Annotated in this window: 110 protein-coding genes and 3 tRNA genes (2 of these 113 running past the window's edge); 55 read left to right on the top strand and 58 right to left on the bottom strand. The window is 67.5% G+C overall.

Annotation, left to right across the window (positions count from 1 at the left end; translation table 11 throughout):
• The 6 genes from ABD188_RS18800 to ABD188_RS18825 form a co-directional block, all read left to right on the top strand.
• Positions 1–1,661: the final stretch of a glycosyl hydrolase 115 family protein gene (locus ABD188_RS18800; protein WP_344065995.1), read on the top strand. The gene continues 1,837 nt to the left of window position 1, outside the view; the window shows 1,661 of its 3,498 coding nt (coding positions 1,838–3,498); the start codon falls outside the window, past its left edge; its stop codon occupies positions 1,659–1,661.
• Between the two features lie 24 nt (positions 1,662–1,685).
• The gene (uxuA, locus tag ABD188_RS18805) at positions 1,686–2,885 is read left to right on the top strand and encodes a mannonate dehydratase (RefSeq protein WP_344065998.1); all 1,200 of its coding nucleotides are present in this window, start codon (positions 1,686–1,688) and stop codon (positions 2,883–2,885) included.
• The gene (locus tag ABD188_RS18810) at positions 2,882–3,796 is read left to right on the top strand and encodes a sugar kinase (RefSeq protein WP_344066002.1); all 915 of its coding nucleotides are present in this window, start codon (positions 2,882–2,884) and stop codon (positions 3,794–3,796) included. Before uxuA ends, ABD188_RS18810 begins: the two co-directional genes overlap by 4 nt.
• A complete protein-coding gene (locus ABD188_RS18815) occupies positions 3,793–4,425 on the top strand; it encodes a bifunctional 4-hydroxy-2-oxoglutarate aldolase/2-dehydro-3-deoxy-phosphogluconate aldolase (RefSeq protein ID WP_344066005.1) in 633 nt (210 codons plus the stop codon). The genes ABD188_RS18810 and ABD188_RS18815 overlap by 4 nt, the downstream gene beginning before the upstream one ends.
• A 13-nt stretch (positions 4,426–4,438) precedes the next feature.
• The gene (locus ABD188_RS18820) at positions 4,439–5,113 is read left to right on the top strand and encodes a rhamnogalacturonan acetylesterase (RefSeq protein ID WP_344066008.1); all 675 of its coding nucleotides are present in this window, start codon (positions 4,439–4,441) and stop codon (positions 5,111–5,113) included.
• A 578-nt stretch (positions 5,114–5,691) separates the two neighbouring features.
• The gene (locus ABD188_RS18825) at positions 5,692–6,348 is read left to right on the top strand and encodes a dienelactone hydrolase family protein (RefSeq protein ID WP_344066011.1); all 657 of its coding nucleotides are present in this window, start codon (positions 5,692–5,694) and stop codon (positions 6,346–6,348) included.
• A gap of 282 nt (positions 6,349–6,630) precedes the next feature.
• On the opposite strand, the gene ABD188_RS18830 is transcribed toward ABD188_RS18825, so the two are convergent.
• Positions 6,631–15,477 carry an OmpL47-type beta-barrel domain-containing protein gene (locus tag ABD188_RS18830; RefSeq protein WP_344066013.1) on the bottom strand — a complete coding sequence of 2,949 codons (8,847 nt, stop codon included), beginning with the start codon at positions 15,475–15,477 and terminating at the stop codon, positions 6,631–6,633.
• Positions 15,478–15,946: 469 nt separating this feature from the next.
• On the opposite strand from ABD188_RS18830, the gene ABD188_RS18835 reads away from it, so the two are divergent.
• Entirely contained in the window at positions 15,947–16,933 is a 987-nt protein-coding gene (locus tag ABD188_RS18835) for a LacI family DNA-binding transcriptional regulator (RefSeq protein ID WP_344066015.1), read from the top strand.
• A 119-nt stretch (positions 16,934–17,052) separates the two neighbouring features.
• Complete coding sequence (locus ABD188_RS18840) at positions 17,053–18,087, top strand: LacI family DNA-binding transcriptional regulator (RefSeq protein ID WP_344066018.1); 1,035 nt, start codon at positions 17,053–17,055, stop codon at positions 18,085–18,087.
• Positions 18,088–18,567: 480 nt separating this feature from the next.
• Here ABD188_RS18840 and ABD188_RS18845 read toward each other — a convergent pair whose 3' ends face one another.
• The 6 genes from ABD188_RS18845 to ABD188_RS18870 all read right to left on the bottom strand — a co-directional run bounded on the left by ABD188_RS18845 (position 18,568) and on the right by ABD188_RS18870 (position 22,917).
• The gene (locus tag ABD188_RS18845) at positions 18,568–19,755 is read right to left on the bottom strand and encodes a tyrosine-type recombinase/integrase (protein WP_344066021.1); all 1,188 of its coding nucleotides are present in this window, start codon (positions 19,753–19,755) and stop codon (positions 18,568–18,570) included.
• Entirely contained in the window at positions 19,755–20,108 is a 354-nt protein-coding gene (locus tag ABD188_RS18850; protein ID WP_344066024.1) for a helix-turn-helix transcriptional regulator, read from the bottom strand. The genes ABD188_RS18845 and ABD188_RS18850 overlap by 1 nt, the downstream gene beginning before the upstream one ends.
• Positions 20,109–20,164: 56 nt before the next feature.
• A tRNA-Met gene (locus ABD188_RS18855) sits at positions 20,165–20,238 on the bottom strand.
• Positions 20,239–20,272: 34 nt separating this feature from the next.
• Positions 20,273–20,344: transfer RNA gene (locus ABD188_RS18860), tRNA-Thr, on the bottom strand.
• Positions 20,345–20,408: 64 nt separating this feature from the next.
• Positions 20,409–21,779 (bottom strand): peptidoglycan DD-metalloendopeptidase family protein, encoded by a 1,371-nt coding sequence (locus tag ABD188_RS18865; protein WP_344066030.1) that lies wholly within the window; start codon positions 21,777–21,779, stop codon positions 20,409–20,411.
• Positions 21,780–22,113: 334 nt separating this feature from the next.
• On the bottom strand, positions 22,114–22,917 hold the full coding sequence (locus ABD188_RS18870) for an inositol monophosphatase family protein (RefSeq protein ID WP_344066033.1): 804 nt from the start codon (positions 22,915–22,917) through the stop codon (positions 22,114–22,116).
• A 41-nt stretch (positions 22,918–22,958) separates the two neighbouring features.
• Here ABD188_RS18870 and ABD188_RS18875 point away from each other — a divergent pair, with 41 nt between their 5' ends.
• Positions 22,959–24,548: a phytoene desaturase family protein gene (locus ABD188_RS18875; RefSeq protein WP_344066036.1), complete on the top strand. Its 1,590-nt coding sequence runs from the start codon at positions 22,959–22,961 to the stop codon at positions 24,546–24,548.
• Between the two features lie 33 nt (positions 24,549–24,581).
• Here ABD188_RS18875 and ABD188_RS18880 read toward each other — a convergent pair whose 3' ends face one another.
• Together ABD188_RS18880 and ABD188_RS18885 are read right to left on the bottom strand one after the other, a co-directional pair.
• Complete coding sequence (locus ABD188_RS18880) at positions 24,582–25,523, bottom strand: hypothetical protein (protein WP_344066038.1); 942 nt, start codon at positions 25,521–25,523, stop codon at positions 24,582–24,584.
• A gap of 63 nt (positions 25,524–25,586) precedes the next feature.
• Positions 25,587–26,144, bottom strand: coding sequence for a YbaK/EbsC family protein (locus ABD188_RS18885; RefSeq protein ID WP_344066041.1), 558 nt, complete (start codon positions 26,142–26,144; stop codon positions 25,587–25,589).
• A 711-nt stretch (positions 26,145–26,855) separates the two neighbouring features.
• On the opposite strand from ABD188_RS18885, the gene ABD188_RS18890 reads away from it, so the two are divergent.
• From ABD188_RS18890 to ABD188_RS18970, 17 genes are all read left to right on the top strand, one after another.
• The gene (locus ABD188_RS18890) at positions 26,856–27,074 is read left to right on the top strand and encodes a hypothetical protein (protein WP_344066044.1); all 219 of its coding nucleotides are present in this window, start codon (positions 26,856–26,858) and stop codon (positions 27,072–27,074) included.
• A gap of 2 nt (positions 27,075–27,076) precedes the next feature.
• Positions 27,077–27,694, top strand: a complete 618-nt coding sequence (locus ABD188_RS18895) for a hypothetical protein (RefSeq protein WP_344066046.1) — start codon at positions 27,077–27,079, stop codon at positions 27,692–27,694.
• Positions 27,695–27,708: 14 nt separating this feature from the next.
• Positions 27,709–28,278, top strand: a complete 570-nt coding sequence (locus ABD188_RS18900; protein WP_344066048.1) for a hypothetical protein — start codon at positions 27,709–27,711, stop codon at positions 28,276–28,278.
• 79 nt (positions 28,279–28,357) lie between these two features.
• Complete coding sequence (locus ABD188_RS18905) at positions 28,358–28,846, top strand: hypothetical protein (protein WP_344066051.1); 489 nt, start codon at positions 28,358–28,360, stop codon at positions 28,844–28,846.
• A 359-nt stretch (positions 28,847–29,205) separates the two neighbouring features.
• On the top strand, positions 29,206–29,415 hold the full coding sequence (locus tag ABD188_RS18910; protein ID WP_344066054.1) for a hypothetical protein: 210 nt from the start codon (positions 29,206–29,208) through the stop codon (positions 29,413–29,415).
• 69 nt (positions 29,416–29,484) lie between these two features.
• Positions 29,485–31,419 carry an AAA family ATPase gene (locus ABD188_RS18915; protein WP_344066056.1) on the top strand — a complete coding sequence of 645 codons (1,935 nt, stop codon included), beginning with the start codon at positions 29,485–29,487 and terminating at the stop codon, positions 31,417–31,419.
• The gene (locus ABD188_RS18920; protein ID WP_344066058.1) at positions 31,416–31,793 is read left to right on the top strand and encodes a hypothetical protein; all 378 of its coding nucleotides are present in this window, start codon (positions 31,416–31,418) and stop codon (positions 31,791–31,793) included. The genes ABD188_RS18915 and ABD188_RS18920 overlap by 4 nt, the downstream gene beginning before the upstream one ends.
• Before the next feature lie 346 nt (positions 31,794–32,139).
• A complete protein-coding gene (locus ABD188_RS18925) occupies positions 32,140–32,793 on the top strand; it encodes a hypothetical protein (protein ID WP_344066059.1) in 654 nt (217 codons plus the stop codon).
• Between the two features lie 225 nt (positions 32,794–33,018).
• Entirely contained in the window at positions 33,019–33,492 is a 474-nt protein-coding gene (locus ABD188_RS18930) for a hypothetical protein (RefSeq protein ID WP_344066061.1), read from the top strand.
• A 2-nt stretch (positions 33,493–33,494) separates the two neighbouring features.
• Positions 33,495–33,944: a DUF4314 domain-containing protein gene (locus tag ABD188_RS18935; RefSeq protein ID WP_344066063.1), complete on the top strand. Its 450-nt coding sequence runs from the start codon at positions 33,495–33,497 to the stop codon at positions 33,942–33,944.
• Positions 33,941–34,129: a hypothetical protein gene (locus tag ABD188_RS18940; protein ID WP_344066065.1), complete on the top strand. Its 189-nt coding sequence runs from the start codon at positions 33,941–33,943 to the stop codon at positions 34,127–34,129. The genes ABD188_RS18935 and ABD188_RS18940 overlap by 4 nt, the downstream gene beginning before the upstream one ends.
• Entirely contained in the window at positions 34,126–34,452 is a 327-nt protein-coding gene (locus ABD188_RS18945; protein WP_344066067.1) for a hypothetical protein, read from the top strand. Before ABD188_RS18940 ends, ABD188_RS18945 begins: the two co-directional genes overlap by 4 nt.
• Positions 34,449–35,120 (top strand): recombinase family protein, encoded by a 672-nt coding sequence (locus ABD188_RS18950; RefSeq protein ID WP_344066069.1) that lies wholly within the window; start codon positions 34,449–34,451, stop codon positions 35,118–35,120. The genes ABD188_RS18945 and ABD188_RS18950 overlap by 4 nt, the downstream gene beginning before the upstream one ends.
• Positions 35,121–35,138: 18 nt before the next feature.
• Positions 35,139–35,399, top strand: coding sequence for a hypothetical protein (locus ABD188_RS18955; RefSeq protein WP_344066072.1), 261 nt, complete (start codon positions 35,139–35,141; stop codon positions 35,397–35,399).
• Positions 35,400–35,402: 3 nt separating this feature from the next.
• Complete coding sequence (locus ABD188_RS18960; RefSeq protein ID WP_344066075.1) at positions 35,403–35,654, top strand: hypothetical protein; 252 nt, start codon at positions 35,403–35,405, stop codon at positions 35,652–35,654.
• Positions 35,655–35,681: 27 nt separating this feature from the next.
• A complete protein-coding gene (locus ABD188_RS18965; RefSeq protein WP_344066078.1) occupies positions 35,682–36,878 on the top strand; it encodes a tyrosine-type recombinase/integrase in 1,197 nt (398 codons plus the stop codon).
• Positions 36,879–36,956: 78 nt separating this feature from the next.
• Complete coding sequence (locus ABD188_RS18970) at positions 36,957–37,574, top strand: hypothetical protein (RefSeq protein ID WP_344066080.1); 618 nt, start codon at positions 36,957–36,959, stop codon at positions 37,572–37,574.
• 230 nt (positions 37,575–37,804) lie between these two features.
• On the opposite strand, the gene ABD188_RS18975 is transcribed toward ABD188_RS18970, so the two are convergent.
• From ABD188_RS18975 to ABD188_RS19005, 7 genes are all read right to left on the bottom strand, one after another.
• On the bottom strand, positions 37,805–38,326 hold the full coding sequence (locus ABD188_RS18975; RefSeq protein WP_344066083.1) for a hypothetical protein: 522 nt from the start codon (positions 38,324–38,326) through the stop codon (positions 37,805–37,807).
• Positions 38,327–38,345: 19 nt separating this feature from the next.
• Positions 38,346–39,263, bottom strand: coding sequence for a DNA-methyltransferase (locus tag ABD188_RS18980; protein ID WP_344066087.1), 918 nt, complete (start codon positions 39,261–39,263; stop codon positions 38,346–38,348).
• A 138-nt stretch (positions 39,264–39,401) separates the two neighbouring features.
• A tRNA-Tyr gene (locus tag ABD188_RS18985) sits at positions 39,402–39,483 on the bottom strand.
• Between the two features lie 87 nt (positions 39,484–39,570).
• On the bottom strand, positions 39,571–40,488 hold the full coding sequence (locus tag ABD188_RS18990; protein ID WP_344066090.1) for a PfkB family carbohydrate kinase: 918 nt from the start codon (positions 40,486–40,488) through the stop codon (positions 39,571–39,573).
• Positions 40,485–40,985, bottom strand: a complete 501-nt coding sequence (locus ABD188_RS18995) for an FBP domain-containing protein (RefSeq protein ID WP_344066093.1) — start codon at positions 40,983–40,985, stop codon at positions 40,485–40,487. Before ABD188_RS18995 ends, ABD188_RS18990 begins: the two co-directional genes overlap by 4 nt.
• 118 nt (positions 40,986–41,103) lie before the next feature.
• Positions 41,104–41,895, bottom strand: a complete 792-nt coding sequence (locus ABD188_RS19000) for a hypothetical protein (protein ID WP_344066095.1) — start codon at positions 41,893–41,895, stop codon at positions 41,104–41,106.
• Positions 41,892–43,883 carry a glycoside hydrolase family 13 protein gene (locus ABD188_RS19005; RefSeq protein WP_344066098.1) on the bottom strand — a complete coding sequence of 664 codons (1,992 nt, stop codon included), beginning with the start codon at positions 43,881–43,883 and terminating at the stop codon, positions 41,892–41,894. The genes ABD188_RS19000 and ABD188_RS19005 overlap by 4 nt, the downstream gene beginning before the upstream one ends.
• A gap of 141 nt (positions 43,884–44,024) precedes the next feature.
• Here ABD188_RS19005 and ABD188_RS19010 point away from each other — a divergent pair, with 141 nt between their 5' ends.
• Positions 44,025–44,513 (top strand): YajQ family cyclic di-GMP-binding protein, encoded by a 489-nt coding sequence (locus ABD188_RS19010; RefSeq protein WP_194413071.1) that lies wholly within the window; start codon positions 44,025–44,027, stop codon positions 44,511–44,513.
• A gap of 19 nt (positions 44,514–44,532) precedes the next feature.
• Here the strand turns inward: ABD188_RS19010 and ABD188_RS19015 are convergent, their stop codons facing one another.
• From ABD188_RS19015 to ABD188_RS19035, 5 genes are read right to left on the bottom strand one after another with little or no spacing between them, the layout of a single operon-like run.
• Positions 44,533–45,573 carry an alpha/beta hydrolase gene (locus tag ABD188_RS19015; RefSeq protein WP_344066104.1) on the bottom strand — a complete coding sequence of 347 codons (1,041 nt, stop codon included), beginning with the start codon at positions 45,571–45,573 and terminating at the stop codon, positions 44,533–44,535.
• 28 nt (positions 45,574–45,601) lie between these two features.
• On the bottom strand, positions 45,602–46,981 hold the full coding sequence (locus ABD188_RS19020; RefSeq protein WP_344066106.1) for an FAD-dependent oxidoreductase: 1,380 nt from the start codon (positions 46,979–46,981) through the stop codon (positions 45,602–45,604).
• Between the two features lie 23 nt (positions 46,982–47,004).
• Positions 47,005–48,060, bottom strand: coding sequence for a polyprenyl synthetase family protein (locus ABD188_RS19025; RefSeq protein ID WP_344066108.1), 1,056 nt, complete (start codon positions 48,058–48,060; stop codon positions 47,005–47,007).
• Positions 48,061–48,115: 55 nt separating this feature from the next.
• Positions 48,116–48,865: a bifunctional demethylmenaquinone methyltransferase/2-methoxy-6-polyprenyl-1,4-benzoquinol methylase UbiE gene (ubiE, locus tag ABD188_RS19030; protein ID WP_344066111.1), complete on the bottom strand. Its 750-nt coding sequence runs from the start codon at positions 48,863–48,865 to the stop codon at positions 48,116–48,118.
• Between the two features lie 9 nt (positions 48,866–48,874).
• Positions 48,875–49,435 (bottom strand): DUF402 domain-containing protein, encoded by a 561-nt coding sequence (locus ABD188_RS19035; protein WP_344066114.1) that lies wholly within the window; start codon positions 49,433–49,435, stop codon positions 48,875–48,877.
• A 101-nt stretch (positions 49,436–49,536) separates the two neighbouring features.
• On the opposite strand from ABD188_RS19035, the gene ABD188_RS19040 reads away from it, so the two are divergent.
• Positions 49,537–50,832, top strand: coding sequence for an isochorismate synthase (locus tag ABD188_RS19040; RefSeq protein WP_344066117.1), 1,296 nt, complete (start codon positions 49,537–49,539; stop codon positions 50,830–50,832).
• A 201-nt stretch (positions 50,833–51,033) separates the two neighbouring features.
• Here ABD188_RS19040 and ABD188_RS19045 read toward each other — a convergent pair whose 3' ends face one another.
• From ABD188_RS19045 to ABD188_RS19065, 5 genes are all read right to left on the bottom strand, one after another.
• Complete coding sequence (locus ABD188_RS19045) at positions 51,034–51,843, bottom strand: ABC transporter permease (protein ID WP_344066119.1); 810 nt, start codon at positions 51,841–51,843, stop codon at positions 51,034–51,036.
• The gene (locus ABD188_RS19050) at positions 51,840–52,856 is read right to left on the bottom strand and encodes an ATP-binding cassette domain-containing protein (protein WP_344066122.1); all 1,017 of its coding nucleotides are present in this window, start codon (positions 52,854–52,856) and stop codon (positions 51,840–51,842) included. The genes ABD188_RS19045 and ABD188_RS19050 overlap by 4 nt, the downstream gene beginning before the upstream one ends.
• A 40-nt stretch (positions 52,857–52,896) precedes the next feature.
• Complete coding sequence (locus tag ABD188_RS19055; protein ID WP_344066125.1) at positions 52,897–53,580, bottom strand: DUF998 domain-containing protein; 684 nt, start codon at positions 53,578–53,580, stop codon at positions 52,897–52,899.
• A gap of 78 nt (positions 53,581–53,658) precedes the next feature.
• The gene (locus ABD188_RS19060; RefSeq protein ID WP_344066128.1) at positions 53,659–54,546 is read right to left on the bottom strand and encodes a permease prefix domain 1-containing protein; all 888 of its coding nucleotides are present in this window, start codon (positions 54,544–54,546) and stop codon (positions 53,659–53,661) included.
• Complete coding sequence (locus ABD188_RS19065; protein ID WP_344066132.1) at positions 54,543–54,908, bottom strand: PadR family transcriptional regulator; 366 nt, start codon at positions 54,906–54,908, stop codon at positions 54,543–54,545. Before ABD188_RS19065 ends, ABD188_RS19060 begins: the two co-directional genes overlap by 4 nt.
• Before the next feature lie 79 nt (positions 54,909–54,987).
• Between ABD188_RS19065 and ABD188_RS19070 the strand changes: the two genes are divergently transcribed.
• Positions 54,988–55,746, top strand: coding sequence for a class I SAM-dependent methyltransferase (locus ABD188_RS19070; RefSeq protein WP_344066135.1), 759 nt, complete (start codon positions 54,988–54,990; stop codon positions 55,744–55,746).
• 3 nt (positions 55,747–55,749) lie between these two features.
• Here ABD188_RS19070 and ABD188_RS19075 read toward each other — a convergent pair whose 3' ends face one another.
• The 3 genes from ABD188_RS19075 to ABD188_RS19085 all read right to left on the bottom strand — a co-directional run bounded on the left by ABD188_RS19075 (position 55,750) and on the right by ABD188_RS19085 (position 58,964).
• The gene (locus tag ABD188_RS19075; protein WP_344066138.1) at positions 55,750–56,613 is read right to left on the bottom strand and encodes a polyphosphate kinase 2 family protein; all 864 of its coding nucleotides are present in this window, start codon (positions 56,611–56,613) and stop codon (positions 55,750–55,752) included.
• Positions 56,614–56,682: 69 nt separating this feature from the next.
• Positions 56,683–58,494, bottom strand: coding sequence for a 2-succinyl-5-enolpyruvyl-6-hydroxy-3-cyclohexene-1-carboxylic-acid synthase (gene menD, locus ABD188_RS19080; protein ID WP_344066141.1), 1,812 nt, complete (start codon positions 58,492–58,494; stop codon positions 56,683–56,685).
• A gap of 2 nt (positions 58,495–58,496) precedes the next feature.
• Positions 58,497–58,964, bottom strand: a complete 468-nt coding sequence (locus ABD188_RS19085; protein WP_344066144.1) for a PLDc N-terminal domain-containing protein — start codon at positions 58,962–58,964, stop codon at positions 58,497–58,499.
• Positions 58,965–59,059: 95 nt separating this feature from the next.
• Between ABD188_RS19085 and ABD188_RS19090 the strand changes: the two genes are divergently transcribed.
• Positions 59,060–59,350, top strand: a complete 291-nt coding sequence (locus ABD188_RS19090) for a DUF4229 domain-containing protein (RefSeq protein ID WP_344066147.1) — start codon at positions 59,060–59,062, stop codon at positions 59,348–59,350.
• A gap of 57 nt (positions 59,351–59,407) precedes the next feature.
• Here ABD188_RS19090 and ABD188_RS19095 read toward each other — a convergent pair whose 3' ends face one another.
• The gene (locus tag ABD188_RS19095; protein ID WP_344066150.1) at positions 59,408–60,388 is read right to left on the bottom strand and encodes a 1,4-dihydroxy-2-naphthoate polyprenyltransferase; all 981 of its coding nucleotides are present in this window, start codon (positions 60,386–60,388) and stop codon (positions 59,408–59,410) included.
• A 117-nt stretch (positions 60,389–60,505) separates the two neighbouring features.
• On the opposite strand from ABD188_RS19095, the gene ABD188_RS19100 reads away from it, so the two are divergent.
• Positions 60,506–60,892 (top strand): VOC family protein, encoded by a 387-nt coding sequence (locus ABD188_RS19100; RefSeq protein ID WP_344066154.1) that lies wholly within the window; start codon positions 60,506–60,508, stop codon positions 60,890–60,892.
• 7 nt (positions 60,893–60,899) lie between these two features.
• On the opposite strand, the gene ABD188_RS19105 is transcribed toward ABD188_RS19100, so the two are convergent.
• Positions 60,900–62,054, bottom strand: a complete 1,155-nt coding sequence (locus ABD188_RS19105; RefSeq protein ID WP_344066157.1) for an AMP-binding protein — start codon at positions 62,052–62,054, stop codon at positions 60,900–60,902.
• Positions 62,055–62,133: 79 nt separating this feature from the next.
• Positions 62,134–63,030 (bottom strand): 1,4-dihydroxy-2-naphthoyl-CoA synthase, encoded by an 897-nt coding sequence (locus ABD188_RS19110; RefSeq protein ID WP_344066160.1) that lies wholly within the window; start codon positions 63,028–63,030, stop codon positions 62,134–62,136.
• A 46-nt stretch (positions 63,031–63,076) separates the two neighbouring features.
• Here ABD188_RS19110 and ABD188_RS19115 point away from each other — a divergent pair, with 46 nt between their 5' ends.
• Positions 63,077–63,274, top strand: coding sequence for a hypothetical protein (locus ABD188_RS19115; protein ID WP_344066163.1), 198 nt, complete (start codon positions 63,077–63,079; stop codon positions 63,272–63,274).
• Here ABD188_RS19115 and ABD188_RS19120 read toward each other — a convergent pair.
• The 3 genes from ABD188_RS19120 to ABD188_RS19130 are packed head-to-tail and all read right to left on the bottom strand — an operon-like array spanning position 63,271 to position 65,422.
• The gene (locus ABD188_RS19120; RefSeq protein ID WP_344066166.1) at positions 63,271–64,077 is read right to left on the bottom strand and encodes an LLM class F420-dependent oxidoreductase; all 807 of its coding nucleotides are present in this window, start codon (positions 64,075–64,077) and stop codon (positions 63,271–63,273) included. The genes ABD188_RS19115 and ABD188_RS19120 overlap by 4 nt on opposite strands.
• Positions 64,078–64,086: 9 nt before the next feature.
• Positions 64,087–65,085, bottom strand: coding sequence for a permease prefix domain 1-containing protein (locus ABD188_RS19125; protein WP_344066169.1), 999 nt, complete (start codon positions 65,083–65,085; stop codon positions 64,087–64,089).
• Between the two features lies 1 nt (position 65,086).
• Positions 65,087–65,422 carry a PadR family transcriptional regulator gene (locus ABD188_RS19130; RefSeq protein ID WP_344066172.1) on the bottom strand — a complete coding sequence of 112 codons (336 nt, stop codon included), beginning with the start codon at positions 65,420–65,422 and terminating at the stop codon, positions 65,087–65,089.
• A gap of 135 nt (positions 65,423–65,557) precedes the next feature.
• Between ABD188_RS19130 and ABD188_RS19135 the strand changes: the two genes are divergently transcribed.
• On the top strand, positions 65,558–67,219 hold the full coding sequence (locus tag ABD188_RS19135) for an alpha-amylase family protein (protein WP_344066175.1): 1,662 nt from the start codon (positions 65,558–65,560) through the stop codon (positions 67,217–67,219).
• Positions 67,220–67,252: 33 nt separating this feature from the next.
• Complete coding sequence (locus ABD188_RS19140) at positions 67,253–68,260, top strand: o-succinylbenzoate synthase (RefSeq protein WP_344067250.1); 1,008 nt, start codon at positions 67,253–67,255, stop codon at positions 68,258–68,260.
• 23 nt (positions 68,261–68,283) lie between these two features.
• Here ABD188_RS19140 and ABD188_RS19145 read toward each other — a convergent pair whose 3' ends face one another.
• On the bottom strand, positions 68,284–68,928 hold the full coding sequence (locus ABD188_RS19145) for a TetR/AcrR family transcriptional regulator (RefSeq protein WP_344066178.1): 645 nt from the start codon (positions 68,926–68,928) through the stop codon (positions 68,284–68,286).
• 136 nt (positions 68,929–69,064) lie between these two features.
• Between ABD188_RS19145 and ABD188_RS19150 the strand changes: the two genes are divergently transcribed.
• Both ABD188_RS19150 and ABD188_RS19155 read left to right on the top strand, forming a co-directional pair.
• On the top strand, positions 69,065–71,995 hold the full coding sequence (locus ABD188_RS19150) for an MMPL family transporter (protein WP_344066180.1): 2,931 nt from the start codon (positions 69,065–69,067) through the stop codon (positions 71,993–71,995).
• Positions 71,992–74,040 carry a YhgE/Pip domain-containing protein gene (locus ABD188_RS19155; protein WP_344066183.1) on the top strand — a complete coding sequence of 683 codons (2,049 nt, stop codon included), beginning with the start codon at positions 71,992–71,994 and terminating at the stop codon, positions 74,038–74,040. Before ABD188_RS19150 ends, ABD188_RS19155 begins: the two co-directional genes overlap by 4 nt.
• Before the next feature lie 353 nt (positions 74,041–74,393).
• Here ABD188_RS19155 and ccsB read toward each other — a convergent pair whose 3' ends face one another.
• From ccsB to ABD188_RS19180, 5 genes are read right to left on the bottom strand one after another with little or no spacing between them, the layout of a single operon-like run.
• Entirely contained in the window at positions 74,394–75,467 is a 1,074-nt protein-coding gene (gene ccsB, locus ABD188_RS19160; protein WP_344066186.1) for a c-type cytochrome biogenesis protein CcsB, read from the bottom strand.
• 9 nt (positions 75,468–75,476) lie between these two features.
• On the bottom strand, positions 75,477–77,204 hold the full coding sequence (gene resB, locus ABD188_RS19165) for a cytochrome c biogenesis protein ResB (protein WP_344067253.1): 1,728 nt from the start codon (positions 77,202–77,204) through the stop codon (positions 75,477–75,479).
• A 28-nt stretch (positions 77,205–77,232) separates the two neighbouring features.
• Positions 77,233–78,054, bottom strand: a complete 822-nt coding sequence (locus tag ABD188_RS19170; protein ID WP_344066189.1) for a cytochrome c biogenesis CcdA family protein — start codon at positions 78,052–78,054, stop codon at positions 77,233–77,235.
• Positions 78,051–78,653 (bottom strand): TlpA family protein disulfide reductase, encoded by a 603-nt coding sequence (locus ABD188_RS19175; RefSeq protein WP_425561357.1) that lies wholly within the window; start codon positions 78,651–78,653, stop codon positions 78,051–78,053. Before ABD188_RS19175 ends, ABD188_RS19170 begins: the two co-directional genes overlap by 4 nt.
• A complete protein-coding gene (locus ABD188_RS19180) occupies positions 78,650–79,279 on the bottom strand; it encodes a histidine phosphatase family protein (RefSeq protein ID WP_344066192.1) in 630 nt (209 codons plus the stop codon). The genes ABD188_RS19175 and ABD188_RS19180 overlap by 4 nt, the downstream gene beginning before the upstream one ends.
• 114 nt (positions 79,280–79,393) lie before the next feature.
• Here ABD188_RS19180 and ABD188_RS19185 point away from each other — a divergent pair, with 114 nt between their 5' ends.
• The 4 genes from ABD188_RS19185 (at position 79,394) to ABD188_RS19200 (ending at position 81,853) form a co-directional block, all read left to right on the top strand.
• Positions 79,394–79,858, top strand: a complete 465-nt coding sequence (locus ABD188_RS19185) for a GyrI-like domain-containing protein (RefSeq protein ID WP_344066195.1) — start codon at positions 79,394–79,396, stop codon at positions 79,856–79,858.
• 51 nt (positions 79,859–79,909) lie between these two features.
• Entirely contained in the window at positions 79,910–80,116 is a 207-nt protein-coding gene (locus tag ABD188_RS19190; protein ID WP_344066198.1) for a hypothetical protein, read from the top strand.
• A 69-nt stretch (positions 80,117–80,185) separates the two neighbouring features.
• Positions 80,186–81,544 carry an aspartate--tRNA(Asn) ligase gene (gene aspS, locus ABD188_RS19195; RefSeq protein ID WP_344066201.1) on the top strand — a complete coding sequence of 453 codons (1,359 nt, stop codon included), beginning with the start codon at positions 80,186–80,188 and terminating at the stop codon, positions 81,542–81,544.
• Between the two features lie 132 nt (positions 81,545–81,676).
• A complete protein-coding gene (locus ABD188_RS19200; RefSeq protein ID WP_344066204.1) occupies positions 81,677–81,853 on the top strand; it encodes a YegP family protein in 177 nt (58 codons plus the stop codon).
• 12 nt (positions 81,854–81,865) lie between these two features.
• Here the strand turns inward: ABD188_RS19200 and ABD188_RS19205 are convergent, their stop codons facing one another.
• The 5 genes from ABD188_RS19205 to ABD188_RS19225 form a co-directional block, all read right to left on the bottom strand.
• Positions 81,866–82,117, bottom strand: a complete 252-nt coding sequence (locus ABD188_RS19205) for a glutaredoxin family protein (protein WP_344066206.1) — start codon at positions 82,115–82,117, stop codon at positions 81,866–81,868.
• 41 nt (positions 82,118–82,158) lie between these two features.
• A complete protein-coding gene (locus tag ABD188_RS19210) occupies positions 82,159–82,452 on the bottom strand; it encodes a rhodanese-like domain-containing protein (protein ID WP_344066209.1) in 294 nt (97 codons plus the stop codon).
• A gap of 99 nt (positions 82,453–82,551) precedes the next feature.
• Positions 82,552–82,650: a 30S ribosomal protein bS22 gene (locus ABD188_RS19215; protein ID WP_003792170.1), complete on the bottom strand. Its 99-nt coding sequence runs from the start codon at positions 82,648–82,650 to the stop codon at positions 82,552–82,554.
• 80 nt (positions 82,651–82,730) lie between these two features.
• Complete coding sequence (locus tag ABD188_RS19220) at positions 82,731–82,922, bottom strand: excisionase family DNA-binding protein (protein ID WP_179439195.1); 192 nt, start codon at positions 82,920–82,922, stop codon at positions 82,731–82,733.
• Between the two features lie 139 nt (positions 82,923–83,061).
• Positions 83,062–83,997, bottom strand: a complete 936-nt coding sequence (locus tag ABD188_RS19225) for a TetR/AcrR family transcriptional regulator (protein WP_344066215.1) — start codon at positions 83,995–83,997, stop codon at positions 83,062–83,064.
• Positions 83,998–84,083: 86 nt separating this feature from the next.
• On the opposite strand from ABD188_RS19225, the gene ABD188_RS19230 reads away from it, so the two are divergent.
• The 3 genes from ABD188_RS19230 (at position 84,084) to ABD188_RS19240 (ending at position 86,328) form a co-directional block, all read left to right on the top strand.
• The gene (locus tag ABD188_RS19230; RefSeq protein ID WP_344066218.1) at positions 84,084–84,995 is read left to right on the top strand and encodes an ATP-binding cassette domain-containing protein; all 912 of its coding nucleotides are present in this window, start codon (positions 84,084–84,086) and stop codon (positions 84,993–84,995) included.
• Positions 84,992–85,792, top strand: a complete 801-nt coding sequence (locus tag ABD188_RS19235; RefSeq protein WP_344066221.1) for an ABC transporter permease — start codon at positions 84,992–84,994, stop codon at positions 85,790–85,792. The genes ABD188_RS19230 and ABD188_RS19235 overlap by 4 nt, the downstream gene beginning before the upstream one ends.
• Positions 85,793–85,920: 128 nt before the next feature.
• Positions 85,921–86,328, top strand: a complete 408-nt coding sequence (locus ABD188_RS19240) for a hypothetical protein (RefSeq protein WP_344066224.1) — start codon at positions 85,921–85,923, stop codon at positions 86,326–86,328.
• A 17-nt stretch (positions 86,329–86,345) separates the two neighbouring features.
• On the opposite strand, the gene ABD188_RS19245 is transcribed toward ABD188_RS19240, so the two are convergent.
• Positions 86,346–86,750, bottom strand: a complete 405-nt coding sequence (locus tag ABD188_RS19245; RefSeq protein ID WP_344066227.1) for an ArsR/SmtB family transcription factor — start codon at positions 86,748–86,750, stop codon at positions 86,346–86,348.
• Between the two features lie 77 nt (positions 86,751–86,827).
• On the opposite strand from ABD188_RS19245, the gene ABD188_RS19250 reads away from it, so the two are divergent.
• Entirely contained in the window at positions 86,828–88,309 is a 1,482-nt protein-coding gene (locus ABD188_RS19250; protein ID WP_344066230.1) for a TrkH family potassium uptake protein, read from the top strand.
• Entirely contained in the window at positions 88,302–88,973 is a 672-nt protein-coding gene (locus ABD188_RS19255; RefSeq protein WP_344066233.1) for a potassium channel family protein, read from the top strand. The genes ABD188_RS19250 and ABD188_RS19255 overlap by 8 nt, the downstream gene beginning before the upstream one ends.
• A gap of 5 nt (positions 88,974–88,978) precedes the next feature.
• Here the strand turns inward: ABD188_RS19255 and proC are convergent, their stop codons facing one another.
• Positions 88,979–89,824 carry a pyrroline-5-carboxylate reductase gene (proC, locus tag ABD188_RS19260; protein ID WP_344066236.1) on the bottom strand — a complete coding sequence of 282 codons (846 nt, stop codon included), beginning with the start codon at positions 89,822–89,824 and terminating at the stop codon, positions 88,979–88,981.
• A 181-nt stretch (positions 89,825–90,005) separates the two neighbouring features.
• Between proC and ABD188_RS19265 the strand changes: the two genes are divergently transcribed.
• The 5 genes from ABD188_RS19265 to ABD188_RS19285 all read left to right on the top strand — a co-directional run bounded on the left by ABD188_RS19265 (position 90,006) and on the right by ABD188_RS19285 (position 94,289).
• Positions 90,006–90,416 carry an ArsR/SmtB family transcription factor gene (locus tag ABD188_RS19265; protein WP_344066239.1) on the top strand — a complete coding sequence of 137 codons (411 nt, stop codon included), beginning with the start codon at positions 90,006–90,008 and terminating at the stop codon, positions 90,414–90,416.
• 1 nt (position 90,417) lies between these two features.
• Positions 90,418–91,098, top strand: coding sequence for an SRPBCC domain-containing protein (locus ABD188_RS19270; protein ID WP_344066242.1), 681 nt, complete (start codon positions 90,418–90,420; stop codon positions 91,096–91,098).
• Between the two features lie 101 nt (positions 91,099–91,199).
• Positions 91,200–92,312, top strand: a complete 1,113-nt coding sequence (locus ABD188_RS19275; RefSeq protein WP_344066245.1) for an alpha/beta fold hydrolase — start codon at positions 91,200–91,202, stop codon at positions 92,310–92,312.
• A gap of 66 nt (positions 92,313–92,378) precedes the next feature.
• Positions 92,379–93,344, top strand: a complete 966-nt coding sequence (locus ABD188_RS19280) for a cation diffusion facilitator family transporter (RefSeq protein ID WP_344066248.1) — start codon at positions 92,379–92,381, stop codon at positions 93,342–93,344.
• A 15-nt stretch (positions 93,345–93,359) separates the two neighbouring features.
• A complete protein-coding gene (locus ABD188_RS19285; RefSeq protein WP_344066251.1) occupies positions 93,360–94,289 on the top strand; it encodes an LLM class F420-dependent oxidoreductase in 930 nt (309 codons plus the stop codon).
• Positions 94,290–94,305: 16 nt separating this feature from the next.
• Here the strand turns inward: ABD188_RS19285 and ABD188_RS19290 are convergent, their stop codons facing one another.
• The gene (locus tag ABD188_RS19290) at positions 94,306–94,737 is read right to left on the bottom strand and encodes a nucleoside deaminase (RefSeq protein WP_344067259.1); all 432 of its coding nucleotides are present in this window, start codon (positions 94,735–94,737) and stop codon (positions 94,306–94,308) included.
• A 63-nt stretch (positions 94,738–94,800) separates the two neighbouring features.
• On the opposite strand from ABD188_RS19290, the gene upp reads away from it, so the two are divergent.
• A complete protein-coding gene (gene upp / locus ABD188_RS19295) occupies positions 94,801–95,433 on the top strand; it encodes a uracil phosphoribosyltransferase (protein ID WP_344066254.1) in 633 nt (210 codons plus the stop codon).
• Here the strand turns inward: upp and ABD188_RS19300 are convergent.
• The 4 genes from ABD188_RS19300 to ABD188_RS19315 form a co-directional block, all read right to left on the bottom strand.
• Entirely contained in the window at positions 95,418–96,689 is a 1,272-nt protein-coding gene (locus ABD188_RS19300) for a type III PLP-dependent enzyme (RefSeq protein WP_344066257.1), read from the bottom strand. The genes upp and ABD188_RS19300 overlap by 16 nt on opposite strands.
• The gene (locus tag ABD188_RS19305) at positions 96,686–97,213 is read right to left on the bottom strand and encodes a hypothetical protein (RefSeq protein WP_344066260.1); all 528 of its coding nucleotides are present in this window, start codon (positions 97,211–97,213) and stop codon (positions 96,686–96,688) included. The genes ABD188_RS19300 and ABD188_RS19305 overlap by 4 nt, the downstream gene beginning before the upstream one ends.
• 228 nt (positions 97,214–97,441) lie before the next feature.
• Entirely contained in the window at positions 97,442–97,762 is a 321-nt protein-coding gene (locus ABD188_RS19310) for a DUF3467 domain-containing protein (protein WP_344066263.1), read from the bottom strand.
• A gap of 80 nt (positions 97,763–97,842) precedes the next feature.
• Positions 97,843–101,394 carry a TM0106 family RecB-like putative nuclease gene (locus ABD188_RS19315; protein WP_344066266.1) on the bottom strand — a complete coding sequence of 1,184 codons (3,552 nt, stop codon included), beginning with the start codon at positions 101,392–101,394 and terminating at the stop codon, positions 97,843–97,845.
• A gap of 118 nt (positions 101,395–101,512) precedes the next feature.
• Between ABD188_RS19315 and ABD188_RS19320 the strand changes: the two genes are divergently transcribed.
• The 4 genes from ABD188_RS19320 (at position 101,513) to ABD188_RS19335 (ending at position 107,837) form a co-directional block, all read left to right on the top strand.
• The gene (locus ABD188_RS19320) at positions 101,513–103,576 is read left to right on the top strand and encodes an NAD(+) synthase (protein WP_344066269.1); all 2,064 of its coding nucleotides are present in this window, start codon (positions 101,513–101,515) and stop codon (positions 103,574–103,576) included.
• Positions 103,577–104,282: 706 nt separating this feature from the next.
• Positions 104,283–105,740 carry a phytoene desaturase family protein gene (locus tag ABD188_RS19325; protein ID WP_344066274.1) on the top strand — a complete coding sequence of 486 codons (1,458 nt, stop codon included), beginning with the start codon at positions 104,283–104,285 and terminating at the stop codon, positions 105,738–105,740.
• A gap of 10 nt (positions 105,741–105,750) precedes the next feature.
• On the top strand, positions 105,751–107,283 hold the full coding sequence (locus tag ABD188_RS19330) for a lipase maturation factor family protein (protein WP_344066277.1): 1,533 nt from the start codon (positions 105,751–105,753) through the stop codon (positions 107,281–107,283).
• Entirely contained in the window at positions 107,280–107,837 is a 558-nt protein-coding gene (locus tag ABD188_RS19335) for a phosphorylase family protein (protein WP_344066279.1), read from the top strand. The genes ABD188_RS19330 and ABD188_RS19335 overlap by 4 nt, the downstream gene beginning before the upstream one ends.
• Positions 107,838–107,845: 8 nt before the next feature.
• Here the strand turns inward: ABD188_RS19335 and ABD188_RS19340 are convergent, their stop codons facing one another.
• The 5 genes from ABD188_RS19340 to ABD188_RS19360 all read right to left on the bottom strand — a co-directional run.
• On the bottom strand, positions 107,846–108,031 hold the full coding sequence (locus ABD188_RS19340; RefSeq protein ID WP_344066282.1) for a hypothetical protein: 186 nt from the start codon (positions 108,029–108,031) through the stop codon (positions 107,846–107,848).
• Between the two features lie 47 nt (positions 108,032–108,078).
• A complete protein-coding gene (locus ABD188_RS19345) occupies positions 108,079–108,948 on the bottom strand; it encodes a GDSL-type esterase/lipase family protein (RefSeq protein WP_344066284.1) in 870 nt (289 codons plus the stop codon).
• 142 nt (positions 108,949–109,090) lie between these two features.
• Positions 109,091–109,486, bottom strand: coding sequence for a nitroreductase family deazaflavin-dependent oxidoreductase (locus tag ABD188_RS19350; RefSeq protein WP_344066287.1), 396 nt, complete (start codon positions 109,484–109,486; stop codon positions 109,091–109,093).
• Positions 109,487–109,534: 48 nt separating this feature from the next.
• Positions 109,535–112,567 (bottom strand): AAA family ATPase, encoded by a 3,033-nt coding sequence (locus ABD188_RS19355; protein ID WP_344066290.1) that lies wholly within the window; start codon positions 112,565–112,567, stop codon positions 109,535–109,537.
• Positions 112,564–113,529, bottom strand: partial view of an exonuclease SbcCD subunit D gene (locus ABD188_RS19360; protein ID WP_344066292.1) — the 3' portion only. The gene runs 189 nt beyond the window's last position; only the last 966 of its 1,155 coding nucleotides appear in the window; the start codon falls outside the window, past its right edge; its stop codon occupies positions 112,564–112,566. Before ABD188_RS19360 ends, ABD188_RS19355 begins: the two co-directional genes overlap by 4 nt.

Consider the following 113,529-nt stretch of genomic DNA (forward strand, 5'->3'; position numbering starts at 1 on the left):
GCGCAGGCACAACCACCGAGCGCACAATCATTTTCGAGCCGTACGGCCGCATTGAGAAGTGGATCGAGGTCTTCGCCACCGGTTTGCCGGGCACTCGGTTCCGCGTCGAGTCCGACCCCTGGATAGAGGTGTCACCGCCGGAGGGGATCGTCGACTCCGAGCGCCGGCTCGTCGTGCGTCTTACTGACGATGCCGACGCGCTGGGAGGTCGTAGCGGGCGAATCCGGGTGATCGCTCCCGAAACCGGTGACGTCATCGACATCTCAGTGACTGTGCGATGTGAATCCGGTAGGGGCACGGACGCCACGGGTTGGATTGAAGCCGAAGGCGTGCTCTGCATCGATCCGGCACAGCCTGACAGGCTCACTTCCCATGGAGATCAGGCGTGGGTGATCGTGCCCGATCTCGGCCGGTACGGCAACGCGGCGCTCCAGATGCACGCCGGCACAGCCGCAGGTAGTGATGACGCGATCGCGACGGCATCGTTCGACGTGCATTTCACGACAGCTGGGGCTCACATCCTCGAGCTTCACCGCTTGCCATCGCTCGACTCGACAGGGCGAATCCGCGTCGGGGTGAGCATCGACGGCGGAGCACCGCTCACCGTAGAGAGCCCGTCCACCGACGAGCATCGCGGCAACTGGCGCTCCGGTGTCCAGGACAACGTCGAGAGGCTGCGTGTGGACCTACCGTCCCTCACCGCGGGCAACCACACGATCAATCTGCACGGGATCGATCCGTGGTTCACGATCTCCAAGCTCGTCATCTTCACCGCCGAGCCCGCCCACTCCAATCTTGGACCTGAATTCAGCGCACACAGCGAACGTGGTTCGACCTTCGGCGTCGAAGTGGATCCGGCGGCGATAGACCTCGGCGAGATGGATGCCTTGCTGCGCGACCTCTATCGGTGCGCGCCGGATGACGTCCCCCTCGCCGACCAGCTCTATGCCGACCGTCGGTTCTGGGACGGCGAGACGACGAATCGGAAGGCGATCGCGGTCGCTCAGCAGCGTCTCAGTTCATGGCCGTCGAAGTCGTCCCCGCCGACCACGAAGGACCTGATGGCGGATGTCGGTCTAGGCCCGCTAGCCCAGAAGAACGGGGTGATCGCGTTCGAGGTCGAGGATGCCCTCGCCGATACCAAGCACGCCTGGCGCACGCAGGCCGACGGCGACTCGTCGGACTGGGTGCAGACCCAGGCCGAGACGGCAGCTCGCACTGGACTCGCTATGCATGTGCGACCACGCGGGCTCTCCTGGGAGGAGCCCCTCGAGGCCCCGGGTATGCACTTCGCGATAGACGTCATCGGCGGCGGGACTTTTCGCGTATGGCTACTGTTGTCGTTCCAGGACGATCAGGACGACTCTTGCGTCATCGCGCTCGACGGCGTCCCTCAGCTTGTCGAAGAGCAGTTCTCCGGCGGATCGCTTTGCACCTACGGTGCCCGTCAGGCCTGGATCTGGGCACACCTCTCAGATCTCGAGATCGACGAAGGCCCCCACACCTTCTCCATTCACGCGCGAAAGTCGGGCCTGCGGATCGATCGCGTCTACCTTACCCTCGGCGACGAACTGCCGCCCGTCGATGCAAATTGGCACGCAACAACGCGTGGCGCTCCCGCTTCCGCCGCTCCCGTGCTGGCTAGCCGATCCGCCAACTGAAGATCCCGCAGGAGAGAAACCCCGATGGAGCACACCTGGCGCTGGTTCGGCCCCAATGACCCGATCAGTCTCGATGAGATTCGCCAGACAGATGCGACCGGCATCGTGACCGCGCTTCACCACATTCCCAATGGGGAGGTGTGGCCCATCGAAGAGATCCTCAGCCGCAAAGCGGTCATCGAGGCTGCGGGGATGACGTGGTCGGTGGTGGAGTCGGTACCCGTCCACGAGCACATCAAATGGGGTGGTCCTGAGCGCGATCGTGCGATCGTGAACTACGCGCAGACACTGCGCAATCTCGGGGCATGTGGTTTGCGGACCGTCTGCTATAACTTCATGCCGGTGATCGACTGGGCGCGGACCGAGCAGCGCTACGCGTTGCCCAATGGCGGCTTCGCCATGCGATTCGACTTCGTAGCTCACACGGCATTCGACCTGTTCGTGCTGCAGCGGGTTGGTGCCGAGCAGAATTACAACCCCGCTGAGATCACTCTGGCAAGGGAGTACTTCCAGACCGCCAGCGAGGGCGATGCCGCCGAGCTCAATGCCACTGTGCTGCTGGGTCTGCCCGGTTCTGAGGAGACGTACGACCTCGACTCCCTCCGCTCGAGCCTGGCCAACTACGCCGGCCTTACCTCGCTCGACATCCGTGAGAATCTGGGCGACTTCTTGCGGGCCATCGTCCCCGCGGCAGAAGAAGCAAACGTCCGCCTGGCGATCCACCCCGACGACCCGCCGCGCAGCTTGTTCGGACTGCCGCGCGTCGTGTCCAATGCCGACGACGCGCAATGGCTGCTTGAGGCGGCCCCATCATGGGCGAACGGTCTCACAATGTGCATCGGCTCGTATGGATCGATCGCGACGAACGATGTGGTCGAGATGACGCGACGGTTCGCCGACCGCATCTATTTCGCTCACCTGCGCAACGTGACAATCGAGGCGGACGGCAAGAGCTTTTTCGAGGACGACCACATCGACGGGGGCTCGGATATGGTTGCGGTTATCAGCGAGCTGGTCCGCGAGGAGCGCCGTCGAACATCCGCCGGCGAGGACGCCGCCGTTATCCCGATGCGACCAGACCACGGGCACCTCCTCCTCGATGACCGGTCCCGCACGACATACCCCGGGTATGCGCTCATCGGCCGGCTCAAGGGCATGGCGGAGTTGCGCGGAGTCGAACTCGCCGTCTCGCGCGGTCTGGACACTTTGTCACCTGTTGGGTGAGCGACACCATGGACCACGAACTGCTGACCATCGGTGAGACGATGGCACTCGTCAGCGCCGGCAAGGAAGGCGGTCTGACGATGGGCGCGTCGCTGGCGCTGAGTGCCGGTGGCGCCGAGAGTAACGTCGCCATCGGAGCGGCCCGTCTCGGGGTTCGGGCCGCGTGGGCGTCGCGCGTGGGAAACGATCCACTGGGTGCGCTCGTGACCGGAAGCGTCCTCGGTCGGGGCGTGGACACTTCTGCGGTGACCGCAGACCCGCTCAGACGTACCGGCCTCATGGTCAAGGAGCCTTCACCGACCGGCTCCAGAGTCTTCTACTATCGGACAGACTCGGCCGCTTCGAGCCTCTCCCTGGCCGACATCGCACGGTTTCCGGCTGCTCGCGTGGTGCATGTCAGCGGCGTGACGCCTGCGTTATCGGACTCCGCCCGCACCATGGTCGAGAACATCCTGAACGGAGCAATGGCGCCTGCCATCACAAGCTTCGACGTCAACTTCCGACCCGCACTCTGGGGATGCCACGATGTGGCGGCATCCGTGCTCCTGAAGCTCGCCCGTCGCGCCGACATAGTTTTCGTCGGCCGCGACGAGGCCGAGTCATTATGGGGTACGACTACCGTCGACTCGGTAAGGAGGCTGCTCCCGGCAGTCTCCCACCTCATCGTGAAGGACGGCGCGATCGAAGCCGTCGAGTTCCACTCCAGCGCAACGGTGCGGATTGCCGCTTCAGCGGTCGAGGTCGTCGAGCCGGTCGGGGCAGGGGATGCCTTCGCAGCGGGCTGGATTGCCGGGTATCTGCGAGGCAACGACGCCGCGGTTCGACTCCAGATAGGCCACGAATCGGCAGCAGCCGTGCTACGCAGCCCCTACGACACCGCAATCCCCGACGAGGAAGAAGCAGGACGATGAGCGACGAGTACTTCAGCGAGACATTCGGGGAGGTTCCCGTCATGGGCATCTTCCGCAGGCAGGGCCTTGAGCGCACCATGCAGCTCGCTGAAGCCGCCTGGGACGTCGGGGTGCGCATCATGGAGGTTCCGGTGATGGCACCCGACGATCTCTCGGTACTTCGTGTCATCGCGTCCGCCGCGCGTGAGCGTGGCTTCGACGTCGGGGCGGGAACCATCGTGTCGGCAGACCAGCTCGATGCTGTCGCGGATGCAGGCGCAGCTTTCACGGTCGCTCCCGGCTTCGATCCGATCGTCGCCGCTGCAAGCGTCGCTCGCGGTCTCCCCCACGTCCCTGGCGTCGCAACCGGAACCGAGATCCAAGCGGCGCTCCGCGCCGGCTTCACCTGGCTCAAAGCCTTTCCCGCGGAGCGGCTCGGCCCTGCCTGGATACGACACCAGCATGGCCCTTTCCCCCAAGTACGATTCGTCGCGACCGGGGGCGTTACGCCGGAGACGGCGCAGTCGTTCCTCGACGCCGGCTGCCGCGTCGTTGCACTTGGCTCGGCCTTCGACAGCGAGGAACAAATCACCAAGCTGACGCCGATCCTCGGGAGACCGACGTCGACCTCTCCGCTGTCTCCTGAGTAAAGCGGACACGACAGTGACCTATCACCTCGCAGGCGACTCGACGGTGGCACCGATGAAGCCCGAGGAGGAGCCGATGACCGGCTGGGGTGAGTGCCTCGCTGAGTTCGTTTCTGGTCCAGTGCGCAATCTGGCGTTCGGCGGGGCGACGACCGAATCCTTCGTCACCTCAGGATCATGGGCGGTGCTGATCGAGGAGGTCGAGCCGCGCGACACAGTGGTCATCCAGTTCGGACACAACGATCAGAAAGTGCCGGGGGTGTTGGATGCTCGCGGCGGGTACACGGCACGGTTGCGCAAATTCGTTGATGAGACTCGAGCCCGTGGGGCTACAGCGGTCCTGTGCACATCGTGCGAACGCCGCCATTTTGATGGCGATCGCATCACGCCCTCCCACGGCGACTATCCCAACGCCGTGCGAGACCTTGCGGATGAGATCAATACCCCACTCGTAGATCTGACCGCGTTCACGACGTGGCTGTATGAAGACTTGGGAGTCGCGGCCTCGGCCAGCTTGTTTTCACATTATGCGCCGCGAGAGACAGCGGCGTGGCCTGATGGTCTGGTCGACGACACGCACTTCCGGCTCCACGGTGCGCGCCGGATAGCCGCATTCGTAGGAGGATCGCTCGGCGCGATCGAGCGGCGGGACGGCAACCTGCCTGCACTTGGCCCGTCGCTCATCAGCTGATACTGAGGCTTCGTGCCCGGACTCAGGATTCAGGATGATCGACACCGGACCCGGTCCCTGATCATGCTTGGCCCACGTCAGACTAGTCGAGAGAGGGTGACCTCGTGTCCAATCAAGTGAAGCGCGATCTTCGGGGCATCGAGGGGCTGGAGGCCTTGACGAGACGGCGACCCTTCTCGTCGCGAAACGCCGTCGAAATCCCAGGGCTGCTCGCCGACGTGCTGGGGATGCCGGAGGTTCCCCCGGAGACTGCGATCGAGGAAACCGGGTCATGGCACAAAGATGGCGTGGAAGGTGTCGCTCTGCGTTGGTCCACCGGGTTCGGGTCGGCTACAGATGGCTGGCTGCTGCGCCCCGTCGGTGAAACGGGGCCACTCCCCGGCCTGGTCGTCCTCCATTGCCATGGCGGCATGAAGCGGTACGGGAAGGAGAAGGTGGCTGACCGTCACCACCCCGTCCCCGCGCCGGTCGTGGCGTTCCGGGCCGAATGCTACTCAGGCCGAGCTGTGGCGAACGATTTCGCACGAGCGGGCCATGCAGTATTGGTCCACGATGCGTTCGGCTGGGGAAGTCGGCGCGTGCCGGTGGATTACATGCCGGAGCGCAGCGAGCACATCGCCAGCCTCGAGCTGAAGGAGCATCTCGCTGCTGGCCATGCGGTCGGCGAGGCTACCGAGTACGACGTGCACGCCGCCCCGCACGAGGACATCATGGCCAAGACGCTCGGGGTTCTCGGCACTTCCTGGGCCGGGGTGATTGCACGAGACGATCTCATCGCCACCTCGGTGCTCGCCCAGCATCCCGCAACGGCGAAGGGCGGCGTAGCAGTCGTTGGATTCTCCGGCGGTGGCGCACGCGCTGTGCTGGCATCAGCCTTGAGCGACAGCATCCGCGCGACGGGAGTGATGGCGATGATGTCGACGTTTGACGGCATCCTGGACGGATACCTCCATGCTCACAGTTGGACGATGATGAGTCCCGGGATCGGACGCGTCGCGGATTGGCCGGAGATCGCCGCCGCACGGGCACCCCGCCCTCTGTTCGTCGGCTATGCCGAGCGGGATGCCCTGTTTCCGCTGACGGGCATGCGCGCCGCGCACGACATCATCAGCCGGCGGTATGCGACGTCTCAGGCGGCGGAGCAGTACCGAGCGCACTGGGCGAACGCGACTCACTCGTTCGATGCCAGCACGCAGCGCGCGTTCCTTACCTGGCTGAACGAGTCGCCGCGCTGACGAACCTGCTGAGACCTCTTGGCTGAGCAGGTGCGGCTGGTGCCGGTGATGGGGACGCCTTGAGTAATTTGGACAGTGGGACGGAGGTTACTGGCGAGACTGCGCGAGGGCTACTCCACACGAGGCATCACAGCGATGTTGCGTTGCCCTGAGGTGCAACCTCGCACGCCGAATTGCATGATGCGGCTGCGGCCGTCGCCCAGCCTCGATGCCGTGGCTGCCCCGACGCCGCCAGGCCGCCGACCTTCGGGGTGAGGTCGGCGGCCTGTCGGGCGCTGCGTGCTATTTGACGGTGATGCTCGCGCTCTTCGCAGCCGATGTATTGCCGGCGTTGTCGGTCGCGGTGTAGCTCAGGGTGTGGGTTCCCTTGCCGGTGACTGGAACGGGTCCGGCGTAGGTGGTCCAGGCGCCCTGGTCGAGGCTGTACTTAATCACGCCGACGCCGGATACGGGGTCGGTGGCGGTCAGGGTGACCGGTACCGTGCCGACCTGACTGTTCGTGAACGCCGCCGCCGTAACCGGTGAGGCGGTGTCGCGTTTGGTCACGATCGTTTTCACCTGGGACACGTTGCCCTTGATATCGGTCGCCCGATAGGTCCAGGTGATCTGTCCCGCCGGCACCGAGATCGCGACCGTGTACGGCTTCCACGCTCCCCCGTTGACCTGATACTCACGGGACGCGACCCCCGACGGGTCCGTCGCGGTGATCGCGAGAGTCACCGCTGCGGTGCCCTTGTACCAGCCGTTGCTTCCGGTCGGCGCGGCGGGGCTGATCACCGCGGACACCGTCGGCCCGGTGGTGTCGGGCGCGACCACGGTGATCGTCGCGGTCTTGGTCGCCGAGGTGTTCCCAGCGTTGTCGATCGCGCTGTAGTACAGGCTGTGACTTCCTGCCCCGGTCACCGGGATCGCACCGGTGTAGGTGATCCAGGGGCCCTGGTCCAGCGAGTAGACGATCTGCCCGACACCGGATGTCGCGTCCGTCGCGGTCAACGTGACCGGGACGGTGCCCACCCCACCGTTCGTGAACGACGCGGTGGCGACCGGTACGACGATGTCACGTTTGATCACGACCGTCTGGGTGGCCGCGATGTTGCCGGCCTTGTCGGTGGCCCGGAACGAGTACGTCGTGGTCCCCGATGGTGCGGTCAGCGGTGCGGTGTAGACCGTCCACGTTCCCGTCCCGATCTTGTACGCCACCGACTTCAGACCGGATGTCGCAGCGCCGGGCACGGTCGGGTCGGTCGCGGTCGCCTTCAGCGACACCGTCCCGGTGAACCAGGAGTTCAGCCCGGTCGGAGCGTCCGGGGTGGTGGTCACGGAGAGCACCGGTGCGGTGGTGTCGGGCGATGCGATCCGCACCGTCACCGTCTTGACCGCCTCGGTGTTACCGGCCAGGTCGGTGCTTGCGAACGTGACGACCCGGTCTCCGGCGCCATCGACATAGAACGCGGCGGAGTACTGCGTCCACGTCCCGCCATCGACCTGATACCAGGTGGAACCAACGCCCGAGGGGGTGTCGGTGCGGGTCAGCGTCACCTTCACCGGCGCGGAGCTGGCCCCGTCGAGATCGTTGAACGTGGCGGTGGTGACGGGGGCGGTGGTGTCGCGCTTGACCGTGATCGTCTTGATCGCCGACACGTTGCCCTTGGTGTCCGTGGACCGGAACCCGTACGTCGTGGTCCCCGCCGGTGCACTGATCGGCGCCGTGTAGACCGTCCACGCTCCCGTGCCGATCCGGTACTCGGTCCTCGCGACACCGGAGACGTCCGTCGCGGTCGCGGCGACCGTGACCGTGCCGGTGAACCACCCGTTCGCGCCGTTCGGCGACACCGGGGTCGTGGCCACGCTCAGCAGCGGCGCCGAAGTGTCGGGCCCGACGAGGACCTGACTGGTCTTCACTGCACCGGCGTTGCCCGCCGTATCCGTCGCCGAGTACTCGACCGTGTGGACGCCCGCGCCGGTGATCGTGAACGGTGCCGTGTAGGTCTTCCAGCTGCCCGAATCGACCCGGTAGGTGATCGATGCGACACCCGACACCGCGTCCGTCGCGGCCAGGGTGACCTTCGACGAGGTGGTGTTGACTGCGGCGGCGGTGGATGTCGCCGCCGGGGCGTCCTCATCGCGCTTGACCGTGATGGTCTTGAAGCCCGACACGTTGCCCTTCCCGTCCGCTGCCCGGAACGTGTAGACCGTGGTGCCGACCGGCACCGCGATCGGACCCGAGTACGTCGTGAACGCACCCGACCCGGCACGGTACGTGATGGCCTCGATCCCGGACTGGGTGTCCGTCGCCGTGAGCGTCAGCGTCACCGGGGAGGTGAACCAGCCGTTCGCACCATTCGGGGTCCCCGGCGTAGTGGTGCCGTTCACCACCGGAGGTGTGGAATCGACCGGAGCGAACGTGACGGTGGCCGACTTCGCCTGCTCCACGTTGCCCGCCTTATCCGTGCCGGCGAAAGTGATGGTCGCGTTCGCGGCCACCTCGAACGCACCCGTGTACGGTGTGTTCGCTCCACCGTTGACGGAGTACGAGATGCCCTGCACTCCCGAGCCACCGTCCGTGGAGCTCAGCGTGACCTCCACCGGTCCGGTCGCCTGACCGTCCTGGTCATCGAACGACGCGACCGAGACCGGCGCCGTGGCATCCCGCTTCACGGTGACCGTCTCCGGAGCGGAGACGTTGCCCTTCGCGTCGGTGGCACGGTACTCGACCTCCACCGCTCCCTCCGGGACCACGATCGCGGTCGTATAGGTCGTCCACGCACCCCCACTGAGGCGGTATTCGATCGACGCCACCGCGCTGCGCTCGTCGACAGCCGACAGGCTCACCGAGACCGCACCCGTGTACCAGCCGTTCTGGCCGGACGGTGCGGCCGGTGCCGTCGCCGCGGTGACGACCGGCGCCTCCGTGTCGGCGACCGCGATCTGGATCGTCGCCGACTTCACGGCCGACACATTCCCCGCCACATCCACCGCCTCGTACGCGATCGTGTGGGTTCCCGCACCAGACACCGACACCGGGGTCGTGTAGGTCGTCCACGCGCCACCATCCAGGCTGTAGACGATCGACCCGACACCCGAGCCGGCATCCGTCGCCGACAGCGTCACCGCAACCGGACCCGTCGACGCACCCGAATCATCATCGAACGTCGCAGCCGTGACCGGAGCAGTGCCGTCACGCTTGACCGTGACCGACTCCGGGTCGGACACATTGCCCTTCCCATCCGTCGCCCGGTACGAAACCGTCGTCGAGCCCTCGTCGAGCACGATCGGGGCGGTATAGGTCGCCCAGTCGCCGGAACCGATCCTGTACTGAACAGACGCGACACCCGACCGGTCGTCCGTCGCCGACAGCGTGAGCGAGACCGTGCCGGTGTACCAACCGGCATCGCCGGTCGGGTTCGCGGGGTTCACCTTCGCGACGACCACCGGGGCGGTGGTGTCCGCAGCCACGATCGTGACCGACGCGGACTCCACCTGACCCGCGTTGCCGGCGATGTCGATCGCGCGGTACGACACCTCATGCTCGCCCGCACCGGCAACCGACACGGGTCCGGAGTAGGTGAGCCAGGAGCCGCCGTCGACGGAGTAGGAGATCGTGTCGACGCCGGAAGCGGCATCCGTCGCCGACAGCGTCACCGCCACCGGGCCCTCGGTCGTGCCGTCTGCGTCATCGAACACTGCCGACGCCGCCGGCGCGACCGTGTCGCGCTGCACCGACACCGACTGCACCGCCGACACGTTGCCCGCAGTATCCGTCGCCCGGTAACCGAACAACGATGCACCCTGCGGCGCAGCGACGGGACCCTCGTACACCGTCCACGCGCCTGCCGCTCCGATCCGGTACTCGATCGAATCGATCTCGGAGTCATCCGTCGCGGCGAGCGCAACGCTGACAGCGCCGGTATACCAGCCCGCCAGACCGGTCGGACTCGCGGGACTCACCGTCGCCACGACCACCGGATCGGTGGTGTCGACCAAGAACGGCGCCGTTGCGGGCGATTCCGACGTGCCGAGCGAGTTCGTGGCCTTCACTCTTGCCGTCCAGCTTCCGCCCGGGGCGTCCTGGAAGATCACCGACGTAATCGAACCGTCGACTGACTTCTGCAGCGGCGGCCCCGACTGCGGCGTGAGCGTGATCTCGTAACCGGTAATCGGGTCATCGCCATCATCGGGGGCAGTCCAAGAGACTTGTACGTCCTGACCCGTGACCTTCACCTGCGGCACCTCGATGGCTGCGGGCGGGAAACCTCCGCCGTCGACGTCGACACGCATGCGCGCACTGATGGGCGTGGGATCGCCGTAGACCCAGAGCTTCACCGTGATGTAGGCCGAGCCGCGCTTCACACCATGCACCTCAGCGGTTGCGGGCGAGTCCACCGACGCAGTCACTGTGGCAACCGTTGGGTCGGAGGAAGACCATTCGACATTGGCGATGTCTGACAGCCCGTCACCGCCCGTGGGCTTCGCAATGAGGTTCTTCTCCTCGCTCGATTCGAGCGAAATCGAGTCGTCGTTCGGAAATACCGTCGCACCGTCGTCATCGACCACGGCGAACTGTTCAGAAGCGTGAGGCGTATCCGTGACGATCACGTGAACGACGGCCTTGACCGTCGGGTTCGACTTCGAGGCCACCGTGATGTCGGCTTCGGCAGGCACGACATCGCCCAATGAGTCATATGTATGCGCGGCATAGACGAGACCATTGTCAGTAACTTTCACGGCATCCTCGTCAGAGGACGTCCAGGTCAATTCCTGCGACGCGGTCGCGGGCACCACTGACGCGGTGAGCCGGTGGCTCACAGCGAGGGTGTCGGTCACAGGCAGCAGGCGAATCGTCGTCTTGTCTACCTCGACCTTCTTGGCCTCAGCTGCTGTGCCGTAGACGACCACATCGTCCAGCGCAGGGAACCAGGTGCCGCTTCCGCTTCCCGTCGTCCAGAACTGGAAGCGACCGAGATCACCGGCGTAGTCCGTGTTGGGATCGAAGGGCACGGTGCGGGTCGCTGTGACACTCGCGTTGTCACGTGCGGTCAATGTGAATGTGACTTCCTTCATACCCGTGTCGATTTCGGCGTGCACTCGGTACCACGCGGCTGTGGTCGCGAATCCGGTGCCGACATTCGCCATGCCGCCGACAAGAGCCGTGGAGTTCGCCGCGGTGAGCTGCCCGCCAGTGCCGTAGGCGATCTCGGCCTTGTTGACATATCGGAGGGTCAGGTAGCGATTTCCTGCGCTGTCAGTGAGAGCGAGGTACGCTCCATTCGCTGACCCCGGCGTCCCGACGTTGTAGGTGAAGTCCGTGACGATCTTCGAGCTCGTCACAGGATGCGCGAGCACTTTCTGGAGCGCGCTCGCTCCTGTGCCGCTGCGGGAAGTGAGGACCAGTGCTTTGCCCCCGTTTCCAGTTGTGACTCGAGCCGTCATGACCGGAACGGATGCAGCCTGCGTCAAACCCCACGTATATGTCGTGCCACGGGACTCGAAGGTCTCGCTGAGCGTCGGTACATAGACATCCGCGTGCGTCGCGACACCGCCGTCGCGAGTCGCTGCCGTGATCCTCGCGACGCCGGCCGACACGGCAGTGACCTTGCCGGTCGCGTCCACCGTGGCGACGTCCGGCGTGTCGGACCTCCACACGATGTCGGCGTTCGTTGCCGCTGCGGGCTGGACAGTGAGGGCAAACGTCCGGGTAGGCGCCGAGCCGACAGGTTCGTCCGCGAAGAAGTCGGACCGGAATACGTGCGTTGTCGCATCGAGCACGAGCCCTGTGACAAGTTGCGCGGCATCCGTAACCGTCACTCGTGCAGTCGCGGTCAACGCGCTGCCGTCTGTCGTCGTGGCGGTGATGTCCGTGGTTCCGGCCGCGACAGCGGTCACCTTCCCGTGTGCGTCGACCGTCGCGACTGCGGGGGTTGACGACGCCCAGGTCAGCGCTCCATCCGCATCGGCGGGTAGGACGACCGCTTGCAGCCCGCGCGTCGACCCCGTCTGCAGTCGGATGTCGGAAGAGACGAATGTGAGGCTGGTCGCCTTGACGCCGCTGACCGTCACGGTGGCTGTCGTGGACACCGCAGGATTGTCCTGCGAGACCGCGGTGATCGTCGTCTGGCCGTCGGCAACGCCCGTCACGACGCCGGACGCATCAACTTTCGCAACGAGGGGGTTCGCGGAGGACCACGTGAGCCTGTAAAGCGTGGCGGTCGAGGGCACGATGTGCGCTCCGAGGGAGGCCGTTGCACCGATGGCCACTGCCGCATTCGGCTTGTCAAGGGTGATCCCTGTGACCGCCACTTTGGTAGAAACCACGTGCACCGTGATGCTCGTGCCACCGTCTGCCGTAGCGATCTTGAGGTCGGTGGACCCGGCGTCTCGTACGTTCAATTGAACGGTGTTCCCGGTGCCGGAGTAGGCGCGCAGCTTGCCCTTCGGGGTCTGCCACGTCTCCCCGAAGAAAGATGCGACCGAGGGATCCGACGACGTGAAAGTCAGCATCCGATCACTTGCGGAGGTCGCCAAGGTCGATGTCAGCTGCAATGTGTCGAGTGCTTTGACTGTCAGAGTCTGACCGTCGGTGAGCGTGGTCGTGCCACTGGTCACAGTGAGGTCTCCCTGCGCAGCTTTGAACGGCGCCGACACAGTTACGCTCGCGGTTGCCACATTGCCGCTCGCATCGGTTGCGGTCACCGTCGTCGTTCCAGAAGCGATACCCACGACGTACCCATACCGACTGACGGTCGCGACGGACTTGTCGGCCGATGAGTAGGTAACATCCGAATCCGTGAGGACCTGGTCCGTCGGAGAGACCACCGGTTGGAGGCGCTGACGATCGCCGACGGTGAGGTCGATGGTCCCGTCGATGAGCGTGATCCCCGTTGGGGGCGTTGCTGCGACAGCGTAGGGCGCGTGAACCCCAGGCTCATTCAGAGGTGTCTGCATACTCGCAGGCTTGCTCTTGACCGTGCCGCGCATGAGATAGGCATTGAGGCTGTCTAGCGCATCGCCTGACTTGCCTGGCTGAGCAGATCCCGCCGCGATGACGGCGGGATTGCCGTTGTTGAACATCGTCCGGGTGCTGACATCCGCGGGGACGCCTTGCTTCGATCCGATTCCGCTGACGGGGATCCAGTCGATCTCCCAATAATAGAAGCCGCGTGTTTGGCCGTACGGGTTGGGAACGTCGAACGGAGCCTGCATATAGTCGAGGAGCCAGTTGTACTGACCGTTGACGCTCCGCGCGTAGTACTGAGCTTCCGGGGTGATGACATTGTCAGAAGCCCAAGTGGCCTTGTAGTTCGTGAACGAAACAGCGGTCTCGACGTTCACGTAGTCAAGGTAGCGGAGCGCTGGATCGCCGTTGATCGTCTCAGCCATGTTGAGGATGTTTGCGCTGGCCCGGCCACCGTACAACGAGAAAGAGGCGCCGTCGATCTTGGCTCCGTTGTTGATAAGGCCCTTGAAGAAGCTCTGTGCCGCGGTCGTGGAGTATCCGTTGGCGGTATGGGCGTATCCGGGTACTTCCGGGGTCACGGCTCTGAGTGCGTCGTTGATGGCGGTGATGATCGCCGCGTGCCCGGTTGAGGTTTCCCCCTGCCCAATTGGCCAGACCAGGCCACCGTTCTGTTCGTTGCCCTGCTTCACGCCCACGATCTCGACACCCGTAGCCCTGATGGCTGTGAGCGTGTCGGTCACGTAGTTGTAGACCGCAGATCGGATGTGGGCGAGATCAGAGTTCGCCAGTTTGCCGTCGTATGCCTGTTTGATCCACTCCAGAGGGGTAAAAGCCTTGCTGCTGCTGATGAACGAGTCGCTGAGGTGAAAGCTCGGCAGGTAGCTGAGACCCAGTTCGTGTGCCCGCTCTGCCAGCGCGGCGGAGTGGAGCTTGTCGAAGTAGCCGTCCCAGGATCGTTTATCGGTGTCAGGGTACGCACCACCCCCGGGGATCCCGTCGGTCACCTTGACGCGGTTCAGGCTTGCGTCGTACAACACTTGACCGGCATGTACGAAGATCATGCTCGTGATCGAGTTCACGCCACGGTTGGAGAGGATCCGCAGAGCGTCCTGCTGAACGCCGTTGACGAAGAACTTGCCTTCGTTGTCTTCCAGCACCTGGAGGTTGGAAACGTCCGCGCCGCGGAGGTAGGAATCGTCGAGGCTGAAGATATCGAAGTTATCCACCCAGGCGTTGTCCGAGCCGTTCCCGGACCAGTCGTCTGCAGGCGCTACTGACGAGTCTGTGAACACTCCGACAGAGTCTCGATACGCCTGGTCTGCGATGGTGTTGGCGTAGATCGTGACCTGATGGTCGTTTGAGCCGGTCGTAAAGCTTGCGGTCACCAGAGACCAACCGTCGGATCCGGCCGGCGCCTGGCGGAGCACAGCACCCCCGGCTCCTCGGATACCGATGTTGACCCTGTTGCCGGTACTCATGCGCGTGACGAGCGTGCCGATCGAGCCGAATTGGTCGGTCTGCGCGGTACTGGTGTACGTATCTGCTCGTTGCACCTTCGTGCGTGCGCTGACGATATAGCGAGTGTTCGGCTCGACCGGGACGGTCTGTCCGACTTCTCCGCCTGCGGCCAGTTGCACTGCACCGGCACCGCTGTCCGCGCCTTCTGTGATCGGGGTGACTTTCGCGCCGTCGTTCGCCGTCCAGCCGGTGAGGCCCGTGTCGAAACCCCAGTTCTGCAGTGGGTTCTCATCCTGCGAGTCGAGCGTCAGCGTGAGTGCGTCGACGTTCAGGGCTGCGGTACCGGCCGTGATCGTGACGGTCACCTGTCCGTTGTAGACGAGCACATTCCGGTGCGCGGCCTGGGCCCAGGTTGCGTTTCCGGGGAGGTAGACGTCGAGAAGTGCAATGGCGTCCGGCGCGCCGGTGGCGGATGCTGTGAGCGCGGCGGCGTTGTTGCTCTTGGACCCGTCCACCCATGCTGCGAGGGTGTAGCTGCCCTGCGGTATGCCCGTGACGGTCTGGGTGATGGATGCTCCTGCCGCGAGTCGCACGTAACCGGACCCGTCTTGGGCGTGCCCATCGGAGAGGGCCGAGACCGTGCCCTTGGGTGTCCAGCCAGTGAGGCCCTGCTCAAACGAGAGATTCGTCGCGGCGACCGGCGATGCTAGGGGCACGGTCACAAGCTTGGCCGTGGGAAGGGCTTGCGCGGGACCCGGCACTGCGCACGCGACCAGCGCGATCGCGACGACTGCCGCGAGTTCCCGCCACCACCTGAGCCACCGAAAGCGATTCGCTGCCTCTGGCGCAAGTTGCGCTGAGAGCGTGGCTGGTTCGCGAGATGCGCACTTACTCATTGATCTAGTCCTCCATCGGATGATCAGGTGCCGTCTCGGCACCCCGGGACCCCGACCCGTGCGGCGATCGTATCGATAACGCGCGAATCAGGTCAAGAAAATTATCGTTAACTTTCGAGTCCTCACGTGCCTGTGGAATGAGTTTCCCTATGATTAGAGTCGAAAGATCGTTCACTTAGCTCGCGCTGCGAGACGACCGCCCGAGGATGGTGTTCGTCATGAACAAGTACGGCGCGGTCTGGAGAAAAGCTCATTGGAGGACGAGGTGCACAAGTCAAGACGTCCAACCATGAAGGATGTGGCTAAGCTCGCCGGCGTCTCCCACCAGACGGTGTCGAGATACCTTCATGTACCCGAGACGTTGAAGCCTCGAACTCATGCGGCCGTGAAGGAAGCGATCAACACGCTTGAGTACCACCCGAACCTGCTAGCGCGCTCGATGAGAACACCGCGAACCGGCATGCTCGCACTCGTGATGCCGGGGCACCCGATGCCGTATAGCCCGGCGAAAGTCCTCGCGAGCGCGACGGCGGAAGCTCATCGGTGGGGCTACCAGCTGGAGATCCTCAGCGTCGAGGGAGGTGCAGCGGAGAGGGCGGCCCGGGTCCTCGACCTGATAGCCGGCGGTCTTGTAGAGGGGGTTCTCTCACTAGCCGACTTGGATGGGATGGATAGCCTTCGTGCCCACGGAACGGTGGAGGTAGCCGCCTTCTACGACGACAACCTCAACGGAATCGGCCCCTTTCTAGAAGCGACGCCGATCGCCCAGATTGTTCGAAGGATGGCCGAACTCGGTCACCGCCACTTCCTGCACATCGGAGGCCCCGAACAGAACCCCGCGTCGAATGCTCGACGTCGGGCTTTCGCTGCAGCCATCGAAGAGCTGGGATTGGTGTCAGCGGGTATGTCAATCGGTCCTTGGGATGGGGCCTATGCGCGGGACGTCGTCCTCCAGCTGCCGGCCGACTCCCTTATCACTGCAGTCGTCGCTGGCAATGACGAGTTGGCCGCGGGCGCGATCGCGGGAGCCGCGCTGCGCGGATGGCGGGTGCCGACCCGATTAAGTGTTTCGGGGTGGGATGACAATAGTGTCGGTGCATTCATGCCGCCCGCGCTCACGAGTGTTCGAGTCGATCATGCCTCCCTGGGAGAGCTCGCGATGTCGCGGCTGATCGCGTCTCTGCGCGGCGAGCAGCCGACAACTCCCCTTCCTCGCCCCCTAAACACAGTGATCTGGCGCGATTCGGTCACGGTCGCACCCAATGATCGACCCTGACGAGAACCCGAGATCATGATCGGCGGCGGGCGCAGCGAGTCCAGTTATCGCTACAAGTGCGGCCGAGTAGCATTCTCACTGCCCACAACCCTGGAGCCAGACCCGCGAAGAAGGTGATCATGACTGACGCGATGCATCGGCGCCCCACCATCTATGACATCGCCGCAGCAGCCGGCGTCTCGCACATGACCGTTTCCCGCTATCTCGAGTTCGACGGCGAGCGCACGAAGGAACTGAATCGCAATGACATTCGCGATGCGATCGACAGGCTGGGATATCGCCCCAATCTTGCAGCGCGTGGCATGCGGACTAGTCGCACGGGCAGGCTCGCCATACTGTTGCCACTCGGGACCGCTGCGAGCTCGGTGCATATGCTTGCCGGCGCCACCACGGAAGCTCGTCGGGCGGGATACGCGGTGGATGCCATCATTCTCGATGGGTCGGTCGCCGAGCGATCGGTGCGAATACTTGAGCTCGCTGAGGCGGGACTGTTCGAGGGACTACTCGCCCTCACACACCTCGCGTCTGACAGGCACGAGGAGATTGCCACTCGAGTTCCGGTAGTTGTGGGCGCTGAGTACGACGAAGAGATGCGCGGCATCGGAGATCTCGCGGACGCGTCCCCCATCTCGGCAATCATCGACAAGCTGTCACGCGATGGCCACGACGTTTTTCTGCATGTCGCTGGCGACCGAACGCACGCCACTGCCCGGAGCCGGGAGGCAGCCTACCTCGCCGCAATTGAGCGCCTCGGGCTCGAATCCGCTGGAGTTGTCGGCGGCGATTGGTCTGGTTCCACCGCTCGCCGAGCCGTCCTCGATCTTCCAGCGGACACGCGCGTGACGGCGATCATCGCGGCCAATGACGCTCTCGCTGCAGCGGCCATTCACGCCGCCGTCGAAAGAGGATGGCGGGTCCCACGCGATGTCAGCGTCACCGGATGGGACAACAATCCAATCGGGCAATGGCTGCACCCTTCATTGACCAGTGTGCGCACTGATTACGAGGAACTTGGCCGGCGTTCGATGTCGAGGCTACTCGCCTCGGTTCGGGAAGAGCCTGCCCCTGACTCTTCCGAATCGGTGAGCTCAGTGCTTTGGCGCGGAAGTACAGGTCCAGCACCTGCACTGCCGACCCGCACCTCGATGTCTTAGCCGTCGCAATCATCCGCTTTCTGGACGCGGATCATCTCTTCGTCGGCGAGCCGGAGTGCGACCGTTCCGCACGAGTGCGGACCGCTTGCGCATCTGCCGAGGAGCCGGGCGTATGAGTTTCGGCTCGCAATCGAGTCGACCCGGCGACATCAGGAGTCAGGTTCGGGCACTGTCGGTCGGTGCAAGCTGCTCCAGAATTCGCGCTGTCTCGGGGTTGGCCTTCTGCTTCGATGTCCACGTTGGACAGTTGCGCCGCGATGTCCACGAACCACCACAAGCAACCACGAAGGTCGGACGCCTTCCGCTTCACTACTGCTCAGTGGGTCCCAGGAAGGGCCATTGAGACAGGCTGTTGATGACTCGATCAAATCTCACCAACTCGAGAGTCCCGGAGATCCTTGAATTTCCGGGACTCTCTTCTCGGGATGACAGGATTATTGCCTGCGACCCCATGACCGCTTTCGGCCGCCCGTGATCAGGCTAGTCGGCCCTGGGAGCGAGACGCTCGAGCACTGCGGCCGACAGCGGATTCACAGTCTTGTCCGGCTCGGCGTAGTGCTCTCTTGTCGTAGCCGTCGACGAGTGTCCTAGCACTTCTGCCGCTGTCTCGATATCGACCTCGTTTGTGATCAGAGTTGCCCCGGTTCTTCGGAAGGAGTGCGGCGTGATCTCAATTCCGTCGAGCCCGACCGACTTGAGCATCCCCCGGAATGTGCGCCTGACGTTGTGGGGCGCAAGTGGCGTCCCGTTCCGAGTGAAGAACAGGAAGTGGTGATCGTCGGCTCCCCCGAGTCGGGCGAGCCGACGGCGAATGACCTCCGCAGCAAAGGCGGGCACAGCGACGACCCTATTGGAATCGTCCGTCTTCGGCTTCGGCTGTCGGATCAGGCCGTTGCCCTTCCGGACGACGAGTGTGCCATTGATGTCCACTGTCGGTGGACTCATCGTCATATCCACGTCGCACTTCCGAATCGCGAGCACCTCCCCGATCCGGGTGGCTGTGCCGAGCATGAGCTCTATGACATCGCGCACCTGACCGTCGGGGCGAGGACCGAGCACGTGCTCTCCTGTTCGCCATTCCCGGGCTGCCTGCCGAATCAGCGTGAGCTGCTCATCGGTCAGCGCCTTTGGCGTCTTCTTGGGCTTCTTCATCCGAGACGTGTCTTTGACGGGGTTGCGTGCGATGATCTCGCGGCGCACCGCGAAGCCCATCACCATGCTCAGGATTGTTCGGGAGTGCTTCATCCGTGGGTAAGACTTTGCACGCTGCGTCTGGAGGAATCGCTCAACTCTCCCCACCGTGACCTCGCGCACCGTGAGGTGCTCGAAGGTTGGAATGACCAGCGTGCGCAGTTCGCGCTCGTACGTCTCCTTGGTCCCATCCGAGAGGTCCGCGTTCATGAGCATGTCCTCTTTCCAGGCAGCGGCGAGGTCTTGGAAGGACGAGCCGGCTGATAGGGAGCCATTCGCGGCCTGCTGCTGGCGTTCTGCCAGACGTTGCTTGAGCTCGACTCGCGCACCGCTCCGGCTACCGGCTGTCGCGGTCACTTGGCGGCTCTGACCGTCCCAGTCGCGAAAGCGGGTCGATGCGTAGAACTTGCCAGGAGCTACCTCCCGGACGGCAATCTCACCGAACGTTCCGATCGGCGTCCGCGGCCGACCGGCCATCAGCGCTCACTTCCTGCGAGGAGCGCCGTGGAATCAGGCTCGTGCAGCGAGTCGAGCCATCGTTTTACGTCAGATACTCGAAACCGCAGTTCACGCCCGACTCGGACGCCCTTCGGACCGCGGTCATGAAGTCGCAGATCGTAGATCGCCTGCACATCGACGCGCAGATACTCCGCGAGCTCGCTCGTCGTCACCATCGGCTCCAGGCCCAGCCCGGAAAGCTGTTCGCTGTTCATGACAGTCAGGTACGCAAGGTCGACCGAGACCGGCCGAACCGCATCGAGCACCTTCATACCGAGAGGGCGCAGAACGCCGCGTCGATCGGATACTTGCTGGATAATTGCTGAACTCATCGAGTCTCAGTCCCTTCAGGTGGGACAAGAAACCCTGATCAGTCGAGATTAATCTGTAGCAGGAGCGGGGCTTGAACCCGCGACCTCACGATTATGAGTCGTGCGCTCTCACCAACTGAGCTACCCTGCCGCACCGCATCCGGGTCGAACAAGTGGATGCTGCGAGCCCCGAGTCAGGATTGAACTGACGACCCCTTCCTTACCATGGAAGTGCTCTACCACTGAGCTATCGGGGCGTACCACCCGCGTGCGGGCAACTAGAAGAGAATACCAGAGCAGAGGCGAGCCTCTGAATCCGGGTCAGCCTCCGGCGTGTGCTCGCATCCACGGGATCGGGTCGATAGGCGTGGTGCCGTTCATCAGGATCTCGAAGTGAGTGTGGGCGCCGTACGAGCGGCCCGTGTTGCCGGTGCGGCCGATGACCGTGCCGACGGTGACGTGCTGTCCGACAGAGACCTGGAGCGAGCCGTACTGCATGTGCGCGTAGTGGCTGGAGACGAGCTGGCCGTCGATCTGGTGATCGATGATGACGCTGACACCGTAGGCGCCGCCCGAGCTCGTCGCCTCGCGGACGACTCCGTCGGCGATCGCCTGGATCGGCGAGCCGGCGCCGGGCGTGAAGTCGACTCCCTCGTGCATGCGACCCGAGCGCATGCCGAAGCCGTAGCTGATCGGCACGCCCACTGCGAAGGGCCACTGGATCGCCGAGTTAGGGTCGTTGACGAAGAAGTTCGAGAAGTTCTGGATGCCGGACTCGTGGGCGAGCTCGGCCAGCGTGACGGTCGAGTAGTTCTCGGTGCGCACGAGCTCGGCGTCTTCGACGGTGGCCGGGGCGACATACGCCTGGATCTCGTCGGGATCGATCTCGATATCCGTGTCACCGGGTGCCAGCACGGTCGAGGTGATGTCGACCCCGTTCGCGACGGCGACCGCCTCGGCGGGGGTCGTCATGCCTACGGTCAGCAGTCCGACGATGCCCATCACGCCGATCGAGAACGATGCGGCCGTGAGGCGCTTGAACGCCGTCCCGCTCCTCGGGTTCGAGACCCGCGGTGCGGTCGACGCGTCAGGGCGATGACGCGGACGCCAGTGCGCCGGACGCGCGTCGGAGTGCGGCGCATCGGGCTGAGCCTGGGCCGAAGCCTGGATGGGGGTCTCTCCGGTGAAGGAGAACAGGCGGGCAGCGGCCTCGAATTCGTCGACGGATGCCGAGGGCCCGTTGCCGAGGAGCGGCTCATCGTCCACCGACTCGGCGATGGGCTCGTCGAACGCGATCGGACCCGTGACGAGCGCCGGCTCGAGCAGCTCGAACGGCTCGGCGGGAGTGAGTACGGCGTCGGGGAGGCTCGACGCAGCCTCGGGCTGTGCGGATGCGGTCAGATCAGCCAGGTGTACGGAAGCGGTCAGACCAGCGAGCTTCGCGGATTCGTCGTCGACGAGCGGCGACACGACGATGGCCGACTGCTCCCCAGTCTGCGTCACACGGCGTGCGCGGCGGCTGATAGGCGAGCCCGCAGGCGTGCTGGTGTCGGCATTCACCGGACTCGGGACGACGGAGTCGACCGGAATGGAGACAGCGGCGGCGGCGACGGCAGTTGCGACGAACTCTGCGGCGGACGGGGCCGCGGCATCCGTCTCCGTTGCAACAGGGACCGAACGACCCCACACCACACCAGGACGCTCGAGGGCCGACTCGGCGATCCGCCGTCTGAGCTCTGCGCGTGAGGCACCGGGGGTCTCCGACCCCGCCTGGACGGGCGTGGCGGATGTCCGGCTGGAGCGGCGAGTGGGCGCAGGGCCAGCCAGTGGTGCGTCGAAAAGCAAGCGGGGAGGGCTCTCGGTCGTGTCGCTCGGGAGGCAACGGTACGGTCGTCGGGCTCTGATCACCTCCGCGGTTCGGGCTGCGAAGGTAACGATTGGGTAAAGACTATCCTGTCGCGCCTGAGAAAGCCATGTATAAACCGAGTGAGTCTCGGGTTTTGGCTCGGGGGCGCCGGCAACCACTCTATGACGGACCGACCGCCGCCGCGAATAACGCGTCGAAGAGTCCTGGACCGGACGCGACCGTCAGGACACTGGAGGGCGTGTTTCCCGGTCCGGCTCCCCCGGCGATACCGCCCGCCTCGCGGACGAGCAGGGCACCGGCGGCGTGGTCCCACGGCTGCAGCCCGCGTTCGAAGTACCCGTCCAGTCGTCCCGCGGCGACGAATGCGAGGTCGAGTGCAGCCGAGCCGATGCGGCGCAGATCCCGGGCGAGCGGCATCACCCGTGCCACGCGCTCGAGGTCTCCGGCGTGCGTCGCCGGGTCGTAGCCGAAGCCGGTCGCGAGCAGCGCACCCGCCGCCGAAGGTTCCGCGTTGACCGCCAGGCGGACGTCGTCGAGCCATGCGCCGCCGCCCTTCGCGGCGTGGAACAGCTCGCCGTTCGCGGGGCTGAAGACCACGCCGGCGAGCACATTCCACATCGCCGGCAACGGCTCGCCCTCGACCGCGGCGATGCTCACGGCGTATGCGGGGATGCCGTATGCGTAGTTGACGGTGCCGTCGATCGGATCGACCACCCACGTGATGCCGGTCGTGCTCCCCGAGGCTGCGGACTCCTCGCCGAAGAACCCGTCTCCGGGGCGGAGCTCCGCCAGTCGCGCGCGGATCAGCTCTTCGACTTCCCGATCGGCCTCGGTGACGATGTCCGCGATCGCGGACTTCGTGGCTGCGATGGCGACGCCCTCGCTGCGCCTCCGGCGGGCGAGCTCTCCCGCCTCCCGCGCGATCTCTATGGCGATGTCGCGCAGGTCTTCGGCGTGAGGCATGAGTCCACGGTATCGTCGCGCGCTCGGGTTAGCGTTGGAGGATGGCCGCCGAAGCCCTCGCCCACACCCACGACGTCGTGATCGTCGGGGGCGGACACAACGCCCTCGTCGCCGCCGCCTACCTCGCACGCACCGACTTCAGAGTCGTCGTGCTCGAGCGCCTCGACCACCTCGGTGGCGCCGCTGTGTCGGAACAACCATGGGCAGGCGTCGACGCCCGGCTCTCGCGATACTCCTACCTCGTGAGCCTGCTCCCCCAGCGCATCGTCGACGACCTCGGCCTGCACATCGAGCTGCGCCGGCGCCGATACTCCTCCTACACGCCTGATCCGGGCGACCCTGGGCGCGGCATCCTGATCGACACTGCGGATGCGGCGGCCACCGCGCAGTCGTTCCTCCGGACCACCGGCGACGCGACCGAGGCGGCACGATACGCGCGGCTCGCCGATCGGCTGGGGGTCGCTGCGCGGGCGCTCTTTCCGACGGTGATCGAACCGCTCGTCCGCCGAGCCACGGTCCGCGAGCGTGTCGAAGACGACGAACTGTGGGCCGACCTGGTCGAGCAGCCGCTCGGGAGGATGCTGCGCTCGTCGCTCGAGACCGACATCGCCCGAGGCATCGCACTCACCGACGGTCTGATCGGCACCTTCTCGTCGTCGGACGATGAGAGCCTTCGTCAGAACCGCTGCTTCCTGTACCACGTGATCGGCGGCGGAACCGGCGACTGGGACGTGCCGGTGGGCGGGATGGGCCGCGTGAGTGGAGAACTCGAACGAGCTGCGCGCGCTGCCGGCGCCGACCTGCGCACGAACTCCGAAGTGGCGGCCATCAGCCCCGATGGGGAGGTGTCGCTCTGGGTCGACCGCGAGACGCTGCGCGGACGCCTGGTGCTGAGCGCGGTGGGCCCTGCGATTCTCGCCCGGCTGCTCGCGGCGGGCGGCGGGGGCGCCACCACCGGCTCGCCACCGGAGGGCGCGCAGGTGAAGGTCAACATGCTTCTGCGGCGACTCCCCCGGCTGCGCGACGATCGCGTCGCGCCCGACGCCGCCTTCGCCGGAACATTCCACATCAACGAGACGCTCTCGCAGCTGAACGCCGCGTTCGCGACGGCGTCGGCCGGCGGCATCCCGAGCCCGCTTCCGGCCGAGATCTACTGCCATTCGCTGACCGATCCGTCGATCCTCGGACCGGAGCTGCGCGCCTCGGGCGCGCATACGCTCACGCTGTTCGGCCTGCAGGTGCCGCATCGGCTTGTGACCGGGATGGATCAGGATGCCGCTCGCTCAGCGATGCAGGATGCTGCGCTTCGGACGATCGACTCGGTGCTTGCGGAGCCCATCGCCGATTGCGTGTACCTGGGTCCGGACGGCTCCCCGTGCATCGAGACCCGCACGACCGCCGACCTCGAGGACTCGCTCGGGATGATCGGTGGCGACATCTTCCACGGCGACCTCTCGTGGCCATGGGCAGACGACGACGAACCGCTCGACTCCCCCGCTGCGCGATGGGGCGTCGAGACCGAGCACGCGCAGGTGCTGATGTGCGGCGCGGGCGCGCGTCGCGGCGGCGCCGTCAGCGGACTCGGCGGGCACAACGCCGCGATGGCGGCGATCGAGCTTCTTCGCGGCTGACCCGCGAGCCAGGCGGCAGCGGGCGGTCTCGGATCAGGGGCGCGGCGGCAGCGGCGGGACCGGCGGAAGCGGAGGCGGCGGGGGGTAGCCCTCATACCCCGTGGGCGACGGCTCGGCGCTGCCCGTGGGCCCGATCGGCACTGCCGGGCGCTGCTCGGGAACACCGACGACATGGGCGCCCGGTGTCGGGTAGCCCGTGTAGTACGCGTTCCAGTCGGGCGAGCCGTCGGGCAGGATCGGCAGCGGCGTCACGCCGTCGATGTACGTCGGCCAGGGCAGCAGCTCCGGCTGACCCTGCGGCGGCGGGTACACCGTATGAGCCGGGGTCGGCCGCCCGTTCCTCGGCGCGAACAGCACGTTGACGAGCGGAATCAGCGCGGTGCCGACAGCCGCGAGGATCGCGACCGCGACGACGATCCGCCAGTACAGATCGTGGAAGTCGACGTACTCGCCGAGGACCAGCGGCACGATCAGCAGCGCCGCGAGCCCGACCACGAGGGCGATGGTCACCACCGCGACCGTCTGCGTGAACGCGGTGACGTACCGCTGGAAGGCGCGCACGTACGGCCGGAGGTGCAGAAGCGCGAGCTGCAGGATCAAGACGACGAGGAGGAACTGCACGAATCTCGTGAATCCACCCCACGAGTAGCGTTCCGGCATCCAGATGAAGACCGCCCCGATGAGCAGGGCGGCGACCCACGAGCCCATGCTCGCGAGCGCGAACCACGCCGGCCGACGCGGCGCGAGGTGAGCGTCGAGGATCGCGACTCCGGCGAATCCGACGAGCAGCAGGATGGTCAGAAACGCCCGACCGACGATCCCGTTCTGCGACCCGGCGAGCACCCACACGACGCACACGATCGCCGCGGCGATCAGCGCGCCGATCGCCACCCAGATCGCGGCCCGGAGCAGCGGTGAGCTGGAGGCATCGGTTCCCGTGTGCGACGTCGCTGCACGGGGGTCGGGCATGGTCATGGCGATCCTCTCTCTGCCGGCGCGCGGCCGCACGCCCATCCTGGCATGCGAGGAGCGGATGCCTCAGCCCGGAGTGCGGCCGAGATCCTCGACGAGTTCGGCTCCGACGAGTGCGAGCAGCGCACGGCCGGGCAGGAAGAGCTTGCTGCCTCGGATGCCGCCGCCGATCACGACCTCCGGCGCCGCCGCGACCGCGCCATCCACGAGTATCGGCCAGCCCTGAGGCAGTCCGATCGGCGTGATTCCGCCGTACTCCATCCCGGTGAGAGCGACGGCCTCATCCATCGGCGCGAATGACGCCGAGCGCACATCCAGCCGTCTCCTCACCGCGCCGTTCACATCGGCTCGGGTGGTCGCGAGCACCATGCACGCGGCGAATCGGATGCCGCCACCGCGCTTGCCCTTCACCACGACGCAGTTCGCCGAGGCGTCGAGCGACACCCCATACCGCTCGCAGAATGCGGCGGTGTCGGCGAGCTCCGGGTCGATCTCGGCGACGCCGACAGTCTCGGCGACCTCGGGATCGAGTGCGCCGAGCGCATCAGAGACCGCTTCTGCGAGCAGTTCCGGATGCTGCGCCGCAGGCACGACCGTCAGGGAGCCGTTCGCCGTCCACCGCATCCGCCCAGGGTAATGGGCGACCCCGGGTAATCGAGCGAGCGAAGCGAGACGAAACGGCCCGGGTTAACGACTGAAGCGCCCCCCGGGGGGGCGCTTCAAACGTTTTGTGGCGAGTGAGGGATTCGAACCCCCGAAGTCTAAGACGGCTGATTTACAGCTGTCCGGGACAGCCCTTCCCCGCTGAACCGAGCCAAACCGATCTGATCGCTCTTGGCCCGACTTGCCCCTCAAGATTCCGGCGGAATCTCGCACTGGGAGAGGTCAGTTCGGTTCAGTTCGGTTCGCCGTTCGGAGGCGCGGTCGGTGGGGTTCTCGTGGGGTTTCGCCCAGACCGCGTGCTGGGCGCTCGCACACGAGAACGGCGCGGTTGGGGCAACTCCCCTCCCGCGCCGTCCTGTTGGCCAGGTGGCCACGAGGGCCACAGCGGCGTGCCAATCTACTGGGCACGCTCGCCGCACTGCTCTAGTAGCTCGGGTCTGGCATGGCACCGTAGGCGATGCCGCCGTACGCGCTCGGTGTGCGTATCGAGGTGCCATAGTCGCTCTCTTTCGTCCTGGTCGTCGAGCGACTCAATTCCGCTCGGCACCCTTGTCGCGGGCGACGACCTTGCAACGTTTGCACTTCTGACCAGGAGATTGTTTTGGCGCTCGACCAAATCACCCACATCAAACGCGGGAGACTTAAGAGACCGAATACCGACAGGAGACCCCGATGGCTCGACCAAACATCCTCGGCGACAACAACGTCGTAGTGAAGACGCGAGTACCCGCAGCAGTGGCCGAGGCAATCGACCTGATCGTGTCCATGACGGGCGCTACCCCGGCTTCGGTGCTTCGAGACCTGATTACCGCGGGTCTCCAGCCGTACGCACTGGTCTCGTCGGAAATCGCTGCCGCACTGCCCACCACCACCTACAAGAAGGAGAACTGACCATGCCCATCAAGCGCCGACTGACCGTAGAGGAGATCGCCTCGCGCAAGAGCCGATTTCCCGGCCTGCGAAACCCGGTGAGCACCCTCACCGAGCACACGTTCCTGACCGATGAGGAGAACGCTGCACTCCGCGATTCGCTCGACCACAACGAGACCACACAGGAATTCCTTGCACGGGTCACCGGCGACACGACGACCGCGGAGGATCGGGACACCCTGACCGCCGAGTTCGATCGGTCCCGCAACATGCGGATCGCCGCTGCACAGCGTCGCGACAGCGAGGCCAATGTTCGTGCTCGCGCCGAGTCACAGCCGGTCCGTCAGCGCCAGCCTGTGTCACCGTCGAACCCGTTCGGGGCATACCTGGACGAACGCCACGACAACCTCCCTGAGTACCCGGCGCGAGGCACCGCGCAGCTCACGCAGCTCCAGGAGGCCGCTCAGGACTACCGCAGCGCCGTGTCCGTCCTGGAGGAAGCGCTCGACAGCATGACCGACGACTTTGCCGAGGCCTTCGCCAAGGAGGACGCCCGTCGCGCCGTGCGGGACCGCATGACCAACACCGCCAACGAACGCATCCTGCGAGAAGCGTCACAGCGCCGCAATCGGATCGGCTGAGAGGAGCCACCATCATGAGCACTGCAATCAAGCGCGTCAGCACCACCAACATCCCAGGCGAGGAGCCGCTCGACCGCGAAGGCCACGACTACAAGCCGTTGCCCCCACGCGTCACGGACGGTCACTACTTCGACGCCCGCGTGCCCGCCGACATCATCGACCGAGTCCGCCGCGACGCCCGCAACAGCGTGTACCCGAACAGCACCGTCGAAGCGGACACGATCCGCAAGACCGACGAGGCTGTCTTCGAGAAGGTGCGCATCCTGGAGGACTACCAGATCGGACAGGCGCAGTCGATGCTCGAACGCAATAAGGGGCGAGTCGGCGCGGCGCTGAGCTACGTCGACCAGATCGACGCTTTGCGTGAACGGCTCCGAGCAGGCGAGGACACCAAGGTCATCGCCAAGGAGTTCAACGCTCTCGAAGGTCGGATTCGCAACCGCGAGATTTCCTTGCTCCAGGGCATGGCGGGCGAGGCCGAGACCGTCGAAGCCGCGCTCGCAGACCCGGTCGGCAACGCGCAACACATCCTCCACCTCATGCCACTCGACTTCGGCCGCACCGCAGGACTTGTCCGCAACTGAAACAGTGACGGGCTTGCAGCACAGCACGTCTGCAAGCCCCGTCACCCGGAGGTACAGCCCGAAAGGAAGGTCACATCACATGTCCCTGATCGCTACTCTACCGGAACGATCGTTCTACCCGCTGGTCACTCCGCTTGACCCTTATTTCAACGTGGTTTGGGATGTGGAACCCGAGCCCGAGTTCAGCATCACATCGCGTACGCCGATGGTGCTCTTGCCAGCAGTCGCGCTCGCCACGCTCCGCTACGCCGTGGGAGCGCCATGCGACATGCACATCGCGTCCGCGGGCATGGTCAGCGAGGCGTCCGTCAGGCTGAGTGTGCTCTGGCTCAAGGGCTCGACGCTGTCGGCCTGGGAGATCGCGCTCATGTTCCAGATGCTCTGGTTCAACGGCACCGGGGACCGGCGCGACCGCCGCACCCCACTTAAGGGTCTCGACCTCATCCGGGCCACGGACGAGCTTGAGTGTGGCGGGTTGCAGTGGCACTGCGACATGCCCACCAAGGACGACCCGTACACCTTCGAGCGAACCCGCCTGAAGGACGCACTTTCAAGGTTCGAACGTTGACATTCGACTTCCCGCGGGCAGGCAACAGCATCGCCCAATTGAGCCGACTCGAAAACGGGTAAACTCAACTAGACCGAGCTGAACGGCTCGATCACCAGCAGTATCAGCAAGATCCGCTGTTCCAAAGGCACCCGCGATGGGTTGACCCGAGGTTCGCGGCAAGCGAGTTCCAGGTGGAAAGCCGCCACTCCCGGCGACGGGGATTGGCGAGAACGTGTCGATCTCTCGAAGATCAGGCAGACACCCAGGTCCGTAAAGCCGAGCAGCAGAACCATCCATCGACAAATCATGTCGAGGGGTTCTGTACTCGGCTTTCGTCGTTTCTGGACCCTCTCGGCATTCCCGAAGGGATTCCGCAAATGGCTACCACTGACCCCACTCCCACCGTCTATCGCATCAGCACTGCACCAGAGCACCCGCTCGCGAAGAAATACGGCATCACTGAGCGCATGGTGCGCCGTGCCGTACAGACCGACCGGCTCAAGTACGCACGGCCCAACGGCTTGCACGTGCTGATTCTCGCCGAGGACATCGAGGCCTGGATTCTCGACAGTCGCAACGACGCCTGACCCAGCCCGCGAGCGTCCACCAAGGCAAGCGCGCTCATGCACATCACACGACTTCACGAAGGAAGCTCCATGAGCACCGAAGTACCGCCACAGCTACAGATGTGGCTCGACAGGCTGGATGCGGACTCGATCCAGCACACAGGCCATCAGCAATACAAGGCGCGCTGTCCCGCCCATGACGACGACCATGCGTCGCTGTCAGTCGGATGGGGTGACAAGGGCAAGGTCGTGGCGACCTGTCATGCCAACTGCACCTACTCCGAGATCGTCACGAAGCTCGGACTCACCAAGCGCGACCTCGAACCGCAGCGGAAGGTCGTGGCGAGATACGACTACAAGGACGAGGACGGCGTCCTGCAATACCAGGTCACCCGTTGGGAGCCGAAGTCATTCAGCCAGCGCCGTCCGGACCCGGCACATAGGGGTCAGTGGATCAACAACATGGATAGCATCGAGCCGCTTCCGTTCCACCTGCCCGAGCTTGCCGAGATGGTCGAGCACGGTACCGAGGACGACTGGCTGTGGATCGTCGAGGGCGAGAAAGATGTGCTCGCCCTCGAAACCGCATATGGTGCCATCGCCACTTGCAATCATCAGGGCGCCGGTAGCTGGACCGATCCGCACGCCGAGCATCTGATCGGCTTCAAGGGTTCCATCGCCATCGTCATCGACAATGACGACAAGGCGACCAAGCCGGGACAGAAGCACGCTCTGGAGGTCTACGAGTCGGTTCGCCGGGTAGCCGGCATCGAGGCTGAGCTGGTCTACCCCGTCGAGGGCAAAGACGCGGCTGATGTCGTCGGCAAGTACGACGAGGAGAGCGGCTTCGTCGCAGTCACGCCCGACATGCTCCGCGCCGAGATCCAAGACGCGTCATCGAAGAACCCCGAAGCCGACGAAGTGTACGCCGCCATCGTGGCGCTGTTCATGGCCGAGGAGGACGCCCGCACAACACTGATCGCGGAAGTGCACTCGGACGGTGACATCCTCGCGATGACGCCGCCACGGTACGCCATCGAGGGCTGGCTGCCGGTCGGCTTCTTCTCGGACTTCTTCGGCGAGCCGGGGTCCAAGAAGACGTTCGTGATCAACGACCAGCTCCGGCACATACGCGCGGGCAAGGCATGGCACGGTCATGACGTCACCCGTGGCGCCACGTTGCTGTTTGAGGGCGAGGGTCTGGAGCAACTGCAGGACCGCATCATCGCCTGGGACGAGTACCACGGCAACCCCGAGATGGCTCCCGGTGGCCACGTCTCAACGCCCATCGACATGACAACGCCTGAAGGCGTGGCGCGAGTCGTGCGGACTGTCCGCGACTTCGAGCGGGCACATGGCGGCGAGCGTGTCGTCGCCGTCGCATTCGACCCTGTCGTGGAGTACATGAACGGCGAGGAGAACGGCGAGGGGATGGAGCTGGTGACGCGCGGCTTCCGCGCCCTGGCTCGCTACCTCGACATCGCTGTCGTCCTGGGCGCTCACACCAACGCGTCAGGCGAGCGTGCGCGTGGCGGTGACCAGCTGAGAATGCGAGCCGGTGCCCACGTCCGTGTCGAGACCTTGAAGGACGACCGCGTCGGGCTGGTACAGGAGAAGCAGAAGAACGGCGAACGTCGCGCGCTGCAACTGTTGCCGGTGTCGTGCGGTCCGTCGCTCGTTCTCGAGAAGCTCGCCGCGATGTCGGCCAGCGAGTACTACGCCGACAAGTCGAACACCGACTTCCAGGATCGTGCGGCCAGCAAGCTTCAGTTCTCGAAGACCTCATCGGTCGTCAAGCATTCCGCCGCCGATCAGATGCTCATCGACTACGTCCGCGATCATCCCGGCATCGGCAAGGGCAAGCTCGCGGACGCCACTTCGGGTCAGGGCGTCGGTAAGCCCACGCTCGAAACCCGGATCGACGCTCTGCTCGCTGACGGCACGTTCCGCGTCGAGCGCGAGGGCACCGCGCGCAACTCGCCGTCGCATTACTTCCTGGTCGAGACCACAGAGGAGGTCGAGTGATGGGCCATCCAATCGAGGGCGGGGACGCCTATGAGAACGCAATCCTGCGCCCCGAGCGCGGCCTGGAGGTCGCTCCTCGACTGACTGCCGGTTACGCCGCGCTGGTCGAATTGCTGGCTGATGGTGAAGAGCGGTCGCGCGCTGAGTGCTACGCCGCCATCGAGGAATCCGGCGAGCGCGGTCTTGCAACTGCGACGGCGGCATCGCTGATCGAGAAGGCGATCTACTACGGCCAGCTCGTCGGGCGGTTCGGCTACGAGGCGCGTGTGGGCGCGTCGGGTCGAGCGCGGAACTTCCGAGTTTATCTCGCATATCGCCTCACTCCTGAGGGGTTGCGCACCGCGAATCAGCGTGAATCGGGCGGTGACCCGTGACCCGTGACCCGTGACCCCGGGATGGCGGGTCACTGTGACCCGGTGTAGTGACCCGCGATACCCGTTTACGGGGTCGCACGGGTCACACACGGGACATGACCCAAGGGGACGACCGACAGCAAGTGATTGATCAACAACTGATGGAGAAGGAGTGGAAGTCATGAAGAACAACAACGAGGTCGAAGCTTTCGCCGATCGCCCGCTTTGCAACGCACCGACGAAGCATGGAGGTCCGTGTCGATCGCGTGCGTTGCGGAACTCAAGCCGATGCCGCTCACACGGCGGTGCCACACCCGCAGCCATTGACGCCGCGCGAGTGAGGGCGTTGCGCCAGGCCGACCCGCTGATGGCGAAGTTGCATGCCATCGCATTCAACGATGAGATGCCGCCACAGGTGCAGCTTGAGGCGATCAAGCACGCGCTCAAGGTCACGGGTGCATTCGAGGCGAAGCAGTCCGTCGAGATCGACATGATCGGCAAGCCGCGCGAGAAGACCTTCGAGGACTTCGCGATGGAAGCCCTGGTCGATGTTCTGCAACCGGGCGACGACGGCTATGAGGAGGATCTTCTCGAGAAGCTGCAGTGGCACCGTCAGGCACTCACCGAAGACTCGAACGTCATCGACGCCGAAGTGATCGAGGACGTCATCGTGTCGCGCGCGAAGCTCAGCCCCGACGAGCCGCCAATCCAGAACCGCCACGACCGCGCGCTGACCGCTGAGGTTGCACAGTCGCAGCGCACCCGGCGTCCGGGTGCCGGCCAGCCCAAGCGACCGCCCACCGCTGACTATGCAGATCTGGACGCCCCGACGAGCGATCGGCCGGTCGGTTCGTTCCGGAGCGATGACGTCGAGGCGATGAACGACCAGACCGATCACGAAGAGGCCGAGGTCGAGCGGGTGAAGGAAGCCGAGCGCCAGCGCAACCTCAAGCGGATCGTCAAAACCCCTCGCAACGGCACCGCGACGATGAGCACGCCTACGAGGAGGCGGCAGCGCTGACCCGGAGCCACACGAGGATGGCCGCTCCCACAAGAAGCCCGCTCCCGAGGGGTAGCGGTGGGGTACGGCCATCCCGTTGGCCCCTAGGCCAAGCTCGCACCGGAGCAGAATGCACCATGACTCGCCGTCGTACTGAGCAGTTTGCCTACTGGGGACCTAGTAGGCGATAGTAGCTCTCGTCAACAACCGAACAAATGTTCGACTGACACGACCGAAGGAACGGCAATGACCACTTCCAAGAAGACCCAGCCCACTGCTCCCCTGGCCCACCGCGTGCCCGCCGAGGTCAGCGACCTCATCGCCACCTACGCGGCATGGATCGAGGAGCAGACCGGCTACAAGGCCGACCCGATGAGCGTGTACCTGGGTAGCCAGCTCCGCAGCACGTTCCAGAAGGGCGAGTCCAACCAGGCTCGACTGGCTCAGGCCGCGAAGGACCGTGCAGCGAAGGCGGCTGCAAAGGCAAAGGCTCGCGCCGAGCGTGAAGCGGCAGCGGCTTCTAGGGCTGCACAGAAAGCGGCTGAGGAGAAGGCCAAGGCACAGGACGCCGCCGACAAGGTAGCCCCGGTCAAGGTAAGCCCCAAGGCGCAGGCCAAGATCAACGCCGTGATGCCCAAGCCCGCGAGCAAGCCCGCTCGCCGTCGCCCGGCCAACGCGGCTGTGGCACCCGTCGCCACCGAGACCGTCGAGGCGGTCTGAGTATGGCGAACCCGACACAGCGTCAGGTACGCGAGTACCTGATGGCTGACAACGGCTGGGCGGGCGAGGAAGTCGATGCCTTCCTCGCCCGCCACGGCGGTCTGCTCGATGGCGTCGGCGTCACCCGCGCCACGACCGAAGAGTGGACTCTCCTCGCGATGTCGCACAACGAGGAGCAGAGCCCGGAGGAGGTCGGCGTGGATGGCGTCACCCTCCCCGGCGCTCGCATCTGCCTCATCGCCACGACAGACGAGTACACACGGCTCGAACCTGGCGCGATGGGCACGGTCGAGCTGATCGATGACGCGGGCACCGTGCACGTGCATTGGGACACCGGCGAGACCTTGGGCCTCATCCCCGGCGAGGACACCTGGGCACCGCTCCACCCGCGATGGGACGCCCAGCATATGGAGCAGGTTCACCCCGCATCCGACGCCGAGGAGAACCGATGAGCGACACACGCCCAGATGCACGCCGTCTGACTCGCACCACTTCCGCTCGTCGTGAGCGCGGACACTTGCGCGATCACCTGGTCGATCTCATGGACGCCAACGCTCCCATCAGCGAGACACAGCCCATCCGCGAGCGCATCCAGCAGCTCAACACGCAGATCGAACGAGAGGACGGCCACCGATGAACGCCTCGTTCGACGGCTACTGGGCCATGTACGACGCCACCCTCGCGCGCATCCGTAACGAGAAGCCCGACACGTTCGCGGCCCTCAAGGTGATCCTCGACGAGTTTGAGCCGCCGTCGTCCGGAGACGCGTTCTTCCCAGGCGGGGCGGACGACGACCTCGCCGACGCTCTGCATGATGCCGGATGGGAGATCCACCTCAACGAAGGCACGTACGTATACATGGCACGTCACCCGGTCAGCCGCGCGAAGCTCCACCACATCGAGGGCGACCTGTACGACCGAACCCGGATCCACCCCACGAGCCAGGAGAAGAGCGCATGACCACGATGATCGGCTACCTGCGAGTGTCCACCGAGGAGCAGGCCACGTCTGGCCTTGGGCTGGAGGCTCAGCGCGACACAATCACCCGCTACGCCACGGCGCACGGCTGGGATGTGGTCTGGTACGTGGACGAGGGGCTGTCGGCCAAGTCGCTCGACCGTCCGCAGCTCCAGGCCGCGCTCACCCGCCTGCACCCCAAGAAGCGCGATGTGGCCGGTCTGCTCGTCGCGAAGCTCGACCGCCTCAGCCGGTCGGTGCACGACTTCTCCGGTCTGCTCAAGCTCGCGAACGCCCGGAAGTGGTCTGTCGTGGCCATCGACCTGGGCGTGGACACCAGCACGCCCACCGGGAAGCTGGTCGCGAACGTGATGATGTCCGTCGCTGAGTGGGAGCGCGAGATCATCGGCGAGCGCACGTCCGCCGCGATGCAAGCCGCGCGTCGCCAGGGCAAGACGTTCGGCTTCCCGTCCGCACTCGACCCCGCCACGGGAGCACGCCTTGTTGAGCTCAGGGCCTCGCTGACCCTGGCCGGCACTGCCGACGCCCTCAACGCCGAGGGGCTGACCACCGCGACAGGCGGGCAGTGGAACGCCAACACCGTCGCGAAGGTGCACAAGCGCCTGACCATCGACCCCACCAAGGAAATCGAAGCGGCACAAGCCGCCTAACCAGCAAGGAGCAACACCATGGCAAGTTACACACCTGGAGCCGTCGTCACCGTGGGAGACCTGGAAGTCGGTGACACCGTCTTCCTCCGCGAGCGCCGTTCGCAGACGGGAGGTCTGCCGCAGTCCATCCAGTCTGCCGTCGTCACGGCGGTGACCCCGCTTGCAGACGGGCGTGTGCGCGTGTACGTGCGCAACACCGGCTCTGGCGCATCCGTCCCTGCACGACTGCTGGGCGACCTGCCCGTGACGCGTACCTTCCGCGCGGCTGTCGCGGGCTGACCGATGTCCACCGCGCACGAACTCACACCCCGCACCCGAGCCGTGCGCGCGGCCGACGTGCGACCCGGACACATCGTCATGGAGAGCCACGAGCATCCTGCCGTTGTCGTTCGGGTCGAACGTCCGCACAACGGCACGCGGATCCGGCTCTACTGCCGGTTCGTGTGGCAGGCGTCCACAGAGCCCACCTGGGCCATGCCCGAAGACCACACCCTGCGCGCCGACGACATCGTGCAAGTCGCCCGCAACCGCTAATTCGCAATCCCCACCAAGGAGCACCCCATGGCAAGCGTCAGAGAAGTCCAACGAGCAGACGGCATCGCGTACGAGGCGCGTTGGCGCGACAACGGCAAGTATCGACAGCGCACGTTCACCGTCAAGCGCGAGGCTGAGCGGTTCGCGTACCGAATCGAGAACGAGCTTGCAGACGGGCAGAGCACCGACGCACTGGTGAAGAACGCCAAGCGGTTCCGCGAGGTCGCAGACGCGATGCTCGATGCGAGCAAGAAGCTCAAGCCGAAGACCCGGCGCGGGCTGGAGGACGCGCTCAAGCTGCACATCCACCCGACGTTCGGCGACCGGCGCATCAACACGATCACGTCGCTGGACGTGGAGGCGTGGCTGGCCGATCTCGAGGTCAAGGTGTCCGCCAAGACCAAGGAGCCGCTGTCAGCGAGCACCCGGCGCGGCATCGTCATCGCGCTGTCCAAGGTGTTCCGCTACGCGCTCAAGCACCGGCTGATCAACGCGAACCCCTGCGCCGTCATCGACAAGCCCACCGCGCGCCGCGAGGAGCCTATCTTCCTGACGCCTGCCGAGGTCGCCGCGATCATGCAGCACGTCGGCGAGCGCGAACCGGTCTACGCGCTGGTCGTGCGCTTCGCCGCGTACAGCGGAGTGCGCCCCGGCGAGCTGGAGGCGCTACGTATTCGAGATATCAACTTCATGCACCGCCACGTCGAGGTCCGTCGCCAGGCGCAGTTCGCACCCGGCGAGGGCTGGAGCTACATCACCCCGAAGTCACAGGCGGGTCGCCGGGATGTGCCGTTGTCCGCGAGCCTCCTGCTGGCGCTCCGCGAGCACATCGCCGCCCACCCTTACCGGGCTGACCCCGACGCGCTCCTGTGGCCAGGGAGGCGCAAGGGTGGCCACGGCGACCACCGCGCGCCGCTGAGCTACGACGCGCCGTTCCGCCACGAGAGCGTCTATCGCTCGTACGTCCAGCCTGCGATGATCGCCGCTGGCATCGAGCCGGTCGTCTGGTACGCCTTCCGCCACTACTTCGCGAGCGCTTGCGCCGCAGCCGGTTACAGCATCCACGACGTGGCGAAGTGGATGGGCCACAGCAACATCCAACTCACGTACTCGACCTACATGCACCTTTTCGTAGGGACGCACGACATGGACCGCCTCGACGCGCTAAGTGCCACCCCGCCCGTACAAGCGATCCCTCTGCGCGGTGTCGGAGGTATGTGGTAACGCACACACGTGGCACACCACAACCCCTCTATTTGACACACTTTAGGTGCACAGCAAACGTGGAGGTTGACACCAATTGTGGAAATCGCTCCGACACGCTGGAGTTTGGGTGTGGGTGCATGTACACTCCAAGACATGGACCAGGATCCGCTCCGCACGACACTCGACACCCTCCGCCACGAGCGACATGGCGCTGAGCTGCGCGCGTCCGAGTTGCAGGACGAGCTGACAGACGTCGCACAGCGGCTGACACATCTCCGAGGAGCCATCGAGAACATCGAGGCATTGCTTGGAGAGCCCAGTGAGGATGACGCCGCCGTACTCAGAGACGACAACGAGGAAGTTTTTCATGCGGAGGCACAAGACCTCGACTTCATCTACACGCCCGACCAGCCGCCCCGCCTTGTCAACGACCCGTTTGAGCCGCCGCCCATCCGCAAGCGCGTTCCTTCGACAGATTGGGTAGCTGAGGTCGTCAACGCAATCGGTCGTCCGGCAGACCGCGACACGATTTACCAGAAGTTCGAAGAGTTGAAGGGCATCCCTGATTCGTGGAATGCGAACCCTCGCAACTCGTTCAACAACGCGCTCGGTCGCGCGGTCGAACGGCATCTGATCGGCAAGTTCGGCGATCTTTTCGGTCCGAGGGGCTACAACCTCTCGGAGACATCCAGTTCGGCTAGCGAGGAGTCGTGATGACCGTGTAGGGAGTGGCCGAGGTCTACAAATCGCCGGACGCGGTGATCTCGGCCTACCGGCTCAACAGGAATTCCAGTTCCTGTGAGTCGCAGCCTCGGAGGAGGTACAGGCCTGCGCTGGCCTGAGGGTTGGTGAGAACCTCCCGGAAGTCTACGGTCTGACGAGACCGTGGACAAGCGCCGAGAGGGGTCGCCCAGCCGGGTGGCTCCTCTCGCTTGGGTTGAGCGTCAGAACCGACCGTCGCCGGCGTCCGTCAGCAGTTGCGCGACTGTCGAGAGACGGTCGCCGTACGGCGCCATCCAGGGGTAAGGATCGTCCGCCTGGAATCCTAACCACGCGGTGTCACTTCCACTGGCACCTGTGTGCTGTCCCATGTGTCCGATCACATATTCCAGCAGCAGGTCCTTCGGGAGCAACCAGGCATTGACCTCGAATGGACTGATGCCGAGGCACAGGCAGTGGTCGTAGTCCTGATCGCGTATCTGCTGAAACTTGAAGCCGCCCGACCGCCACAGCGTGGACATCTTGACTTCGATACGGTGACCGTTGATTATCCGATCCGCGTTGCTCGACGGCGAGCGGCGAACATCGAGACCTCTCGCGATCGCCCATTCCTGCACAAGCAACTCGCCGATCGCTCCCTTAGTACGCGACGGCACCCTCAGGATCCACTCGAATGGACTGCCCAACCATGGATCGTCATCGGCCGCGACGTAATTAAGAGCGAGTGATGCCGCGCTGGCGGCCATCACTGCGAAGTCAGGATCTTCAGCTGGGTCTAGGTGCACTCTCCGGATTGTGCACGATTGTGACCTGCGAGTCCAATGCGCCGTCGTCCAGTCGTCGCTGCATGACGGCGATCGCCTCTGGGTTGCTGTCGACCAAGACGAATCGTCGCCCGAGCTGCCGTGCCGCAGCGCCGGTTGTGCCGCTGCCGGCGAAGAAGTCGAGAATCCAGTCCCCTTCGCTACTGCTGGCCTGAATCATTCGTCGAATGATCCCGACCGGCTTTTGGGTTGCGTAACCCGTCCGCTCCTTGCTTGCGGGCGGCACAATCGTGTGCCACCACACGTCTGTGGGGAGCTTGCCGAGGGCAACCTTCTCTGGAGTCACGAGGCCTGGAGCCATGTACGGTTCCCGATCGACATCCTGACCGTTCCAGACGTAGTTTTCAGGGTCCTTGACGTACACGAGCACGTTGTCGTGCTTCGTCGGCCACTTCGTCTTTGATCGCGCGCCGTAGTCGTAGGCCCAGATGATTTCGTTTAGGAAGCTCTCGCGTCCGAACATCGCGTCGAGGACTACCTTCGCGTAGTGGACCTCGCGGTAGTCAAGGTGCAGGTACAGGGTGCCATCCGGGGTCAGCAGACGCCACGCCTCGAGTAGTCGCGGTTCCAGAAACGCCCAGTAGTCCGTGAATGCGTCGTCGTAGGAATGGAGGGTTCCCTTGACTGTGTCGTATGTCTGACCTTTGAAACCCACCCGCGAACCGGTGGCCGATCGGCTGGTCTTCAGCGACTGCAGGCGCTGGGTCCGACCGGTATTGAAAGGCGGGTCTATGTAGATCACTCGAAAGCTCTCGTCGGGGAGCGTCCGAATGAAGTCGAGATTGTCGGCCTCGACTATGAGGTCGTCCCCCTCGGGAGTCCATGCTGTCTGAGAAGTTACGTTTTCACTCAAGGTCACGCGACAACGCTACCTCGGGTAACGGACTTCACCCGATCACCGGGTGGGGTTTCCGTGGGGATCGGCGGAACACTTTCGACATCGAAGAATGGCCCGGACTCCGCGACTCTTGCGGAATTCCGGGCCATTTCGGGTTTGTGGCGAGTGAGGGATTCGAACCCCCGAAGTCTAAGACGGCTGATTTACAGTCAGATCCCTTTGGCCGCTTGGGTAACTCGCCAAATGCGCCCCCGTCCAGCTTTTCCAGTCGACCGGAGGCGCGATCAACAATCGTACCCTGTGTCGCGCAGTGCTCGGAACCGAGGGGCTAAGTGCCGATGCTGTCGAGATCCAGAGATCGCAGAGCCGAAGGCGTCCGCAGCAGGGCGCCCTCGAAACGGCAGGTCGCGGCCGCGACATCCATCGCGGAACGCAGCACCGCCCCCCATGCTTCATCGGTCGACGGCGTGCCCTGCACAAGCGCCGCGATTGTGGCTGCGAGCGCGGCGTCACCCGCACCCATCGTGTCGATGATCCGGCCGGGGAAGGACGACACCGGGCTCGTCACGACGATCTCACCTGCCTCGAGCGTCGCGCCTGCGGAACCCTGTGTGGCGAGCACAGCGGGCACGCCGAGCCCGACCAGGCGGTCGCGCAACGCGTCGAGCGGATCGTCGTAGAGCATGATCGCGTCGTCTTCGCCGACCTTGACGAGAGCCGCGCCGGCTGCCAGCTTCTCGAATCCGGCCACGAACGCGTCCCGATCCGAAAGCATCCCCGATCGTGGATTGGGGTCGATCGCGTACGGCGCGTTCGAGGCGGCGAGGGCATCCGCGAACTCCTGCGTCTGCGCCTCGTCGTCGAAGGGGAAGCAGCTGACCACGACCATGTCGGCATCCGTGATCGCCGCCAGTTCAGCGTCGCCGAACTGGATGCGGCGACCCTTCGCCGCATCGTTGAAGACGTACACCGGCTCACCCGAGCCGCTGCGCGTGCTGACGGCTCGCGAGCTGCCGAGCGCAGACGGGGTCGCGATGAGCTCGACGCCGAAGTCTTCGAGATATGAGCGGATGTGGGAACCCGCAGCGTCGTCGCCGACCATTGCGATGAGCGTCGCCGGGATGCCGAGCCGTGTCAGCCCGACCGCGACGTTCAGCGCCGCTCCGCCGACGAATTCCCGCACTCCGCTGTCGTCCCGCAGCTCGTCGATGAGCGCATCGCCGACGACCACCACACCTGCCGTCATATCCGGCTCCCCGCTGTCACAAGCACTGACTCGACGAACGACTCGGTGCGTCGTCGCGTGCCGTCGATCTTACGGTCGACGCTGGCACGCACCTCGTTCGGCGCGAGCGGGGCGGCGAGGCGGACTGTCTCGTGGCACGAGAGATCGCTGCAGATGTAGGTGCCGATGCTGTCGCCGTGGGCGCCCGCCGCACCCGATTTTCGGGCAGTGAAGAGCGACACCTGATCGGCGGGCTGCATCGTGTGGCACAGATTGCACAGCGCCGAGCGGGCGCTGGAGGTGCCCTCGGCGGCGCGCAGCACGACCCCCGTGGCTCGGCCGTCGACCTCGACGATGACGTAGCCCCGGCCCCGCGTGCGCGGATCGCGCCACGCGAGGAAGTCGAGGTGATCCCAATCCACGAGCACGAAGTCGCTCGGCAGAGCCAGTATTCGAAGCTCGTCGTCCGCGGCATTCACGAACGACGCACGGACGTCGCCTTCGGTCAACGGGCGCATGCAGCCTCCTCGCCGTTTCCCGACAGTCTACGAAGCTCACGACGACTCGGCACGGTCACATCGTGAGTCCGCGCAACACGATGACATCGACAGGTCGGATGCCGGCATCCGACGCCCTTCAATCGACCCACCCGAGGCGCGCGGCGACGGCATCCGCAGCACTCGCGGGGAAGCCGTTCCAGCCGGGCTCGAGGATCTCGCGCGCGAGGTTGAAAAGGATCCGCGCGGTGTCTTCGACCGGCGACTCGAGCGCTGCGGCGATGCGCGCCGCCCACTCGGGGAAATCCTGCTCGAAGCGGCGGAGGGGATCGATCGTGTCGCGGAGCGTGGTGGACCGATCGGCGAACCGGCCGCGGATCGCGCATACGAGGCACTGCACCGCCCACGAGCGGATGAACTGACCGCCGTTCAGCACCTCGCCGCGCCGTGCGCGACCCACGCCGATGAGCAGCTTCACGAACACCAGCCGGATGTCGTTCGCCGGATCGAACCGGTCGGCCGCGGCCGCACGCGCCCGAGCCTGCGCGATGAGCGTCGCCGTGGTTGCCGCGTCGTCGTCGACGACGACAGTCGCGTCTCCAGCGCGCGAGCCGTCGAGCTCGCCTGCGTCCGAGAACGCGAACTCGAAGACGTGACCGTCGTCGTACACCGCGACGAAGCCGATGTCTCCCTCGCGTGCCGTGAGCACGAGCCGCTCCTGTTCGGGGAGCCACGACAGATCCGGCCGAAGCTCGGCTCCCCGTCCGGCCTCGACGAGGACGAAGAAGTCGTGATCCGACCACTCATCGCGACGCGATGCACCCTCGTCGGAGGCCGACCCGAGCAGTACGAGGCCGATGAGCCCGTCGCCGGCGCGAACCCCGTCGGCGAGACCGCGGCTCAGCGCAGCGAAACGTTCCGGCTCGGTCATGCGGCATCCTCACTCGCGTCGGCCGAGACGACCTCGGCGGGTGTCGGCGTCTCGCCGTCCACGACGTCGCGCGACGGCTCCCCATGAGCGGAGGCGCCGTCGCCGGCGGGCGCCGAGACTCCGGGCAGCATCCACGCGGCGAAGACCGGCCCCTCGGCCGACAGCAGCACCGCCCCGTCATCCGCCACGGCGAACGTCGCGTCGCCGTGCAGCGCCTGAGCCTCCGCGGCCCCGGGCATGGCACCCGACGGGAGCTCGATGTCGAGGTCACCGCGTGCGGCCAGCACCAGCACCGACTCTCCGGCCGACTCACGCACGAAGACCAGACCGGAGTCGTCGACGTGAAGCCACCGCAGTCCTCCCGTGCCGAGCACCGGATGAGCGCGGCGAAGGGTGACGAACACGCGGTACAGGGCAAGACGCTCGGCGACCTCCGGCCGGTCCATGTCGTCCCACGGCATCGGGGTTCGGCTGAGCTCACCGTCCAGACCGACCAGGCCGAACTCGTCTCCGGCGTACACGACGGGGAGCCCCGGCAGCGTCATCGAGAGCCCGACGGCAACGGGTATCGTGCCCGGCGCGGCATGGGTCGCGAACCGGGCGGTGTCGTGGGTGTCGAGCGGCTGCATGTTGCCCAGACGCACCCGCCACGGGATGCCGGCCGTGAAGCGGATGACGGAGTCGACGAAGTCGCGCGCAGTGTACCGGGGGATGCCGCCGATCGGCTGGCCGAAGAACCACGCGTCGGTCTGCTCCACACCATCGACGTGGGACCGCGCTTCGTGGGCGTCTTGGCTCAGCCATCCCCAGAGCGGCCGCGTGAAGCTCGGATACGTCATCGCACCATGCCAGCCATCGCCCTGAAGGTCGCTCACCGCGTCGTTCGTGACCTCGCCGAGCAGGATCGTGTCGCTGTTGATCCGCGCCATGGTCGCGCGCAGCAGCTGCCGCACTTCCGCATTGACGTCGACCGCCCCCATCCGACCGGTCATATTCGCGACGTCGATCCGCCACCCGTCGGTCGAGAACGGCGGCCTCAGCCATCGCGCGACGATGGATTCCTCGCCTTCGACGAACCGGCGGCGGAGCTCCGGCGAGGTCCAGTCGAACTTCGGCAGGCTCGAGAATCCGAGCCACGACACGTACTCGGTGTTGGCGTCATCCGTGAAGTGATAGAGCTTCTCCTCCGGCGCGCCCGGGTGGCCATACGCGGCGCGGAACCACTCGTGCGTGTCGCCCGAGTGGTTGCTCGTGAGATCACCGATAACACGGATGCCGCGGGCATGCGCCGCGTCGATCAGCCGGATGTACGCCTCGTCGCCACCGAGCAGCGGATCGACATGGTCGAAGGTCGCGGCGTCGTAGCGATGATTCGACCTGGCGGGGAACACCGGCGTCAGGTACAGGATGTCGACACCCAGCCAGACGAGGTGGTCCAGCTTCTCGATGATCCCGTCAAGATCTCCGCCGTAGAACTGCTGCGAACGCGCGGGCGACGCCCCCTCGACCGGGTCGCCCCACTTCGCGGGCACCGCCCAGTCCGGGGTCGGACGTTCGTCAGCGAGCACGGAGCGCGCGAACCGGTCGGGGAACACCTGGTACATCACGCCGCCGAACAGCCACGCCGGGGGCGCCGGAGTCGCGACGAGGGCGAAGTCGTCGGCATCCAACGTCTCGATCGTGTGCAGTCCGGTCTGGTTCAGCCACTCCACGCGCCCGTCGGCGTGACGCAGCATCCACCGATAGCCGTGCCGGGGGTTTCGGACCGTGACCTCGGCCTCCCACCAGTCCCAGCCGTCCGCAGCACCGACGGGCGTGGCATCCGCCCATTCGGGTTCGTGGTCGGGGTTGGAGCGAACGCAGACGGCCGTGAGCGGGCCGTAGCCGCCGGGCACCCGCAGCCGCACGCGCACGATGTCGCCGAGCGCCGGCTCGAGCGACGATACGTGCAGCGGCGAGCCGTCGTGGTGCGGAGCAAGGGTCTGCATGCAGGGGTCCCGTTCGATCGTGTGGGTTGCCGAGATTGTGACACGGATGCCCGGGCCTGTCGTCCGGTGAGTGACTCGTCGCCCGGACGGCGCGGCTCGATGCCCGGGCTCGCCGATCGCCGCTCGGCTAGACTTCCGCGCATGGCTGATTCCTCATTCGACATCGTGAGCAAAGTCGACCACCAGGAGGCGGAGAACGCCCTGAACCAGGCCCGTAAAGAGATCGAGCAGCGCTACGACTTCAAGGGCACCGGAGCTTCCGTGGAGTGGAGCGGCGAGTCGGTGCTGATCAAGGCGAGCACCGAGGAGCGTGCGAAAGCCGTGCTCGACGTCTTCCAGTCCAAGCTGATCAAGCGCGGCATCTCGCTCAAGAGCCTCGAGTCGGGCGAGCCGTTCGCGAGCGGCAAGGAGTACCGCATCGTCTCGACGATCAAGGACGGCATCTCGTCCGAGAACGCGAAGAAGATCAGCAAGATCATCCGCGACGAGGGGCCCAAGGGCGTCAAGTCGCAGATTCAGGGCGACGAGCTGCGCGTGCAGTCCAAGAGCCGCGACGACCTGCAGGAGGTGCAGCGCCTGCTGAAGGCGGCCGACCTGGAGGTCGACCTGCAGTTCGTCAACTACCGCTAGGGCGTCCGCGGCGCCGTCGTCACCTGCCGAGTACGCCGAGGGGATGCCGCGTCCCGAGGAATCCCGTCACCCACCGGTCGAGCCGGGCATAGGCGAGGTCGCGCGCGTCGTGGCGTGACAGGAACACGTCGTGCAAGGCGCCGGTGATGCGCTCGACCGTGACCGACGGTCCGAGCTTGAGGGACGCACGCGCGATGTCGTCGACCACCAGCACGGAGTCCGCGTTCGTGAGGTCCTCCGACCATCGACTGGGTATCGCGGTCCGCGTCGAGAGGAGGACACACACCGGCACCGGGATCGAGAGGCCGGTCGCGACGCGGGCATGGCCCGTGAGGATCGCGTTCAGCCAGCCGGCGTGCACGGCCATGGTCTGGGACGGCCGCCATTCCGGATCGATGTCCATCGGGTCCTCCGGGTCGGCCACCTCCTCTTGTGCCCGCGTGTAGAACCCGAGGTCGACCTGCGGTGCGACCACCAGCGGTCGCATCCGCGCGCGGAGCTCCACGATGGGCGCCATTGCGGCTCGCGTCATTCCGCTCAGCTGGAACTCCAGCCACGGGCTGTTGAGGATCAGGGCCACCGCGACATCGGGATGACGGTGCGCCCAGAGGCTCAGCGTGAGTCCCCCGGTCGAATGCCCCATCAGCACGAGCCGGCGCTCCGATGCGGTGCCGTCGGCCGACCGGCCCATCGCCTCGAGCGCCGCAGCGATGTCTTCGTCGTACGTGACGAGATCGGTGACGTAACCAGGGGTCTGGCCGGGACGCAGGCTGCGCCCGTACTTGCGCAGGTCGAGAGCGTAGAACATCGCACCACGGTCGGCCCAGAATCGTGCGAGCCGCTTCTGGAAGAAGTAGTCCGACCAGCCGTGGATGTAGAGCACGTCGACGTCGGCCAGGGGGCGGTGATCGCCGATCAGCCGCGACAGCGGCCGCTCGTCCGGCAGGTGGCGCACGACGGTCGCCACCACGTCGCCCTCGTCGTCCTGACCGAGCGGCAGAGTCCGCTGTTCGAACCCGTCGCCGAGCACATCGGGCACCCACTCCGCCGTATCGGTCAAGGGGCGCCCTCCTGCCCGGTGGGAGGCCTCAGCTCGCGGCAACCCGCGATACGCGGATCATCTCGTCCCGCGGGACGACCTTGATGCGCGCACGCTCATGCGGAGCCCCGAGCGAGATCTCGTGCTCGTCCAGCCGGTGCCAACCCGAGAGGTCGGTCCATTCGACACCGCGCTCGGCGAGGAGGGCGGGAATCGCCTCTTCATCGGGACGCTCGGGCTGCCACCACGAGCCTTGGTCGTTGATGATGTGGCGCACTGTCTCCATCGCGTCGGACTTCGTGTGGCCGATGAGACCGACCGGTCCGCGCTTGATCCACCCGGTGGCGTACACGCCCGGCACGCGGTCGTTCGAGTCGCGCCGCAGCACCTGTCCTTCGTGATTCGGGATCACGCCGTGGCGTCTGTCGAACGGCACACCCGGCAGCGGCGAGCCGAAGTACCCGACCGCACGGTAGAGCGCTTGGATCTCGAGCTCGCGGATCTCGCCCGTGCCGACCACGCCGCCCTCGCCGTCCGGTCGTGTGCGCTCCCACCGGATGCCCGAGACCCGGCCCTCGTCGTCCGTCAGGATCTCGAGCGGCTTGGCGTAGAAGTGCAGGTGCAGGCGGCGGGACGCCTCTCCCCCGCCGTCATTGACCGACGGACGCTTGCGCCAGGACTGCAGCACCCGGTCGATCACCATGACCTGCTTGTTGCTGGCGATCGCGGCCTTGGAGGCGTCGTCGTAGTCGAAGTCCTCGTCGTAGACGACCATGTCCACATCGCGCAGCTCACCGAGTTCGCGCAGCTCGAGCGGCGTGAACTTCACCTGCGCGGGTCCGCGCCGGCCGAACACGTGCACGTCGGTGACAGCGCTCGCCGCGAGACCCGCGTGGACGTTGTCGGGGATCTCGGTGGGCAGCAGATCCTCGGCGTGCTTCGCGAGCATGCGCGCGACGTCGAGCGCGACGTTGCCGTTGCCGATGACGGCGACGGATGCGGCATCCAGCGGCCATTCGCGGGGCACGTCCGGGTGACCGTCGAACCAGCTCACGAAGTCGGCCGCGCCGTACGACGCCACGGCGTCGATGCCCGGCAGTGCCATCTCGGCGTCGCGCACCGCACCGGTCGCGAAGATGACCGCGTTGTAGTGATGCTTCAGGTCGTCGAGCGTGATGTCCTCACCGAAGCGCACGTTGCCGAACAGCCGGATGTCGCCGCGGTCGAGCACTTCGCGCAGCGCCGTGATGATGCCCTTGATGCGCGGGTGGTCGGGGGCGACGCCGTAGCGCACCAGTCCGTACGGCGCGGGGAGCTGCTCGAACAGGTCGATCGAGACGTCGAACTTGCGCTCCGCCTTCAGGATGATGTCAGCCGCGTAGATGCCGGCCGGGCCGGCGCCGACGATGGCAAGGCGGAGTCTGGTCATGGATCGAGTGTCTTTCGGTGTCGTCAGCTGGACCGGTCGGCCACAGCGTCGGCGAAGCGCGTGAGCGCTTCGCGGACAGGTCCTTGGGGCAGGGGGGTGAGTGCGGCCACGGCCTCTCGAGACCACGCGTGGGCGAGATCGAGGGTGGCTTGCGTTGCGTCATGGTCGCGCAGTTCGGCGAGCGGGATGTCGAGGATCGACGGCTCCGCACCGTCTTCGATGCGGGCGACTCCTTCGTCGATCCGCTCGTGGAGATCGACCGATGACGCATCCGTCCGCTGTCCGAGCAGGAGGTAGGGCATCGTCGGCACGCCTGCCCGCAGGTCGGTGCCCGGCACCTTGCCGGTCTCGTCGGGATCGGCCGACAGGTCGATCACGTCGTCGAGCAGCTGGAAGGCGACGCCCGCCTTCTCACCGAACTGGACGATGGGCGCCTCGTACTCCTCCGGGCCGTTGGAGAAGATGACACCGGCCTGCGCAGCGGCGGCGATGAGCGAGCCGGTCTTGTCGGAGAGCACCTGCAGGTAGAACGCGACGGGGTCGTCATCCTCCTCAGGACCGATGGTCTCGTGCATCTGGCCGAGCACCAGGCGTTCGAACGTATCTGCCTGCAGCCTGATGGCGCGGTCGCCGTGACGGCCCATGATCTGGCTCGCACGAGAGAACAGCAGATCGCCCGTGAGGATCGCGATGCTGTTGCCCCAGACAGCGTGTGCACTGGGCACTCCGCGACGCTTGTCTGCGGCATCCATCACGTCGTCGTGGTAGAGCGAGCCGAGGTGGGTCAGTTCGAGTGCGGTGGCTGCCTCGATGACGGCATCCGTCGCACCCTCGCCGAGCCGGCATGTCAAGAGAGCGAGCATCGGACGGATCCGTTTGCCACCGGCGTCGTAAAGGTAACGGCTGGTGGCGTCGGCGAGGGCATCGGTCACGCGCAGCTCGAGTTCGAGATTGCGATCGACGCGCTCGAGTCCAGCCTCGACATCTGCCAGCAGCCGACGCGAGGACCCACCCGCGAACACACGCTCAGTGAGGCTCAGTTTGCCCGCGAGCCGCGCGTCCGGCGCTGAGGGAGTCACGCCCTTAGCCTACCGGCGCGATGCGGGCTGCCGACGCGCGGCCGCGATGGGGCGATCAGGGCGCCGGCTTGCGGGCACGGTGCAGCGCGACGATCCCGAACGAGAGGTTGCGGTAGGCGACATCCGTCCACCCCGTTTCGCGAATCCAGCTCGACAGCGTGCGCTGGTCGGGCCAATCCCGGATCGACTCGTTCAGGTAGTCGTACGCGTCGGCGTTCGAGCTGACCGTCTTGGCGACAACAGGCAGCACGCGGTCGTTGTAGAAGCGATACAGCCCGTTGAAGGTCGACGAGGGCGGGTGCGAGAACTCGCAGATCACGAGGCGGCCCCCGGCGCGAGTGACCCGCAGCAGCTCGCCCAGCGCCTTCTTCGGGTCGTTCACGTTGCGGAGCCCGAACGACATCGTGACCGTGTCGAACTCACCGTCGCCGAAGGGCAGGTCTGTCGCATCCGCCTGCACGAACGTCACATTCGGGATGCCGCCATGCCGCCGCTCACCTTCGGCGATCATCCCGGGCGAAAAGTCGGCGGCGACGACATCCGCCCCGCTCTTCGCGAGAGCGATGCTCGACGCACCGGTGCCGGCGGCGAGGTCGAGGATGCGCTGACCCTGTCGCGGCGCGACCGCGCGGGTCGTCGCGACCCGCCACAGGCGGTCGTTGCCCATGCTCAGCACCGTATTGGTGCGGTCGTAACCCGGCGCGACCTCGTCGAACATCCCGCTCACCCGCGCCGGATCCTTGTGGAGATCGGCGCGGTGCTGATCCGAGCTGCGGGGATCGGGGTCGGGTGTGGTCGGGGTCACTCGACGAGTCTAGGTGTCTGTCCGGTCGAGCCCCAGGGCGGCAAGGCGCTCGAGCCACTCGTCGGCGGTGGCCGCATCGAACGGCGGCTCACCGGCCTTCACCTTCGCCTCGAGGTCGACCGCGAGCGTCTCGAGCTTCTCGACGATGTCGAGCGGATACCCGTATGCGACCCGGTGCTCGTCCCACTCGTCGCGATCGTCGATGTAGACGCCGATCCCCGCGCGGTCGACGACATCCAGGTCCATGTCGATCCCTGTGGGCTCGTCGCCCTCGAAATGCACATCCCACGCGATGTCGATGTAGGTGCGGGTGTCGTGGGGCGGCGAGTTGTGCGTGTACGCGTAATCGCCGGTCGGCGGAACGAGCGTCACATTGGGATGCCGCGGCACGACGACTCGCCCCGGCCGCGAGCTGTCCCAGCCGGGAAGCTGGCCGAACCAGTCACCCCACCGATCGCGGCCGAGATAGACGCACTCGTGAACCCAGTGGGTTCCGCCGTCCCACTTGCGCCAGCGGAACATCAGCCGGGTGCCGGGCAGAGGGCGGGAGGGGGGCGCGGCATCGGTCACCGTCCGAGTCTATTTCCGCCTGGATGCCCGCACGGCGGCCGCCGACCCTGTCGCCCGGGCTACGCGCCGCATCGACCTGACTCGACCGTAGGCTTGATGATGTGACCGACCTTTCTCGCCCGCCGCGTCTGGTGGCCGAGACCCGGGAGATCGACCCGATCGACGACCTCCTGGCCTTCGCCGACCCGCATTCGCCGCTGGCGTGGCTGCGCCGCAGCGACGGGATCGTCGGGCTGGGCGGTCCGGTGGCCGGTTTCGAGGTCGGGGGTGTCACGCCGGCGGTCGATGACGGCGTCCGTCCCTCGGCGGCGGACGCGTGGCGCGCCATCTGCGCCGACGCCGAGATCGACGACCCGGTGGGACTCCACGGCACGGGCCTCGTCGCGTTCGGGGCATTGGCGTTCGATTCCCGTTCACGATCCTCGAGTCGCCTCGTCGTGCCGCGATCGATTCTCGGTCGCCGCGAGGGGAGGGCGTGGATCACCCGCATCCGATCAACGACGGGTTCCTTCGGAGAGCCGCTCACGACGGTGCCCTACGGACCGTACTGGTCGGCGACGCTGGGGCCGGGCGCCCTCGATCCCGAGGGCTACCAGGCCGCGGTCCGTGCGGCACTCGACGCCATCGCGGCCGGCGAGGTGGGCAAGGTGGTGCTCGCGCGGGATCTCATCGGCACGGTACCCGCCGGGGCCGACCTGAGGCGGCTCGTGCGGGCGCTCGCCTCGGGCTACCCCGACACCTGGACGTTCGCCGTCGAAGGCCTGATCGGTGCGAGTCCCGAGACCCTCGTCACGGTCTCGGGCGGCGCCGTCACGGCTCGCGTGCTGGCCGGCACCTTCCCACGCGGTGCCGACGCCGACGACGACGCGGCGGCATCCATCGCACTCGAGCACAGCGACAAGGACCTCGACGAGCACCGCTACGCCGTCCAGAGCGTGCTCGATGCCCTCGCTCCGCATCTCCGCTCGGTGCGCGCCGACGACGAGCCGTTCGCGCTCGAGCTGCCGAACCTCTGGCACCTGGCCACGGACGTCGCCGGTGAACTCGCGGATCACGCATCGGCGCTCGATCTGGTCGCCTCGCTGCACCCGACGGCAGCCGTGGCGGGCACGCCGACGGATGCCGCGATCGAGCTGATCCGCCGCCTCGAGCCCTTCGACCGGGGCCGCTACGCCGGACCCGTCGGCTGGGTGGACGCGAACGGCGACGGCGAATGGGCGATCGCCCTGCGGTGCGCGCAGATCGGGGCGGAGCCGATGCGCGGCCATGGGGACTACTCCGATACCGTCCCCGTCGTCGCCCATGCCGGCGCCGGGATCGTCGCGGGCAGCGACCCCGAGACCGAGCTGCTCGAGACGCGCGTGAAGTTCCGCCCGATCGTCGACGCCCTCGCCTGACCGACCCCGCCGTGGGGAGGCCGTTGCATCCGTCGATTCTTCTGTCGTTCCCGTGCTGGCTCAGCGGGCCCGTACGCAAAAGACGTACCTACGGTGGTCGCTCGGCGAGCCAGCACGGGAAGGACCAGGGGAAGCGCAGGACAGGGGTGCGTCTGACATGCGAAAGGGTGGATTCGCGCGAATCCACCCTTCGCGAGTGACTCAAACCGAGCGCTGGTACGCCCGGATCGAGCGCACGGCCCAGAAGAAGGCGAGTCCCGCGAGCACCGCGAGTCCTCCGGCCTGCCACCAGCCGAGCTCGGGATACACCCCGGTCAGCCCGCCGCGGCCGAGCTCCACCGCCCAGGTCATCGGGTTCCAACGCGATACGTCCTGCACCCACTGGGGCATGAGGTCGGCCGGCATCATCGCGGTCGACAGGAAAGTCGCAGGCAGCACGATGAGCTGCGACAAGCTGATGAGGGCAATCTGGCTGCGCGCCGTGAGTGCGACAGCCGATGACGCACAGCAGAAGATGGTCGCGAGCAGCGTCGCGACGCCCAGCGCCACCAGCATCCCGCCGACTCCGCCCGGGTAACGAGCGCCCGCGAGCCAGCCGATGCCGAGCACCACGAGCGACTGCGCGAAGTTGACGATCAGCTGCTGCAGGAGCTGCCCCGAGATGATCGCGGTGCGCGACAGCGGCGAGGTCAGGTACTGGTCCATCACGCCGGAGTTGATGTCGTCGATGAATCCGGTGCCGGCCCACGCGCCGGAGTAGAGCACGGTCATCATGAGGATGCCGGGCACGAGGTAGTCGATGTAACCCTCGCCCCCGAACTGCGGCAGCTCGCCGAGCGACGAGAACACCGCGCCGAACAGCAGGATCCAGATGATCGGCTGCACGAGCGACATGACCGGTCCCCAGACCTGCCGCCACGACGAGATCAGCCAACGTCGCAGCACCTGCCCCGTCTGGATGAACCATCCGGCGCGAGTGGGCCGAGTCGAGGTGGGGGTGACGGCGATCATGATGCTGCTCCTGTCGAGAGGGCAGGCGCCGGTGCGGCGTCGTCGAAGGTGTGGCCGACGAAGTGCAGGTACACGTCGTCGAGGGTGGGGTGGGATGCCGCGACCTGCCCATATCGGATGCCGGCGGCATCCAGCGCGGCGATGACGGATCCGACGGCGGCGGATGCGTCGTCGGTGCGCGCGGCGAGGGTTCCGCCGACACCCGAGGCCTCCACCACGACATCGCGGATGCCCGCGAGTCCGGCGACGGCGGCGCGGACGGCGACCGGGTCGGGCTCGACGAGCGAGACGCGAACCGAGTCGCCGTGGAGCGCGGTCTTGAGCTCCTCGGGCGTGCCCTGCACCACCGCTCGACCTCGGTTGACGATCAGCAGTTCGTCGGCGAGCCGATCGGCCTCCTCCATGTAGTGCGTGGTGAGCACGACGGTCAGCGCCTCCTCGCCGGACAGGCGCCGGATCTCGGCCCACATCACGGCCCGCGCCTCGGGGTCGAGCCCGGTGGTGGGCTCGTCCAGGAAGAGCACCGTCGGCCGGTGCACGAGTGCGGCAGCCACGTCGAGCCGGCGGCGCATGCCGCCCGAGAACGTGCTGACCGGCCGCTTCGCCGCGTCGCCGAGGCCGAAGTCCGCGAGCAGCTGCACCGCTCGCGCTCGCGCGTCGCCAGACGACGAGCCGCGCAGGCGAGCCGCGATCTCGAGGTTCTCGCGCGCAGTGAGCACCGGATCGGTGCTCGATCCCTGCGACACGTAGCCGATCGAACCGCGCACGGCATCGGGTGAGCGCATGACATCGCGACCCGCGACGCGTGCGGTGCCCTCGGTCGGCGACGAGAGCGTTGTGAGGATCTTCGTGGTCGTCGACTTGCCGGCCCCGTTCGGGCCGAGCAGTCCGAACACGCGGCCCTCCGGCACGGCGAAGCTGAGGCCGTCGACCGCGCGAACCTCGCTGCGGCGACTGCGGTAGATCTTCACGAGTTCGTCCGCGACGATGGCGGACTCTGGGTTCACGGGCATGGCGAGCATCCCTTCTTTCTGGTGTGGGTCTGCGAGAGGACTAGGGCCGCGCAGTGGCATCGACGCGCGGCGGGATGGCGGCTGTCGACCGCGAACGGGCGACGCGGACGACGAGCACGGACTGCGTCGCCAGCACCACGACGATGAGCGCTCGCTGCACGAGCCCCGCGACGCCCTCATTGCCGCCGGCACCGGTGGCATCGAAGATCGCCATGAAGACCGCGAACAGCGCAAGCGCGAGGACTCCTCCTGCCAGCGCGATCCAGCCGAGCGCGGCATCCGTCCGTCGCAGCGCCACCGCGGCGAACAGGAATCCGACCGCGGGCGACGGCGCGGCGAGCAGGAAGCCGAGCAGGTGGAGCATCATCGACTCGAGAGTGAACGATCCGCAGAGGATCATTCCCGCTCCCGTCAGTGCCATGAGCGCGACGGCCGTTGTGCCGGATCGGCCCGATCGGCGCCACGCGCCGGCTGTCGAGAGCGTTCCCGTCAGCACCAGGACTCCGCCGACGACGAAGGCGGCGTTCATCCACGGACCGGTGACACCGAGGCCGAGTCCGCTCACGGGCTGGCTGATCCATGAGTACGGCTCGATGACGTTGCCGAACAGCTCGTAGCCGGGGCTGACGGCGCCGAGGACGAGCCACGCGAGGGTGAACACGATAGCTCCTGCCGGTACGAGGAGCGCGAGCCGCGAGGCGGTCGCACGCTTGCTTTCAGGCATGGCGAAGCATCCCTTTCTTGATCAGGGTGATTGAGCGGTCCGGTCGGACCGCAAATGGTGCGCCTCGCAGGCGCGGGTTCAGGACTTCCTGGGACCGAACATCATGCGAGCGAGAAGGATCATCATGGCTGCGAGGCCGCCGAGGAACGCGAGCGGTGCCCACCACCATCCGACGGTGAAGACCAGCACCACGATCACGGCGAACGTGATGATCCAGATCGCTGCGGTGTAGACGCCGAACCGTGCTGCGGTCTCGGGCTCCTCCTCGAAGCGGTTGCTGATCTGCTGCTCGTGGTGCGCGTTCCGCACCCACGCCTTGTGGCGGTTGGTCTGCGATGCTCCGAGGAACGCGAACAGGATGATCGATGCGATGACGCCGAGTGCCGCGAACACGACGGCCCACACCGCCAGCTGGCCGAGCGCCACGAGCCCCGCGAAGCCGAGTCCGTAGGCCGCGAGGAACGTCGCGAGCGCGTATCCCCCCGCTCGACCGGACGGCATCGGGTAGTTGGTCGTGGTCTCCTGTGCGAGAGAATCTCCCACGATGAGCCCGAGTCCGGTCGACGCAATGCCCGTGAGGGCGATGACGACCCCGATCGGCAGCGACAGAACGCCGGTCGCACCCAGCACCGCGAGCGTGAGGCCGACGACGAAGGCCAGCGACCACACGACCACGCGAACGACGAAGCCGGTCTTCGGTCTCACACGGTGGCGCAGGAAGTCGGCCTGTGCGGAGCCCGCCGCCGTCGGCCCCGTCGGCTCGGCGTCGTCGAGCAGCTCGCGCACGTCGCCGAGTTCGGCGATGGCCTGGCGCGCGGCGTCCGCCGACGACCGGCCCGATGCCTCGAGCTCGGCGGTGCGCGCGACGAGGTTGGCGCGAACCTCTTCCTTCAGGTCCTGCGCATCGGGCGTCATCTCGATGCCCGCGAACGCCTCGTCGAGGAGGCGATGGATGTCGGAGTTCATTGCTGTTCCTTCAGGTCGTTGCCCTTGAGGTCCAAGAGAGAGTCGATGATCCGCCGGGTGGACACCCAGGCTGTGACCTTGCCGCGGTACACGGCGCGGCCCGCGTCGGTGATGCGGTAATACTTGCGCCTTCCGCCCTGCGTCTCGTCGCCCCAGTAGGACTCGACGAGTCCGTCCTTCTCGAGCCGGCGGTAGGTCGCGTAGAGAGTCGCTTCCTTGATCTCGTGATCACCGCCGGTCGCATCGCGAATGGCCTTGTAGATCTCGAAGCCGTACTGGTCGCCGTGACGCAGGACGCCGAGCACGATGGTGTCGGTGTGTCCCCGCAGCAGATCCGCTGCGAATGCGTCTTCCTGTGTCATGGCAAGTACTGTATCACATCAAGTACTACACGGTACAACCTTCTTTATGCGTTCAACCTCTTCGGAGTAGACTCCGCGTATGTCGTTCGACGTCGCCGCCGAGGCGTACGACAGCTTCATGGGCCGCTACTCCGGTCCCCTCGCCGCGGTCTTCATCGAGCAGGCGCGCCTGCCCGCCGCAGGTCGCGCGCTCGATGTGGGATGTGGGCCGGGTGCACTCACCGCCAGACTCGCGAAACGGTTCGGCGAGACCGAGATCGCGGGCGTCGACCCCTCCGAGAGCTTCGTCGCGGCTGCCGCTGCACGGCACCCCTGGGCCGACATCCGCCACGGCGTGGCCGAGAGCCTGCCGTTCGACGACGACACGTTCGACGCGGCCCTCGCAGAACTCGTCGTGCATTTCATGACGGATCCCGCAGCCGGCGCCCGTGAGATGGTCCGCGTCACGCGCCCCGGCGGCGTGGTGGCCGCGTGCGTATGGGACTTCGCCGGCGGCCGCGCGCCGCAGAGCCTCTTCTTCACGGCGCTGGGGTCGGTCGCGTCGGGGATCGACGACGAGACGCATCGCATGGGCGCGCGCGCCGGCGATCTCGAAACGCTGCTGAGGGAGGCGGGTTGCACGTCGGTCGAGGAGTCCGAGCTCACGGTCGACGTCGGCTATGCCTCGTTCGACGAGTGGTGGACGCCGTACACGTTGGGTGTCTCCCCCGCCGGAAAGCAGCTCGCGACGCTCACCGACGCACAACGCGAACAGGTTCGCGCGCGGTGTCGCGGGCTGCTGCCCGATGCGCCCTTCACGATCACCGCGACGGCGTGGAGCTCACGCGGCGACGCGTGAGCGTCACGTCGCCGCAAGGCGCTGCTTCTCGGCTTCCACGTCATACGTCGCGGCCGGCCACTGCGGGTCGATCTCTTCCAGCGCCTCGAGGATCAGGTGCTGAACGGCGATCCGGGCGTACCACTTGCGATTCGCCGGCACGACGAACCATGGCGCGTGGTCGGTCGAGGTGCGCTCGAACACGGTCTGATAAGCCGCCATGTACTTCGGCCACAGCTCGCGCTCGTCGACATCGCCCGGGTTGTACTTCCAGTGCTTGTCAGGGCGTTCGAGCCGCTCCATGAGCCGCTCCTTCTGCTCATCCGGCGAGATGTAGAGCATCACCTTCACGATGCGGGTGCCGGCATCCGTCACTCGCTTCTCGAACTCGTTGATCGCGCCGTAGCGGCGCTCGATCTCGTCGGCTGGCGCCAGTTCGCGCACTCGCCCGATCAGCACATCCTCGTAGTGCGAGCGATCGAAGACGCCGATGATGCCCGGCTGGGGAACGCGCCTGTCGACGCGCCACAGGAAGTCGTGGGCGAGCTCCTCTTCGGTCGGCTTCTTGAAGGCCGTGATGGCCACGCCCTGCGGATCGACCGATCCGACGACGTGGCGGACGATCCCGCCCTTGCCGGCCGAGTCCATCGCCTGCAGCACCAGAAGCACCGACGCATTCGTGGCATCCACCCGGCTCTGGGCGAACAGGCGCTCCTGGTACTCGTCCAGCTGCTTCGCACCTGAGGCGAGGTCCTCCGCGGCGTGCGTCTTGCTGCGCTCGTAACCGGGTGTGCCCTTCGGGTCGACGTCGTTCAGAACGAATCCGTCGCCGACGCGCAGCAGCTCGGCGACATCGCCCGTCCAGTGCTTCTGGCTGATCGCGATCATGAGCCCATCTTGTCGCGCCGTGACCGCACACGCGTCCCGCCGTGCCGGTTTCACGGCAGCCTGGTGCCTCTACCGCGGGAGCGGAACCTCGATGATCTGGCGCCCGCCGACCGGTGACGTGAGCGCCTGATCGAGCGCAGCGCGGGTCGTCACGCGCTGATACTCCCAGCCGTACGCGAGCGCCAGTTGCTCGATGCGCACCGAATGCGGCGTGTAGAGCACGCGGTCCATGTCTTCGCGCGCCGCGACCTCTGCGACCTCGAGATCGTCGAAGATGGTGCCGCCGCCGTCGTTGCCGACGATCAGCTGGATGCGCGGCTCGCGCTCGCTCGGCGGCAGCAGCAGTGCCCCGACATCGTGCAGCAGGGCGAGGTCGCCGAGCACGAGTCGCGTGACGCCCACCGCTCCCCCGGCCTGACTGGCCACGGCGATTCCGAGCGCGGTCGCGATCGTGCCGTCGATTCCGGCCAGCCCGCGGTTCGCGTGCACCGGCACCTTCTTGCCGCCGAGCACGGCATCCGCGACACGCACGAGCCGCGACGATCCGAAGACGAGGCGATCGTGCGGCCATGTGGCACGCCACACCGCGTCGACGAGCGCTGCCCGATCGAGCGGGGCACGGATGGCGGAGAGTTCGGCTGCGATCGCCCCGAGCCGCTCGTCCGGCACCGCGGATGCGAGCCCTGCGGCATCCGGCGCCGGCGGTGCGAGATCGACGGATGCCGCGCGCGACGCGCGGATCCACGCCCCGAGCCATTCGCGATCCGGGTCTCCCGTCGCGACCGCGACGGCATCCACCGCGATCGTCGTGTCGTTGAGGTTCAGCGGCTCACCCGGTCCTCGCACGGCGATGACCTCGAGCTCGGGATCGGAGAGCAGCGCGGCGCTCTCGCGGCTGAGCGTCGGGTGGCCGAGCACGATGACCCGCTCTATCTCACCGCCCAGCGCCGGATCCGAGAGCAGGGTGCGGTAGCCGTGCACCAGGTTGCGGCCGAACCGCGCACCGCTCACGACCTCGGCGATGAGCGGCCACCCGGCGGCGTGGGCGACGGCCTCGGCGGCGGGTCCGGCATCGGCGCCCGCGATGACGATCGTCCGCGGGCCGCGCGCGATGACGTGCGGCTCGTCCTGCGGTTCGAGCGGGATGTCGGACTCGCCGATGCCGCCGCCGCCCTGGTACAGGGCACCGGAGGCCTCGTCCTCGGACGCCTGTTCGGCGGGCGCGGCATCGAGGTCATCGTCGGAGGCGGCCGTGAGCTCCACCGCAGGCACGCCGAACCAGTCGGGCAGGCCGCCGGCGAGCGGTTCGCGGTACGGAAGGTTCAGGTGCACCGGTCCCGCCGGCCAGAGCCCCGCGCCGAGTGCCGCGGCGACCGCTTCCTCCGCCACGCTGCGGAGCATCAGACTCTGTTCGCCGTCACCGTCGCGGTCGATGTGCTCGGGCACGGGAAGGTCCGCCTCGTAGCGCACCGTCGGCGCGAACATGCCGGGCTGGCGGGTGGTCTGGTTCGCCCCGACGCCGCGCAGCTCGGGTGGGCGATCGGCCGTGAGGAGCAGCAGGGGCACACCCGCATGGTGAGCCTCGAGCGCGGCCGGCATCAGGTTGGCGACGGCGGTACCCGATGTGCAGACGACCGCTGCCGGCATCCGGGTCTCACGTCCGATGCCGAGCGCGGTGAAGCCTGCGACCCGCTCGTCTATCCGTACGTGAAGCCGCACCGCGCCGCGCCGCTCGAGCTCTGCCGCGACGAGGGCCAGAGCCTGCGACCGCGAGCCGGGGCTCAGGACGATGTGTCCGACTCCGAGTTCTACGAGCCGGCACAGCAGCGCGGCCGCGGCATCCGTCGCGGCCGAGGTGAGCCGGGGTGCCTCGTCGGTCACGGTCAGCTGACGGCGCCGCGCTGGCCGCGGCTGTCGTCGTCGCCGTCCGCCGGACGTACCGGCGGCTCCGTGGCGGGTGCACCCGACGGGGGCTTCGTGGATGCACCGCCTGCAACAGACGGACCGCCCTGCGGTGTGGCCCACTTGGGGTCGTCGCTCTCGGCGTCGAGCTGTGCGAGTTCTTCTTCGAGGCGACGGATGCGCTCGTCCTGGTCGCTCACGGTGCCGATGCGACCGAGGAATTCGGGATCATCATCGGGAGCGCGCCGAGCCGTCTTGCTCACCTGACGCGAGCGGCCGACTGCGAGCCACAGGATTCCGCCGAGCACGGGCAGCAGCACCACGATCAGCACCCACACCGGCTTGCTGACGCCACGGTGCCGGATCGGCGGCTGCACGGCGCAGTCGACGATGGTGAAGACCCAGAAGGCGGCCAGCACCAGCGCCGAAATGAGCAGCACCCGAACCACGGTTCCATCCTAGGCGGGTCTCGCGTCCATGGTCGGGTCGTGACCTAACCGTCGCCGAAGCGGGCGGCGCCCCCGGCGCGATTTACACTTGCCAGGTGAAAGCGCGCTCCGCCCTGGTCTATTCGGTGTTGCGGCTGCTGGCATTCCTCGTGCCGTTCGGCATCCTGATGCTCTTCCCGATCATGCGCGAGTACTACTGGCTGGCTGCCGTCTTCGCGGCACTGATCGGGCTGAGCCTGTCGCTCATCTTCCTGCGCCGCCCGCTCGACGACCTCTCGGCGGGACTCGCCGAGAGCCGCGCACGCGCTAAGGCCGCGGCCGCCGCGAGCGACGAAAGCGTCGAGGATGCCGCGACCGGCGCCCCCGACGGCCGTGCGACCGAGTGAGGGTGCTCGGCGTCCGTCACCCTCGATGATGGGCTGGCGGGGTCCAGGCTGCCGCGATCAGCCGATGAACGCCCAGCACAGGAACGCACCGTAGGCGACCGAGGTGAGCGTCGTCAGCCCGAGGGCGACGACCAGCTCACGCGGTGCACGGTAGGTCCAGACGATGAGGACGGCCGGAAGGGCCACCAGCAGCACGAGAAGCGTCAGCCACGCGATCGGGTAGTACACCGCCAGGAAGCACGCGATCGCGAAGGGCGCGAGGACCAGGATCGTGAACAGCCATCGCGTCGCGGTGCGGCCGATGAGCACCGTGAGGGTGCGCTTGCCGACCTTGCGGTCCTGATCGATATCGCGCAGATTGTTGGCCACCAGCACCGCACACGCCAGGAGACCGGCGCCCACGGCGCCGAACCAGGCTTCCTGCGGCAGCGCGAGCGCCTGCACCCAGGTCGTTCCGAGCGTCGCGACCAGTCCGAAGAACACGAACACGAACAGCTCGCCGAGGCCGTAGTAGCCGTACGGCCGCTTTCCGCCGGTGTAGAACCAGGCGGCCAGGATGCACACCGCGCCGACCGCGATGAGCCACCACTGCTGCGTCCGGATCGTGATCGCGAGGCCGGCGATCGCCGCGATCGCGAAGAACATCAGGGCGACGTTCAGCACGGCGCGCGGCTTGACCTTGCGCGAAGCCGTCAGCCGTGTCGGTCCGACGCGGTGGTCATCGGTGCCGCGGATGCCGTCGCTGTAATCGTTCGCGTAGTTGACGCCGATCTGCAGCGCCACCGAGACGATGAGGCAGAAGAGCGCGATCACCCAGTGGAATTGGTCCACGACGAGGATCGCCGCACCCGTGCCGATCAGGACGGGTGTGAATGCCAGCGGGACCGTCCGCAGGCGCGCCGCGGCGATCCAGTCGCGCGAGGTCGCCGGTTCGATGTGCCGCGGGTCGCGGGACTCGCGAACCTTCTGCGGATTGCCACGCGACGGCTGCTTGGTGGGTCCTGGACGCTTGCGCTTCTTGCTGGGGGTTCCTGCCACGAGGACAGATCCTACGGCGCGGGCCGATGAGGCACGTCACTCCGCGTCATCGCTTGTGGACAACGGTCCCGGCGCAAGCCCCTGGCGTGCGGCATCGGCATCTTCGAAAATGGCGCCATGTTGACCATCGGATCGACCGTGCTGACGGTCGAAGACATCAGCCGCGCCGGCGATTTCTGGCGGGCGGCGCTCGGATACGTCGACCGGCGCCCACCGTCAGAGGACTGGGTGATCCTCGACCCGCCCTATAAGCAGAGCTGGGATGCCCCGGGCGCCAGTCTCGCGCTGTCGGTGACCGGATACCCCCAGCACTACCCGCCCCGCATCCATCTCGACATCTATGCCGACGACCAGCCCGCCGAGATCGAGCGCCTGTTGGGACTCGGTGCACGAGCGGTCGACTGGGACGACTACCCGGACGACGCCGACTGGGTGGTGCTCGAAGACACCGAGGGCAATCGATTCTGCGTGGTTCAGACCGAACCCGATCCGGCGCCGGACTGAGACCGCATCAGCGCAGCGAGGTGACGGCCGAACGGATCGCCTCCCGGTCGGGCTTGCCGCTCGGCAGCGTGTCGAGATCGTCTACCAGCACCAGCCGGGCGGGGCGCGCGTGCGGACCGATCGCTCCCGCCACCGCCTCGCGCGCCTCCTCGAGCTGGATGGACTCGCTGCGGCGCAATGCCTCGCCGCGCCGGACGACGATGACGGATGCCTCGCCCCAGCGAGGATCGGGAACCCCGACGACAACAGCGGATTCCAGACCGGGGATGCTGCGGACGACCCGTTCGACGCGGTCGAGGGAGATGTTCACGCCGCCCGAGACGATGACGTTGTCGATCCGTCCTCGCACCCGCAGCCGATCGTCTTCGATGAGCCCGGCGTCGCCCGTGAGATACCACCTCGTCCCATCGGCGGAACGGCGGAAGACGGCATCCGTCATGTCCGGATCCCCGAGGTATCCCTCGGCGAGCGTCGGCCCGGCGACCTGCACCTCGCCGTCGATGATCCGGATCGACACCCCTCGCAAGGGTGCGCCGTCGTAGACGCATCCCCCGCTCGTCTCGGTCGACCCGTAGGTGCGCACGATCCTTGCTCCGGCGCTCTCGGCCCGCTCGAGCACCGCCGCCGGCAGCGCCTGGCCACCCACGAGGATCGTCTGAAATGAGCGGAGCGCCGCGAGGACCGCCGTGTCCTGTTGGGCGCAGTCCAGGAGTCTCGTCAGCTGGGCCGGCACGAGCGAGGTGAACGTCGGGATGCGCTCGCCGCGCTCGGTCGAGACCATCATGAGCGCCGCCGCTGCGAACGCCTGGGGAGTGAACGAGCCGCTCAGGATCGCGGGCTCGCGGTCGGCGACGATCGACCGGACGAGCACCTGCATGCCGGCGACATAGCTGGCCGGCAGCGTCAGCAGCCAGGCGCCCTCGCCGACGCGGTCGGCGGTGGCGAGCGCGCTGGCGATGAGGGCGTCACGGCTCAGCACGACGCTCTTCGGGATGCCGCTCGAGCCGGAGGTCGTCACGACCACCGCGGTTCCCGGCCGCACCTGGGCGGGGAGCGTGCTCACCGCCCCGAGTCCGAGCGCGGGACCGGCGCCGTGCAGCGCGCTCTTGAGGGCACGCAGGATGTCGCGAGGATCGTCTCCGATGACGGGCTCGAGTTTCATACGGTCACTGACGCCTCAGCTGGGATGTCGACTCGCTGCGCTGCGGGACTCGCTCGATCCGCCCACGCCGCGCCGCGCGTCAATATTGCCACGGGTACGGTGCCCAATCGGGGTCGCGCTTCTCCAGGAAGGCGTCGCGCCCCTCGACGGCCTCATCGGTGCCGTAGGCCAGGCGGGTCGCCTCCCCCGCGAAGACCTGCTGCCCGACCATGCCGTCGTCGACGGCGTTGAAGGCGAACTTCAGCATGCGGATGGCGGTCGGCGACTTGGTGAGGATGGTCCGCGCCATCGCGATCGCCTCGCGCTCGAGGTCGGCGTGGGGCACCACGCGGTTGATGGCGCCCATCTCGTACGCACGCTGCGCCGAATACTCCTCGGCGAGGAAGAAGATCTCGCGCGCGAACTTCTGTCCGATCTGCCGTGCGAAATACGCCGAGCCGTAGCCGGCGTCGAAAGAGCCGACATCCGCATCGGTCTGCTTGAAGCGCCCGTGCTCGGCGCTCGCGATCGACAGGTCGCAGACAACGTGAAGCGAGTGCCCGCCGCCGGCCGCCCAGCCGGGGATGACCGCGATGACGACCTTCGGCATGAACCGGATGAGCCGCTGCACCTCGAGGATGTGCAGGCGTCCACTCCGCGCCGGGTCGGTGACCGCGTCGGTCTCGGAGTACTTGTAGCCGTCACGTCCGCGGATCCGCTGGTCTCCGCCGGAGCAGAACGCCCAGCCGCCGTCCTTCGGACTCGGGCCGTTGCCGGTCAGGAGGACCACGCCGATCTTCGAATCCTGGCGGGCGACGTCCAGCGCACGGTAGAGCTCATCGACGGTGTGCGGACGGAACGCGTTGCGCACCTCGGGCCGGTGGAACGCGATGCGCGCGATGCGGCCGTCCTTCGACACGTGCGCGGTGATGTCGGTGTAGCCGTCGGCGCCGGGTGCCGGCATCCATTCATCACCGTCGAAGAGCTCCGAGACCATGAGCCCAAGCCTATGGTCGGCGAGCCGCGTGTGGGATGATCGCGCCATGACGCCCGAATCCGCGAAGGAGCGCCTGCCGTTCTGGACCCGAGTGCGTCACGCGATCTTCGGCAAGCCGCTCACCCACGAGCAGATGCGCGGGATGACGTCATCCGAAGTCGCCGCGCAACGCGTCGACCCCGCGGCGCGCGCGAGCCAGACGTCGCATTCCACTCAGCCCTGGCTCGGCGGGGACGGCGTCTAGCGGCGCCCCACGCCGTTCTTCGCGTCGCGCCAGCGCAGCCACGACTGCACGAGATCGTAGTCGTAGTCAGGCCCGCCGAACCCGAGCGTGAACATGCGGGTGCCGCCGTCGTAGAGGGCGTCGGCGACAGATTCGTCCCGTCGCTCGAGCTCGTTCGAGATCACGAGGCCGCTCGTGTCGCGGCCTTCCTTCTCTGCCCAGCGCTCGATCACATCGAGCTTGTGGGCCAGTCCGTCCGGACGCACGAAGCTGTGCCAGATGTCGGCGTGACGGGCGACCAGGCGGAGCGTCTTCTGCTCGCCGCCGCCGCCGATCATGACCGGGATCTTGCGGGTGGGTGCGGGGTTGAGGACCGCCCAGCGCGCTTCGATCCGCGCCAGCCCCTGAGCGAGGTCGTCGAGGCGGGTGCCGGGGGTGCCGAACTCGTACCCGTATTCGTCGTAGTCGCGCTCGAACCAGCCGGAGCCGGTGCCGAAGATGAAGCGCCCCTCGCCACCGCGGGCCGAGATGTGGTCGATCGTGCGCGCCATGTCGGCCTGCAGGTCGGCGTTGCGGTAGCTGTTGCAGTTGACGAGGGCGCCGAACTCCACCCGCTCGGTCTGCTCAGCCCACGCTCCGAGCATCGTCCAGGACTCGAAGTGCAGTCCATCGGGGTCGCCCGAGAGCGGGAAGAAGTGGTCCCAGTTGAACAGGATGTCCACGCCGAGGTCTTCGAGGTGACGGACAGCATCGCGCAGCTGCGGATAAGTGACGTGCTGGGGCTTGAGCTGGACGCCGAGGCGTACGGGGGTGTCGGTGAGCATCTCGCCAGCCTAGAAGGCCTGGACGGCCCCTGAGGCCGCTGAGCGCGACATCCGCCACGTCTTGAGGATGCCGTCCACGATGTCCCATCCGGCGATCACGACGATGCCGAATCCGGTGAGGATCGTGACGATGCTGTACACCTCGGCGGAGGAGTTCGCCGGAATCACGGTCGTGAAGAAGGCCTCGTTCAGCAGCGCGTTCCGGGACAGCAGATACAGCGCGGGGATCGCGCCCGTGAGCGCCAGAACGGCATTGGCGATCGCCAGCCCCTTCGTCCAGCGGCGTGTGCGGAACAGCACGATCGCGAAGATCATCTCCGCCACGATCAGAGCGATCAGGGCGACGATCCACCACGGCCACAGCCCGGGATTCAGGATGGGCAGCGGCTCACCGTCGACCCGGACGAATCCGACCAGCTGATCCCACACCACGGCGATCGCCGCAGCGGCGAGGAGGATGAGCGAAACGACGAGATCGGCCACGCCGACGCCGAGTGGGCGCGGCTCCGGTAGGTTGTCGACGTTCCACGGCACGAGCTCGGCGTTGGCGCGCGCACTCGACGAACGCTCGAGGATGGCGAACACCAGCGTCACCCAGAAACCCATGTACACCGGGATCGCGATGGCTGTTGTCGCCGTGGTGCCCGCGATCTGGCCGATATCGTCCCCCGCGATCAACTGGCCCAGGAGGACCGCCGCCACGGCGATGGGCCACACGATGCACAGCAGCAGCTTGAGCAGGCGCCACCACACGAGGTACAGGCCGGGACCGATGAGGTAGAGCGGGCGGTCGGTGTACCCGGCTGCCAGCGCATCGGGGTCGCCGAGTTCGGTGAGAACGGCGCGCTCTGCGTCGAGTTGCGCCTCGCCGGCTTCAACGCGGGCGTCGATCTGATCGTCGATCGACGCGCGCAGCTCGGCCGCGAGGTCGTCGCGCGAGCGCTCAGGAACGGTGCGCATCGCCGCAGCGACATAGCGCTCGGTCAGGGTCATGGAGTGGGCGTTCATGTCAGTCCTCCTGAGGGAGAGCGTCGATCGACCCGGCGATCGCGCGGAATTCATCGGTGAGGGCGGCGGCCAGGCGAGCGCCTGCCGCGCTGGTGCGGTAGAACTTGCGAGGCCGTGCCTCGTCGGTGTTCCACTCGCTCGTGAGGTGTCCCTGCTTCTCGAGGCGCCGCAGCAGGGGGTAGAGCGTGTTCGCGTCGGTGTCGAATCCGCGCGCCTCGAGCTCTTCGAGCAGGCCGTACCCGTACCCCGGCTGCGCCAGCAGCCGCAGGCACGCCAGCACGATGGTGCCCCGCCGCAGCTCCTGCAGGTGGGTGTCGAGTGCTTCGGTCTCGCTCATGCCTCACACTGTAATGTGTGCCACACACTATTGTCAACCGCACATCAGTGTATGGAGAATCCCGCCGACATTGCCCATGGGACCCCATCCCGCAAGCCCCTGCCGATGCCGGACGACTCCCGACAGAGTGGACCGGTGAAGATCAGCGATACCAGCGACCTGTGGTGGAAGACCGCGGTCATCTACTGCCTCGACGTCGAGACGTTCTTCGACAGCGACGGGGACGGGGTCGGCGACCTCCCGGGGCTCGCGCAGCGCATCGACTATCTCGCCGATCTCGGCGTGACGTGCCTGTGGCTGATGCCGTTCTACCCGAGTCCGGACCGCGACGACGGCTATGACATCACCGACTTCTACGGCGTCGACCCGAGGCTGGGAAGCCACGGCGACCTCGTCGAGGTCATCCGCACGGCGAATGATCGCGGCATCCGGGTCATCGTCGACCTCGTCGTCAATCACACCTCCGACAAGCATCCATGGTTCGTGAACGCGCGCCGCAGTCGTACGTCGAAGTTCCGCGATTTCTACGTGTGGGTCGACAACCCGCCGAAGAAGCAGGCGAAGACCGTGTTCCCCGGGGAGGAGACGAGCGTCTGGCAGCTCGACGAAGCCACCGGACAGTACTTCCTGCACAGCTTCTACCGCTACCAACCCGATCTGAACATCGCCAACCCGAAAGTACGGGACGAGATCGCCAAGATGATCGGCTTCTGGCTCGAACTCGGCATCGACGGCTTCCGCGTCGACGCGGTGCCCTTCCTCATCGAGGCTCCCCCCGGTGTCGATATCGGCGACCCGCACGAGCACCTGCGCGAGATCCGCCGCTTCCTGCAGCGACGCCGGAGCGAAGCCATCCTTCTCGGCGAGGTGAACCTGCCGTTCGATCAGCAGCTGGAGTTCTTCGGCGGACACGAGGGCGAAGAACTCACACTGCAGTTCGACTTCATCGGGATGCAGGCGCTCCACCTTTCGCTGGCGCGGTCTGATCCGGCGCCGCTGATCCGCGCGCTCGAAGCACGACCTGCGACCGCCAGGGAGAGCCAGTGGGCGAACTTCGTGCGCAATCATGACGAGCTGACGCTCGACAAGCTGACCGATGCGGAACGGCAAGAGGTCTTCGAGGCCTTCGCGCCGGACGAGCGCCAGCGCGTGTACGGGCGTGGCATCACGCGCCGCGTGCCCCCTATGCTCGGCGGCGATCCCCGCCGCATCCGTATGGTCTACAGCCTGCTGTTCTCGCTTCCCGGGACGCCGGTGCTGTTCTACGGCGAAGAGATCGGAATGGGCGAGAACATCCAGATCGCGGGGCGGCAGTCCGTGCGCACGCCCATGCAGTGGAGCCGCGCCAAGAACGGCGGGTTCTCGCACGCTGCGAAGTCGCGGCTGGTCGCGCCGATCCCGGAGGGCGGCTACGCGCCGCAGCATGTGAACGTCGACGACCAGTACACGGACGACGGGTCACTGCTGCAGCTCATCCAGCGCCTCACCGTGCGTTATCGCTCCTCGCCCGAGATCGGCTGGGGGCGCTTCGAGGTGCTCGAGCAGGAGCAGTCCGCGGTGCTGGCGCATTCGATCAGCGCGGATGTCGGGCGATTCATCGCGCTGCACAACTTCTCGGATGTCGCCGTCGAGACGACGATCACCCTCACGGACGACCCCGATGCCACCGCGCTGTCGGATCTGCTCGGACCCGGTCGCATCGACCTCGACGACCGCAGCGCGGCGGCGATCGAACTGCCTCCGTACGGCTTCCGCTGGCTGCGGGTGGTGCGACCGGAGGACGGCCGGCTCGGATGACGCGCGTCTGAAAGCCCGAGCGAAGAGGGCATGATGGAGCGCGTGAGCAACGATGCGGCAACCCTCCCCCCTCTCGACGAGCTGCTCTCCTCGGCGCGCGTCGTCGCGCTTCCACTCGCTGTGCGTTTCCGCGGCATCGAGGTGCGCGAAGCCGTGCTGTTCGAAGGACCGGAGGGCTGGACGGAGTTCTCTCCATTCGTCGAGTACGACGACCATGAGGCGTCGGCGTGGCTCACGGCGGCCATCGATTTCGGGTGGATGCCGCAACCGCTGCCGTTGCGGCACGAGATCGCCGTGAACGCGACCGTCCCCGCCGTGGCCGCGGCATCCGTCCCCGAGGTGTTGGCGCGATTCGACGGCTGCCGCACGGCCAAGGTCAAGGTCGCAGAGCCCGGGCAGCGCCTCGCCGATGACATCGCGCGCGTCGCGGCGGTGCGCATCGCGCTCGGCGTCGAGGGCAGAATCCGCATCGACGCCAACGGCGCCTGGAACGTGGACGAGGCCGAGCACGCCATCCACGCGCTCGCCGAGTACGACCTCGAGTACGCCGAGCAGCCGTGCGAGACCGTGGACGAACTCGCCGAGCTGCGACGCCGAGTCAAGTACATGGGCATTCCGATCGCGGCGGACGAGAGCGTCCGCAAGGCCGCGGATCCGCTCGCGGTCGCGCGCGCGGGTGCCGCTGATCTGCTCGTCATCAAGGTGCAGCCGCTGGGCGGCGTCAGGCGAGCCCTCGGGATCGTCGCGGAAGCCGGCCTTCCGGTCGTCGTCTCGAGCGCCCTCGACACGTCGGTTGGCCTCGCGATGGGTGCGGCGCTGGCCGCCGCGCTCCCCCAGCTCGACTACGACTGCGGGCTGGGAACGTCCTCGCTCTTCACAGCGGATGTCGTCTCGCCGGCGCTCGTGCCGCGCCATGGCGTGCTGCCGGTGGGTCGGGTGTCGCCGGACCCGGTCCTGCTCGATGAACACGCTGCGGCCGACGAGCGCGCTGAGTGGTGGCGGGCGCGGATCGCGCGGTGCTACGGGCTCCTGGGCGGCTGACACTCATCGCTTCGACGACGCGTTCAGTCCTCGGGCGCGTCGATGATCAGCTGTGCCACTCGTGCGAGCTCTGCGTTCGTGTGGACGCACATCTCTTCGTAGTCGAGGCCGGACATGACGGCTCGCACCGAAGCCCCCTCCCACACCGTCAGCATGAGGCGCGCGGCCTCGTCGGCGGGGATGCGGAAGCGCAGCGCCTTGGCACGGGCGATGTCTTCGATGATCTGCGAGACGCTGCGGCGCATCTCGTCCTCCTGGGCGAGGTAGGCGGCCGCGAGCTGCGGATTGCGCAGCGCGTGGATGCGGATCTCGCTCATCAGCAGCACGCCTAGCCGGTCGTCGGCCGAGATGTCGAGCACCTGCTGGACGATGTCGAACGCGCGAGTCGGCGTGTCATCGAGAGCACCGGCGCTTTCGAGCTCGAGCACACGACCGCGGACTGCTCGCACCCGCTCGCGGGCGACATTGCCGGAGAGCTCGAGGAAGAGCTCGTCCTTGGTCTCGAAGTTGGAATAGAACGCACCGCGGGTGAATCCTGCACGCTCGCAGATGGCCTCGACGGAAGCAGCGTCGAGGCCCACTTCAGCGAAGACCTGCGCTGCGGCGTCCAGCAGCTTCTGGCGTGTGGCTTCGCGGCGGCGCGTGGTCGCGGCGACGGTGTCGGTCATCCGTTCTCCTCACGCTCATCTTGACAGCCACTACTCAGGTTCGGGGCCTTGATGCGATCTACGATACACTCATGTATCCGATACAGCGCTGTATCCATTCTGAAAAGTCTTTCTGAATCCGACCTCGGAGGCGCTGTTGTCCACCCTTCTCTACGCACTCGGCCGCTGGTCGTACCGCCACCCGTGGCGGGTGCTCGTCGCGTGGCTCCTTCTGCTGGCGATCGCAGGCGGCGGCGCGGCCATCTTCATGAAGGGCACGGACAACTCGTTCTCCATCCCCGGCACCGAGTCGCAGGCCGGCATCCAGCAGCTGGGCCGCTCCTTCCCGCAGGCGAGCGGAACGAGTGCCCAGATCGTGGTGGTGGCGGACGACGGCGACGATGTCGACGACGAGCCGTACTCGTCGGCGATCGAAGACAGCATCGCGACGATCGAAGACCTCGACGGCGTGCTCGCCGTGACGGATCCGTTCGACGAGATGGTCACGGGGCTCGTGTCGGATGACGGTGCCGCCGCCATCATCCGCCTGCAGTTCGACGGCCAGGCGACGGATGTCTCACCCGAGACGAAGACCGCGCTCAAAGACGCCGGCGTCGACCTCGAAGACTCCCTCCCCGCAGGATCGCAGGTCGTGGTCGGCGGCGACCTCTTCTCGCAGTCCCTCCCGACGATCTCGATCATCGAGGCGGTCGGCGTGCTCGTCGCGCTGTTCGTGCTCATCGTGACCTTCCGGTCGTTCGCGATGGCGTGGTTCCCGCTCGCGAGCGCTCTCATCGGCGTCGGGCTCGCGGTATCGCTCATCTTCTTCGCAACCGCGTTCGCGACGATCTCCTCCACCACTCCCCTGCTGGCGGTGATGCTGGGGCTGGCCGTCGGCATCGACTACGCGCTCTTCATCGCGGCCCGACATCAGGATCAGGTGCGCGCCGGAGTCGAGCCGGAGGAATCCGCCGCCCGGGCGACCGGCACCGCCGGATCGGCCGTCGTCTTCGCCGGAGTGACGGTGCTCATCGCCCTCATCGGTCTTTCGTTCGCGAACATCCCGTTCCTCACCACGATGGGCATCGCCGCGTCGATCGCAGTCGCGATCGCCGTGCTCGTCGCGCTCACGCTGACCCCCGCGTTCCTCGGCTTCGCCAAGGCCCGGGTCGTCGGGTGGAAGCGGCGTCCCCGTGGCTTGGCCGTCTCGCGTTCCCGCCGGTCGTCGAGCGCCGGAAAGTCCCGGTCATCGAGCCCAACAGCCTCCCGGTCGTCGAGCGCCACAGCCTCCCGGTCGTTGAGCGAGCGAAGCGAGACGAAACGTGTCGAGTCGACGCTCGACACCGAGTCCGATGGTCACGGATCCCTCGAAGAGACGCCGACACGCAGGGATGCCACCCAGGCACGCCGCGGATTCGCCGACCGCTGGGTGAGCGGTGTGACCCGGCATCCGATCATCACGACGATCGCCGTCATCGTCGGGCTCGGCATCCTCGCCATCCCGGCCGCCAGCCTTCGGCTCGCGCTGCCGAACGCCGGAATGCAGCCCACGACGAGCGAGGCCCGGCAGGCCTACGACCTGACGTCCGAGCACTTCGGGCCCGGCTTCAACGGGCCGCTCATCATGACCGGCACGATCGTGACCTCCACCGACCCGGTCGGGCTGATGAAGGATCTCGCCACCGAGATCGAGAAGATCCCCGGCGTGAAGACCGTGGCGCTGGCGACTCCGAACGAGACCGCCGACACCGGCATCATCCAGATCGTGCCCGAGACGGCGCCCGACGATCCGGCGACCGCCGCGCTCGTGCGCGAGTTGCGCGCACAGCACGATCGACTGCTCGACGAGTACGGGGTCGACCTCAAGGTGACGGGCTTCACTGCTGTCGCGATCGACATCTCCGACCGCCTCGGCGGAGCGCTCATCCCGTTCGGCGTGTTCGTGGTCGGCCTTTCGCTGATCCTCCTCACGATGGTGTTCCGCTCGATCTGGGTGCCGATCAAGGCCGCGCTGGGCTATCTGCTCTCGGTCGCCGCGGCCTTCGGCGTCGTCGCCGCCGTGTTCGAGTGGGGGTGGCTCGCCGAGCCGCTCAACGTCGACAAGGTCGGGCCGATCATCAGCTTCATGCCGATCATCCTGATGGGCGTGCTGTTCGGGCTCGCGATGGACTACGAGGTGTTCCTCGTCTCGCGCATGCGTGAGGACTTCGTCCACGCCCGTGCCCGCCGCGGCGGCTCCGATCACGCGCTCGGCGTGCAGACGGTCCGTTCCGGTTTCAAGGCTTCGGCGAGGGTGGTCACGGCGGCGGCGGTGATCATGTTCGCCGTCTTCGCGGCGTTCGTGCCCGAAGGGGATGCGTCGCTCAAGCCCATCGCCCTCGGCCTGGCCGTCGGCATCCTGATCGACGCCTTCCTGGTGCGCATGACGCTCGTGCCGGCCGTCATGGCTCTGCTGGGAGACAAGGCGTGGTGGATGCCGGCATGGCTCGACCGGGTGCTCCCCCGCTTCGACATCGAGGGCGAGGCCGTCGAGCGTGAGCTCGCACTGGCCGACTGGCCCGAGCCGCACACCACAGCGGCGGTCGTCGCGGAGGACCTCACGCTCGCCGATGGCGACCTCGTCCTCTACAGCGGCGCGAGCGCCCGCATCGAGCGCGGCGAGTCGCTGATCGTGACATCCGCCGACCCTCGCGCTGCGCGCGCGCTGCTGCTCACTGTCGCGGGGCGCGTCGCACCGAGCGGCGGCAGGCTTCGCGTTGCCGGGCACCTGATCCCTGAACGTTCGGCGTGGGTGCGCTCGCATGTCGGTGTCGCACTGCTGAGTGGTGCGGACGATCCCGTCACCGAACTCCGCCGCGCGGTGCGTGGCGGGCCCGCAATCGTCGTCGTCGACAACGCCGACACCCTCGCATCCACCGCGGTCCGCGACCGCGCCGCCGCGGTGCTGCGTGACGCCGACTCGCCCACTGTGCTCGTGTCGGCCCTCGACCCCGACGTCGCGCGCGCGCTCCTTCTCGAGGCGCGGCGGCCTGTTCCCGCCGTGCTCGATCTCTCCGCTTCATCCGTCCCCACCGAGGTGCTGTCATGACCGCAAACCGCATGTCTCTGGCCATCGAGCGGGCGCGCACGCGTCGCCCCGTGACGTGGCTGACCCTCATCGGCGTGCTGCTGCTGCCCGTCGTCATCGGCGGGGTGCTCGTCGCCGCGCTGTACAACCCGGTCGAGCGGCTCGACGGGCTGAATGCGGCGATCGTGAACGAGGACGAGCCCGTCACGGTGAACGACCAGTACGTGCCCCTCGGCCGGCAGCTCACTGCGGGACTCGTCGAGGGCTCCGATGACCAGCCGAGCAACCTCACCTGGACGATCTCCAACGCCGACGACGCGGCGGAGGGTCTCGCCGACGGCACGTACTCGGCGGTCGTCACGATCCCCGAGAACTTCTCTGCGGCGGCGACCTCGACGCAGCCCGGCTCGACGCCTGAGCGGGCCACGATCGATGTGCAGACTCCGCCCGACAGCCTCATCGTCGACGACGCGATCACTGCGCAGGTGACGACGGCTGCGGCATCGCTGATGGGCGACGAGCTGTCGAAGGTGTATCTCGAGAACGTCTTCCTCGGTTTCACCACGCTCGGCGATCAGCTGGGCACGGCGGCCGAGGGTGCCGACGACCTCGCTGCCGGGGCGCAGAAAGCGGCGGATGGCGCAGCCGCTCTCCCTGGAGGTGCTACGCAGCTCGCCGATGGCGCGCGGGGCGTCGCCTCGGGCGCGGGCGACCTCGGCACCGGGCTCACGACTCTGGCCGGCAAGACGCGCGAAGCCGCGGCGGGCGCGACGGCCTTGGCCGCGGGTCTCGACCAGGCCGCTGCAAAGGTGCAGAGCCCCGAGCTCGTGGCAGCCGCCGCTGACAGCGCGACGTACGCGGCGCAGGCGGCGACGGACACGGCGTCGACTGCCGCGGCTGCCGGCGCTGTCGCACAGTCGGCGCAGACGCTCGCGGTCACGATGGGCGCAATGGCCGCGCAGTGCACGGCGGAAGGTGGATCGCCGTTGTGCGATCAGGTCGTGGCGGCCGCCGCGACGTCGGCGGGGCTCGCTCAGTCCGCGGGCAGCGCCGCTCAGGGAGCGGTCACGGCCGCCACCAGCGCGGGCACCGCGAGCGCATACGCGGCCCCGACGTCGGCGGGCATCGCACAGCTCACGTCGGAGACGGGCGCGGGGTTGACGGATGCCGCAACACGGACCCGAACCCTCGCCGACGGCATTTCACAGCTCGCGGGCGGCATCGACCAGTCCGCTGCCGGCGCGCAGTCGATTTCGAGCGGCGCGACGCAGCTCGCCGGTGGCGCCGACCAGCTGTCGACTGGGTCGCAGACGCTCGCGAACGGTGTCCAGTCCCTCGCGGACGGCACGGGCGAACTCGCCGGCGGACTGCAGACCGCCGCCGACTCCGTGCCCAGTTACAGTGACGACGAGGCGACCAGCCTCGCGGCTGTGGTCGCCGACCCGGTCGGCGCGAAGGGCGTCGGCACCTCCCTCTTCGGCGCGTCCGCCATCCCGCTGCTCGCGATGCTGGCGCTGTGGTTCGGCGGCCTCGCGACGTTCGTGGCACTGCAGGCGGTCTCGCGCCGCGCGCTCACCTCGCGTGCCCCCTCGGTGCTGCTCGCCCTGCGTGGATTCGCCCCGGCGGCGGCCCTGGGCGCAGCGCAGGGACTTCTCGTGGCCGCTGTCGTGCAGCTCGCGGCATCCTACGACTGGACCTCGTGGTGGGTGTTCGCCGGAGTCTCGATCGCGGCGGGCATCGCGTTCGCCGCGGTGAACCAGGCGCTCGTCGCCGTGTTCGGCGGCACAGGACGCTGGCTCTCGGCGCTGATCGGCGTGCTCGCCGTCGCGACCGGTGTCGTGTCGACCGTACCCGGCGTGCTGTCGAGCGTGGCGGCGCTCATGCCGACCGCTCCCGCCTACAACGGCATGGTGGCCGCACTCACGTCGGCATCCGGCGTCGGAGCAGCCCTCGCGGGGCTCGCGATCTGGTCGGTGCTGGCGCTTGGTGCCACGGCCATCGCCGTTACGCGTCGACGTACGACATCCGCGCGAGAGCTGCTGACGGCATCCCCTGCCATGGCCTGACACTTTCGAGGCAGAGCCCTGCCGGCCCAACCCACCGACCCGCGCGCGAACCCACACCCTCGCGCACCCGCAACGTGTGGGTTAGCGGACGGTTGTGCGGGTTCGCGGTGCGGGGCTGTGACGTGCGTGGTCGGCGATGCGATCGGCAGGCGGCCGGCTGTTCGATCGCCGTAACCACGCTTGCCCAGGACTCTCCGGCTCAACCCACCAACCTGCGAGCGAACCCACACCCCGGCGTACCCGCAACGTGTGGGTTCGCGGACGGTTGTGTGGGTTCGCGGTGCAGTCGGCGACGCCCGGTGAGAAAGCACCCGCCGAAGCGGCCACGACGGATGCGGCGCGAACCGAGCGGGTCAGCTCAGGCCGGAGTAGGCGTGCAGGCCTTTGAAGAACATGTTCACGATTGTGAAGCTGAAGAGGACGGCAGCGAACCCGATGATCGACAGCCAGGCCGATCGCGACCCACGCCAGCCGCGGGTCGCCCGCGCGTGGATGTAGCCCGCGTAGAGCACCCAGATGACGAAGGTCCAGACTTCCTTCGTGTCGAACCCCCAGTATCGGCCCCAGGCGTCGTTGGCCCAGATCGATCCGGCGATGAGCGTGAAGGTCCAGAAGATGAACCCCAGGATCGCGAAGCGGTAGGCCAGCGACTCGAGCGCCTCGGCGCTCGGCAGGGTCCGCAGGAATCCGGGCCGTGTCTTGACCGCACCGGTGCCGTCGGCCGAGCCATCGGCCGCTGCGTCGGCGGCGAGCGCCTTGCGCTCACGACGCGCCTGCATCAGCTGGACCACCGACAGCCCGAACGCCAACGCGAACAGCGCGGTGGCGAGCGATGCGACGAAGACGTGGATGACGAGCCAGACGCTCTTCAGCGGATCCATGAGCGGCACGATCTCGACGTAGAACGCGAGGGTCGCCCCGCCCAGCAGGACGACGACCAGGCCCGTGATGAATGTGCCGAGGAAGCGCAGGTCGTAGCGGAACAGCACCCCCAGGTACACCGCGACGATGAGCATCGTGCCTGTGAGTGAGAACTCGTACATGTTCGACCACGGCACCCGGCCCGCGGCAAGGCCTCGCGTGACGTCGCCGGAAACGTGGAACACGAAGGCGAGCACGGTCAGGGCCGTGCCGATCCGCGCCCACAGCTGCCGTCGGCGGTCGGCCGGGCGGGCGTTCAGCGCCTCGTCGGCGGCGCGCTCCTCGGCTCGCACCCTGCCCATAGCGCTCGAGCGGGTGGCGCTCGCACCGGCAGCTGCGGCGCCCACCAGCTCGCGCTCACGCGCATCCTTCGTGTCGACGACCTGGGCCGACCGGCGCGCCAGGTCGACCGCGTAGGCGATGAACGCGAGCGCGTAGATGGTTATTGCCGTCCAGACCAGGAGCACCGATACCGAATCGAGCGTGAGCGGGGCGGTTTCGGGCATGCCCTAAGTCTACGCGCGCCCGGACCGGGGCTCCGAGCTCGCGCCCGGCGCCGGCGTACGAAGCGACGCCTCCAGTGCGTCGCCGTGACGCTGCGCGAGCTGCGCGACCGCCGCGTCGAGCGTCGGGTCCTCGCCCCGCGCCAGCCCGGCGAATTCGACACGCAGTGTGTGGCCCTGCGGAGTGACCTTGACCCACACGCGTCGACGCGGCACGAACAGCGCCGCCAGCAGCCCGGCCGTCGCGAGCACCGCGAACGCCAGGATCCACGGCGCCACCACATCCCGGTGAATGGAGAGCGACACGAAACGCTTGACCGACCCCTCGTAGCCCTCGGCGCCGGCGGGCGCTTCGTTCTCGAACGTGATCGTGCCGTAGCCGCCGGGCAGGTCCTGCGTCTCGCCGGGTGCGAGCTCGATCGAGTCGACGCCGGTGTCGCCGCCCGTGAGCCTCGTCATGCCTGTCGGATCGAGGGTGTACACCGAACGCGGTGTGCCGTCATCGATGCCCAGATCGCCGGCATACACGTTGAGCGAGACGACCGGGTTGACGAGGGCGGGATAGCGGGACGAGAACGCTCCGGTCGTCAGCTCGGCCTGAGTGGGATAGAAGAATCCGACCAGTCCGAGCTGCTCCGGCAGTCCGTCCGGAACCTTGATGACCCCGAGCGAGGTCAGGTTCTTGTCCTGGGGCAGGAAGGGCACGGATTCCGAATAGACGACATCGCCGGACGCGTTGCGGATCGTGATCGTCGGGGCATACCCGTTGCCCATGAGGTAGATGCGGTCGCCGGCCAGCTCGAGCGGATGGTTGACCCGCACGTCGCCCTGCTGTGCGGCCTCGCCCGCGAGCCGGGTCGTCAGGTGTGCCGCGAAGTCGCCCGCTTGGCCTTCGCCGGTCGTGCCTGCGGGCTGATACGTGACCGAGAACTCGTCGAGGGTCAGCGAGTACGGCGCGAGCTTCTCTTCGTCGACGAATCGTCCCGGATTGAAGGATGCGTAGTCGAGCATCGTGTTCACGAACGTGCGGCCTTCGATGATCACGCTCTGGCCGGTGTAGGTGAATCCGCCGCCGAGGGCCACCGACACCAGCACGCCGATCAGCGCGGTGTGGAACACCAGGTTGCCGGTCTCGCGGAGGTAGCCGCGCTCCGCAGAGACCGAGAGCGTCGCACCCGTGTCGTATCGCTCGACGCGATAGCGGGCGCGCTTCAGCTGGTCGTGGGCGAGCGTGATCGCGGCTTGGGCGGCCGCGGTGGCACTCGTGCCGGACCGCGTGGCGGCATCCGTGTCGGGCGCCAGTTCGACGATCGCCTCCCGGTGCGCATCGAGACGCTCGAGGCGTGACGGCGTGCGCGGCGGCCGTGCCCGCAGGGCCTTCCAGTGGTGCCCCGTGCGCGGGATGACGCAGCCGATGAGAGAGATGAACAGCAGGATGTAGATCGCCGAGAACCACGGCGAGGAGTAGACGTCGAACAGGCTCAGCTTGTCGAGGATGGGCGCCAGGTCGGGATTCTCGGAGAAGAACTGCGTGACGCCGTTGGGATCGGCGCTCCGCTGCGGCACGAGCGACCCGGGCACAGCGGCGATCGCGAGGAGCAGCAGGAGCACGAGCGCGGTGCGCATCGAGGTGAGCTGACGCCACCCCCAGCGGAGCCATCCGACGACGCCGAGCGGCGGCTGGGTGATGCCGGATGCCGCCTCGGGTGTGCTGTCGGCATGGTCTGAGGGCCGCAGCATTCCCTCGACGGGCGACCCCGTCGACGCGTCAGAACGGTAGCGGGACACTGGAGAACACCCCCTGCAGCTGGGTCATGAAGGCGGTCCAGACGCCCGTCACCATGAGGATTCCGAGCACGATCAGGATGCCGCCGCCGATGAGGTTGACGGCACGGATGTGCCGGCGGAGGAACGTGACGGACCGCGTCGCCCACCCGAATCCGAGAGTGATCAGGACGAACGGGATGCCGAGGCCCAGCGAGTACGCGAGCCCGAGGATCGCGCCGCGCGCGGCGGACCCGCCGTCGAACGACATGCCCAGGATGACCGCCAGCGTCGGTCCGATGCAGGGCGTCCACCCGATGCCGAGAGCGATGCCGAGCAGCGGCGCTCCGATCAGGCCGAGGTTTCCTCGCACCTGCGGGCGGATGGTGCGCTGCGCCATGCCGAAGACGCCGATGAACACCAGACCCATCGCGATGATGACGACGCCCAGCACGCGCGTGATGGCCTCCGCGTACTCCAGGAAGAACCGGCCGAGGGTGCCGCCGAGCATCGCGACGCTGATGAACACCAGCGTGAAGCCTGCGATGAACAGGATCACCCCGAGCAGCAGACGCCCGCGGGCGGGCGCCTCGACCTGGACGGCGGTCCTGGAGCCGGCGGCACCCTTGGCCGCGACAGCCGGGCCACCGCCATCGGCCGCTGAGCCGGTCGACACGCGAGGAGTGACTGCACCGCCGATGAACCCGAGATAGCCCGGCACCAGCGGCAGCACGCACGGCGAGAGGAACGAGATGAGCCCTGCCAGCACGGCGATCGGGATCGCCAGCAGCAGCGAACCGTCTGCGACGATGCCGGCGACGTTCACAGCTCGTCCAGTGCGTCGCGCACGAGGGTGGTCAGGAACGAGTCGTCCGGCAGCTGCCCGATGATCCGCGCGGCCACTCGACCTTCGCCGTCGAGCACGAGGGTCGTCGGCGTCGCGTTGATGGGGGTGCGCTCGGCGAACGCGAGCTTGACCGCTCCGTCCTGCGCCGCCATGACACTGGGATAGCTGATTCCATAGGTGTCGGCGAACGCGGCGGCAGCCTGGGGCGCATCGACCGTGTTGATGCCGAGGAAGGCGACATCCTGCCCCTCGAAAGCCGAGTAGGCCTTCTCGAGGTCGGGCGCCTCCGCGCGGCACGGTCCGCAGGCGGCGTACCAGAAGTTGACCACGAGCACCCCGCCTGCGAAGTCCCCGCTCGACACGGAGTCTCCGGACTCGGTCGTCCCCTCGAACTCGACAGGGTCGCCCCGATCAGCGGCGGGAATCTCGACGACGCGGAAGTCTCCCGCGATGTATCCCTTGTTGTCGCCGGCCCGGTACTGGTCCGCCAGCGGATCATTGGAGCAGCCCACAAGTCCCGCGATCAGCGCGGCCGAGAGCAGAGCGGATGCCGCAGCCCGGCCGCGTCGCGCGATCACACCGCCCCCACGTCCACGGCGCCGGCGGTCGAAGCCGGCTCGGCGTACGACACCTCCGTCCACCTGCCGTCGACCATCTCGAGGCTCGTGATGCTCGAGAGCGCACATCGACGGTCGCGCGGATCGTGGCGGGATGGCAGGCCGGCAACGGCCAGATGGGTCACCCAGATCGGCAGCTGGTGCGAGACGATGACGACATCGCCGCCGTCGACGGACTCCCACGCCTGGGTCATCGCAGCGTTCATCCGAGCGATGACCTCGACGTACGGCTCGCCCCAGCTGGGCAGTGCCGGGCGGCGCAGATGGCGCCAGTTCCACGGATTCACTAGGGCGCGTGCCATGTGCCGGCCCTCGAAGACATTGGTCGGCTCGATGACACGCTCATCGATGAGCGGCTCGATTCCGAAGATCTCGGTGAACGGCTCTGCCGACTCCTGCGTACGCTGCAGCGGCGAGACCACGAGGGCGGCGATGGGACGACCGAGCCCCTTCACGTACTCCGCCGCCTGCCGTGCCATCCGTCGACCGTCGGCGCTGAGGCCATAGCCCGGAAGACGGCCGTAGAGCACACGACGGGGGTTGTGAACCTCCCCGTGGCGCACGAGATGAAGGCGGTCTGCGGGCACCGCACCAGTCTACGTGGGGCGGTTCTGTGGGGTCGCCGAGCGTGCCGACCTCGTCGTTCGGAGGCTCGCCACGATGGGCGCATCGGCGTATCGTGACGCCCGGAGGTGGTCGCAGTGGCCTTCGAATACCACGTCATCGATGCTCCGGTGCGGCATCTGGCAGCAGTGCGATTCCATGCCGCCGCGGATGAGATGGCGGGGCGCCTGGGCGACGCGTTGGGGACGGTGATCGACGTGCTGGTGAGTCACGACATCGTGCCCGAAGGACCCGCGATCGCCTGTTTCGACGCCACTGACGATGGCTACGACGTCGCCGTGGGCTACGAGGTGGCGGGTCCGTTCGCCTCGGAAGGCGGGATCGAGCATGTCGAACTGCCCGGCGGCGAGGTCGCGACGACCGTGCACGTCGGCCCGAGCGAGTCGCTGGGAGAGACCGAGACCGAGCTCGAGGTCAACATCATGGCTGATGGCCGCGAGCTCGAGCTGGAGGGCCCGGTGTGGGAGGAGTACCTGGATGAGAAGGATGCTGCGACCGGGGAATCGCTGACCCGCCTGTTCCGGCCGCTCAAGCCGGCGTAGCGGATCGGAGCCCGGCACTGTGACGCGCCAGGATCTCGCCGGTCATCTTGTGTGTCGGTCCGCGGGACGATTCCCTCGGCCTTCACCCGCGAACGGGACATCGCACCGCGGCGCGGCCTGGCTTCGGATGTCGCCGCACGCAGCGGCGACCTGCCCACCGTCGGCGGTGCCGCACCGACCCTGATCCTCGCGGTCCGTGTCGAGGACCTCGCCTCCGACACCGGATGGGCCTCCGTCACCACCGGCAGCAAGACATGATCAACTGCGTGCCGAGCACACCAGGCGGCCCGTCGGGAGCCGGCATCCCGCCACGTAGACTGGTCGCTCGTGAGTGAACGCCTTCTCGTCAAGCAGCTGCAGTCCCTTCCAGACGGCCCGGTCTCGGTGTCGGGATGGGTTGAGACCGTCCGGGATCAGAAGAAAGTCCAGTTCGTCATCCTGCGCGATGAGACCGGTGCCGTTCAGCTGGTAAACCCGGCGACCCGGCCCGTCGACCCTTCGACCGGCTCAGGGACCGGAACCGAGCAGGATGCCGCGGCCCTCGCGCTGACCGAGTCAATCTCAGCGATGACCACGGGAACGTTCCTCACGGTGCACGGCGAGCTCAAGCACGACGAGCGCGTCAAGCTCGGCGGCGTCGAGATCAAGATCGCGTCGCTCGACATCGCCGCCGCGGCCCTCCCCGAGACCCCGATCGCGGCCGACAGCGGGCAGGACAAGCGGATGGACTGGCGCTTCCTCGACCTGCGTCAGCGTCGGAACAACCTCATCTTCCGTGTGCAGACGACGCTCGAGCACGCCATGCGCAGCTACTGGGTCGAGCGGGACTACGTCGAGGTGCACTCGCCGAAGCTCATGGCGTCCGCGTCCGAATCGAACGCCGAGCTGTTCTCGCTCGAGTACTTCGGCGAGCAGACCGCATACCTCGCGCAGTCGCCTCAGTTCTTCAAGCAGATGGCCCAGGTCGCCGGCTTCGGCAAGATCTTCGAGATCGCCCCGGCGTTCCGCGCCGACCCGTCTTTCACGAGCCGCCACGCCACCGAGTTCACGTCGATCGACGCCGAGATCAGCTGGATCGACTCGCACGAGGATGTCGCGAAGATGCAGGAGGAGCTCCTTGCCACGGCGTTCGCGGCCGTGAAGGGGAAGCACGGCGCCGAGATCGAGGAGCTGTTCGGCCTCGAGGTCGTCGTACCGGCGATCCCGTTCCCCCGCATTCCGCTCGCCGAGGCGCTCGAGATCGTGAAGAGCCGTGGATACGAGGTCCCCCGCACCGACGGCGACCTCGACCCCGAGGGCGAGCGCCAGATCTCGGCCCATGTCGAGGAGACCTACGGCCACCAGTTCGTCTTCATCACGGACTACCACCCCGCGATCCGCGCGTTCTATCACATGCGCGATGAGGAGACCGGGCTCACCAAGAGCTACGACCTGCTCTTCAAGGGCGTCGAGATCACCACCGGCGCGCAACGCGAACACCGCGTCGACGTGTTGATCGACCAGGCGAAGGAGAAGGGTCTCGGGGCCGAGCATCTCGACTTCTACTTCGACTTCTTCCGCTACGGCGCCCCGCCGCACGGTGGGTTCGGCATGGGACTCGCTCGGGTGATGATGCTCCTGCTGGGCGAATCGTCCATCCGCGAGGTCACCTATCTCTTCAGAGGGCCTACGCGCCTCGCGCCTTGACCGCGACTCCGCGGGCCCAACCGCCCGTGCCGCGCACTCTGGCCCTTTCCCCTGCTGCAGTCGACCGTTAGCGTGAACACGAGGGCATTCCCGCCCGGCATGTCCGGGGCGGGCAGATCCGAGGAGGCACTGATGGCGGGCAAGTTCGAACTCTGGGTGGACAAGGGCGGCGACTGGCGGTTCAATCTCAAGGCGTCGAACGGACAGGTGATCGCGACGAGTCAGGGCTATTCGTCGAAGGCGAGCGCGATCGGCGGCATCGAGTCGGTCAAGACCAACGCGCCCGGCGCAGAGGTCGTCGAGCTCTGAGGGCCGATCCGCTCACGCGCCGGCGACGAGTGCCGCGCGAAGCCGATCGGGTGAGACGCGCCAGTGCGCGTGGAACGCACCGTCGATGAGAACGACCGGGATCTTCTCCCACCAGACCTCGTAGAGCGCGGGATCCTCCAGGATCGAACGCTCTTCGACCTCGACGGCATCCTCGGGCAGTTCGGCAACGACGGTCTCGACGACCTCGCGTGCGACATCGCACAGGTGGCAGTCGGGCTTGCCGACGAGAGTGAGCGTCGTCACCGTTTCATCCTAAAGTCGACGCTCCACCGGAGGACCGGCATTCACTGCTCGATCGGATAGCCCGCCGCGATCCATTCGGATGTGCCGCCATCGACGTTCGTGGCGTCGAACCCGCGGGCCGTGAGCACCTCGACGACGCGGCCCGACCGGCCCCCGATCTGGCAGATCACATCGAAGGCCTCGGCCGGCAGTTCGTCGAAGTGATCGCCGAGCGTCGACATCGGCAGGTTGACGGATCCAGGCACGTGACCCGCCTCGTACTCGTGGACCTCGCGCACATCGATGAGCGGCGTATCCGTTCGCTCCCGAAGCTGCTGGACGGTGATCGACTGCATGAACGGCCTCTCTTTGCCGGCGCGATGTGGTGGTGGAGGAACACGAAGCGCCCCTACGACGGACAAGGGTCCGAACGGGGGCGCTTGGTGTTCGTGCCGCTACTTCTTGTTGCGGCGCTGGTGGCGCGTCTTGCGAAGCAGCTTGCGGTGCTTCTTCTTCGCCATGCGCTTGCGGCGCTTCTTGATGACAGAACCCACGGAAAACCTCACAATGTCGGGGTCTGGGCGCGAGGAGATGCGCCCGGGATGGGCAGATGCGGAAAATGCCTCTCGACAGTCTAGCCGACGTCGGCGATGGGCCGATGCAGGGCCTCGGTGACGGCGGACTCGGGGACGCGATAGCTGCGCCCGAACCGCACTGCGGGCAGCTCGCCGGAGTGGACGAGACGATAGACGGTCATCTTCGAGACGCGCATGAGCTCAGCGACCTCTGCGACCGTCAGGAAGCGGACATCCGGCAACTCGGCCATGATTCCTCCAGGATCCCCAGCGGCACGCCACCGCTCGCCGCACGCACAGCGCGGGAGACGTGCTGGGGCCTACTTTAGGACCTCTCCGCAACGCATGTAAACCCGTGTGGCCCGTGTGAACGCTGGGACAGTCGATGCGTCACGCTCCGGTGCGAGCTCGACGGACCCGCTCCCGCGCATCGCGCGCCGCGATGCGCTCCAGTTTGCGGGCGTCGCGCAGCGACTTCTCGGCCTCGCGCACGGCCTTCCTGGCCTCGCGGAACCGCTTGTCGCCGGCGATCTCCGCACCGTCGTCGGCGCCCCACGGGCGGGGCTGATCGTGCCTTCCCGCTGCGGCACGGGGCAAGTAGGCCTGGATCCCGTCCAACCCGCGTTCCAGACCGAAGGTGAACGGGTCGGACGTGCTGAGGAACACCCCGTCATCGATCGCGGCGCGCAGTGCGGGGTATGCCTCGGCGGTGATGAGCCGCCGGAACAGCGCATCCTCGCGGCGGGATATCTCGTCGTCAGCCATGTGCTCGTCGCGGGCGATCCGCGCGTACGACGCCAGGATCGACCCGCACCAGCGAGCTTGGCCCGTGATGAAGAGCATGATCGAGAGCCGCTCGGGCTGCGAGAGCGGAGTGTCGGCCAGCGCCGCGAGCCCGGCATCCATCCAGGCCGCGCTGTTCGGGGTCGTGGGCGATCCGTTGATCTGGATGTCGAGCATCCATGAGTGCTCCACATACATCTGCACCATGGCGCGGTACAGCGCCTCGAGCTGACCGCGCCAACCCTGTACCTCGCGCACGTGCTCCGGCGGGAGGCCGGTCGCCTCTTCCTGCATCAGCAGGATGAGGTCGTCCTTCGCCGTGACATATCGGTACAGCGACATCGGGGTGTAGCCGAGGCGCGCGGCGACGGCAGCCATCGAGACGGCGCCGAGGCCTTCGGCATCCGCCAGCTCGACCGCGGCATCGACGATCGACTCGACGCTCATCTCGCGCTTGGGACCTCGCTGCGGGTCCGCCGCGATTCCCCAGGCCAGGGCGATGCCCCGTGGCAGATCGGGGTCGCCGGCGCCGGTGTCATCCATGGCCCCATCCTAGGACTGTTTATTACGTAAACAGTGTGTTACCGTCATAAACAGTTTCACCTGTACACAGAAGAAGGGACGTCCAGATGACATCACCCACGGCGCAGTCCGCCATCCTCGTCCGTGGCCTTCGAAAGGCATTCGGACGCCAGGTCGTGCTCGACGGTCTCGGTCTCGAGGTCGCACCGGGCGAGGTCTTCGCGCTCCTCGGCCCCAACGGCGCCGGCAAGACCACGACGATCAATGTGCTGACGACCCTCGTCCGGCCGGACGAGGGTGAGGCGATCGTCGCCGGCATCGATGTCGTGAAAGACCCGGATCGGGTAAAGCAGCGGATCAGTCTGACCGGTCAGTCCGCCGCCGTCGATGACGTGCTGAGCGGCATCGAGAACCTCATGATGCTGGGCCGGCTTTCTGGCCTCACGCGCTCCGCCGCGAGAACGCGGGCACTCGACCTGCTCGACCGCTTCGATCTGGTGGATGCCGCCACCAAGCGCGTCTCCGCCTATTCCGGCGGCATGCGGCGCCGGCTCGACCTGGCGCTGAGCTTCGTCGTCGCCCCCGAGATCCTCTTCCTCGACGAGCCGACCACGGGACTCGACACCCGCAGCCGTCGCGAGCTGTGGGACGTCATCCGGTCACTCGCCGACGCGGGCACCACGGTGTTCCTCACCACGCAGTACCTCGAGGAGGCCGACCATCTCGCCGATCGTGTCGCGGTGCTCGACGGGGGACGTGTCGTCGCGGTGGGCACCGCCGCGCAGCTGAAGGCCCGGATCGGCGGAGACGCCATCGAGCTGCGCGACGAGCACGGCGACCTGCTTCGCGACGTGCCGACCGACGGCACGGTGTCGGACATCCGGCGCGCTCTCGACGTGCTCGACGAGTCCGGCGCAGAAGGGGTCGTGACCCTGCGGCGACCGACCCTCGACGACGTGTTCCTCGCTCTCACCTCGCCCGAGGCGCGCCGCGCCGAGCCCCTCAAGGAGATCGCATGACCACTCTCGCGCCGGCGGTGCCCGGCATCCGTCCTCGCATTTCAGGCCTCACCGCCGAAGGCGTCTTCGTGACGCGCAGCCTCCGTCACTCGCTGCGCGACGGCGAATCGCTGAGCATGTCGATCATGCTGCCGGTGATGCTCATGCTGCTGTTCACGTTCGTGTTCGGCGGCGCGATCGACCCCTCGGGCGGCTATGTGAACTACGTCGTGCCCGGCATCATCCTGCTGTGCGCCGGCTTCGGCGCCGCGACGACTGCGGTCTACGTTTCCCGTGACATGCAGGCGGGCATCATCGACCGGTTCCGCACGATGCCGCTCCGACCGAGCTCCGTGCTCACTGGTCACGTGGTGGCCAGCCTGCTGCGAAACCTCATCGCGACCGGGGTCGTCATCGCGGTGGCGCTGCTGGTCGGCTTCCGACCCACCGCAGGGCTGTGGGGCTGGCTCGGCGCCATCGGGATCATCGCGCTGTACATCCTTGCCATCACGTACCTGTTCGCAGCGATCGGCCTCGCCGCACAGAGCCCCGAGGGCGCCAGCGGGTACGGGTTCATCATCCTTTTCATCCCCTACCTCTCGAGTGCGTTCGTACCGGTCGAGTCGATGCCGACGTGGTTGCAGTGGTTCGCCGACAATCAGCCCATCACGCCGATCATCGAGACCATCCGGGCACTTCTCATGGGAACGGCGATGGAAGGCGCAGGGCTCTGGGCGATCGGGTGGTGCGTCGCGATCCTCGCGATCGCGTTCGCGTGGGGCGCGTGGCTGTTCCGCAAGAAGGCCGGCCGGCGTTGAGATTCGAAGCGCCGCCGGGAGCGCATGGCCCCCGGCGGTGTGTGCCGCAGGATTCATGATTCGAAATTCCCAGCAGATCCATAACTCCAGCTGGTCGATCACATAGGTGGCAGGCGCCTAATGCAGACATGGCGACCACTGACCAGCCGCAGGTGCCCGTTCCCGGGCAGCAGCCCTCGGCAGCATCCCTCCCCACCCCGAGCGGCGAAGCGGCGCCGGCCGGTCCTCCGGCTCCGCGTCGTCACGTCGGCGTGATCGTCGGTTCGATCGTCGGCGGTCTGCTGCTGCTCGCGATCGCCTTCGGCGCCGGTGGTCTGGCGGGCGGCGTCATCGGGTGGACGCTCGGCACGCACCACGGGGGCGGCTTCGTCATCGACGAACGCGGCTGGCCCGGCCAGGATGAGCGCGGCTGGCAACAGGACGGCGACGGGCAGATGCAACGCGAACCGGGGCAGCCGCGCGAGCGGCACGACCGATTCGAGCAGGATGGCGGGCGCGACGATCTGCCGGTGCCGGTGCCCTCACCGACCTCCTGAGCCGTCGGCCGTCGGACTCAGCGCCCGGGCAGCTTCTTCAGCGCGCTGGTGACGGCGTACTTCGCGGATGCCGCGGCCCGGCCGACCACGTCGGCGGCGTGCGCTGCCGACTCCGTCAACGACGAGGCGGCCAGCTCGGCGCCTGACTCGTCGCCGAGGAACGGCACAAGCCAGTCGTCGACCTCGTCGAGCGGAGCCGCCGACAGGCTGTAGTAGCGGTGCTGGCCGTCTTCTCGCACCGACACGAGATGTGCGTCGCGCAGCACCTTGAGATGTTTTGAGACGGTGGGCTGGCTGGCACCGAGCTCTTGCACGATGTGCGAGACGCTCGTTCCGCGCTCGCCTCCGTCGGCGCGATCGAGCAGGAGTCGCAGGATGTCGCGACGGGTGCCGTCCGCGATCACGTCGAAGATGTCCGCCATGTGCTCAGATTAGTCGCGCGCCCCGCGGAGTACCATGATGGGCGTTCAGCCAATCGGCCGGAGTAGAGAGGACGCGCATGTCGGAAGGCAAGCGCGGCGCCGGCACCCGGTCCCGGCAGAAGGCGTTCGATGGTCTGCCGAGCGGCCCGTACATCGCCCGCAACCGAGTGAGCCGCACGTTCGACCGGTTCCGGAACCTCACGACGTCCTCACCGGCGCGGTTCGCCGTTCTCGTGTTCGGCTCGCTGGTTCTCGTGTTCACCGCACTGCTCTCACTGCCGGCCGCAACCACGAGCGGCAAGTCTGCGCCACTCGCAGATGCGGTGTTCACCGCGGTGTCGACCATCTGCGTGACCGGGCTCTCCACTGTGGATGTGGCGACGTACTTCTCTTTGTTCGGCAAGGTGATCATCTTCGTCGGAGTCAACATCGGCGGAATGGGCGTCCTGACGCTCGCCTCGATCCTGGGGCTCGTGATCTCCAAACGTCTCGGCCTGCGGGCGAAGCTCATCGCGGCGAGCGACACCAACCCGCTCCGCAGCCACGGTGGTCCTGTGAACGAAGGCCAGACGGTCCGCCTGGGCGAAGTCGGCCAGCTGCTGCGCACCGTGGCCATCTCGACGCTGCTCATCGAGGCGCTCGTGGCTCTCGCGCTGTTCCCCGCCCTCATCCTGGCGGGGATCTCCCCTCTCGACGCGCTCTGGGAGGCGCCGTTCTACGCGGCGATGGCCTTCACGAACACGGGATTCACCCCGAACCCCGGCGGGCTCGTGCCTTTCACGGACGACTTCTTCCTGCTGACCGTGCTCATGGCCGGTGTCTTCCTCGGCAGCATCGGCTTTCCGGTGATCTACGCCCTCTGGAAGCACCAGTGGCACGTGCGGCGCTGGTCGCTTCACGCCAAGCTGACCATCATCACGACCGTCCTGCTCTTCGTCGCTGGAGCCGTGGCGTTCCTCGCGCTCGAGCACAGCAACCCCAAGACGTTCGGTGCGATGCCCGCGTGGGACACGACTTTCCAAGCGTTCTTCCTCTCCGCGATGACGCGGTCGGGCGGGTTCGCCGTCGTCGACATCGGCGATCTCTACGGCTCGTCGCTGATCGTCGGCTGCATGCTCATGTTCGTCGGAGGCGGCTCGGCATCCACGGCCGGCGGCATCAAGGTGACGACGCTCGCGATCCTCGCCCTCGCGGTGTGGTCGGAGGCCAAGGGCCGCCGTTCGGTCGAGGTCTTCGGTCGCCGCATCCCGAGCGACGTGCAGCGCGTCGGCCTCTCGGTCGTCGCGTGGGGCGCCACGATCGTCGCGCTCTCGACCATCGTGGTCGCCCAGATCAGCCAGGCGGATGTCGGTGACGTGCTGTTCGACGTCATCTCCGCGTTCGGCACGGTGGGGCTGTCGACCGGCGTGACGGCGGAACTCCCCGACCCGGCCGTTTACGTCATGGCCTTGACGATCTTCATGGGCCGCGTTGGTACAGTGACACTCGCCGCGGCGGTGGCCGCGACATCCCGTTCGCAGCTCTACTCGCTGCCGGTGGAGAGGCCGATCGTTGGTTGAGCGCATCAGGGGCGACGCGCCCGTTCTCGTCATCGGCTTGGGTCGCTTCGGAGCAGCGTGCGCCGGCGAGCTCGACCGCCTCGACCGCGACGTGCTCGCCATCGACGACAACCTCGAGCTCGTGCAGAAGTGGTCCGAGCGCGTCACCCATGCCGTGCAGGCGGATGCCCGCCAGATCGAGGCGCTGCAGCAGGTCGGTGCCTCCGACTTCCAGGTGGCGGTGGTGGCGGTCGGCTCGTCGATCGAGGCATCCGTCCTCATCACCGCGAACCTCGTCGATCTGAAGGTGCCGCAGATCTGGGCGAAAGCCGTGTCGCAGTCGCACGGCAAGATCCTCTCCCGGGTCGGCGCGAACCACGTGATCTACCCCGAGCGCGAGGCGGGCGAGCGTGTCGCGCATCTCGTGAGCGGGCGGATGCTGGACTTCATCCGGTTCGACGACGATTTCGTGCTCGCGAAGATGTACCCGCCGAAGTTCATCCGCGGCGTAGGGCTCAACGAGTCGGGCGTCCGGTCGAAGTACAACGTGACGGTCGTCGGGGTGAAGAGTCCTGGCAAGCCGTTCCGCTACGCCGAGGCGAACACCGTGGTGACGAACCACGACCTGATCATCGTGTCGGGCACGAACTCCGACATCGAGCGGTTCGCGGCGCTCGACAGGTAAGGCTCCTACGCCCCCGCGGCCAGTTCGCGCGCACGGGCGAGGGCGGCATCCGTCGCCTCGGCGAACACGCCGTCGAGGTGGGCCGCCTGCAGCACGGCGACCGCGCGCTCGGTGGTTCCCTTGGGGCTCGTGACCCGCCGGCGGAGCTCCGCAGGCTCCTCGCCGGAGGCCTCGAGGAGGGCCGCGGCGCCGATGAAGGTCTGCTCGGCCATTATTCGCGCCTCGGGCTCCGAGAACCCCTTGCCCAGCGCGGCCTCGGTCAGCGCCTCGATGAGAAGGAAGACGTACGCGGGCCCGGAGCCCGAGATCGTCGAGAGAGCGTCGATCTGAGACTCGGGCAGCTCGACCACGCTGCCGACGGTCTCGAACAGGCGGCGGACGAGCGCGACGTCCGTCTCTGAGGCCTGAGTGCCCGCCGCGAGTCCGGTCACCGCTTTGCCCACGAGCGCGGGGGTGTTGGGCATCGCGCGAAGCACCGCGACATCCGAACCGAGAATCGACTCGAACGTCTCGATCGTGACGCCCGCCGCGAGGCTCACGACGATCGCACCGGGCGCGAGGTGCGGTGCGATTTCTCGAAGAAGGTCCGGGACCATGGCTGGTTTGACGCCCACGAGAATGATCGATGCGGATGCCGCTGCCTCGGCGTTCGCCGTGGGCCGCTGCTCGAGTGCGACGGTCGTGACACCCTCCAGCTCGGCGAGCTGCGCGGCCTTGGCCCCGGTGCGATTCGTCGCGGTCACTCCCTCGCCGGCGAGACCGGAGCGAACGAGGCCTTGGAGGATTGCGCCGCCCATCGATCCGGCACCGAGGATCGCGATGGGTGGGAGGGAAGTCTCGTCGGAAGCCATTCGGCCATCCTACGAGCGCAGGGCGCGCCGGCCGTCGGTACGGGCCGAGTCTCCCGCAGCCATTGCTCTTGGGAGGCTTCGTGGTCCTCGGGGTCGCCCGTCGTCGGCGCATCAGCGCGACCTGACAGCCTGGTTATAAGTGCGTCTTGACTTATATAAGTGTCAACGCAATGATTGAACCGTGCACGCGCTCGACATCCTCGGAGACCCGGTCCGCCGGCGCATCCTCGAGTTGCTCGCGAACGGCGAGCTGAGCGCAGGCGAGATCGGCGAGATCGTGCACCGCGAGTTCGGCATCTCGCAGCCAGCGGTGTCGCAGCATCTGAGGGTGCTGCGCGAGGCGGGATTCACGACGGTGCGCCCCGTCGGCACCCGCCGCCTCTACGCGGTCGACCCCGCACCGCTCGAGGCGGCGGACGCGTGGTTCGATCCTTTCCGCCGGTTCTGGACGCCGCACCTCGACGCCCTCGGCACCGAACTCGCCCGCGGGCGTCGCGCCCGTCGACGCGAAGAACAGAGCGAGTCGGATGCCGCGGCATCCGACTCGGAGAAGCAGCCCGACCTCATCCCCGACGACGAAGAGGAGACCTGACATGGTCGATGTGAATGCCCAGATCCAGGCCGTGACGCGCGGCGTGCAGACCACCGAGGTCGACGGCGAGCCGGCCCGCATGCAGACGGTGGAGCAGACCTACCCCTCCCCGATCGACGACGTGTGGGACTCCGTCACCTCCGCCGAGCGGATCCCCCGTTGGTTCCTGCCGGTGTCGGGTGACCTGCGCCTCGGCGGGCACTACCAGCTCGAGGGCAACGCCGGCGGAGTGGTCGAGGAGTGCGTGCCGCCGAATGCCGGCACCGCGAGGTACCGGATCACCTGGACGTACGGCGGCGGTGGCGACACCTGGGTCACGGTCCGGCTCACCGAGATCTCCGAACAGGAGACGCTCCTCGAGCTCGAACACGTCGCCAAGGTCGCCGACGTGCCCGACGAGCTGTGGGCGCAGTTCGGTCCGTCGGCCACCGGAATCGGGTGGGACTCCGGCTTCCTCGGTCTCGCACTCCATCTCGGCAGCGCCGCGGATGGGCCGACGCCCGAAGAGGGGGCCGCATGGATGCTGAGCGATGAGGGCAAGCAGTTCGCGCGCGGATCGGCCGACGCATGGGCGGCCGCGCAGGTCGAGGACGGCACCGCCGCCGACGTCGCCGCACGCGCTGCCGAGGCCACCTACCTCATGTACACGGGGCAGTCCGGCAGCGCGATGCCGGAGAGCTGAGCCGGCGCGATCGGGCGACCAAGAGATCGGCCAACCGCGGGGATATAGTCGAGGAGCCAGAGGGCGCTGCCGCCCCGGCGTCGACAGCGAAGGACCCGACTATGACCCTCTTCGACGGCATCACCGCCCGCATCGTCGAGACACCTCGGCTGGCGGTGAACGTCCTCGAGCGCGTGACCGACGATCCTGCGACGCCACCCGAGCGCACCGTCGTCCTGGTGCATGGGAACGTCTCGTCGTCGCTGTTCTGGCAGGAGCTGATGCAGGACCTCCCCACCGATCTCAGGGTGATCGCGGTCGACCTCCGCGGCTACGGCGGCACCGAGCACGCCCCGATCGACGCGACGCGCGGGGTCCGCGACTTCAGCGATGACGTGTACGCCACACTCCAGCAGCTCGGCATCCCGACCGCGCACTTCGTGGGCTGGTCGATGGGCGGCGGTGTCGTCATGCAGTATGCGCTGGATCACCCGACGTTGAGCCTCACGCTCGAATCGCCGATATCGCCCTACGGGTTCGGCGGCACCAGGCGCGACGGCTCACGGCTGACCGATGACGACGCGGGGAGCGGCGGCGGCGTGGCCAATGTCGAACTCGTCGAACGACTGATACGACACGATACGACCGACGAGGCGCAGACCTCGCCTCGCAGTGTGTTCCGCTCGGGCTACGTCGCCTCGGGCTTCACCACCGAGCATGAGGACCTCTACGTCGAGTCGATGCTCTCGACATCCACCGCCACCGGCAACTACCCCGGCGACTCGGTGTCCAGTGAGAACTGGCCGGGCATGGCGGCGGGGACGATCGGTGTTCTCAACACCATGGTGCCCCGCTATTTCGATGTGTCGGGCATCGTCGACCTCGCTGAGAAGCCCGATGTGCTGTGGATCCGCGGAGCGCTCGACCCGATCGTGTCGGACACCTCCTTCTACGACTACAACTATCTCGGCCAGCTGGGGATCGTTCCCGGTTGGCCCGGGGCGGACATCGCCCCGCCGCAGGAGATGGTGTCGCAGATGCGCGACGTGCTGGACGCCTACCGCGCGGCGGGCGGCGACGTCACCGAGATCACCCTCGAGGACACCGGACACACTCCTCACCTCGAGCGCCCGGCGCAGTTCCGCCACGCACTGCTGGAGGTGATCGGGTATGTCGGGCACCCCCACGAGCCGGCTCCCCCCACCGAGGCCATCATCATCAAGTCGTCCGACTGATCGAAAAGGGTGGGGCGGGCTGCCCGCGTGTGCTGAGCGGGTCGAAGCATCCATAGACTCGATGCCATGAGTGCATCGGGCGGCAACAGGGCCATCATCGCGGCGTTCCTGGCGAACATGGGCATCGCACTGGCGAAGTTCATCGCGTGGGCCCTCTCCGGTTCCGCGTCGATGCTCGCCGAGGCGATCCACTCCGTCGCAGACAGCGGCAACCAGCTGCTGCTCCTGCTCGGTGGCCGCCGGGCGAAGCGCAGGGCCGACCGTGAGCATCCGTTCGGCTACGGCCGCGAGCGCTATGTCTACGCGTTCGTCGTCTCGATCATCCTGTTCTCGGTCGGTGGCCTGTTCTCGATCTACGAAGGCGTCGAGAAGATCACCCATCCCCACGAACTCGAGAACCTCTGGATCCCGATCAGCGTCCTGCTGATCGCAATCGTCCTCGAATCTTTCTCGTTGCGCACCGCGGTCAAGGAGAGCAATCACATCCGCACGAAAGGCCAGTCCTGGGTGTCGTTCGTCCGCCATGCCAAGGCGCCCGAGCTGCCGGTCGTGCTGCTCGAAGACGTCGGCGCGCTCATCGGCCTCGTTTTCGCACTGCTGGGCGTCAGCCTCTCGGCTATCACCCACAACCCGGTGTTCGATGCGATCGGCACCCTGATGATCGGCACGCTGCTGATCGTCATCGCCATCGTGCTCGGCATCGAGACGAAGAGCCTGCTCGTCGGAGAGGGCGCGACCGACACCGATTACGCCAACATCGTGGACGTCATCAATGCCGCGCCTGACGTCGTCAAGCTCATCCACATCAAGACCCTCTATCTCGGGCCGGACGAGCTTCTCGTCGCGGCCAAGCTCGGCTTCTCGGGTGACCGTCCGCTCGCCGCCGTCGCGAGCGACATCGACGCCATCGAAGGTCAGATCCGCGCGGCCGTGCCGACCGCACGGGTGATCTATCTCGAGCCCGACATCTACCGCCCGGGCGATGATCCCGCGCCCTCGACCGAGGAGTTCGTCATCCGCTCGCTCGACTGAGGACAACCGGGTCACATGCAGTACTGTCTCTTCACCGAGCCCCAGCAAGGGGCGAGCTACGACGACCAGCTCGCCTTCGCGCAGGCGGGAGAGCGAGTCGGCTTCGATGGGTTCTTCCGATCCGACCACTACCTTCGCGGGTCTGACGGCGATCCCCTGCCGGGGCCGACAGATGCGTGGACGACCCTCGCCGGTCTCGCGCGTGAGACGTCGCGCATCCGGCTCGGCACGCTGGTGTCTTCGGTCACGTTCCGGATGCCGGGAGTCCTCGCGATCCAGGTGGCGCAGGTGGATGCGATGTCAGGCGGCCGCGTCGAACTGGGGCTCGGAGCCGGGTGGTTCGAGCGCGAGCACACCGCCTACGGCATCCCGTTCCCGGCCAAGCGGTTCGATCTGCTCGAAGAACAGCTCGAGCTCATCACGGGCCTGTGGTCGACTCCCGTCCACGAGACGTACACGTTCGCCGGGGCCCACTACTCGCTGGACGACGCTCCGGCCCTTCCGAAGCCGGTCCAGGCGCGGGTGCCGGTGATCGTCGGCGGCAACGGGCCGCGCCGCACGCCTGACCTGGCGGCGCGGTTCGCGACCGAGTTCAACATCGGCTTTCCGCCGGTCGACGACATCCCGAACCGGATCGCACGCGTCCAGGCGGCGTGCGAGCGCATCGGACGCGATCCCGCGTCGCTGTCGCTGTCGCTCGCGATGTCGACGTTCGCGGGCGCCGACGACGCCGAGGTGGAAAGACGCGCAGCCCGCGCCGGACGAACGCTGGAGCAGGTCCGCGACGGCGTCAACATCGCCGGCGGCCCTGATGAGATCGCCGAGCGGATGTCGCGGTACGCATCGCTCGGCATCGACCGCGTGTACCTCCAGCTGTTGGATCTGCAGGATGTCGACCACGTCGAGTACCTCGGCACCGAGGTGCTCCCCCTCCTGCCCCGCTGACGCGTCGATCGGGGGATCAGCGGCGGGACTCGAAGAAGTCCTGCAACAGGCGGGCTGCTTCCTCCGCGCGCACCCCTGCGACGACCTCGGCACGGTACGGCAGCCGGCGATCGCGCACGACGTCGTACACCGACCCGGCCGCGCCGGCCTTGTCGTCCCATGCGCCGAACACGAGCCGCGAGACGCGTGCCTGCAGCAGGGCCCCCGCGCACATCAGACACGGCTCCAGCGTGACGATGAGGCTGCACTCCTCGAGATTCCACGAGCCGATGGATGCCGCGGCCTCCCGCATCGCGACGACCTCGGCGTGCGCGAGGGGATCGTGCGTCAGCTCGCGCAGGTTGCGCCCTTCGCCGATCACCGTGCCCGCGCCATCCGTCACGACCGCGCCCACCGGCACATCGCCGGCGACACCGGCTTCGGCGGCGAGCGCCAGCGCCCGGTCCATCGCGGCGAGGTCGGCGGGGTCCGTCAGCACACCATGAGACTACGTCCCGGCTAACCTGTGCGTATGCGCCTGCACGTCGCCGATCATCCACTCATCACCCACAAGCTCACCGTGCTCCGCGACGAACGCACGCCGTCGCCCGTGTTCCGGCAATTGACCGAGGAGCTCGTGACGCTGCTCGCGTACGAGGCGACGCGAAACGTCCGCGTCGAACCCGTCGACATCCGAACGCCCGTCACGGCGACCACCGGGCTCAAGATCAGCGAGCCGCGGCCCCTCGTCGTGCCGATCCTGCGCGCCGGGCTCGGGATGCTCGAGGGCATGGTGAAGCTCATCCCGACCGCCGAAGTCGGGTTCCTCGGGATGGTTCGCAACGAGGAGACTCTCGAGCCGTCGACTTATGCCGAGCGGCTGCCCGACGATCTGAGCGACCGGCAGTGCTTCATCCTCGATCCGATGCTGGCGACCGGCGGCTCGCTCGGCGCGGCCATCGAGTTCCTCTTCAAGCGCGGAGCCCAGGACGTCACGGCGATCTGCCTGCTCGGCGCGCCCGAGGGCGTGGCCGCGATCGACGAGCAGGTGGCCGACCGCGACGTCACGCTCGTGCTCGGCGCTCTCGACGAGCGGCTCAACGAGAAGGGCTATATCGTGCCCGGACTCGGCGACGCCGGTGACCGGCTTTACGGCACGGTCTGACGAACCGCCCCCGCGGGCACTGCGGCGACCTCGCCGGTCGTCATGCCGTGACCCACGACAGCGACAGGTGTAAGCGGGCGGCCGTTGAAGCGCGTGGCAGTCACCGTCGTGTACGCGCCCATGACCGGGCTCACCACGAGATCACCCACGACGAGTTCGGGAAGCAGCGCCTCGCGGGCGACCACATCCGTGGAGTCGCATGTGGGGCCGCCCAGCGTCGCCCAGCGGTGACTGTCGGAATCCGTGTCGCGACCGCGCAGGTCTCGCTCGGCGAACACGAGCGGATGCACGTTCTCGGTGAGCACGTTCGAATATGAGCCGTACAGCCCGTCGTCGAGGTAATACCACCGACCGTCGGCACGCTCCGCGACGCCGACCACGCTCGTCACGAGGGTCATCGCCTCGGCGACGAGGACACGGCCGGGCTCGGCGATGATGTCGAGACGCCGGGCATGCGGCTCGAGCACGGGACGCAGCGCGGCGGCGACCTGCTCGACCGTGGCGACCGGCGATTCGTACGAAACCGGAAAGCCTCCCCCGATGTCGAGGATGTCGAACCGTACGCCCAACCGCTTCTCGAGTTCGGCCATGAGTGCGAGAGTCTCGGCGGTCGCATCCGCGAAACGCTGCGGGTCGTCGAGCTGGCTGCCGACGTGGAAGCTGAAACCCGCGATCCGGATGCCGCGCCGCAGGCCGCGCTCGACCAGATGAGCCGCCTCGAACGCCCCCACGCCGAACTTGCTCGACAGATCACTCTTGGCGTGCGGGCTCCGATACGCCAGGCGCACCAGGATGCGGACGTCGGACGGTGCGTTCACGAACTTGTCGAGCTCGGTGTCGTTGTCGACCACGAATGTGCGCACTCCGGCGGCGATGGCTTCTTCGATCTCCGAAGCCTTCTTGACGGGGTGGGTGTGGATGACGCGGCCCGCGTCGACTCCGCGGCCCAGGACCAGGGCGAGCTCGTCGCCGGTTGCCACGTCGAAACCACAGCCGGCGTCGGCGAGGACATTGACGACGGCGTCGTGCGACAGCGCCTTGACCGCGTAGTGGAATCGGACGAACGGGAGAGCGTTGCGCAGCCGTCGGTACTGACGCCTCACCCGTTCGGGGTCGAGCAGCAGCAGCGGTGTGCCATGGACCGCGATGGCCGCCCGTGCCGCATCGGTCGCGAGGAGCGCGGAGGTCTCGGCCTTGCGCAGGCCGAGCAGGGAGCGCAGGGATCGCAGGTCGGCGCGCGGTGTCGCATCGGTCATGTCGCACGCTCCTCGCTCTTGCGGCCGTCGCGCAGCCCGGCCTTGTCGGTGAGGGTGAACGCGCCGGCGGCGATCGCGTAGAACACGATGTCGGCGACGATCTTGCCGGCGAGCAGTCCCCACACCGGGTCGGGCAGCAGCCAGACGCCGAGCATCATCGCGGCGGGCCGGATCAGCAGAGTGTCGAGCAGCTCGGCCGCGCCGAACTCGGCGACCAGCAGCATGCCGCTGCGGCCGATGGCCGACCGGCGCGTCGGTGACACCTGCGCCTGCTCGGCGTAGATCGTCACGGCGAGCACCGCGTAGAAGCCGACGATCTCACCCAGGAGTCCCGCGATCGCGACGACCGCGGGGTTGTCGGTCCAGATGGTCACCGCGAGGCCGGCGACGATCATGGCCGCGGTGCCGACGATCTCGGCGGGAAGGTAGCGGACGATCCAGAACAGGATGCCGCGCCGGCGCGAACGCACAGCGAAGGCTTCGGGGTCCGTCTCGCCGGACGCGTCGTTCTCGATGGCGGTCATGTCGCACTTCCCTTCCCCGTGAGAGAGGGAAGGGCGCGCGCGCTGATACGCGAACGTGAGTCGGGTGACCTGACGCGGAGGTGGCGCCTTACAGGAGGGGCGGCATCCGCCCCTCGCCGAACGGATACCACCCCGCGCCTGTAAGACGCTCCGTAAGGTTACGTTGCGAGCGAGAAGAGCCCAACGGGGTTGACACTGCGCTCTGCTTTGTCTAGCGCGCCGGCACCATCAATCGGGCAGCAGCGGATCGATCGGGGCGCGGCGCCCGGTCTCCTGCTCCCAGAATTCGAGCTGTTGCGTGAGGGCTTTGGCAAGCTCGAAGACCTGCTCCGGCGGAATGCGGATGCGGCTCACGACCCGCGCGGGGACGACCGTGTGCACCTCGCCGGTCTCGGCATCCACCTGCTCTCTCGGCGGCTGAGCGAGCGTCAGAAAGTCCATCACGAACACATTGGGCGTGTGCCACACGTTGGCGAAGTCTGCGTATGCGCCACCGATGAGGTCAGGCGGCAGATCGATCTCGAACTGCCGGGGCGGCTCCTCGGGCATGCGGCACCTCCTGGGTCGACCGTGCCGCGAGTCTACGCGGGCCGAACGCGGTTGCGGGGGCGCTAGGGGCGCTGCGGCGATCAGCCACGCCCGACGAGACGAGCGAATCCGCTCAGACGCGCGACGCCCTCGGGCGTGCGCGGCAGGTCGTCGAGGAGCCCAGGCGAATGCACGAGGTAGGCGGTGTGCTTCGCCCGCGAGATCGCGACGTTGAGCCGGTTGCGCAGCAGCAGGAATTCGAGCCCGCGCGGCGCGTCGCGTCCCGACGACGCTGCGAGCGACACGATCGCGACCGCCGCCTCCTGGCCCTGGAACTTGTCGACGGTGCCGACCGGCACGTCGGGGAATCCGGCGGCCGCGAGGGCCGCTTCGACCGTCACCTGCTGGGCGTTGTACGGCGTCACCACGATGAGATCGCGCTGCCCGAGCGGACGCGCCGGAACTCGCGTGGTCTCGCCGTCGTCACCGATCGAGATGTCGGACCACGCACGGCCGATGACGTCGCGGACGACCTCGACCACGACGGCGGCCTCTTCGGCGGACTGTGTCGCGTTGCCGTGATGGCGAACCGCGATCGCGTGCACACCGGGCGCGACTCCCTCGAGTGCGCGCAGGGCGGTCGACGGGTGAGCCGCGAGCTCGCCCTCGTACGACAGCCGCGACACCGGCTCGGCGACTGCGGGGTGCATGCGCCACGTGCGAGCCAGGAAATAGCCGAAATCCAGCGGGATGACGTCGGCCCCGTCCATCACCCAGCCGAGGGCCGACGTGTCGACGGGCTCGGGGTGGGTGCCCTGGCTCACCTGCGGGAGCTGCTGCGGATCGCCGAGAAGCAGCAGCCGCGGTGACGCGAGCGATACCGCAATCGTCGAGGCGAGCGAGAACTGACCCGCCTCATCGATCACGAGAAGGTCAAGGCTGCCGCGCGGAATCCGGCCCTCGTGGCTGAAGTCCCACGCCGTGCCGCCGACCACGAAGCCTGAGTCGGCATGCTCGGCGGTGAACTCCGCCATGCCGTTCTTGGTGATGGCTGTGAACGAGAGGTCGGCGGCGGCCGACTTCGGCGCCTTCGCCACCAGTTCGCGTGGGACCCCCGACGCGACGATGCGGTCGAGCATGTTCTCGACAACGGCGTGCGACTGAGCCACGATGCCGACCTTGTACGCCCGCTCTCGGATGAGTCGGGCGATCACGTGGGACCCGACGTACGTCTTGCCCGTGCCCGGGGGTCCTTGCACGGCGAGGTAGCTGCGGTCGAGGTCGACGACCGCATTGACGATCGCGTCGACGTCGTCGCCGGTGGATGCCGGCAGTGCGCCTGAGAGCGTGCGCGGCGGCCGGCGGCGCAGGATATCGGTTGCCGGATCTTCGGGCAGACCCGGGGCCTCGGCTATGGCCGCATCGGCCCAGGCGTCGATGGCGACCTGCTGGTTGAGCGCCCGAGGAGGCGACGGCGGGGTCAGCGCGATGGGCAGCTCATCCCAGGTCTCGCCCTGGATCGCGCGCTCCTCGATGAGCGCGCCGTCGTCGAGCACCTCGAGGACCTGGACCTGATGGTGGGCATGGATCCAGCGGGGCGATGCGTCGAATGGAAAGGTCACCGGCAGGTCGTACAGCGCGAAGGGGTCAGAGCCTTCGCTCAGTCGCGTGCCCGGCGCCAGCTCGCCCCGCAGCTCGAGAATGCGGCTCTCGCTGCGGTTGCCCTCGGCGCGGCGCCAGTCCTCGACCACGACGCATCGCTGCGAGTCGAGAGCCACGACATCGCGCGTCTCTTCCCACAGCGATACCGGCTCGCGCAGCCGCAGGAAGTGCGTGGCCCAGAAGCTCTTCGCCTCTCTCGGGTAGTAGTCGATCGCGGCGGCGCCCAGTCGCAGCGACTGGGCATCGGCCGAATCCGCGGGGTGCGCCAAGGCCAGCGACTCGAGGGTGAGCGCGCGCACCGACGGCTCGTATGCGCCCTCGCCGGGTTCGGGATTCGGCGACGGACGCAGACCCGCGTCGCGCGCACGATCGACGAGCCAGTCGCGAAGGCGGCGGGTCGAGACGCAGTCGTACCGGTTGTAGTCGGCGAGGTCGTCGAGGATGCCCCGCGCCTCGTCGGCGCGGCCGTCCTCGGCGAGAGCCCGCGCTTCCACATACCGGACGATGGAGTCGTCACCCTTCTGCACGTCGCTGGTGCGCACCTCGGCGCCCATGTACAGCGGCTCGAGCTTCTTGATCGAGTAGGAGCGTGATCCCACCCGCAGTGCCCGCCGGACGATCGGGTACAGGTCGACGAACACCCCGTCGCGCAGCAGCCGATCGACGTCGGCCTCGCGCACGCCGTGCCGGGCGGCCATCGCCAGCAGATGCGACGGCTCGTACGGCGCGTAGTGGTAGATGTGCATGCCGGGGAACTGCAGGCGTCTGAGATTCACGATGTCGAGGAAGCTCTCGAGCGCCCGCTTCTCGTCGGCGAACGTGTGCGCCCACAGCGCGGTGTACTGCTCGCGGTCGTCGACCCAGCCGAACAGGTAGTCGATCCCCCATTGCGCCGTGCCGTCGAGCACTGTCGGCACAGGCTCGGTGTGGAGCGGGTCGCCCTCGAAGTCGAAGAACATGTCGCCCCGGTCGGGACGCGGCAGCGCCATGAGCGTCGTCGGTGCGACGACTTCGTACGTGGGTACGGGCGCCTCTCTCACGGGCGCGCCCTCGTCGCCGTCGTGGTGAGCGGGGAAGAGTGCCGGCGTTCCGGCTGGGCTCTCGAGCTGCAGGCGTGCCTGCGTGCGCAGCATGACGAACGTGTCGGGATTCATTCCCGCCGGCCCGATCTCGGTCGCTGCCAGCGAATCGATCGTGTGGATGCCCGCACCCCGCAGGCGCTCACGCTGCACCGGCCGCATCCCGGCCACCAGCAGGAGGTCTCGGGACGCGACGACCTCGGCGTCGCATGTGGCGCAGCGCCCGCACGCGATCACGTCGAGCTCGCCGCGCGGATCGCCCCACGCGATGGCCGCGCCGCCGGAGCCGAGGTCGAGCCGACGATCGGCGATGAGTGCGGCGAGTCGCTCACGACGCAGGCGGAACACCGGAAGGAGGTCATCGACGGCATGCGCACTGACGCTGCCGTCGCCGAGGAGGAGTTCGACGCGCTGTGAACGCTCAGCGCCGAGCCGATCGAGCTGGTCGACGTATGCCGCGAGCTGCATCAGCGCGGTGACGCGGGCGTGCCGTGCGAGCTTCGTGTCCTGCACGATCCAGCGCCCGTCTTCATCCCTGACGAGGAAGTCGGCGAAGCCGACGAAATCACGAGTCGAGAACGCGGCCTGGTAGATCACATCCGCATCGGACGCGAGCGCCGCAGCGGTGCGCTCCACCGCATCGGCCAGCCCTGCGGCATCCGACGACCTCACCTCAGGAATCTGGACGACGCCTTCGCCGTACCGCTCCAGGTACTCGGCGAGCACGCGCCGCTCGTGCGCCATCCCGAGTCGGCCCGCGCGCTCCAGCGTGAGATCCTCCGGATCTTCGACCGCGGGAACGCGATCGAGCCGGGCGTCGATCGCGCGCAACCAGGCGAACTCGCACTCTGCTGCGGCTTTGAGGTCGCTCGCACTCCACACGATCCGGCCGTCTTCAGGTATGTAGCGCATGCCTCCCCTTCCTGCACGACACTACCCACGACGTGCGACACCGCCGGTGCACGCCGCCACCCGCGGGCGGGCCGCGATCGCCCTCCCCGGACCGACATCCACCTGCCAGACTGAGACGATGAGCACAGCCCTCCCCTTCGAGAGCGCATACCGGCACGGATTCGCACGCATCGCGGCGTGCACCATACCGATCGCCATCGCCGACCCGGTCGCCAACGTCGACGCCGTGCTCACGACAGCGCAGGAGTGCTCCGATGATGCCGTCGCCGTCGCGGTCTTCCCAGAGCTCTGCCTGACGGGCTATTCGATCGATGATCTGGTGATGCAGGATGCCGTCCTCGACGCCGTCGAGATCGCCATCGGACGGCTGGTCGTGGCATCCGCCGATCTCTTCCCGCTGCTCGTCGTCGGCGCCCCGCTGCGCAACGGCAACCGCATCTACAACTGCGCGGTCGTGATCCATCGGGGTGAACTGCTGGGCGTCGCACCCAAGTCGTACCTCCCGACCTACCGCGAGTTCTACGAGCGGCGCTGGTACGCCCCGGGCGACGACCAGGGCGGACGCGACATCCGGGTCGGCGATCTGGAAGCGCCGTTCGGTCCCGACCTGATCTTCGAGGCTCTGGATGTCGCGGGTCTCGTCGTCCACGCCGAGGTGTGCGAGGACGTATGGGTGCCGATCCCGCCGTCATCGCAAGCGGCACTCGCCGGCGCCACCGTGCTGGTGAACCTGAGTGGAAGCCCGATCACGATCGCTCGCGCCGAGGACCGCAAGGACCTCTGCCAGTCGCAGTCGCTGCGCTGCCTCGCCGCCTACGCGTATGCCGCCGCGGGCATGGGCGAGTCGACGAACGACCTCTCGTGGGACGGGCAGACGATGGTCTACGAAGGCGGTGCGCTGCTCGCCGAAACGGAGCGCTTCCCCGATGGCCCGCGCCGATCGGTGGCGGATGTCGACCTCGACCGCCTTCGCCAGGATCGCCTCCGCCAGGGGACGTTCGACGACAACCGCCGCACGTACGACCCGCGGTTCCGCACCGTGCACTTCGAGCTCGACCCGCCGGCGCGGGACGTCGGGCTGCGCCGCACGCTCGACCGCTTCCCGTTCGTGCCCGACGACCCCGACCGACTGGCGCTCGACTGCTACGAGGCGTTCAACATCCAGGTGTCGGGGCTGGTCCAGCGCATGGAGGCGATCGGCCGGCCCAAGGCGGTGATCGGCGTGAGCGGCGGGCTCGACTCCACCCACGCACTGCTGGTGGTGGCTCGGGCCATGGACCGCATGGGCCGACCGCGGAGCGACATCCTCGCCTACACGATGCCGGGCTTCGCGACGACCGAGCGCACCAAATCCAACGCGATCGCACTCGCCGAGGCGGTGGGCGCGTCGATCGAGACGATCGACATCCGCCCTACCGCGACGCAGCTGTTCGAGGGGATCGGGCACCCGTACAGCGATGGACACCCTGTCTACGACATAACCTTCGAGAACGTGCAGGCGGGTGTCCGCACCGACTTCCTCTTCCGGCTGGCCAATCAGCACGGCGGAATGGTCATCGGCACGTCCGACCTGTCGGAGCTCGCACTCGGTTGGGCGACCTACGGCGTGGGCGACCACATGAGCCACTACGCCGTCAATTCCGGCGTGCCCAAGACCCTCATCCAGCACGTCATCCGGTGGGTGATCTCGCACCGCGAGGGGGTCGACGACGCGGAAGCGGCCGTGCTGCAGTCGGTGCTCGACACCGAGATCACTCCCGAGCTCGTGCCGACGGGTCAGGACGGCCGCCAAGCCGAGTCGACCGAGGACCGCGTCGGCCCGTACGCTCTGCACGACTTCGCTCTCTTCCACGTGCTGCGCTACGGGTACCGCCCCTCGAAGATCGCCTACCTCGCGTCCCACGCCTGGGCCGACAAGGATGCCGGGGCATGGCCACCTGGATTCCCCGACGACGACCACTACTCGTACGACCTGCCCACGGTCGTGAAGTGGCTGCAGGTCTTCCTGCGCAGGTACTTCGCGTTCGCCCAGTTCAAGCGATCTGCGATTCCGAACGGCCCGAAGGTGGCGGCCGCGGGTTCGCTCTCGCCGCGAGGCGACTGGCGGGCACCCTCCGACGGGAATGCGCGGGTCTGGCTCGCCGAGCTGAAGGCCGCTCTGCCCGAACACGTCGAGGACTGACCGCGGTCCGGGTTTCGCAGGTTCCGGATGCGGGGATCCTGCGTTACCTGGACCCGGCACGCACCGACTTGCGCTCGCTGTTCGGGGCGGTCCGGGTTTCGCAGGTTCCGGATGCGGGGATCCTGCGTTTCCCGGACCCCGTCCCGGCCCGCTCCGACTTGCGCTCGCTGTTCGGGGCGGTCCGGGTTTCGCAGGTTCCGGATGCGGGGATCCTGCGTTACCCGGACCCGGACCCGGACCGGCCCGCACCGACATGCGCTCGCTGTTCGGGGCGGTCCGGGTTCGCAGGTGCCGGATGCGGGGATCCTGCGTTTCCCGGACCCGGACCCGGCCCGCACCGACACGCGCTCGCTGTTCGGGGCGGTCCGGGTTTCGCAGGTTCCGGATGCGGGGATCCTGCGTTACCCGGACCCGGCCCGCTCCGACGCGCTCGCTGTTCGGGGCGGTCCGGGTTTCGCAGGTTCCGGATGCGGGGATCCTGCGTTACCCGGACCCGGCCCGCACCGACACGCGCTCGCTGCTCGGGGCGGTCCGGGTTTCGCAGGTTCCGGATGCGGGGATCCTGCGTTTCCCGGACCCGGGCGGCCAAGGTCTGGGCGGATGGTGTCAGAGTCCTCGAGGACCGGGTCAAGGCCGAAAGTGTCGGAAACCTGCGGGCTCGACGAAGAGGGGCAGGTCGACGGCACCCCGGTGGCAGGATGGGGCCATGGCACGACAGGCGACGATCGTCGGCAGCGGACCCAACGGGCTCGTCGCGGCGGTCGCGCTCGCCCGAGCGGGGTACGACGTCCGGGTCATCGAGGCGGCGGACACGCTCGGGGGCGGTGTGCGGTCGGCGGAGCTCACTCTGCCGGGCTTCCTCCACGACGTGGGCTCCGCGGTTCATCCCGCAGCCCTGAGCTCGCCCTTCTTCCGCGCCTTCGGCCTCCGCGAGCGCATCGACTGGATCTCACCCGAGATCTCCTACGCGCAGCCGCTGGACGGTGCACGCGCGGCGATCGCGTGGCGCGATCTCGACCGGACCGCCGACGGCCTCGGCCGCGATGCCCGTGCCTGGCGCGCCGTCATCCGTCCGCTGAGCACCCATCTCCAATCGCTGGTGGACTTCACCGGATCCCAGCTGCTCCGCGTTCCGCGGCATCCCGTCACGACGCTCCGGTTCGGACTGCGGGCACTGCAGCTCGGTTCAGGCCTCGGCCGGTCGACCTTCGCGACAGAAGAGGCCGACGCACTGCTGACCGGTGTGCTGGCTCATGCCAACACCCCATTGCCGTCCGTGGGCGGCGCGGCTTCCGGGCTGTTCCTCGCCGCGCACGCCCACGCCGGGGACGGCTGGGCGTATCCGCGGGGTGGCGCTCAGCGCATCGCGGACGCCCTTCTCGATGACCTCCGCTCGCACGGCGGCGGAGCCGAGGCGGGGAATCGGGTCAACTCGCTGGCTGACCTCGACTGGGGTGATCCGGATGCCGGCGACCTGCTGCTGCTCGACACCTCGCCGCGGCTCATGCTCACGCACCCCGACCTGCCGGCGTCGTATGCACGGGCGGTCCGTCGCTACCGATACGGACCCGCTGCCGCCAAGGTCGACTTCGCACTCGACGGACCGATCCCCTGGGCTCACCCGGATGTCGCCCGCTCCCCCACGGTGCACCTCGGCGGCACGCGGGCCGAGGTCGAGGCCAGCGAGAACGCCGTCGCGCGAGGGACTGTGAGCGATCATCCGTACGTGCTGACGGTGCAGCCGTCCGTGTTCGACCCCACGCGGGCGCCCGCGGGTCGGCATGTGCTGTGGGCGTACATGCACGTGCCGGCGAATTCGACGCTCGATGCGACCGAGCACATCACCCGGCAGGTGGAGCGGTTCGCGCCAGGGTTCCGCGACCGCATCCTCGCATCGCGTGCGATGACCGCTGCGCAGCGCGAGGCGTTCAATCCTTCGGACATCGGGGGCGACATCCTGGCCGGCGCATTCACGTTCACGCAGGCGATCCGGCGTCCGGTGATCTCTCCGACTCCGTGGCGCACCCCGCTTCGGGGCATCTACCTCGCGTCCGCGGCCACACCCCCTGGTCCCGGTGTGACCGGCATGGCCGGCTGGTATGCGGCACGACAGGCGCTCCGCGACACGGCGGACGTGTGCGTGGAACCTCCCGACCTCTTCTGAGCCTCACGACATGGACGGGTTCGCGGCGGTCGACTTCGAGTTCGCCAGACAGGTGCTGCAGCGTGGCATCGCCGCGCTCTACATCGTCGCCTTCACCTCGACCCTCAACCAGTTCCGCCCGCTGCTCGGCGAGCACGGACTCCTGCCCGCTCGCGAGCTGCTGGACTGGGCTCAGACCACGAAGCGAGTGGGCCTGCGGCTGCGCCCCACCCTGTTCCGGTACATCCGGTACACCGACCGGCGCCTGGTCACGCTGTGCTGGGCAGGCATCGTGGTCAGCGCGGCGCTCGTGCTCGGCATCCCGCAGCTCGGCGCGCCGTGGATCGCGATGCTGTGCTTCCTCGCGCTGTGGCTCGCCTACATGTCGATCGTCAGCATCGGGCAGACCTTCTACGGGTTCGGGTGGGAGATGCTGCTGCTCGAGGCGGGATTCCTCGCGGCGTTCCTCGGCTCCGATTCGCAGCCGCCGACGACCGTCGTCGTCGTGCTGTTCTGGTGGCTGGTGTTCCGGCTCGAGTTCGGCGCCGGCATGATCAAGATCCGCGGCGGGCGGGAGTGGCGCGATCTCACCGCGCTCACCTATCACCACGAGACCCAGCCCATGCCCGGTCCACTCAGCCGTCAGGCTCACCTGCTTCCCCGTTGGTTCCACAAGCTGGAGGTGGTGGGGAACCACTTCGCGCAGCTGGTCGTGCCGTGGTTCCTGTTCGCTCCGCTTCTCGGGCTCTGGGTGCCGGGGCCGGTCCCGGCCATGGTCGGAGCTGTGGCCGCCGCCATCGTCATCGCCACCCAGCTGTGGCTCGTCGCCACCGGCAACTTCGCGTGGCTGAACTGGGCGACGATCGTGCTCGCGGTGTCGGCCATCGGACTGCCCGCCCTTGCACAGGCTCGGGGACCGGTCGCTGAGCCTGTCGAAGCGCCGCCGTGGCTGATCGACGACATCCCGCTGCCCTGGCTGATCGTGACGAGCGCGGTCGGCGCCCTCTACGTTGTGCTCAGCTGGTGGCCGGCACGCAATCTCGCCGCGCGCCGCCAGCTCATGAATGCGAGCTTCAACCGCTGGCAGCTCGCGAATGCGTACGGCGCCTTCGGCACAGTCACGAAGGAGCGGATCGAGATCGTCGTCGAAGCCACCATGGATGAGAATCCGGATGCGGCCACGTGGCATGAGTACGGTTTCAAGGGCAAGCCCGGTGAGCTGAACCGCATCCCGCGGCAGTTCGCGCCCTACCATCTGCGGTTGGACTGGCTCATGTGGTTCCTGCCGCTCGGCCGCTCACTCGACGACTGGTTCACAGCCTTCCTGGTGAAGCTGCTCCAAGCCGACCCCTCGATGCTGCGGCTGCTCGCTCATGATCCGTTCGACGGTGCACGGCCCGCATGGATCCGGGCCGTCTCGTACCGCTACAGGTTCACCACGCGCCAGCAGCTGCGCGTGAGCCACGCACGATGGGTGCGGGACCGGCGCCGCGCAGTGCTCGGGCCGCTTCGATTGCGGGGAGTGAGCCCCCGAGACATCCGCCCTGGGACAATGGACCGGTGAAGCTTCTCGTAGCGGCCCTCGACGCCGAACTCGTCGCCTTTCCGGATGATCTTCCGGGCTTCGACCGGCTCGTGACAGGGCCCGGCAAGCTCCAGGCCGCGTACGCCCTGACTCGCGCTCTGGGTGCCGCCGCATACGACGAGATCGTGGTGGTGGGCACCGCCGGCGCCATCGATCCTCGCCTCGAGGCGGAGGTCTACGACGTCAGCGCGGCGATCCAGCACGACGTCACCGACATCGACGGCATCGTCGGCCAGCACGTGTCGTTGCCGCCGCGCGTCGAGTTCGCGATTGACGGCGTCACGATCGCGACTGGCGACCATTTCGTCGACGACGCCGAGGCCGTTGCCGTGATCCGCCCCCTCGGCGCCGGGCTCGTCGACATGGAGACATACGCGTATGCCTGGGTCGCGGCGCAGTTCGACACCCCGATCCGGGTGCTGAAGTCCGTCTCGGACCGCGCCCAGGACGACGCGCTCACCGACTGGCGTACCACGGTCGAGGCATGCAGTGCGCAGCTGCGCGAGCGATTCCGCGTCGAGTACGGCGTCTGAGGCGAAGGTCAGGCGTCATCGTCGCTGCGCGCGAACACGCTGCGCAGGATGACGAACACGATCGGCGCGACGATCAGCACGACGACGAGCTTGCCGATGAACCACAGCAGCGAGAACACCACATTGACGAGCACCCAGGCGATCACGATCGCCACGATGACGCCGACGACGGTCCAGACGGTGCTCTTGTTCACGAAACCAGCCTAAGCGCACGCCCTGCCGGGGCGGTCCACGGCTGTGGCTACGGCTGGGCGACCCACTGCGTCATCGGCCAGGTCTTGGCTGCGAGCGTCGCCTGTCCGCTGATCGAGGGGTGGAAGTAGTCGCGGGTGGAGATGTCGGACCGCACGAATTGGTAGCCGGCCACGACTCCCCCGTCGTACCGGCAGGTCACGATCGGCGCGCACAGTTGGACGAGTGCGGCGTTGTACTCGTTCACGCGCGTCTGCACGGCCGCGCGGCGCTGAACGTCGGCTGCCTTCGTGCTCGTCGGGTTGACGAGCATCGACTGGCAGAGTCCCAGCAGACCCCACGTCAACCGGGCGCTGATGTTCGACTTGTTGACCTCGTACAGCCTCTGCAGGCTCGGGATGCTCGCGATGAAGATCTGCGGCGCACTGGAGCTCGCGGTGAGCGTGGCGAGGGCGGCTTGGACGTTCGCCTTGAAGGTCGCGGTCGGCGTCATCGCCGATACCGTCCTCGTGCAGGCGTCGTTGGCGCCGATCTCGATCGTCACGTACTGCGCGGCCTGCGCAGTCGAAACCGCCTTCTGCGCCTGGCTGTTCAGCAGGGCCGACTTCGCGGTGCTGACGGCGTCGTTGTATCCGACGATCGACGTCGCCCCCGCAGCTCTGAGCCGCAGGAGATGCGAGTTCACGGCGGTCGACGACCCGGTCGACCAGCTGTTCACGGGGCAGCCGACGAGGCTGCTGCAGGTCATGAGCGCCTGCGAGATGGAGTCGCCGAGCGCCGCCATGCGAACGACGGATGCGGCGGGCAGAGCAGGGGTGGCGGCACTCGCCGCGGCAGTCCCTGTCGCCGCGCCGGCGATCACGAAGACAGCGGCGGCGACGGAGGCGAGGATGCGGCGCACCCGAACGGTCATTCGCATGGGAGAACTCCTGACGAGATGATGCGGAGCGCACGGTAGGACGAGGCCGGATGTAGGACCTCCGGGCGATTCGGCTCCCAGAACCGACCTTGGGCGAACGGTACACCCGTGTATCGGGCGCGGCAATGGCATCAACCTCGGGTCAGCTGCGGTGGAGCACGATGGCGGCCGGAAACCGGCGGATCACGTTTCGGAAGAACGGCTTGGCAAGCGCCGCGGCCTCGGCGGCTTCGATCACTCGCGGCGCCGTGGTCTGGTGCTCTCGACCCTTCCACGTCAGGGTGGCGCTACCTGCCGCCACGACGTTCCTCGCCCAGTTCGTGTTCCGCCCCCAGGGCAGCCCGATCAGGATCAGCTCTTGCGACTCCGTCGGAACCACGGCGACCGGGGTCGAGTAGCGTGTGCCGCTCCGACGTCCTCGATGGTGAACGATCGCCCACAGCGGAAACCAGCGTCGCCCGGAGAGCGCCCGTGCGAACGGCGCTGTGCCCTGCACAAGCCATCGCGGCGGTCCGGAGGTCCGATTCGACTCATTCATGGAGCCAAGCATCCGCCATCCGCGGCGTCCGCGCGCGGCTCGCGGCGGTCACGCCGGAACCACCGCCTCTTGCAGGATGACACTTGGCCCGTGGGGCGTCGCCTCGACGAGCAGCTGCGCCGGCAGCTGTTCTTTCATCGCCGCGACATGGCTGATCAGTCCGACGGTGCGTCCACCCTGGCGCAACTCGTCCAACGTGCGCATGGCGAGGTCCAGCGTGTCGTCGTCGAGCGATCCAAACCCCTCATCGATGAACAGCGTGTCGAGCCGCACCCCACCGGCGCGGGCGGTCACGACCTCGGCCAGCCCCAGCGCCAGCGAGAGCGATGCGAGGAACGTCTCGCCGCCCGAGAGCGACTGCGCCGGTCGTGCCTGTCCGGTGTGGGCGTCCATGATCTGCAGGCCGAGGCCCGAGGCCGCGCCGCGAGCCGCGAGCGCGTCGGTGTGCTGCAGCCGGTACCGGCCGCTGGACATGTCTTCGAGGCGCAGGTTCGCCGCTTCGACGATCTCTTCGAGTTCGGCGGCGAGCACGAATGACTCGAGCGTCATGCGATGAGTGTTCGGCGCGCGCCCGGCGACCGTGTTCGCCAACCGCGCGACCACCGCATGATCATCGGCGAGGCCGGCGATGCTCGAGTGGGCTCGCTCGGCGCGTGCGACGAGATCAGCGAGCCGCGTCGCGGTCTCGCGCGCGTTCGCCGCCGCATCGACCGCGGTGCTCCACCGTTCTCGCGCATCCGCATGCCGTGCGGCAGCCGCCTCGACGTCGACGAGCTCGTCCGGCTCGCCGGCGAGTTCGAGTTCGAGATCGCGCAGGCGATCGCGCTCAGCCCGGAGGGCACCCTCATGGTCGCGGATCCGCCGGTCGAGCTCGGCTCGCGCGGGTGCGTCGAGGAGCGCTGCGGTGGCATCCGCCGCTTCCTCGAAATCGGATGCCGCGATCCGCGCATCGCGGTCAGTCATGGCGCGACGGGCGGCTCCGGCCGCACCGGCGAGCGCCGCCAACGCGTCAGCCAGCGACACCGCGAGCGCACGGCGCTCTGTCGCGTCGATCATCCGTGCCTGCACCGACTCGAACCCGCCGCGAGCTTCATCGACCGCGCGGCGGGTCGATTCGACGTCCGACGCGCCCGCCGCCACACGCTCGCGCACGGTGCCGAGTTCCGCCACGAGGCGCTCGCGCTCCGTGAGCGCCTCTGCCTCGATCTGCACGAGTCCCTGGCGCTCGGCGGCCAGGCTGTCGCGGCGCGCCTCCGCATCCATCGCAGCCGAGAACGCGGATTCCGCCTGGGCGTGCACGAACACGAGCACGTCCTCTCGCTCGCCGCCGGCTCGTGCAGCGGCGGCCGCGTATGCCTCGCGGGCGACGCGCGCTTCGCCGGAAGCCGTCGCCTCGACGGCGGCAGCCGCATCGCGTGCGCTCTCGGCAGCGGCGATGTCGCCGTCCGACACGGGCTCGCTGGTCGAGGGCGCTGGAAGCGGGTGCTCGGTGGCACCGCACACCGCGCAGGGCTCGCCGTCGACGAGAGCTGCCGCGAGTTCGCCGGCGTGCCCGGCGAGACGACGCTGCAGCAGCGCCGTGACCGCGGCGCGGGTGCGATCGTGATCGCCGCTCGCCGACAGGTACGCGGCTTCAGCTTTGCGCGCGTGGCCCTCGAGCCGTGATGCCTCGCGCGCCGCCGTGAGCCGCCCTGCCGCCGCTGCCAGCTGGGCCCCGGCAACCTCGCGCGCACCGGCGGCGTCGCGCGCGGCCGCGAGATCGGCATCGAGAGCTTCCAATCGAGCGGGGAAGGCCGCCCGCAGCTCGTCGAGCTCGGCGAGGACTCGCTCGCATTCGACGACACGGGCGCGGTCCTCGGCCAGCACCGCCTCTGCACGTACGAGGTCCCGCTCGCGGAGGGCCGCCGCCCCCCAGACGGCAAGATCGCCCGTGAGCTGCTCGATCATGTCGGCGAGCGCTGCCGCGTCGGGTTCCGGCAGCTCGACGGAGTCGGGGGTGGCAGCCCAGGCGAGGCGAGTGCGGCTGAGGGCGTCATCCGCCGCGGTCGCTTCGGCCGCCGCACGCTCGGCGGCCTCGATCGGCGCCCGCAGCGCCTCGGCTGCGACGGCTCGTGCGAGCACTGCTCGATCGGCATCGATGCGGGATGCCCGAACCTCGAGCGCCGCGAGAGCAGCCCTCGACCGCATGCGCAGCTCTTGCTGTGCGCGCAGCGCTCGCGCAGCGGCATGGAATGCCTCGGCATCCCGATGCGCCGCGTCAGCGGCATCCCGATCGCGCATGCGCGTCTCGACGCGGTACGCGGCCCGTTGCACACCCACCGCCGCGCCGGCGAGTCGCGCCGGAAAGTCCATCGCGCCATTCCGGCCGGCTTCCGATCCTGCCGGCGGTGCACCCTCACCGGCGAGATCGTGCGCCGCGATCAGGCGATCCGACTCGTCGAGGAGCAGCGCGACTCCATCGCCGGCGACGGCGAGGTCGCGCTCGGCATCCTTCCGCCGCTGTTCGAGAGCGGTCTGATAGTCCTCGTACGTGCGGGTGCCGAACAAGCGGCGCAGCAGGCGCTGTCGCTCGTCGTTCTTGGCGTGCAGGAACTCGGCGAAGCGGTTCTGCGCCAGCAGGATGACCTGCAGGAACTGCTGCTGGTTGAGTCCCAGGATCTCGTCCAGATCGCGCGCGACGTCGACGGGCCGGGCGGCACGCCCGATCCACTGCCCGTCGATCAGCTCGTCGAGCTCGGCGCGGTGCGGTTCGGTGGTCATGCCGGTGCCGCGCTGCTTGGGCCGGTCGTATTCGGGCGACCGCGTGACTCGCCACCGGCGGCCACCGGCGGTGAACTCGACCATCACGCTCGTAGGCTCATCCGGAGCGCAGTAGTCGCTTCGCAGTCGCTTCTCCACGCCGTCGTAGCGGGGAACGCCGCCGTAGAGCGCGAAGCACACGCCATCCAGCACGCTCGACTTGCCCGAGCCGGTGCGACCCGAGATCAGGAAGATGCCGTCATCCGCGAACGCGTCGAAGTCGACGACCTGCCGCTCGCGGAACGGCCCGAACCCGGTCAGCTCGAGTCGGTGCAGCCTCACGCCGTGACCTCTGCGAGCGACCGCTCGTCGATCACATCGTGGATGACCGCGGCCTCGCGTTCGGACGCGCCTTCGCCGTCGCGCACATGCGAGAGGAACGCGTCGACCAGCTCGGCATCGGAACGGGCTTGACCCACCCGGCGGGCGTAGGTGAGGCCGTCGGGGCCACGTGCTCCCTCGGGGGTGTGCATCACGGTGGCGCAGAACGGGAATCGTGCCTGCACCCGTCGCATCGGATCGAGCTGCGGGGTGGCATCCGTGTACTGCGCGCACACCCAGGCAACCTCGAGATCCGCATACTGCGGGTCGATGAGCAGCTCTTCCAGCGGACCGCGGATGGTTGCGAGCCGTCTCGGGACGGGCAGGTCGAGCCAGCGGACGGAGGCGAGTCCCCCGGCATCCAGCTCGACCAGCCACGAGCCACGAGGCTTCGACGCCTCTCCGAAGCTGTAGTGCAACGGCGCGCCGGCGTACCGAACGCGATCCGACAGGGTCTGACGCCCGTGGATATGGCCCAGGGCGACGTAGTCGGGACCATCGAATGACGCCAGTGGCACGACATCCAGGCTCCCCTGCCGGATCTCGCGCTCGACGCCCGGTGTGGCATCGACGCCTTGCGCGAAGCAGTGCGCGACGGCGACGGAACGGCCGCCGCGATCGGTGAGGTCGGCGCGGACCAGGCCCATCGCGTGGTCGATGGTCTGCCGCTGCGAGCGGGGCGCGGCATCCGCCCACAGGTGACGGACGAGCGCAGGCTCCAGGAACGGGATCCCGTAGAACTGAACGGGGCCGTGCTCGTCGGCGATCGTGATCGGCCTGCCCACAGTGAGCGGGTCGGTCACGACGTGGATGCCCTCGCGCAGCAGCGAGGACTGGAACCCGAGCCGCGCGGCCGAGTCGTGGTTGCCGCTCGTGACGATGACCCGCGCACCGGCGTCGGACAGGTCTCGCAAGACCCCGGT

The sequence above is a fragment of the Microbacterium pumilum genome (assembly GCF_039530225.1).
Classification (GTDB): domain Bacteria; phylum Actinomycetota; class Actinomycetes; order Actinomycetales; family Microbacteriaceae; genus Microbacterium; species Microbacterium pumilum.

What these genes read in the sequence shown, in the direction of transcription:
- ABD188_RS18905 (WP_344066051.1), top strand. Translation starts at nt 28,358, where the DNA reads ATGTCCCTGATCGCTACTCTACCGGAACGATCGTTCTACCCGCTGGTC.
- ABD188_RS19350 (WP_344066287.1), bottom strand. Translation starts at nt 109,486, where the DNA reads ATGAATGAGTCGAATCGGACCTCCGGACCGCCGCGATGGCTTGTGCAG.
- ABD188_RS19140 (WP_344067250.1), top strand. Translation starts at nt 67,253, where the DNA reads ATGGAGCGCGTGAGCAACGATGCGGCAACCCTCCCCCCTCTCGACGAG.
- ABD188_RS19120 (WP_344066166.1), bottom strand. Translation starts at nt 64,077, where the DNA reads ATGCTCACCGACACCCCCGTACGCCTCGGCGTCCAGCTCAAGCCCCAG.
- ABD188_RS18960 (WP_344066075.1), top strand. Translation starts at nt 35,403, where the DNA reads ATGTCCACCGCGCACGAACTCACACCCCGCACCCGAGCCGTGCGCGCG.
- ABD188_RS19060 (WP_344066128.1), bottom strand. Translation starts at nt 54,546, where the DNA reads ATGAACTCCGACATCCATCGCCTCCTCGACGAGGCGTTCGCGGGCATC.
- ABD188_RS19250 (WP_344066230.1), top strand. Translation starts at nt 86,828, where the DNA reads ATGTCGGAAGGCAAGCGCGGCGCCGGCACCCGGTCCCGGCAGAAGGCG.
- ABD188_RS19125 (WP_344066169.1), bottom strand. Translation starts at nt 65,085, where the DNA reads ATGAACGCCCACTCCATGACCCTGACCGAGCGCTATGTCGCTGCGGCG.
- ABD188_RS18995 (WP_344066093.1), bottom strand. Translation starts at nt 40,985, where the DNA reads ATGCGCCCGTTGACCGAAGGCGACGTCCGTGCGTCGTTCGTGAATGCC.
- ABD188_RS19045 (WP_344066119.1), bottom strand. Translation starts at nt 51,843, where the DNA reads ATGATCGCCGTCACCCCCACCTCGACTCGGCCCACTCGCGCCGGATGG.
- ABD188_RS19270 (WP_344066242.1), top strand. Translation starts at nt 90,418, where the DNA reads ATGGTCGATGTGAATGCCCAGATCCAGGCCGTGACGCGCGGCGTGCAG.
- ABD188_RS19070 (WP_344066135.1), top strand. Translation starts at nt 54,988, where the DNA reads ATGTCGTTCGACGTCGCCGCCGAGGCGTACGACAGCTTCATGGGCCGC.
- ABD188_RS19050 (WP_344066122.1), bottom strand. Translation starts at nt 52,856, where the DNA reads ATGCCCGTGAACCCAGAGTCCGCCATCGTCGCGGACGAACTCGTGAAG.
- ABD188_RS19230 (WP_344066218.1), top strand. Translation starts at nt 84,084, where the DNA reads ATGACATCACCCACGGCGCAGTCCGCCATCCTCGTCCGTGGCCTTCGA.
- ABD188_RS19200 (WP_344066204.1), top strand. Translation starts at nt 81,677, where the DNA reads ATGGCGGGCAAGTTCGAACTCTGGGTGGACAAGGGCGGCGACTGGCGG.
- ABD188_RS19320 (WP_344066269.1), top strand. Translation starts at nt 101,513, where the DNA reads ATGAGCACAGCCCTCCCCTTCGAGAGCGCATACCGGCACGGATTCGCA.
- ABD188_RS18940 (WP_344066065.1), top strand. Translation starts at nt 33,941, where the DNA reads ATGAGCGACACACGCCCAGATGCACGCCGTCTGACTCGCACCACTTCC.
- ABD188_RS19310 (WP_344066263.1), bottom strand. Translation starts at nt 97,762, where the DNA reads ATGCCCGAGGAGCCGCCCCGGCAGTTCGAGATCGATCTGCCGCCTGAC.
- ABD188_RS19235 (WP_344066221.1), top strand. Translation starts at nt 84,992, where the DNA reads ATGACCACTCTCGCGCCGGCGGTGCCCGGCATCCGTCCTCGCATTTCA.
- ABD188_RS18850 (WP_344066024.1), bottom strand. Translation starts at nt 20,108, where the DNA reads ATGAGTTCAGCAATTATCCAGCAAGTATCCGATCGACGCGGCGTTCTG.
- ABD188_RS19325 (WP_344066274.1), top strand. Translation starts at nt 104,283, where the DNA reads ATGGCACGACAGGCGACGATCGTCGGCAGCGGACCCAACGGGCTCGTC.
- ABD188_RS19010 (WP_194413071.1), top strand. Translation starts at nt 44,025, where the DNA reads ATGGCTGATTCCTCATTCGACATCGTGAGCAAAGTCGACCACCAGGAG.
- resB (WP_344067253.1), bottom strand. Translation starts at nt 77,204, where the DNA reads ATGCTGCGGCCCTCAGACCATGCCGACAGCACACCCGAGGCGGCATCC.
- ABD188_RS19075 (WP_344066138.1), bottom strand. Translation starts at nt 56,613, where the DNA reads ATGATCGCGATCAGCCAGAAGCACTGGACGGGCGATGTCGCCGAGCTG.
- ABD188_RS18950 (WP_344066069.1), top strand. Translation starts at nt 34,449, where the DNA reads ATGACCACGATGATCGGCTACCTGCGAGTGTCCACCGAGGAGCAGGCC.
- ABD188_RS18965 (WP_344066078.1), top strand. Translation starts at nt 35,682, where the DNA reads ATGGCAAGCGTCAGAGAAGTCCAACGAGCAGACGGCATCGCGTACGAG.
- ABD188_RS18930 (WP_344066061.1), top strand. Translation starts at nt 33,019, where the DNA reads ATGACCACTTCCAAGAAGACCCAGCCCACTGCTCCCCTGGCCCACCGC.
- ABD188_RS18990 (WP_344066090.1), bottom strand. Translation starts at nt 40,488, where the DNA reads ATGACGGCAGGTGTGGTGGTCGTCGGCGATGCGCTCATCGACGAGCTG.
- ABD188_RS18975 (WP_344066083.1), bottom strand. Translation starts at nt 38,326, where the DNA reads ATGGCCGCCAGCGCGGCATCACTCGCTCTTAATTACGTCGCGGCCGAT.
- ABD188_RS19110 (WP_344066160.1), bottom strand. Translation starts at nt 63,030, where the DNA reads ATGGTCTCGGAGCTCTTCGACGGTGATGAATGGATGCCGGCACCCGGC.
- ABD188_RS18885 (WP_344066041.1), bottom strand. Translation starts at nt 26,144, where the DNA reads ATGCGGTGGACGGCGAACGGCTCCCTGACGGTCGTGCCTGCGGCGCAG.
- ABD188_RS18845 (WP_344066021.1), bottom strand. Translation starts at nt 19,755, where the DNA reads ATGGCCGGTCGGCCGCGGACGCCGATCGGAACGTTCGGTGAGATTGCC.
- ABD188_RS18935 (WP_344066063.1), top strand. Translation starts at nt 33,495, where the DNA reads ATGGCGAACCCGACACAGCGTCAGGTACGCGAGTACCTGATGGCTGAC.
- ABD188_RS18900 (WP_344066048.1), top strand. Translation starts at nt 27,709, where the DNA reads ATGAGCACTGCAATCAAGCGCGTCAGCACCACCAACATCCCAGGCGAG.
- ABD188_RS19220 (WP_179439195.1), bottom strand. Translation starts at nt 82,922, where the DNA reads ATGGCCGAGTTGCCGGATGTCCGCTTCCTGACGGTCGCAGAGGTCGCT.
- ABD188_RS19285 (WP_344066251.1), top strand. Translation starts at nt 93,360, where the DNA reads ATGCAGTACTGTCTCTTCACCGAGCCCCAGCAAGGGGCGAGCTACGAC.
- ccsB (WP_344066186.1), bottom strand. Translation starts at nt 75,467, where the DNA reads ATGCCCGAAACCGCCCCGCTCACGCTCGATTCGGTATCGGTGCTCCTG.
- ABD188_RS19100 (WP_344066154.1), top strand. Translation starts at nt 60,506, where the DNA reads ATGTTGACCATCGGATCGACCGTGCTGACGGTCGAAGACATCAGCCGC.
- ABD188_RS19210 (WP_344066209.1), bottom strand. Translation starts at nt 82,452, where the DNA reads ATGCAGTCGATCACCGTCCAGCAGCTTCGGGAGCGAACGGATACGCCG.
- ABD188_RS18945 (WP_344066067.1), top strand. Translation starts at nt 34,126, where the DNA reads ATGAACGCCTCGTTCGACGGCTACTGGGCCATGTACGACGCCACCCTC.
- proC (WP_344066236.1), bottom strand. Translation starts at nt 89,824, where the DNA reads ATGGCTTCCGACGAGACTTCCCTCCCACCCATCGCGATCCTCGGTGCC.
- ABD188_RS18880 (WP_344066038.1), bottom strand. Translation starts at nt 25,523, where the DNA reads ATGACCATGCCCGACCCCCGTGCAGCGACGTCGCACACGGGAACCGAT.
- ABD188_RS18840 (WP_344066018.1), top strand. Translation starts at nt 17,053, where the DNA reads ATGACTGACGCGATGCATCGGCGCCCCACCATCTATGACATCGCCGCA.
- ABD188_RS19000 (WP_344066095.1), bottom strand. Translation starts at nt 41,895, where the DNA reads ATGACCGAGCCGGAACGTTTCGCTGCGCTGAGCCGCGGTCTCGCCGAC.
- ABD188_RS19055 (WP_344066125.1), bottom strand. Translation starts at nt 53,580, where the DNA reads ATGCCTGAAAGCAAGCGTGCGACCGCCTCGCGGCTCGCGCTCCTCGTA.
- ABD188_RS19145 (WP_344066178.1), bottom strand. Translation starts at nt 68,928, where the DNA reads ATGACCGACACCGTCGCCGCGACCACGCGCCGCCGCGAAGCCACACGC.
- upp (WP_344066254.1), top strand. Translation starts at nt 94,801, where the DNA reads ATGCGCCTGCACGTCGCCGATCATCCACTCATCACCCACAAGCTCACC.
- ABD188_RS19240 (WP_344066224.1), top strand. Translation starts at nt 85,921, where the DNA reads ATGGCGACCACTGACCAGCCGCAGGTGCCCGTTCCCGGGCAGCAGCCC.
- ABD188_RS18915 (WP_344066056.1), top strand. Translation starts at nt 29,485, where the DNA reads ATGAGCACCGAAGTACCGCCACAGCTACAGATGTGGCTCGACAGGCTG.
- ABD188_RS18835 (WP_344066015.1), top strand. Translation starts at nt 15,947, where the DNA reads ATGAAGGATGTGGCTAAGCTCGCCGGCGTCTCCCACCAGACGGTGTCG.
- uxuA (WP_344065998.1), top strand. Translation starts at nt 1,686, where the DNA reads ATGGAGCACACCTGGCGCTGGTTCGGCCCCAATGACCCGATCAGTCTC.
- ABD188_RS19330 (WP_344066277.1), top strand. Translation starts at nt 105,751, where the DNA reads ATGGACGGGTTCGCGGCGGTCGACTTCGAGTTCGCCAGACAGGTGCTG.
- ABD188_RS19305 (WP_344066260.1), bottom strand. Translation starts at nt 97,213, where the DNA reads ATGACCGCCATCGAGAACGACGCGTCCGGCGAGACGGACCCCGAAGCC.
- ABD188_RS19005 (WP_344066098.1), bottom strand. Translation starts at nt 43,883, where the DNA reads ATGCAGACCCTTGCTCCGCACCACGACGGCTCGCCGCTGCACGTATCG.
- ABD188_RS19130 (WP_344066172.1), bottom strand. Translation starts at nt 65,422, where the DNA reads ATGAGCGAGACCGAAGCACTCGACACCCACCTGCAGGAGCTGCGGCGG.
- ABD188_RS18890 (WP_344066044.1), top strand. Translation starts at nt 26,856, where the DNA reads ATGGCTCGACCAAACATCCTCGGCGACAACAACGTCGTAGTGAAGACG.
- ABD188_RS19065 (WP_344066132.1), bottom strand. Translation starts at nt 54,908, where the DNA reads ATGACACAGGAAGACGCATTCGCAGCGGATCTGCTGCGGGGACACACC.
- ABD188_RS19290 (WP_344067259.1), bottom strand. Translation starts at nt 94,737, where the DNA reads ATGGACCGGGCGCTGGCGCTCGCCGCCGAAGCCGGTGTCGCCGGCGAT.
- ABD188_RS19155 (WP_344066183.1), top strand. Translation starts at nt 71,992, where the DNA reads ATGACCGCAAACCGCATGTCTCTGGCCATCGAGCGGGCGCGCACGCGT.
- ABD188_RS19105 (WP_344066157.1), bottom strand. Translation starts at nt 62,054, where the DNA reads ATGAAACTCGAGCCCGTCATCGGAGACGATCCTCGCGACATCCTGCGT.
- ABD188_RS18955 (WP_344066072.1), top strand. Translation starts at nt 35,139, where the DNA reads ATGGCAAGTTACACACCTGGAGCCGTCGTCACCGTGGGAGACCTGGAA.
- ABD188_RS19345 (WP_344066284.1), bottom strand. Translation starts at nt 108,948, where the DNA reads ATGCGAATGACCGTTCGGGTGCGCCGCATCCTCGCCTCCGTCGCCGCC.
- ABD188_RS18895 (WP_344066046.1), top strand. Translation starts at nt 27,077, where the DNA reads ATGCCCATCAAGCGCCGACTGACCGTAGAGGAGATCGCCTCGCGCAAG.
- ABD188_RS19020 (WP_344066106.1), bottom strand. Translation starts at nt 46,981, where the DNA reads ATGACCAGACTCCGCCTTGCCATCGTCGGCGCCGGCCCGGCCGGCATC.
- ABD188_RS19315 (WP_344066266.1), bottom strand. Translation starts at nt 101,394, where the DNA reads ATGCGCTACATACCTGAAGACGGCCGGATCGTGTGGAGTGCGAGCGAC.
- ABD188_RS19115 (WP_344066163.1), top strand. Translation starts at nt 63,077, where the DNA reads ATGACGCCCGAATCCGCGAAGGAGCGCCTGCCGTTCTGGACCCGAGTG.
- ABD188_RS18910 (WP_344066054.1), top strand. Translation starts at nt 29,206, where the DNA reads ATGGCTACCACTGACCCCACTCCCACCGTCTATCGCATCAGCACTGCA.
- ABD188_RS18815 (WP_344066005.1), top strand. Translation starts at nt 3,793, where the DNA reads ATGAGCGACGAGTACTTCAGCGAGACATTCGGGGAGGTTCCCGTCATG.
- ABD188_RS19300 (WP_344066257.1), bottom strand. Translation starts at nt 96,689, where the DNA reads ATGACCGATGCGACACCGCGCGCCGACCTGCGATCCCTGCGCTCCCTG.
- ABD188_RS19245 (WP_344066227.1), bottom strand. Translation starts at nt 86,750, where the DNA reads ATGGCGGACATCTTCGACGTGATCGCGGACGGCACCCGTCGCGACATC.
- ABD188_RS18925 (WP_344066059.1), top strand. Translation starts at nt 32,140, where the DNA reads ATGGCGAAGTTGCATGCCATCGCATTCAACGATGAGATGCCGCCACAG.
- ABD188_RS19280 (WP_344066248.1), top strand. Translation starts at nt 92,379, where the DNA reads ATGAGTGCATCGGGCGGCAACAGGGCCATCATCGCGGCGTTCCTGGCG.
- ABD188_RS18870 (WP_344066033.1), bottom strand. Translation starts at nt 22,917, where the DNA reads ATGCCTCACGCCGAAGACCTGCGCGACATCGCCATAGAGATCGCGCGG.
- ABD188_RS19225 (WP_344066215.1), bottom strand. Translation starts at nt 83,997, where the DNA reads ATGGATGACACCGGCGCCGGCGACCCCGATCTGCCACGGGGCATCGCC.
- ABD188_RS19275 (WP_344066245.1), top strand. Translation starts at nt 91,200, where the DNA reads ATGACCCTCTTCGACGGCATCACCGCCCGCATCGTCGAGACACCTCGG.
- ABD188_RS18875 (WP_344066036.1), top strand. Translation starts at nt 22,959, where the DNA reads ATGGCCGCCGAAGCCCTCGCCCACACCCACGACGTCGTGATCGTCGGG.